The following is a 115,343-nucleotide window of genomic DNA, read 5'->3' as shown; positions in this document are numbered from 1 at the left end:
AATATAAATTTATTTATAATTAATGGCTTCATCCCCCTAATTTATGATAATCACATTATCAATTGAAGGTATTTTCTCATATCTCTCATTATTTCTAATAATAGGATTATTTTCACGTTCCTTTAAAGGAATAGGTAAAGTATAATTTTTATCATCAGAAAACAGAGTATAGGTCTCTGTACCTATTTTTCGTCCATCATCACCTACCAAGCTAAAGACATGTTTTATTTCCGGACGATTTTTCATTCGTCTTAAGTCAAACCAACGGTGGTGATCTTCAAAACACAATTCTTTACGTCTTTCAGTTAGAACATATTTTAAAACCTCTTGTGGGTCAGTTGGGTAAACAATTCCTGAAACATTACTATAACGTGATGCTTGCAATGCTTTAATATCATTAATCGCATTTGCAACATCTCCTTTCTGTGCATAGGCTTCGGCTCTGTTAAGATAGGCCTCGGCAACCCTAAAATTGGCATAGCCCATACTAGTGAAGTAATTAGGTTCATATTTTTTTGTACGATAATAAAAACGTCCTGTTCCATCATCAAAAGCTTTAAAAAACGAATCTTTTCGATTATCATTAGCGTCATATAAATTGATAAGTTCTTTATTGGCATAATATTCTGCTACAGTGTATGCCACAGTCGGAGTTCCGAATCCAGAACTAATCAATTTCATCAATGGAGCTACTGTATAATAAGAGTACAGCACTTCACTATTTCCAGCTGTAATAAAAGGCACGTTTGCGGTCATTCTAGATAAGCCTGCTTTTGCTATTACGGCGTTGGCATTACTTATAGTCTCATCCCATTTTGCCTGATACAGTTTTACTCGCGACATCAATAAATCACAGCTTGCCGATGATGGATGCCATTTTGATTTAACCAGTCCACTTTTTTGAATTAACTGTTTTGCATTCGTAAGATCACTTTCTATAAAAGCATAACATTCTGCAACGGTATTTCTTGAATAACTAACTTCTACACCAATTCCTTCTCTCAGAGGGACTCCAAGCTCAGCATTGGCTGTTGCCGAATTATAAGGCTGTCCGTACAAGTTAACTAAATTAAAATAAGACATAGCCCTAATGAAATAAGCTTCACCTTTTATAAAATCCTTTTCCTCTTGCGTTCCATCGGCTCCATCAATTAAATTCAACACATAGTTGGCAATAGCTACATCTTCGTACATTTTTTGCCATGCATCGTTGATAGTAGACAATTGGTTTCCTTCTTCATCAATTTCTATCTCACGTTGCCATGTAAATGTTGTTTTCATACTATTTTTGGCAGATGATAAAGCTTTTGGATCTTCTATCATATTATCCGTCATATAATCAACGGTTCTAAAAATAGGGTATTCAGCATTAAATTCTTTAAGGAGCAATGCTGCAAATTGGTCTGTTTTTTCAGGCACTAATTTATCCTGATCTACTTCGTCTAAAAAATTACTACAACCAAAAAACGGCAGTAACATTACTATATATATTAGTTTTTTCATGTTTTTTTTGTTTAAATGATCCATTCTTTTTCTAGTATTTTGTTTAAAAACTCATGTTCAAACTAAAACTATAGGTAGCTAAACTTGGCATACCAAGACTTGATACCTGCTCAGGATCTTGACCATTAAGTTTTTTATCAAAAGCCCATGCATGCAAATTACTTCCTTGTAGTCCAAGAGTAAGGCTTTTGACAGCTGCTTTAGCTAAAACTTTGGATGGTACGGAATACGAAAGTGTAACTGATTGAAAACGAATATGATCTCCGTTTACAACTCGCGCATCACTATTGTCGTACATCCACCATGCATTTTTACCATTTGGCACAGTCCATCCCATATTGCTAACGTAAACTGAATTTAGACCATCGGCGCCGGCACTACCTACAAATCTCATATCGTAATTTGTTATTGCAGGAATATTCGTCAACGCTTCGTCTCCTGGTTGTCTCCATCGGTCATTAAAGGCGCTGTTCATATTTTCATAAGGCAATGGTAAATTCTGGTTTCCATTATACAAACTTAGCAAACGGGTTTTATAACCTAATTTATAGGAAAAACTAGCAGATAAACTAAAATTACCGTATTTAAATTCGCTACCAAATCCCCCATAAAATTTAGGAGAACGAGTCCCTTCATAAACTAAGGCTGCTTTCAAATGATCTTCTCGAGACGCATTAGGCATATCTAAGTTTTTAAAAGTAGGAAGTCCTTTATCGTTTAAACCATCGAACTGGTAAGAAAAGAAACCTGAAGTAGGAAAGCCTGAACGATAAATATTTCCAGATAAATAATTGTTAACTGTCAATGATTGGCTTACACCTTCCTCAAACCCTTTTAAAACACGATCTACATCATGAGAAAAATTGAAAGAGGTATTCCAAGCAAATTTCTCTAGTTTGATGTTTACCGTACGGATTCCAAACTCAAAACTACTTACATCTTTACTTCCAGCATTATAAGATTGAATACCTGTACCATTTACTAATGATACCGGTCTGCTAATAAGTAAATCGGTACTTTTTGAATAAGCATAGTCCAAAGCACCACTTATACGACCGCCAAATATGCTATAATTCAAACCTAAATTGAGCGTATTGGTCTTTTCCCATCTCAAATTCGCATTTGGAAAAGTTTGTAAGTTAGCTGTTGTTTCCGGGTAATACATTACGTCATTACGTCCGTAATTACTAATAATCAGGTAAGGATTTGAATTAGGCATAGTTCCTCTAATACCATAAGAAGCACGTAGAGCTAACTCATCAAATACGTTGTTTTCAGATAGAAAAGATTCATTGTGGATATTCCATCGCGCAGAAGCAGACCAAGTTGGCTTAAATTTGTAACGTTGATATTGACCAAAAGCATTTGAGCCATCACTTCGGACATTAAAATTGGCAACATAACGATTATCATACACATAATTGAAAATCCCGAACATTGACAAGCTATTTTGTATTCTATCAGTTATTGATGGGTATACTGAATTGCTGCCTTTGGTATTAAGCCATGAAATCATATTTTCGTAACCACTTACTGGCAGCGCTATAAATGATCTACCTTGCGAATGGTTATATCCCGGCACGGTAAAGCCTTGAGCTCCCCAATACTTAGTTGAATTTACTTCTTGCCCAAAATTGATATTGAACACATGTCCACCAGTTAGGGATTTACTATAATTAAGTTGATTACGCAACAGGTAACTGGTCTGACTCACCATACCTCCTGTATAAACCCCTCCAAAAGGCACAGTTGCATAACCATTTACTTGATTTTGAACCAATTCTTCAAATTTGTCGTAGGTACGCAATTTTGCCACATAGTAGGTGTCTTCAGTAATCCATTGCTCATTTAAGTTGGTCGTATTACGATAACTTGCCAAACTTGTAAAACGGAAATTATCCAGAAACTTCCAGCGTAACTGAGCAGAAATATTGAAATCTTTATTATTCACATTGCGCTCAGAATTATCCATTTCTCTCAAAATATTATACCTGCCGTATTTAATCGTACCAGAATTTCTAAAGATTTCTTTACTTTGGTAGAAATACTCTCCATTATCATCGTAGATAGGTATAGTACGACTGGTATAATAGGCTTCATTAAAAGGATTAATGGACGAATGGTTGTATTTTGCATTTTGCACTGAACCACTGAACTTAAATGACAATAATACATTCTCTCTTATATCCAAATCTATATTTGAAAGGGCTGTAATTCTATTCAAATCAACTCCTCTTTCTGTACCTTGTTGGTCATCATATCCTAATGAAAAATAATAACGAGCATTTTTGCTACCGCCGCTAGCATTTAAAGAATGTTTTTTTAGAACAGAGGCACGATATAACTTGCCAAACCAATCCGTATTTAAAGTCTCCAAAAAGGAAACCTTATCTTGAAATTGTTGAGAAGTAAATGTCCCATCCCAAAGATTCATTAAAGCGCCTTCATACCCTAAGCGATCCACATTTGCATAATTAGCTGTGAACCCAAGGTTACGTTCATACATCTCACGCGAGACGTCTATTCGTTCCTTTGAATTCATTAGGTTAAAATCAGAATAAGCTGGTGGTTGTACAAAACTGAATCCTGTAGAATAAGACAATACCGGCTTCCCTTCTTTTCCTCTTTTTGTTGTTATAACGATAACACCACTGGCCGCACGCGTACCATAAATAGCTGTTGCCGAAGCATCTTTAAGGATATCAATTTTAGCAATATCATCAGGGTTGATACCAGTCAAAGCGTTACCAATTATATTAACGTTATCAAAACTGTTAATCTGATCAGCAGTCAAAGGTACTGGATCTTCATAAATCACACCGTCAATGACCCAAAGTGGGCTTTGATTACCTGTAAAGGTACTCCCCGCACGTATACGAATTTTAGCTGCTGCTCCCGGAGTAGTACTCAAGTTAGAAACCATTAAACCTGCCGCTTTACCTTCCAACATTTGATCAACAGTCAAGGCATTAACTATATTCATATCCTTTTTTTCTATAGAAGAAATAGCAGATGTTGATTCTCGCTTATCGATTATTTGGTAACCTGTAACAACAACGTCTTTAAGTTGCTCAACGTCTTGCATCATACGTACCGTAAGATCTGTTTGATCATTTAATCTAACCTCTTGTTTTTCATAACCTACATAAGAAAAAACAAGTGCCTCAGCAGTTTCTGATACCGTAATAGAAAACTCTCCATTAGCATTTGTCATTTCGCCACGAACAAAGCCCTTTGACACAACAGTAACTCCTGGCAATGATTCCCCTGTATTAGCGTCAATTACTTTCCCTGTCAACTTCCTTTGTTGTTTTTTTGGCTCTACTTTTGTTTCTTCATTCTTAATAATAATAGTATCACCCACCAAAGTAAAAGTCAAATTAGTATTAGCAAGCACTTCTTGCAACACCTCTTTAACAGTAACATTACTTTTATCAATAGTAATGCTTTTTATTTTGCCAACATTCGCTTCATTAACAAAAAAACTATAATTGGTTTGTTTTCTAATTTCCTCAAATAATTTTGAAGCGCTAACGGATTTTAAATTTAGCTTAACTCGCTTAGTTTGCGAATAAGAACTAGCTGAAACAAATAGCACTAATCCTAAACTTAAAAAAAAGGATCTTCTCATATTGATCCACAGTTCATTATAGCCACAAGAATGCCAGAGAGCTGTTATTAATCTCTTTTTTTTCATACTTTTATAAATTGGTTTATTGGTTAATTATGTGTTTATTAATTTAGAATACTAGAAAAGGGAAGCGAGCGATGATTTCTTTTTTTATCTCGTAACATAGACCACCTTGTTATCTTTAATTTTAATACGAACAGACATTTCTGCTTCAACAACTTTTAAAATATCGGCCATGTTTTTATAACGAGGTAAATCACCCGTGAAATTTATTTTCTTAATACTTTCATCGGTAATAACAATATCGACATTATACCAACGCGATAATTTTTTAAAGAAAGATTCTATTGGCTCTTTATTAAAAACAAAACGTCCTTCTTTCCAAGAGGTATACAAATCGGTTTCCACCTTTTGCTTGTAGGCACCATGATTAATCTTATTAAGAACTAACTGGTCATTTGGCAACAAAAACTCCTTAATTTTAGAGTGCCCCTTAACAGTACTTTCTACCTTTACTTTTCCTTCAACAAGTGTGGTTACAATATTAGCATCATCCTGATAGGCAGAAACATTAAAATGAGTTCCAAGAACTTCAATATCCTGATTATCTGACTCAACAATAAAAGGTTTAGCCTTATTGTGAGCAACCTCAAAATATGCTTCCCCTTTTAAGCGAACTCTTCGTTCTTTTTCAGAAAAAGACACAGCATAAGTCAATTCGGTATCTGAATTCAACCACACCTTAGTACCATCTGACAAAACCAATTGATATTCTCCTCCTCGAGGAATCTTCAAAGTGTTTACAGCTGCTGCCGTACTTTTACTCTCTTTACCTTCATTATAGGATAAAATGCCTTTCTCATTTTCAATATTCATACTCCCTTGAGCAATAACATTCACGTTAGTATTGGCTAAATTAACCTCCTTACCGTCTGCTAAGATCAGTTTAGCATGCGGCGAACCATGAGCAATATTACTCTGAGATACCGTTTGGTAACCCTCCTCAAAGCCCGCTTGTTGATAATTTAAATAGGCAAAAAAACCAATTGCTAAAACAGCAGCTATTGATGCTATAGCTCTAAAGAAATTCATCCTTATAACCTTAGGTTTTCTGTTAGCATTGTCCATATAGACAACAAACTGCTCCCACTGCTCAGAGGTATTCAAACGATCCCTTTTTTCGTTCCAGTCTTTAAATGCATCGGCATTTAATATATCCGTCTCGGTTTCTTTATTAGCAGCTACTTCCTCCCATTGCTGTAGTCTTTGTTTTTCCTCATCAGTTAGTGTACCAAGCAGCTTTCCAACTAAAAGTTCCGATTGTTTTATTTGTTCTTTTACTTTTTTCATTGCGTATTAGATTATGACAAAATTCATGTCGTCTTAATTAAAGACGCATATTTGACTTTGAGGGTGACACCAATTGTTAAAAAAAACAAAAAATTTATAAAATAAGATTTAGAAAATAATGTACAACCAATTTAACTGTCTTTTACAGCTGAAGGATTTTATAAAAACGCGCTTTTATACTCGACCTAAATCAATCTGCTTTAATTAAAGGTTGACAGCTTTAGATCTTATTCAAAATAGTATACTTTAGAATAAATTTTAAAAACGTATGAATTGAGAAACACAAATTAGATCTAAGAGATGGGAGAATGATTTAAAAAAATCGAATAAAATTAGTTAACAATAGCATTACAAACTGATGTCCAAGATTTTTTCTTAAGGATTGATAGGCTCTCCTTTTAGTTGTCTTAACGGTATTAATGGTTATTCCCATTTCGTCTGAAATATCCAAATTACTATAACCTTTCAATGTCAAATCAACAACGCGTGCTGCCTGAGGGGACAGATCTTTAATTGCCTCTCGCAATAATTGATAGGTTTCTTCTCTCAGGACTTCATTAAGAAAAGATTGCTCTGCGATGAGCATTCCATCATCAACAGGAGTATTAAGTATTTTTTTTTCTTTCCTTATAATACTTATACAAGCATTTTTAACAAGAATATACAGATAGGCACGTAAAGCATTTTCATCAGTAAATTCTTCATTAGCTTTGTTCAATAATTTCACAAACGCTTCCTGAGCCACATCCTTTCCTTTTGCATCATCTTTAAGAATACGCCCTGCCAACAAACAGATTGCAGGAAACAGGCGTTCAAACAATGATCTAAATTCCTGACTGTTGTATTCTATTATTTTTCCCGCTACTATCATTTACCTGTATTCCTTAATTTGAGCTAAGGTGCAATAAGATTAAAGTTTAATTCACAAAAGCTTAACAATTCAAGTTGTTTTTTTATACAAAAAAGTCGTAAATATAATATTTTTCCTGATTCTGCGGCAGGAATGTTTTTTTATGAATAGGTTTCTAGACAGGAAAAAACCAGATGAGCTACGATTCCTATTCCCTCAAAGATAATAAATACTATCTTGAAAACCTATGCAGAGAGCTACAGTCAAAGCGAACATTTCCATGTAAACAAATGACCGGACAGTATCAACTACGAAAATGAAAGCGGATACAATATGAACAGCTCATTAATAAACTCCTCCTATCCCTCTAACTAAAAAACATCATTAAAAATTAATTACATTAAGATGTCACTCTCTTGATGTTTTAATGCGTTTTAATTCTAATACCTATCTAATTCTAAACTAAAAAACCAAAATATTTATGAATATGAAGAAATACATACTATTCGCAGTAGCGATAACGTCTCAATTGATTACTTCTCAGAATGTAGATCCAGTCAAAAAAAACAAAATCACACTTACGATAAAAACAGATTCTGAAAAAGAAAATAGTGCTTCTATTAGATATTATGATAATTTATGGGGAGTGCAGGAAACTTTCCCAAAAAACAACCAGAACATCATTGATATTACTAAAGAAATTTCCCATACCGAATTATTAACAACAACCATACAAAGTATTGGCTATTCATTTAATTTTTACTTAGAAAAAGGAGATAACCTATCTATTAGCATCAAAAATCAAAAAGCTACCATTGAGGGTGACAGTAGAGAAGCCAAACAAAACAGATTCTTACAGAGCCAAACTCCAATCAGAACTGAACTTCTTCGCTATTATAATGAATTATCGCTCTATGAAAAAAAGGTAAAAAAAGGAGAGTCTGCCAAAAAACCAGCACCAATTGATGTCAATGTTTTGTATCAAAAACTGGATAATATGGTAAATGAATTCAAATCTTCCAATAAAAATATTTCACAATCTTTCGTCCAATTTATCGAAATGGACACCAAGTACTTCAGAATAAAAAATGAATTACAGATGCCAAACTACGCTGTAAAAACCTATCACTCTTTTAACCCGCAGGATATTGTCAAACTGGAAGAATGTTTAAAAGACTCCAACACTGAAAATGCAATACTCTCTATGTACTATCGTCAAGTTTTATCAGCTTACATTGATTATTTACGCATTAATGATCCAAAAAAACTATTAGGAGACGGCAAAGATTGGATGGTAAATGAAGTAAAAATTGCTAATTACATACCAAATTCCACTACCAGACAATTTATAGTTGCAGACAATCTATATGCCTTACGCTACGAAAATGGTAAAAATCCTCAATATATTGAAACTGTTTCTAAATATGCAGGGCAATGGGCTCCATTTATCATCAAAGAAGCACAAGAAATAAAAGGGAAATCGGGCAGAAAGCAATATGATAATGCAGCAGAATACCCATTATTGACTGGGATTGATACAAAAGGAAATAAAGTTTCTCTAGAGGACTTCAAAGGACAATGGGTATATATTGATTTATGGGCAACATGGTGTGGTCCTTGTAAATTCGAAGTTCCATATCTCGAAGAATTAAAACATCGTTTAAAAGATTATAACATCGTATTTATCGGTATCTCAATTGATAAAAATGAAGACAGGGGGAAATTATTAGACATGATCAAGAAAGAAAATCTTGGAGGAATCCAACTTCAAAATTCCAATGTTGACGAGGTTTATTCTCAACTGGCGGTTATGGGCATTCCTCATTTTGCAATTATTGATCCTAACGGAAAACTATACCTTAATAAAGCACCTAAACCTTCCACAGGCATCCCTGATCGTTTATTAAAAAGCCTGGTAAACAAAAAATAAACCGTTTACAAAGTGTCTTTCAAAAACCAATTATCATAATTGACAACTAAATCTATCAAATTATATACACCATGCGACTAACTCGACTGAAAAATATTTCACTAGTAACCATGCTATTTTTTTGTATAAGTTATTTCTCTTTTGGACAAAACAAAATGGAGATTCCTCCACAAATGACTATAGGAAAATTAAGCAATGGACTAAGCTACTACATCCTTCCGAAGGGCGATAAAGGCAAGGTTCGTTTGACTTTGATATCCAATACCGGAGCATTGGCAGAAACTCCGGAACAACATGGATATGCGCATATTTTGGAACACATGGCTTTTAACGGAAGTAAAAATTTTCCGGGAAAAGCTAGTTCTGATGCACTGGAAGATATGGGAATGAGACAAGGAAAAGAATATACGGCCGCTACATCGACTATAAATACCCAATATGATTTGTACATTCCGGAAAACAACTTGGAATACATGCGTAAAACTTTTCTTTTATTCAAAGATTGGATCCATGATTTGGAATTGAATGAAAAGTCTCTTGAAATGGAAAAAAAAGTCATAATCGAAGAAATGAATCTCGGAGGAGGAGGATCTACAGCATCGCCTTTTTTAATTGGAACCAAAATGGACAACCATGACGTATTGGGAGATAAGGAATCTATCAATTCTGCAACTGCTGAAAATTTGCGAACATTTTATGAAAAACATTATACACCAGATCAATTAGCAGTAATTGTTTTTGGCACAATCGACAAAAACAAGGCAAAGCAAATGATTGAAGAGATATTTTCTAAAATACCTGCTTCAACTTCTAAAATAACCACTAAATACCCTGATTTAACTCAGGAAACTATAGTCGATGGTGGTTATACATACAGAGATCTTTCAAAAGAAACCAGTCTAACCATTGCTTCAAAACGAGCCTCTTTTGTTATCGATAATTATGAAAATCTTAAACTTTCTTACATTAACAGAATATTTTCTGAGATGCTTGAAAAACGTCTTGAACAACTATCCAACGGGACAATTAGCCAATCAAATGTAAATATCACAACATTAATGCCCGGAAATCAAATAACTAATGTTCGTTTGAGAAATCCAAGAGGGACAAGTTATAAGCAAATGTTCGATACATTTTGCTCCGTATTAGCACAAATAAATCAGTATGGCTTTTTGGAGAATGAAATCAACTATTATTCAAATAATATCTTGACAAGAATAGAAAAGCAAAAAAACACAACCACACTTTCTTATTCAGCAGCCGAAAAACATTTTCTATCAGGAGGAGATATACCCCTAACAGGGCAAGAAAACCATAAATATTCCCAGCAAATATTCAAGGAATTGAAACCAACGGATTTTATTCAAGTAGTCGATAATTTTATTCATGACCATAAAACCATATTTTTTGACAGCACCTCAACAGCTTTCTCACCGGATTTTACTCGCGAGTATATCCTTAAAAAACTAAGCGCGGTCGATCAATTAAAAACAAGCCCTTATGAGTTTAAAACTCCTTCAGCAGTAACAAGGCTAAGTCCTAATCTTTCTCAAAATCTTGCGATTAAGACCGTTACAGTAGCCGACAAAAAACCTGCTAAATTAGAAAAAAGAATTCCTTTGGCTGAAAATCTAATCTTATTGAAATATAAAAATGGTTTTTCTGTAATTCTAAACAACACGCCCCGTGAATACACAGTCATAAAGGCAATTGCAAAAGAAAACTTAAATATAATACCAAAAGGAGACAGAGAATATTTTAAAAACTCTTTAAACTTTATTGATGGTGGCTACGGAAATTACAACTCAAAAGATATTAATACTTATGAAACGTCTTTGGGAATATTAAAAAAAACAACCCTGTCTAACAATAATTTCGAATATAAAGTATCAGGATTACCTGAAAATTTCGATCAAATTATTAAGATATTCAATCTCTCTATAACAGACGCTTATAAACAAGACGAAGCTGTCTTTAATAGAAAATTAAACTCTTACTTAAAGGTAAAAGCAAAAGCGGAAAACGATTCTACTTTTGTTGAAAATAATTATTTACCAACTATTTCTGACGAAAAAGACACTACTAATATTGATACGGCAGCAGAACGTTTTTTTAATTATAACCAAATATTAAAAAAGGACTTGTCATCATCATTGATTTATATTTCAGGGACTTTACCTAAAAACGCCGTAGAACTAGTTTCAAAATACATTGCAACTATTCCAGTTTCTAAAATAAAACCTTTCAAAACTGACAGTACCCCACCTAGCCTTCCATCAGGAATCATTAAAAACGAAATAAGCTGGAAACGTCGGGGATGTATGGTAATTCACTTATTTGATCGTATCCCCACTAAGCCGTTAACATTCAAAGATGAATTAATCTTAGAAGCTATTGCCCAATATTCTAACATTAAAATGTTGCAGGTAATTCGCGAAAAATACGGTCTGGTATATTCAACCGGAACAACTGGAATTATAAAAAAAGAACCTTACGAACTTTGTACATTGAGTATTAGATATATGATTGATCCCCTTAATATCGAGCAATCGAGCAAAATATTACAAGAAGAAGTTTTAACACCTATGAGCACAGGACAAATTACCGACAGAGAGGTCCAACAACTAAAAGCTATACTTAAAACCACTTACATCACTTCTTTTTTCGATGAAAAACAAATTGAGGAAGAATGGTTGAACCGTAACATAAAATATAACACAGTACTAACCCCAGAATTTATTAAAAACACCATTAGCAGCATTACTGCCGAAGATATTAAAAAAATGATGAAGGAAGTAGTTGACATGAAAAACTATCATCTAACAATTAGAAAATATGAAAAAAACAACTAAATAGATTTGGATATACCTTAATCTAAAAGTCGCAATGGAACATTTCTGTTGCGACTTTTTTTTATAACAGTGTCACTCTCTGTCAATATTACTGCGTCATATAGTTAAAACCTCATAAAAACGCACTTGTGGTTTTGAAACTACAAAATTAACTAATCTTAACAAAAACCAAATTTATGAAGAAAGTAGCGGTTGCTATAGCCCTTTTCCTGTCTATGCAGATAGGACAATTACATGCTCAGGGAATTCAATTTGAGCATATTTCATTTGAAGAAGCTTTAAAAAAAGCTAAAGAACAAAATAAATTAATTTTTATTGACTTTTATACTGTTTGGTGTGGCCCTTGCAAAGCCATGACTAAAAATGTATTCCCAGATCCAAAAATTGGCGAATTGTTCAACAAAGAGTTTATCAATATAAAACTTGATGCTGAAAAAGAAGGTCTTCAAATAGCCCGAAAATATGAAGTAACGGCTTATCCTACCTTGATGTTCATCAATGGCGAGGGAAAAATGGCATACAAAAAAGTGGGTGGATTAGACATTGAAAAAACCTTTAAAATGGGAAATAGTGCTTTAAATTCAATTAAAAGTGACTATAGCCTTGCCAAATTGAAAGAGTTGTTTCCAAATAAACAAAATGACGAAGATTTTTTAAAGCTGTACATGAACAAAATGATAGATTACGGCGAAAATCCAACAGAAGGAATTGAAGCTTGGTTGAAAATCCAAACAGAAATCAACGAAAATGACGTTGATATGATGGAGTTCTTAATGGACAACAGCAAATACCTTATTTGTGACGGTAAAGCCGATGAAATATTGACTGCCAACATGAATGAATATCTAGATATTGCTACCCGAGCAGAGGAAAAACAGCTTAAAAGAATGAGGTCTAGCCTTGTTAATAATACAAGAAAAGCAGCCTACCAAGACAAAAACCCAGCCTTATTACGCAGTTTTATTACAAATTGGAAAAAACTTCCCAGCGATGAAAATGGAAAATATGGTAATCTAGCAGATTTTGAATTAGATTATTTACTGTTTACCAAAGATTATAATACCTACAAAAAACAAGCAGAAGCTTATTTAGACAGTATTGTCTCTGCCAAGCCACTTACCCAAATACGTATCGATGACAAGGCAATCTATGAAACATACAAAAAGGAACAAGGCGGTCGTAGAAGTTTAATAGGAGACGCCATCTTAGAAAGTCTTGAAAAAGGAAAAGAGGCGACTATGCAAAAATCAGCTATCGAAAAAGTGGGGTACAATTATTTAGGTCAATGCAAAAGTAAGAACGATTATAAGCGTTTGATGGCTTGGATTGATTATGGGACAAAATTAGTAGCATTAGATAATGGGATGGACAATTTAAAAGCTCGCGCTTTATACCATCAAGGTCGCAGTAAAGAAGCCATTAAATTAAGAGAGTCTGTTTTGGCAAAAATTTCCAAAGGCGACAAAAGCTATTCCTTCTTGCAGGCTGAGCTGGTAAAAATGAAAAATGGAGAGAAATTATAATTTTTAAGAATATAACCTTTGTATCAAAATGGATTCATTTTTTAAACATCTTGATGCTTTACATTAAAAATAATCGTAATGAAAAAAACATATAGCATAGTACTATTGATGGTATTTCCAATACTATTAATGGCGCAAGGAATAAAATTCGAACATGGCTCTTTTAACGAAGCCCTTAAAAAAGCAAAAGCAGAAAACAAATTATTATTTATCGATGGTTATGCTGTATGGTGTGGTCCATGCAAAAAAATGGCTACAACAGTATTTTTGGAAAAAGAAGTTGGCCAATACTTTGATAAGAACTTAATTGCCCTAAAAGTTGATGTAGAACGTGGGGAAGGACCAGCTCTTAAACGTAAATATGGTATCACAGGATTGCCTGGTTATGTTTTCATAGACGGAGATGGAAATGTTGTTTATCGTTTCAACTCAGCTATGCCAACTGCAAAATTTATGGAAGAAGTAAAATTAGCAGTTTCATATGCAAAAGACCCTAATAGCGTAGGTCGTTTGGCCGAACGTTATGAGTCAAAAAAAAATGACGAAAAATTTGTTCGCTCTTATTTAGACAGACTTAAAGAAAGCAAGTCAACCAATTATACTGATGTCCTTGAATATTATTTAAACATTCAAAAAAGCATTGACGAAACAAGCAAAGAAATGGTTGTTTTACTAGCAGATCACAGTAATGAAATCGTGTTTGGAGGAAAAGCTGATAAAATTATCCAAAACAACTTGGGGTCAGATGCCTGGAAACTGTATGTACGCAAAGATGTTAGAGAAGCCTTCCAAAAGCTAAAAAAGAATATGATTGAAAACACTACTGATTATGCAGTAGCCAAAAAAGACACTACCCTTCTGGAATTAACAATAGACCGTGCTATTCAATCCGGTGTCAAAGTTGATGAAATGCAACGCAAAAGAATCTACACCTTCTATTATCTTCAAGCAGGTGAAGGATCTAAATACAAAGCTTTAGTGCATAATGACAATGACACCTATATCAATAGCATTGATGCAAAGTCATTACGCAATCAATATATCGAATGGAAAAAAAATACAAATGACGGAAAGATAAAAGGAATAACACCCCATGCTGACAGAATAAGCAACGAAATATCCTACATGACTCAAAATTATGCTCGTTTTGCCGAAACAGATCAAGATAAAAAAGATATTATTCGCTGGATGAAAGTAAGCTATGATATTATGCCTGGAAACTCAACAATAATGAGCTCCTACGCAAACCTTTTATACCTGTTTAGCAACAATAAAGCAGAAGCAATTGCTATTAAAGAAGAAGCATATCAGATTGCGCTTAATTCGGATGATAAAAATGCCGATGGTATAAAAACTGATATAGAAACAATGAAAGCAGGAAAAACCATTTATTTAAAATAGTAAGCTGTTTACGTAATATTATAATTCTTAAAGACAGGGTAATTTTACTGCTTTTACAAAATAAAACTTAACGTAAAAAACAATAACAGAATATCCTTTTTTTTACAAAAAAACAATAAAATAAACTTTATGCATAGATTTAAATTATTATTCATATTCATTGGAGTTATAGGCTTCAGTCCATTTGCAAATGCCCAACAGTTTACTGATTTATCCCAACAGATCCCTTTTGATTCTTCAATCAGAAAAGGTGTTTTACCTAATGGACTTACTTATTACATAAAACATAACGAAACCCCAAAACAACAAGCCAGCTACTATATTATTCATAATGTAGGTGCCGTTTTGGAAACCGATGCCCAAAATGGTTTAGCGCATTTCTTGGAACACATGGCGTTTAACGGAACCAAGACTTTTCCCGGTAAAAGCTTGCTCAACATGCTCGAAAATCACGGGGTAAAATTTGGTAAAGATGCCAATGCTTATACCTCCCAAAATGAAACGGTGTACAACATCAGCCGTGTACCCTCGACCAATCCTAAATTAATAGATTCCTGCCTAATGGTACTGCGAGATTGGTCAAACAGCCTGACACTTGACACTAAAGAAATCGATGCGGAACGCGGGGTCATAACAGAAGAATGGAGAGGAAAACAAGGTGCAAACTTTAGAAATCAAGCTAAATTAAGACCTACAATGTACAATTACTCTATTTACTCTGAAAGAGATGTAATTGGTAGTATGGATGTAGTCAAAAATTTCTCCCCAAGCGAATTACGAACTTTCTACCACGATTGGTATAGAACTGATTTACAAGCCATAGTCATTGTTGGAGATATTGATGTTGATGCCGTAGAGCAACAAGTCATCAAACTTTTCTCGTCCATACCAGTTGTAGACAATCCGAAAAAAAGATTTTTTGCAACCATCCCAGACAACAAAGAGCCCCTGTACGCTTTGGTTACCGACAAAGAGAATAAAAATATGGAGCTTTCCTTATTAATTCGCAGTCTAAACAAATATGACAATACCTTGGCTAATTTACGTGAATTCTATATTAGTAAAATATTCAACGCCCTTATAAAAGGAAGGTTTCAAGAGATTACACAAAAAGGAAGAGCCCCCTTTATAAATGGCAGTATCAGTTATGGCGCCCTGGTTAGAGGATACAATGCATTCAGAATCACTGCAGCTTCCAGTCCCGGAAACGAGGCACGAGCATTTGAAGCCGTTTACACCGAACTACAAAGAGTAATCAAACATGGTTTTACCCAAACGGAACTTGATCGCTTAAAGACAAATATCTTGGTTGCTGAAGAAAACGGCTATATAAAACGTGATCAAATCAACACGGAAGATTACTGTAGCTCTATCAAAAAGCACTTTTTGAATCAAATATCAATTCCTGATGCCGAGTTCTCTTATCAATTTGCAAAAGAAATAATTCCAACTATTACAGTAGAAGAAGTTTCTGCAATGGCCAGCCAGTTTTTAACAAGCAACAATCGCAGCTATTCCGTTGTTGGTCCCGAAAAAGCAGGTTTAAAAGCCATAACGCTAAAAGAAATGGAAGATGTTATAGCTAAAGTAGAAAAGAAAGAAATCGCCCCCTACGTAGACAACACACCTATAGATGCGCAACTTCTCAGCTCAACACCTACTCCGGGTACTATCATAAAGGAAAAACAGCTACCTGAGTTCAAGGCAATAGAATGGACTTTGTCCAATGGAGCCAAGGTGGTGTATCGTTTTGCCGATTACCAAAAAAATTCGGTTGCCCTAAAGGCTACAAGTTATGGTGGTGCATCAATCTATGAATCGAAAGATATTCCATCCATTGGAGCCATTTCAAACTATGCAGACAGCTTTGGAATTGGTCAATTTAATGGAGACCAATACAAAAAAATTATGTCCGGAAAATCAGCAAATTCCAAATTTAGTATTGATCCTAACGGCGAATCCATTTCTGCCACATCTACACCTGCCGACATCGAAACTATGTTGCAATTAGTTTACATGCGTTTTGAAGAACCTCGTTTTGATAAGGAAAAATTCAACAACATAATGTTCCGCAACTATAAAGAACTCAAGAGTCAAGTTAGAAATCCACAATCCATTATAAAAGATACTTTACGTTCTATAGAAGCCAATGGAAATCCACGATCATGGATGTTCAACAAAAAATATTTGGATGCGATAAATTTTAATCGCATGCAGGAAATTTACAAAGAACGTTTCTCCAATGCCAGTGATTTTACCTTTTTTATTGTTGGAGATATCGATGCAGCAACCTTAAAACCATTGGTCGAAAAATATATTGGATCCATCAAAGGAACCGGAGTGACCGAAAAATGGGTTGACCATGGCAATTATTTCCCTAAAGGACATAACCAACACCGTGTTGCAGTACCAATGACGGAACAAAAAGCAACAGCACTTTTAAAGATAAAAGCAGAAGCAAAATACTCGCGTGAAACTGTGGTACATCATACCATATTAGGATCTGTGCTTAATCTTCGTTATAACGAAAATATTAGAGAAAAAGAAGGAGGAACTTATGGTGTTCGCGTAATGCCTGGAGCCACACTTATTCCTAAAACGAATTTATCTTTGGATATTACTTTTGATTGCGACCCACAAAAAGTGGATTATTTAAAAACATTGGTATACCAAGAGCTCGACAATATTCAGAAAAAAGTGCTGCAATCTGACTTGGATAAAGTAGTGTTGAACATGAAAAAAAATTCTGAAAACGGTAGGGAAAACAATAGTTATTGGATGACCGCTTTGGAATGGTATTACAATTCTAACGAAAACATGTTGAAACCGTCATTCTTTGATGAAATAATCAATACGGTAACCACCAAGGACATAGAAAAAGCAGCCGCAAAATTTCTTAAGAAGGCAGATATAATGGACGTTATTATTGTTCCAAAAAATAATGAACAGTCCTAAAATGAGTTGACCTTTAAAATAAAGTCACTGCCTTAAATGTGTCTAAGTTATTAAAACTTGGGTTAGATTTTTTATAAAGTCTAACCCTTTTTTTATTTACAATTAATAATTCATTGAGAATAAGCCCCGCTTTAGGTTTTGATAAAGAACTTTCAACTACCCTCATCAGAGAAACTCTGGTGAATTTATTGATGTACGGCAATTATTTTTCTTCTGCTAAGCAAGGGATACATAGAGAGTTTTTTTTCTTTGTTTATCAAGGTATAGAAAACTGTAGTTAGAAACGTACTTGATTAAGGTGAAAAAACCGGTCAAATTGACCACCCTATTCCAATTTAAATTGACCACCAGTTCCGAAGTAAAATGACCACCTGCATTTTTTATTAAAAACTACTTTTTTTCATCTGTTAATTACAGTATTAATGATGATTTATTTGTTGAACTGAGTCGTAAAGGAAATTGTTGGGATAATGCTGTAGCGGTAAGCTTCTTCAAATCTTTGACCCGAGCACAGCCAACAGACGAAGCAATACATTGAAACTGGATACAACAAAAAAAAAGACATTGATTTGCCTATTTTACGCTCGGGTCTACTTTGAATTATGCAAGTATTGAAGAATTTAACAATCAAATTAATTACAAAAATGTAGCTTAACTTTAAACTGCAGGTTTTATGTGCATATCCAATATTTCGGTAATATCAGCAATGGATAGTGGTTTGTGATAAAATTTTTTAACAATTGAGTATTTTTTGGACCTTTCAATATCTGGTTTGTCTGTAGATGATGACAAAATATACAAGGCTACATTTTTGTAATCATTAAGCTTTCGTGATTGTATTTCATCTAAAAATCCCCACCCATCCAACAAAGGCATGTTTAGGTCTAAAAGAATAATACATTTAGAAAATTCTCCTTGATGCCCATTTAATTTTTCCAAACCAACTTTGCCGTTTTCACAATGAATAAATATCAAAGTACTATCCATTTTACTCATCATTTTTTCAATGATAAAACGAACAATCGGATCGTCATCAATTATGTATATCGTTTTATTCAACATTGTTATTCAATTGGATTTCTTGAGCTTCTTCTGTGATCTTTTTTACAACAGCATCCATTTCATTTGATGAAATTCTAAGTTGCTTTAGCCAAAACATCAAATCATCGAGTTTCTCTTTCTCGGTTTCAATCAAATTGATAATACCCAATATCCGTGCTAAAGGGGCTCTTACTACATGAGACTGTGTCCATGCAATTTTCCTGAGTTTTTCATTTTGTGCTTCGATATGCATAACATATTGACTTCTACTAAATGCAAATTCAATACTCTTATGAAGAATACTGGGTGTTACTTCATCTTTAACCAAAAAATCATCTATCCCTAGTTTAAGACTATCTTTAGCTAAGTAAAGATCGGTATAACCCGTTAAAATGATAACGGGCACCTGCACATTCTCAGCAATTATTTTTTGAATTAACTCTAAACCTGATAAGTCAGGTAAATGTAAATCTAGAAGTATTAAGTTAATGTTATCTTTCGTTGGATTATCTGTAAATTCTTTATAGTCACTAAAAGTCTTACATCTTTTTATTTGAACAGTTCTAAATGTTTCTATAAGGTAATCTTCAATTAATACAAAATCACCATCATTATCCTCTAGAACAAGCACAGATAATGTTCTTTTGATTTCTTGATATTTTTTCATTTAGAAAGTGTTGTTAGCTGAAGCCAAAATTCTTCAATTTTTAGAACTGCCTTGATAAATTCTTCCATTTCCAAAGGCTTTTGAATATAACTGTTGCAATATTTATTATATGCCTTTTCTATATCCCCTTGACAAGAAGATGTGGTCAGCATGATGACAGGAATTTTTTTTAAGTATTCATCTTGCTTAATTATGGCCAACACTTCATGACCACTCAATATTGGGATGTTAATATCCAGGAGAATCAAGTCAGGTTTTAGTGCGTCTGAAAAATCCCCTTTACAATAAAGGAAGTCTAATGCCTCTTGTCCATTTCTAGTTACACTGACCTGAGTTTGAAACTTACTCTCTTCAAAAGCATCGAGTGTGAGTAAAACATCACCCTCATTGTCCTCTACAAGAAGAATATGTGCTAATTTCAAATTATTTGTATTCATAGTGTCTAATTTTTAGTTTTTAAAATTGTGAAATAAAACGTTGTCCCTTCTCCCACTTTTGATTCAAGCCTAATTTCACCTCCAAGAAACTCCACGCTACGCTTTGTTACAGACAATCCAATGCCTGTCCCTTCATAATCTTTCCTGTTATGTAATCTTTGGAAAATTATGAATATTTTTTCATAAAATCTTTCATCTATCCCTATACCATTGTCTTTTATTGCAAACTCATAGAAATCACCTTTTTCTCTTACACGAACATCTATAATTGGTGGCATATTCTCTTTACAATATTTTAATGCGTTATCCAATAAGCAATGGAATATTTGTGTAACAGCAGCCTTATAAGTGACCAAAACAGGAAGGTCATCATAACTTATTATAGCATTCTTTTCTTCTATTAACTTTCTTCTTAGCAGTAAAAACTCTGATAATATTTCATTCAGCTTTATAGGTTCTTTTTGTTCAGTAGGGCTGTTGGCTCTGGAATAAAGCAATAGATCCAGTATGATTTGTTTCATTCGCTTGGCTCCATCAGTGGCATAATGAATGTACTGTAGTGCCTTATCATCAAGTTGATCAGCATATTTCCTTTTCAATTGATCCATAAAACTAGTGATCATCCTGAGTGGTTCCTGCAAATCATGAGAAGTTATAAAAGCAAATTGCTCCAGTTCTTCATTAGATCTTTGCAGTTCTTTAGTTTGAGTCTCCAATTTTTGATTGATTTCTAATAACTTTTCTTCTTGTCTTTTACTTTCAGAAACATCAGTCATTGCACCTATCATTCTGATAGCTTTACCCTTATTTTTCCTTATAATTAATCCTCTGTCGATGACATGAACAATATTTTCATTATCATCAATTACTCTATACTCTGCTTCCCAACGATTTATTTTCGGGTCAATTATTGATTTCTCGATACTTTCTTTTAACTTTTGGATATCATCCGGATGAAATTTATCCTGCCAAAATTGTTCTCTTTTTAACTCCCGGGAGGTATTACTTCCAAAAAACTTATAGATATTATCAGATCTATAAAATTGATCATTTACTATATCCCAGTCCCATATGGCATCATTGGTTGCCTCTGTGACTTTTTCAAAACGTTCGTTGGCTTGTATTAAACGTTCATCAGCTTCTTTTCTAAGGGTAACATCAGCAAAATAAATGGAAAGACCAGTTGCAGATGGATAAGCATTCACTTCAAACCATTTACCCAACGTTTCATATTTCTCTTCAAAACGTACCTTTTCACCAGTTTTTAATGCATAATGATATTGTCTATAAAAATCAGAATCAATAGCGTCAGAATAAACTTCCCAAAGATTTTTTCCAAGTATAAATTCCTTTGCAAGCCCTAAAAACTTTTCAGCCTGTTTGTTCCAATATGTAACTATCCAGTCATTACTTACAGTAAAGAACGCATCACCAATACTTTCCAGAATATTATTTTTTTCTTCGTAAGCTTTTGCCAATTGTTTTTCACTTCGTTTTCTTTCGGTAATATCTCTAAAGAAAATAGACAGTCCGTTGGAAGATGGATAAATGTGGTTTTCGAACCATAAATCATTCGGCTCATAATACTCTTCAAAATAAATATACTGTTGAGTTGCCATTGCTCTCTCATAAGCTAAATGAAAAGGCTTATTGAGTCCCTCAGGAAATTCTGTCCAGATATGCTTACCAGTCATTTCTTTCGGGTTTAGATTGAAAATTTCTCCCGCCTTTTTATTCATATAAGTATAGCGCCAATCGCTATCTAAGGCAACAAATGCCTCTGTTATGCGTTCTAAAATTCTGTTTTTATCATTAAGTGCCTGAACTAATTGTTCTTCTACCACTTTTTTATCATGGATATCCTGCAAACTTCCGAAAATTTTGGTGCATATATTATCCACTCGTTCACTTTGTCCTATACAGCGCACCCATCGTTCATTGCCCCTGGCCGTAATCAATAACAGTTCTTCATCAAAGTTGATTCCTTCTTTAATTAGTTTATTTATGGCCTCTAGAATACGTTGTTTACTTTCCTCCGTATAAAATTCAAAACCACTAGTAAGGGATGGATTATAGTTGATATCACATTCCATTATTGCCTTGGTCATTGATGACCAGTACATAGTGTCACCATTCTGGTTAATTAAATCTACTTCCCAACTACCGATTCGGGCCATCTGAGAGGTTTGATCTAACAACTCATCTCGTTTTGTTTCTTCTGTTACATCCAGAATAACAGAGTTAAATACAACAGTACCATCTACAAGAAAACTTGGAGTACCATAGCCTAAATGGGTTTTAATTTCATTATTAGGCATTACATATTTCCACTTGTTTTTCCAAAGTGATTTAGTTTCAATTGATTGAGCAATACTTTTTTTATGTTCTTCTAAACTCCCTCCTTTTTCAATCTGTTTCCAAATTTGCTCATTGTTTTGCATTGCCTCTTCGGCAGTAAAGCCCCAAATATTTTTTGCTCCACTACTCACACGTTTAAGTTTATCTCTACCATCGGGGTACAGATAAAATTGAAATACAACACCTGGTAAATTATTGGATAGCGATTGTAGACGAAATTCGGTTTCTTTAATTTCTGAAATATCCTGCAAACTGCCGGAAATTCGTTTCGTTATCCCATTGAACCTTTCCACTTTGCCAATGGCTCTTACCCATCGCTCTCTTTTATTATTTGTAACGATTACTGCTTCAAAATCAAACTCTGAGCCATCTTCTAAGCTTTTACTGATCAAATTGGTAATCATAGGACGAAAATCTTCACGGTAGAAATTGATAGACATAGCAAGATCAGGTGAAAAGTTTTTCGAATCGGTTTCGTGTAGCTGGTGTACCATATCAGACCAAAAAGCCTTGTTCTGTTCAAAATCTACTTCCCATGAACCTATTTTAGCTATTTTGTTGGTTTGTGTATTCAGATTTCTCAGTTTGTTTTCTTCTGTAATGTCTTTGGCCGATATGTATATTAATTCTTCTTGCGGATTAAAAACGCATTGCACACTCAAAACGATAAAATGACCCGTTTTAGGGAGAAACCTTGCTTCAAAAATTTGATTAATGATACCGTTCTGAAACGACTGTAAAACATCAGACAACCTGAACAAATCTTCTGGAAAAATAATGTCCTTTAGAGAGTTTTTAAGCAGTTCTTCCTTAGTGTATCCAAGCAGCTCTGAACCGGCCTTATTGATGTTCAAAAACCTGCATTGTATGTCGGCAATTCCTACTATATCAGGAATTGCATTATATAAGTGTTTTAAATCGCCTTCCAGTTTTTTGCGATTAATTTCAGAAGCCACAAAACTTTCAAGCCGTTGAATAATGTTGCTGTATTTTTCAAGAAAACGACTATCATGATTAGAACCCAGAACTAAAACGCCAATTACCTCTTCTTGAAAAAGCAGCGGAATACCAGCAACTGAATTCAGCTGCAACTGCTTGCTTAGTTCTGTGCGAAGAAATAGGTCATTCATAGTTTTCTTATCCCATATTTGTCGATCTTTCAGTTGCCAAACTTTTCCCAGAAGACCTTTTCCTTTAACAAACTTTTGAGTTGAGTTATCATTTATTGTGGCAGTATTATGTGTATGTGTCTGACTGAATAGTTGTAGATGACTTCGCTCCAGATTGACACACCATATTTCAACTAAATCGAATTTACCGAACGCTTGTATGCTTTCACTGACATTTTTACAGGCATCTTCAAGTCCATCTTCTTCACTAAAATTTTTGCTTATTTCAGCCAACAAAGCAAGTTCCAGCTCTTTGTTTTTTTGTTCAGTTATATCTCTTTCAATTGCTATCCAGTGAGTGTACCAACCAGTTTCATCCGCTACAGGTGTTACATTAAAATGTACCCAAAATTCATCTCCATTTTTTTTATAATTTATGGTAGTTATTTCATATTCGTCCCAATTACGCAAAGCTTTTCCAAGCTTAGATAAAGCCTCAAAATCAGAATTAGGGCCTTGCAGAATACGTGGCGTTTTACCAATTACTTCCTCAGCAGTATAGCCAGTCATTTTTGTAAACGCTTCGTTTACATAAATAATTCTGTGGCCTGTCTCATCAAATGGTTCGGCTTCAGTAATTAATACTGCATCGTTGGTGTTGGTTATTACACTGCTTAATAATTTTAGTTGTTGCTCTTCTTGTTTTTTCTTTGTAATATCACGTGATACAGAAAGCAGTTCTTTAACGTCTTCACCTGTTTTTTTTATGGGCGACACTAATACGTTCCACCATTTGGGGTTACCTTTAGCTGTAGGGCAAAAAGCCGTAAACTCCACCGTTTCACCAAGTAGTGCTTTTTCTACCGAACTTTTCACCAATAGTTCATTATCCTTACCCCAAAGCGTCCACCATTCTTTATTTTTAAATTTGGTAAAATCGTCAATCTCCATTAAACAAAACCCATTGAGATTCATATACTGGATTCTACCTTCCGCATCAATTACTTTTAAACAATCAGGACTGCTCTCCAGAAGCGTTCGGTTAAACAGTTCATTGGCTTCCAATTGTTTCCTTGTGTCAATTTTATCCGTTACGTCCCTTGAATTGGCCACGATGCCTTTTACATCGATATTGTCAAGCATATTGGTTAGTACTGTTTCAACCCAACGCCATTCCCCTTTACTATTTTGAAAGCGAAACGGCTCAACCTTAACTGTTTTTTCCTCCATAATTTTTTGTAGAAACTGCAAGGTCTTTTCTCTATCGTCCGGATGGATAAAATCGAAAGCATTTTTCCCGATAAAATTTTCAGGAACTATCCCAAAAATAGAGGTACTTGTTGGGCTAACATAAGTGTAATTACCATCTAAATCTAATATGCCAATTAAATCAGAACCTTCCTGTACTAATGCTTTGAATCGATTCTCATTTTGTTCCAACGATTCTTTTTGTTTTATCGTTTCCTTTACATCCCTTGCTACACAGTACATAAGCTTGTAAACTCTATCCCAGCGGGCAGACCATAGGTTATATGCTATGCTACCATCTTTTCTTTTGTATCGGTTAACAAAAGGTTTTACTTTTTGACCTGCAATAATTGCTTCCGTAGTTTGGTTTGTTTTTGCAATATCTTCCTCTAGTACCAACCGTACATAGGGTGTATTTAAAAGCTCTTCTGCTGTATATCCCCAATGCGATTTTGCTCCTTCACTTACGTAAACAAAATTTCCCCCTTCATCAATAGTACAAAAAACATCTAATGAAGCCTCCATCAACGATCTAGCTTGATAATTTTCTTGAACAATGCTCGTTACATCAGTATTTCGACAAGCTACACTTTGGACATTACCGTCTTTATCTTTTATTGGCAAGAAAGAAATTTGGCCATATTGTTTCTCATTGTTAAATGGGTGGAAGAAATGTTCTTCAATTGTAAAAGAATCTCCTGAAAGGGCTCTTTGGTAGTAAGCTTTCCACTTTTCAATATATCCCTCACCCAGTCCTCCCTGTAAAATTGAAGTATTTAGTTCTTTTTCCACACCCTCTATTTCCTTCGTCAGGTTGAGATAGGATTTATTGGCATAAATCAAATGTAATTTATGGTCAACCATCCAAATCAAGTCTTTAGCTTGGTCGAATAGGAGATCGCTGTATTGTTTACTATTCATTTTTCAATTTTATAATAAGGTTGTAAAAGTGCCACCATAACATGAGTAAAAATGACTCTTTTGATTTTTGAGCTTTGGCTCCTTTGTCAAGAAAAACCAAACGTTCCATTTAACGTGTGGTTTTTACCCTGTGCCCTAACGTTCTGGCATTACAGCCGGTTTGGAACTAAATTAAGCTCATTCTTCGGATTTGCCACCCGAGCCTAGCGAACAGGCGAAGCAAATAATCCCAAATAGAACCCGAGGCTGAAAGCCAAACCGGCCGGAGACAAACCATCTTTCCCTTAAGCCAATTGCCTAAATCCGTTATAGCTACTGTTGAACTAAACCTTCAATAGCACTTACCGAGATTTTGTACTTTACGAATATAACCAAAAAATATAATTATGGTCGCAAAAAAAAAAGCAGCAGAATTAAAAAGTTATTACTGGACAGAAAATGCCAATATACGCGAAGAATCAATAGAGTTTGATGAATCCGGGTATATTGGAAATGCAATAGTTGGAATAGTAGAACAAAATGGAATTCCTGTTGAAAAAGTTGATGTGCATTCAAATGAAACGAATGTAAATGGACAATAATATAGTCTAAGCTTACAAATGCACTGGGAAACTAATGAAATAAAAAAGAAAGGAGATTCAATCGAAATTAATGATACAGGTAAGATTAAATTAACACCGCATACACAAACACTGACTAAATCAAATGCGTCATTTTCAATACATGGAATAAATTACTCCAGAGGCTTATTTCCTGAATACAGTTTTAACGCTAAAAAGAATGTTTTGCTTTGGCCTTTTCCCATGTTAATCGTTCTTGACCTAAACGGAAATAATGATTTAGATCTCAATTCAGCTAGAAATGAAATCGTATTAAATGAACTATGGAATTCTTTTGAACAAAACCTTGCATTTATCATTTGCAAAAAACTATCAGAAAATTTAAAGGAAGAATATATCAATATTATATAGTCTGTTTCGGGCAAATTCAAAAAGCGATAATTTTTTAGTTGGATTAGAAAAAGCTGAGGAACTTTTAAAAAATCAATAACAATAGAAATAGCATCTAAGGATGCTTTTCCACTTTACCATTTAGCCAAAAACATGAACGATTATATAGAGAAATTATCCAAAAGAACTGAAAGATTATATTAGAAAGTACAATCATCAAAGTTTTGTTGCACAATGTTGCTATCTATGCAATGCCCCAGACTCCCCGAAATCTCCTGACTCAGGCTCTATTACCCCCTAAATTTCAAATCCTGAACCTCTCTTTTCAACTCTAATAAAATTTCTTTCAAACTTTCCATTTCGGTTACGGGCTGCTTACTGTCAGTCCGGCCAATATTACATTGGTATTCCCATATTTCGAGAATTTCAGAAAATTTAACTTCATAGTTAGGATAAAACCGATTATCTGATTCTAAAACCAATGCATTCTTTTTGTTCTTATTAAGACGCTTATACACCATCCCTTGATTTTTAGTAATCAGGATATAAGTTCTACTATCTTGTATTTGTCCGATATGCTCGACATAGCGTCCCACAATAATAGAACCATCCTCATGCGGTGGCATTGAATCACCCTCTACTGGAAAACCACGATGTTTCCCGGAACCCAAAAAAGGCAAAGAAATCTGTTGCAGGCTTTCAATATACTCAGGATCTGAATAGCCTGTAAGATAGCCTGCCTTTACCTTTTCGGTAACAATCTCTATACTATCATTCCCATTCTGGTCCACTTGGATGGGTAGAATAAGTCGGTTGTTTTCTAAATTAATCAAATCTTGAACATCAATTTTACGAACGTCTACTGACAATAGTAAATCAATACTGATATGAAAATGATAAGCGATCTTCTTTAGGATATCATAAGGAGCTTCCGAGGTACCGTCTTCATATTTGACATACCGTCCCCTGGCAATACTAAGTGATTCGGCCAACTTCTCCTGTGAAATTTTATGTTGCGCTCTAAGGTGGAAAAACCGGTCAAATTGAACACCCTATTCCAGTGTAAATTGATCACCACTTTCTAGTTCAAATTGACCACCTGATTTTGGGGTAAATTGATTATTAAAAACTACTGACTTTTTCATGTTGTTAGCACCATACATTCGTTAAAAAAATACGGATTATGGCAAACAAAATAACAGACATGAGTAAAATTAGAAAAGTAATTAAATTCTATTGTGATGGAAAGAGTAAGTTATTTATAAGCAAGTACTTATCTCTTTCCAGGAATACGGTAAAGAAGTATATTTCTTTATTCAAAGTTCTAGGATTAAGCCTTGAATTAATTAATGAAAAAACAGATGCAGAAGTGGAGCTTTTGTTTGCACAGGCTACTGTGGAATCCATTAGTCCCATATTGCAGACACTCCATAATTTTTTCCCTAAAATGGAATGCGAACTAAAAAAAGTTGGCGTTACCATACAACATATGTGGGAGCAATATATTGCCATAAACCCTAATGGTTACAGGAGTTCACAATTTACTCATCATTACAAAGTATGGAGTAAACATGTCAATCCAGTAATACATATGAATCACAAGGCCGGTGACAAAATATATGTGGATTATGCTGGAAAAACACTCTCTATTATTGATAAAGACACTGAAGAAATCAAAGAAGTACAGTTTTTTGTAGCCATATTGAGAGCCAGAAAATATACCTATGCAGAAGCTTCCATGAGCCAACAAAAGGAAGATTTTGTCACTTCGGTAGAAAATGCTATGCGTTTTTTTGAAGGTAGCCCTGCGGTAATTAGGCTTCGATAAATAAATGAAAAGAGATAAACCGCACTATTCAACAAAATAATGCGGTATTAAACAAGAGATTAAAATGGATTAATCAAACAATTCGTTCAACCAATGCTTTTTCTTATGTTCCTTATAGTAAGCTTGCTGTGGCTGACGCTCAAAAGCTTGTCTATTGAACTGAGGGCTGCTTAATGGCTCATTTCCTGACCTTTCTATTATTTTATCTAGCTCACCTCGATCTAGCCATATTCCTCGACATTGCGGGCAATAATCAATCTCAATCCCTTGCCTGTCAGACATAACAAGTGGAACTTTACAACTTGGACAATTCATAATATTCAATTTTAGTTATTTATTAAATCTTTATTTTTTGGAAAAGCAACAGAAAGCAAAACAGAAACAAGTAATATCCCACATATTACCATTAATGAATAGACTATTGGAATTTTATAGAAATCGACAAATGTCATTTTTATTCCTACAAAAACTAATATTACCGATAAACCATATTTTAAATAGTGGAAGTATTTTGTAATTCCAGCCAAAGCAAAATACAATGCTCTTAAACCCAGTATTGCAAAAACATTAGAGGTGAAAACGATAAACGTATCGTTTGTAATAGAAAGAACTGCAGGTATTGAATCGACCGCAAAAATCAAATCGGTAAATTCTACAATAAGAAGAACAACAAATAGTGGTGTTGCAAATCTTTGACCTTTCAATTTTACAAAAAATTTACCTCCGTGTGTTTCTTCTGTAACAGGAAGGAATTTCTTAAATAACCGTACCAATGGATTTTTATCCGGTTCAATCTCTTTGTCTTTATGAAAGAGCATTTTAATACCCGTATAAATAAGTATTGCGCCAAAAACATATATAATCCAATGAAACTTACTAATAAGTGCTACACCTGCGAAAATAAAAATGGCACGCATTACTAAAGCCCCTAAAATCCCCCAAAATAGTATTTTGTGCTGGTACTTTTTATCAATATTAAAATAGGCAAAAAGCATAATAAAGACAAACAGATTATCAATACTCAATGATTTTTCAATAACATAAGCGGTTAAAAACTCAATTGCTTTTTCTTTGCCCATGAAAATATAAACACCATAATTGAAAATTAAGGCGAGGGATATCCATACAGCGCTCCAAATAAGCGCTTCCTTAATTTTTACTTCGTGCGATTTTCGATGAAAAACACCTAAATCTACTCCTAACATTACTAGGACAAACCCTAAAAAGCAAATCCATATAAAACTATCTACTATCATTTATTTTTAAATTTTGTATTTAATTAGATCAAAACTACCTACTAAATAAAACATATAAGCCTCTCCCCGCTTTCGTAAATTAATACGATCTATTCTGTTCCATTCCATAGCTTGTTTAGAAAATTAATTACTTCATCAAACACACCTGAAAGCCCATTTTGAGCAATAGTATTGGTTATTGATGAAATTAAAGAAAAGAAAATGGTTATTATCCCAATTACTAGAGCTATTACAAGAATCAAAACAACAAGGAAAACGATCTTGAGTTTCTTATTGTTTCTTAAACTATTGATAAGCGCGATTGCGTTAAAACTTCCATGACCGCTAGAATAGGTCTTGTATCTATAACCATCATTTTGATAATAGTTATGCATAGCATGTTTTTTACGACGCTTGCCTTTTTTTTTCAAAAAGTCGTCAAAATCCATATTTATGTATTTTAGTTAATAAACATAATTTTTCAGCATTACTGGATAGAACCCTAATGCTATTTGAGTGAATGAACAATTTTCACACTCTAAACAAGAAATTATAAAATATTAACTAAGCTTTGGCGGTTGCCAAATGGAGTAAAAAGGTTGGGATGCCTTACTAGTGTGATGAAAATGAATGTGTTGGTTATTCTTTTCCTTTAGTAAGAAAAATTTCATCTCATAACTAATTTGGTATTCTTCGTTTATGTCAAAATCAAAGTCAACAAAATTAGACGATAAACTATTTTCAGAGCTTAGCTCCACTAATGAAGAAGTATTACTTTGTTGAAAACAAATATTATAGCACAGTAACATGCCCAAACAGAGCACGATGCTATTGACTAAATTTTTTCGACAAAGATTCATGCCGCAAAAGTAATTAAAAACTAATGTATATGCATTTCGAGATAAATAATTTAGATTAATTTAACACTAGATATGAAAACAAAAACTGCACAATCCAAGCGGTCTCTCTGGGGTCACTTCCTTTGTTCAGGCTCTTCGAAGTCTCATGACTTCGAAGAGCCTCTATTACCCCCTAAATTTCAAATCGTTACTATCTCTTTTCAACTCCAAAAACATTTCTTTCACACTTGCAGTTTCACAGATTTTGGGCTTCCTATATAAAAAAGTATGAAAAGTTTAAATTTCGGCAATTATTCAAAGGTGCTGAGACCTTATTCCATATATTATTGAAGATCCGGTGTCTGTCACTTTAATTTATCCGGTGTATTATTTTTATGCTTGTGGATTTAATTAATTTCTTGCTATTTTTATATTTTAGATAAATTTTAATAAAAACTCTTCTCACAAAGTGAGGAGTATAAAACATAAGCAGATTATGAATAAATTTTTACCAATTATATGTTTCGGCCTTATCTTATTTACTTCTTGTACAACTTTACGTTCAACGAAGGACAATCAGTATATCTATTTGCAAAAAGAAGGAAGAGAAAATAAGAAATGGAAACTGGTATGGGAGGATGACTTTAATGGGGCTGCTATTGACAGTTCTAAATGGAGCAAAATTCCATCAGGTGGAAGCGACTGGAATAAGCATATGAGTAGTAATTCTGATTGCTATGATCAATCGGGTGGAAAATTATATTTAAGGGGTATTAAAAACCCGGATACTTTAAAAGATCCAAGACCCTATCTAACGGGTGGGGTTTATACCAAAGGTAAATTTGCTTTTCAGTATGGTAAAATTGAAATATACGCTAAGTTGGAGTGTGCACAGGGAGCATGGCCTGCCATATGGATGCTTGCGGAGAAAGATAAATATGGCAAGTATCCGAAGAATGGAGAGATTGATATAATGGAACATCTCAATATGGATAATATAATTTATCAAACTACCCATTCGTACTACACACTTGATTTAAAAGAAAAAACGAACCCGCCTCATTCTGGGACAGCAAAGCTGAATATAGCTGAATATAATAAATTTGGATTGGAATGGTATCCAGATAAATTGATATTTACGCTGAATGAGAAAGAAACATTCCGTTATCCGCGCAAACCAGATGTAGACAGCAGCCAGTGGCCGTACGATCAACCTTTTTATGTGATGATTGATCAGCAATTGGGAGGTGCTTGGGTTGGGAAAATAAACCCGGATCAATTACCTGTACAAATGATTATTGACTGGGTAAAAGTGTATCAATAGACTTTATGGGGATTTTAGAGAAAAAAAAGCCTGAAAATTATTGATTTTTAGGCCTTTTTTCTAGAGCCCAAGACGCCACAATAAAAACCCGCCCTCCGATGATAAAAGTAAATTTATTTAACCAGATTCTGGCCAATATCAGGCTCTCCGAGGTCTCCTGACTCATATCTTTGTAGAAGTAATCATTTAATAAACTGCAAATTCCAGTGATATTGACCACCCAATTCCAATTTAAAGTGAGCACCTGATTCCAATTCAAAATGACCACTTGTATATTCCGCTGCAAAGGTCACCACTTATTCCGGAGCAAAGGTCGCCACCTATTCTAGGCTTGAAAAGCCAACATAGGCATATAAAAAAGACACCACCATAAATAAATCTGATGATGCCTTTTTAACCAAACCAAAACCAATATTATTTTTCGCTGAGTTTTTGTACTGCGAATTTGCATTAGCGTATTATTGTTTACGTTCAAAAACAAGTGTTTGAAACTTTGTCCTTCGGAGTCACCCGCTTGTCTCTCTTGCGGAGTCTCGGCAATCATCTATCTTCTTCATCAAAATAGCGTTGCTCTTCTGTTGCCAATTCGATACGACTTTCGCCTGTGATAGCTCCCTTTTGCAAGGATTGACTCCCAGCAATACCATTTCCAAATTAGACATACTAACTTAGCTCTTATATCTCATTTTACATTCCACCAGACAACTGCTATTTTAATACAGCATTACCCAAAGCCTGTAACCACGGATTTTTAGTTGAACCCATATCATAAAAACCTCTTGATAATTCCCAAATCATTGCGCCTTTTAGTCCTTTCGATTTCAGGTAAACACCTTTGGTTTCCATATCTTTTTCATTATCGTAAACGATCATCATATTAGTATTGCTGTTTACATAATAGGAATGTTGAGTAATATCATCCCACATCTCAGTAAACCCTCCTTTACTAATATAATCTTTATACATATCCTTAGTCCCTCTCAAAGATCCTGTAGCGGAAGCACCCAATGACGAATAAGCAGTATATTGAGCCCCGTAAAAAGGCACACCAATGGTTATCTGTAAAGGATTCACACCTCTGGTATTCACATAATAATTTACCGCGTCGTCAATGGCTGATGAATTTCCTTTACTAGTATTTTTATATAAGGGAGAATTCATATTAGCAATTGTTTCAGAACTGTACTCATAAGTCATGGGAGAAAACCAGTCTACACATTTAGCCAAAGCTGACATCTCGTAATACTTAGCAGCCCAGTCTCCTGTAGGCATTGCCATAGTAATAAGTATTTTTTTAGAACCCAAAACAGTTGATTTAGCAAATGCAACCCTTAAGTCCTGTATCAACATAAGAATATTATATCCTTCACTACTACTTTCAGGGTATTCATAATCCAATGCTATACCATCATATCCTTTTTGCTCTAATAGTGTTACTAGGTTGGCCGCAAATTTTACCCGGAGCGTATTATTAGCCAGCAGGGTTCTAAGAATTGGTGCACCCGCTACTCCAATAAGTACTTTTACATTAGCCGCATGTGCTTTTGTTATTAGTTTATCACCATAACCAAAAAAGGTTTTATCAGTCAAATCCGGATAGTATGATAAAGCAGCAGCTTCATTTGCCAAATCGTGATAGACAAGAGTTGGGTCACTTGCCGATTTAGGTCCTATAAAACTATAATCAATATGGGTCACATTTGAATAGTCAATATCGTTATAAGAGTAACCATACCATTGCGACAAAGTTAAATACCCTTCCACTACACGATTTGAATTTGGCACGACAAAAACACTGTCCCGCTTAATAACAACCGGAGGAGTCACAACCGGAGGAGTCACAACCGGAGGAGTGACTACAACAGGGGGGGCATCTGGCAGTGGAGTTTCTGAATTAGAACAGCTCCACAGAGCAGCAAGCGAAAACAGACCAGCAAGCGCAAAAAAGACTGCCTTAAATAATTTATTTCTTTTCATTGTTTAATTTTTAGTTTTAATCATGCCAATCATTCTCGCTAATTGATAAAGCACGATTTAGTTACCACTGGCAAAAAAAATACACGACAGCAATGCAGCTGCCGTGTACTCTTTGAGTGCTTTACATAGCTCATTTCTAGGTATACCTCTTTAAGGTTTAATTCCTATTGCTGTTAATTCGGCTAAAGTAAGACTCTGCCCGCCAGTATTTTGAAGCCTTATGTAGCGTCCTGATACATTGGGTAATATTTCTGTAGGCCTGCCTGCTTTACCAGGGGTGTAAAAACTCTTAACAACACCTGGCTGTGCTAATAATTCTGCTACGCTGGTTCCTTTGAAAGGCGCATCGGAAATAAATACATAAAAATTTATCGTACGATCATCGCAGCAATCGGTTCTGTTCCAAATTTTCACATTATCAATTCTTGGCGAAACAGCTCCCAGATCTACCTCCCAATATTGTTCAGCTCCTGCACCAGATTCGCATACAGATCCACCACCCCAGTCTCCATTGGTATTGCCATCATTTCCTCTTCCAGCATTAAATGATGCTGAAGGATTTTTCCAATAGGATTTCTTATTATCAGACAAATTACCGATGTTCGGCGTTGGTGCCCTAAAAATATAATACTTAGTAGCCATAGCCGGATTTACAGTAATACCGCTTGCTGAAACTGATGCCACTTTTACCGGTAATAAATAATCAGTATCCAGCTGAAGCATACCGGCTTTTACTACCAGGTTTGTTTGTTGAGAAGCAATGCCGTCCTTAGGTATTGTTAAGCTGGTTGCTTCCAAAGAATAACTCCCCTCTGGCATTATAGAGTAGTTGGTTTTATGCGCAGCGTTGTATGTAGTAACCAGATTATTGTCTAAAGCAATTGTTACATCCGCATTTGTAGCAATAGGAGCTATGACTGATACGGCTACAGGAAATTTATACGCATCGGGAGCAAACGAAAGCAAAACTTTACTTTCTACAGCTTCTTTACCCGATGGGGTTATAAAAATACCATTACTAACCTCCATATCCGTATCCTCATTCTCACTGCATCCTGCCAATAAACTAAACAATGCAATGACACAAAAGAGATATTTGAAATAAATTATTTTTTTCATTTTTTTATTTTTTTGTTACTAAATTCATTAAAGTTATACGACATACATTCTCCAAGATTACCACAATGGATTTTGAACTAATTTCTTACTCTTCTGTATTTCTAATAATGGAATTGGATATAAATACATTTTTTTCTCCCAAACTCTAGTCTCATAAGGAGTACGTTGGAAAAATGCAGGTTCAGTTGCACCATTCATGTTCATTCCATAAAAAGCGCCTCCTTGATGACCTTCTGGTTGATCAGCAATCATCCATCTTCTAACATCAAAATAGCGTTGGCCTTCAGTAGCCAATTCAACGCGCATCTCTCTTCTTATCGCTAATCTTTGAGCTTGTTGATTCCCTTGAATTCCTGGCTTAATAACTGAAAGCAATGGTATTCCGGCACGCTCTCTTACCTTATCTACATATTGCAGTATTTTAGAATCATTTGGATTAACCTCATTTAAAGCTTCTGCATATAATAAATAAAACTCGGCAAGTCTAAATATTATAGAAGGTCGGTACTTCGTTCTTGGAAAACTACCTTCGTCTCGAATGGTTCTATCTAATCGTTTGTATAATAGATAACCAGACCAAGGATAATTCTCAGATGAATTATCATTTCCACTCCCTTTATTAAATTTAATTACATTAGTGCCAATATGCCATTTACGTCCATGGAACATCACTGTTTGATAAAATCGAGGTTCTCTATTAATCCACATTTTGTAAGTTCCAACACTGGTTTGTCCACTTTGATCCTCCCCTGCTACGGAAAATCCATTTTCACTATACGTTGGTGATTCATTGATTGGCAAGCCATCTAACATAAAAAAGTCATCCACTAACTCCTGTGTTACTGCTATAGAAGCAAATCCTGATCGTTCCGATCTTGGAGTTAGTCTTCTATAAGTACCGTCTTCAGCTAAAGACCCCCAATCATTATTAGGGTTAGCCCAAATAATTTCATTATTATATTTATCAAATAATTCATACAGAGACGTGTGTGGATTGAAAACGCCTGCATTCTTATATAGTTGATAGTTTCCAGCTTCTGCAAAATCGATTAGTGCTTTTGTTGCATCCAACGCTTTTTGCCATTTAGTATTATCATATGCAGGAAAAATCTTTTTACCATCTTCAGGATTCTCTATCGTTAAAGCTTCACTATACCCTCCATTTAGAAGTGGACTGGCAGCATACATCCATAATTTGGCTTTTACCGCTAGTGCAGCCCCTTTTGTTGGAAGTGCTAAAAATGCTTCAGCTGTTTCTTTATCATTTAGTTGACCAGCCACTTCGGTTAGTTCACTATCTATAAAACTCACTACTTCATCTACCGAATTTCTAGAAAAATCTAAATCTGAAGAATTTGGGTCAACGGCAGTTTTCATTATAGGAATTGGTCCATATAATTCAAACAACAAATAATGGTAATAGGCTCTTAAAAATCTAGCTTGAGCTTTCATTTTAGCCAGCTCGACCTCATCAATATAATCTGCTGAACCACTTTTCGGTATTACTTTGGCGTTTTCTAAAAATAAATTAGCTTGTCTAATTAGTGGGTATAAGAGATTCCATCTATGGAAAGGGGCATTACCAGCATTAAACCCGTTAGATGTAAGGTTTCGCAGGGCTCCTTGAGCCATTTTAAGCTCATCGGTTGAGCCTGCCCATGGATTATCTAAACCATTCATTGAATAATCTGTTCCAAATATCATACACGAACTATTGGTAATTCCTGTGAAAATGTTTCTATGAAACTGCCTAGTATTAGACGGCATACTAAACACCTTCTCCAAAGTCATTTCAGCAGCTAATTCGTCTGATACATCTAAATAGTCTTTACTGCAACTTGTAGCTATAGCCAATAACAAGAATAAAATGGCTATATGTAATTTATTATATAATTTCATGATTTTTTTTTAAAGTGTTAATTCAAGTCCAAAAGTTATTGTTCTAGGTAACGGGTAATTCATACCCGCATTTGCGTTTCCTATTTCAGGATCCCACATTTTAATCTTATCCCATACATAAAGATTGTTGCCCATTATGTATAATCTTCCTGTGGTTAATCCTAATTTTTTTAACAAGCTTTTATCCACATTATAACCTATTTCAACATTTTTTAGACGTATATAACTAGCGTCTCTTAACCACCAAGTACTAGCAACCGTATTATGGAAATAAGTTACAGATCTTTGACGAGGATACATTACATCTTGAGAAGGGTTAGCTACCGTCCATCTGTTTAATCCTTCTTTTCTTACAGAACTTTCTTCTACACCATAAGTAAAAGGAAAGAAACCTTCTGGATTTGATCCCCCAAGTACTGTAGATACATTACCTGCACCTTGGAAAAATCCGTTTAAATAAAAATTCTTATACTCAACATTAAAACCAAGTCCGTAAACTATTTCTGGAACAGTAGGCATTGCAGCATTTCTAGTTTGATCAAATTGATCAATTTTACCATCCCCGTTCAGATCCTTGTATTTAATATCACCTGGCAAATTATTTGGGCTTAGTGTAGAGACAGCCAAACCGTCTTTTAAAGTATAAACATTCGCTCCATTTACTACTGATACATCAAAATCATTTTCAGTATAAAGACCTTCAGCAATATAAATATTAGGAATATTCAAACTGGTTCCTGTAACGTTCATCCATGAATAAGGCTGCTTAACCTCATCAAATTCAGTTATTTTATTTCTGGCAAAGGTGAAAGTTCCTCTCAAACCAACCATAAAGTCACCAAACTCTTTTCTTCCATTCAAACTAAGATCAACTCCTTTATTAGTTACCTTCCCGAAATTTTGCCATGGTGCCTGTCTAAAGCCTGTTGATGCCGAAACAGTGTTTCTTTGTAACAAGATATCATATCTAGAATTATCAAAAAAATCTGCCTGTAACGTTATATTGTTATTAAAAAGACCAAGATCTATTCCTATGTTTCGTTTGTCTTCAATTTCCCAAGACAAAGTTGGTGCTGCAAACCTTCCCTCAGTATATCCACCCAAACCATTTAATGCACCACTTCCTCCAATACCAATTGGATAACCTGAAGCATCAACAAAAGTTCCTCTATATAAGAATCTATCACCTCCAGTATTATCATTTCCTGTTCTTCCAATAGATGCTCTAATTTTTAAATCATTAATTACATCTTTTACACCCTTAAAGAAACTTTCATTACTAGCCACCCATGCCACACCTATTGCTGGGAAAAATCCATATCGATTTCCCTTAGAAAAAGCTTCACTTCCTGTAATACCAAAATTTGCTTCAATAGAATACCTACGATCAAACATATAGGTAGCTCTACCTATATACGCCTCTTTTCTAAAGGCAAGTGCTTCGCTATTAAGTTGAGTTTCTTTTTTATAGTACAGCAACATTCCTCCCACAAGATGCTTATCAGCAAAGGTTTTTCCATAGTTCAAGGATGTTTCAAGATATATGTTTTTATTTCCACTATTATTTTCTGAAGGTTCTCCAAAAACAGTCTCATTTACAGTTTGATTATAAATCAAATTTCCATTAACATCTCTTCCATTTGCAATAAACTGAGCAGGTGTTTTTGTTCTTGTAGAAACATATCTGGAATCAGAATCATAACTAACAACCCCTTTTAACATTAGTCCATCAGTAACTACATCTAGTTTTTGTTCTATAGCAACTTTTGATTGTATGCTGCTTCTCCATTCTTTAGCATAACCTGATTCCATAAGTAAATTATATGGGTTGGAACGATTTGCGCTAGGTGTTGGATGAGAGGCAAAAGTTCCATCCGAAAAAATCATTGGATATAAGTTTGGCGGTGCTAAAGTCATATTTCTAAACAATGCCGCAGTTCCAACTCCGGGATAATTCGTTTCTAAATACTGACCACTTAAATCAACTCTTAATAAAGTAGAATTAGTCACATCAAAGTCTACATTTGATCTCAGGTTATACCGTTTTAATCCAATATTATTTTCATAATTTACATTAGGATTAGACTTAAAAAGACCACTTTCTCCAAAATAGGCTCCAGAAATAAAGAAACGTGCTTTATCTCCTCCTCCTCTAAAATTCAAGGTATGCCTTTGATTATTAGTAGTATTTTTTAATAAATCGAGCCATTGTACGTCTGGATATAAATCAGGATCTAGACCAGATTGAGTTCTTGCTATTATTTCTTCAGAAAATTTAGGTTGCTTACCTTCATTACTCAGACCTTCATTGTAGAGTTTCATAAAATCAACTGCACCTAAAAACTCTGGCAAACGAGTAGGTTCCAAAAAGCTATACTCTCCTCGGTAACTAATCAGTGTCTTTTGTACTTTACCTCTTTTAGATGTAATCAATACTACACCATTAGCTCCCTCAGCTCCATATATAGCAGTAGATGCTGCATCTTTTAAGATCGAAAAAGTCTCTATCTCATCTGGTTCAATATCGTTCATGTTCCTAGGTATTCCATCAACTAAAACCAATGGGGTTGTCCCTCCTTTAAAAGAACTAATACCTCTAATCCAAAACTCAGAATTATCATAACCCGGTTCACCCGAACGTTGGACAGCAATAATTCCAGATACTCGACCAGCCAAATTATTACTTAAACTTCTACTTGGTAATTTAAGCTCTTCGCCTTTTATAGTGCTTATTGAGCTCACTACACTTTCCTTTTTTTGCTTTCCAAATCCAACTACGACAACATCATCCAATGTAGTCGCGTCATCTTGTAACACTATTGTAAGATCAGTTGTTTTTAATTTAACAGGAACTTCTTTTATTATAAAACCTGTATATGAAACAACAAGTACAGCATTTTTATCTTTTACGGTTAATTTAAAATTACCATCAAAATCAGCCTGAGTACCATTTTTTGTTCCTTTTTCCAAAATATTGGCTCCAACCAATGGTTGCCCTGATCCATCAACCACTTTTCCAGTTATCTCAATACTTTGCATTTCTTTTCGGACAACTACAGGTTTCGCATTTTCCTTGATCATTATGATACTGCCATTAGAAACCTCAAAATAAAAATTATTGCTTGTTAAACTTTGCTCTAATAATTTAGTTACAAAGATTTCACCCTTTTTTAATTGTACTTTAGGTGCTTCATTAAATAATTCTTTAGGGTAAATAAAACGATAATCGGTTTGCTTTTTAATAATTTTAAAGACCTGATCTACCGTAACCAATTGGTCATGGTCTATCTTTATCTTTTCTTGCGCAAACGATTTCCCGCTATTAAAACTAAAAACGGTTGTACAGAATAAAAAGATAAAAGTTTTCATAATGGTTAATAAAAGTCGCTCTTTAAAATAAGAAAGAGCAGTGGTTAATTTAATTTTCATAAATTTGCTTGGTGTTAGTTATACAATGATTAATACTCTATAAGAGGGACGAAGTTCAAACACCGCCAAATGTCAAAAAACTTCGTTCCCTTTTTTTTTAAAATATTGTAGCGTTTATTTCAATACAATAGTTCTTTCATTTATTCTATATTCTCGAATAATTCCAAAATTTTTAATAGTCGATAATATATCCTCTAAATTTTGATTTTTATCTAATACACCGACAAACTTCTTGTTTTCAATAGATTTGTTCAAAAAAACAAAATCAACATCATACCATCTAGATAATACCTTCGTAATATCTCTTAGCGTTAAGTCTTCAAAGCTGAAGATCCCTTGTTTCCATGATATTTCATTATAAACATCAACAGTTGATATTGTTATCATTTGATTATCAATATCTAAAACAGACCGTTGACTCGGTTTCAAATATTGTTTTTTCCCTTCAAGACCTACCGTAACCTTACCTTCCACTAGCGTGGTGTAAACATTATCGTCATCCCTATATGCTTTTATATTGAACTCCGTACCCAATACTTCTACTTGTTGATTTTGGTTCAGTACTTTAAATTTAGATCCTTTATGATCTGTGCTTGGAGACACATCAAAATAAGCTTCTCCATAAACCAACTCCACCTCACGTATTTCCCCTTCTACAAATGCAACAGGATATTTTATTTTTGATCCTGAATTCAACCAAACCTTAGTCCCATCAGATAGTTTAACAAAATATTGTCCTCCTCTGGGAATAGTCAAATAATTAAAAACATTTTTTGACTTTGAATTTGCTCCAGAATTATAAACCAGTTTTTCTCCGTTACTATTTAAATTATTGGACACATAATTTTTACCTTTTTCCAGAGTGATATTGGAACCGTCTTCTAACGTAAGAATTGCTTTTTCTTTTCCAGGCTTAACATTTAAAACAATAGGCATTTTTTCTAAAGATGTACCAAAAAAAGTGTCCTTAAAGAAATACCCCGTAAGTAATACACCTGATATAATTGCCGCTGCTGATAATCTCCAATAGAACTTATAATTAGACAATTCTATTCTTTTTACCACATTTATCCAATCGGCTTCCTTATCTATTTGCTTAACTAAATTTTGGCGTTTTTCAATTGAAGAATCATCATTAATATTCTTAATGATGTAATTTTTATCTTCATCATTAAACAACTGAGATTGCTCTACTATCTCAGTATTCTTTTTTTTATCTAAAAATGAAGCGGCTAAGCTCTTTGATAAGTTAATTATTTGTTTAAAATTGGGCATAGAATATCTGATTATAATTATAAAACGACAGAAAGGTTCAATAGGGTGAAGAAAAAGTAAAAAAAATGTTAAAAATTTAATTTTAAAAGACGGTAAAGAAAGTTACTTAAAAATATTAAGTACAAAAAATATTAAAAAGTAATACTCTTCTAATAATGGTCTTAACCTTTTATAAGCTATTTTTTTTTGAGTTTTAACAGTATTGATCGACACACCTAACTCATCAGCTATTTCTGAAACTGTATATTCTTTCAAACTTAATCTAATAATGGCTGCACATTTATCCGGAAGCTCATTAATTGCTTTTTCAACAATACTTGATGCTTCAATTACAACAACTTCCCGTAAAAAAAATGATTCAGTTTCAACTTTCTCTAACTTCCTGGCTGATAAAAAATCGGTTGACTTATAGCGTTTGCTTTTTAGGTAATCCAGTGATTTGTTCTTTACGGATGTATAGAGATAGGCTTTTGTATTGTTTATGTTTTCGAATTCAATTTTATCTTCCCATATTTTTAGAAAAACATCCTGAACAACATCTTTTGCAACATCTAAATCTTCTAAGTATTTATTTGAAAGCAAACACAGAGACACATAAAGCTCATCAAAAAGGCTTTTATATTCTTTTATAGTCATCTAACACAGAGTGGTTGGTTGGTTGGTTTGTTGGTGGTTATTTGGTTTCAAATCTATATAAAAGAAATCAAATTTTATAATTTAGACAGGTATATTTCAAATTTTATAACTAGCAAATCACTTGTTGAAAGCTTTTTTTGACAACGAATTAGAATTTTATAAATATTACAGAACTGGGAATATTTATTTAGATTACAAGTATTTTTTAAGAGGCAAATTTGATATTAAACTTTCTGTAAATAGTTATTATTTTGAAACAGACAAGACTTTTTCAACCTCTCACGATTATAAAATCGCTAAAATTTTAGCAAATAATTTAATTCAATTGTATTTAGAAAACCCGTTAATTATCATTGATAATAAAGACAATACTGAAAAATTACAGCGCAAACCCAACGTAAAAATGACTTGGACAGCACCAAAAGTATCATTAATTATTATATGCATTCCATTCTGAAGGAACATTTAATAATGGTCCAGCATGCAAATTCCAGTCGGTCAATCTTACATTTTCATAAGACCTTTTCGATAAATAAAGTAATTACAGTAAACTTATAGCGATAAAATAAGAATAAGAACAACAATAAAATGAGTTATTGTGGTTTGAATCCAATAAAGGTCACTATAAAAAAGTAAAAGCCTGCAAAGTACTAATTTTGCAGGCTTTTTGGGTTCAACAGAATCGTCGATAATTTTAATTGATTAAGAACCTCTTGTATTTGCTGAGTACGCGGTTTAAATCCTTTAAAGCATTAAATAAATTAAATTTTAAAAGACTAGTGAATCTTATCATGTTATTGATAAAGAGCAAATGTACTTAGCTTTGGTCAAAATTTTTCTTACCTTACTGTTCTCATTTTGTTAATATATTGAACCATTTTATTTATTTATTTACTTGTGAGAGCGAAAGTTGAGTATCCTATACTGGATCCCGTTTACTTTGCATCAAACCATAGTTTTGTAGTCAGCAGATCTTTTCCCTGAGCCGTTACTGCGTTTTGGTAACTAGTTCCATTTAAAGATTGTTCTGTACCTGGATAAAAGAAACGTGAAGGTATCTTTCCATCCAAAACCGTAGCCGGACCTGCTGTCAAAACTGGGTAATCTAGCCTTCTCCACTCTACAAATGCATCAAGACCTTGTCCGTAAAATGCAATCCATTTTTGGGTACCTATCGATTTGGCATAATTTGTCGCATCGTACTTCACAGTTGCCTGATTAAGATAATTGGAAATAGTTGCTGAATCTGTAATACCAAATTGATTGAGCGATGCCGTAATTGCATCTTTATAAAGCAGCTCTGCATTTCCTGCAATATAACCTCGAGCTACAGCTTCAGAAAGATTGAACAACGTTTCGGAATAAGAAACAATTACAGCTGGTGATGTTGACGTCAGGAAGTATTTACCTGGTTTTGATGTTTTGGCAAAACCCTGACTGTTGGCATCACTGTTTGATAATCCATTGGCACCTCCAACGTATTTACCTACGCTTGCATCTGATGGTAGCTGAGCATAAACAGGTAAACGTGGATCGGATAACTCATTTAATTTATCAACCAATGTTTTCGAAATACGAAAATCGTCACGAGTTTCAAACCAGGCTGAGGCCGGATTTTGTTGTGGTGAACTGGCATAAGTAAACTTAAAGGTATCGTTGTTGTTGCTAATTAGTCCTGCAGCATCACTTGTTGCGTCAATAGCAGCTTGCTTAGCTATAGCAGGTTCTTTGTCCGAAATTCTCAACGCGATACGCAAACGAAGCGAATTGACCAATTTTTTCCATTTTGAGATGTCGCCTTTATAAGCCACATCACCAGCTACAACACCGTTTGTTAAACTTAGCAAAGATTGGGCTTGTTTCAAATCTTCAAGCAATCCGGTATATACTTCCTTTTGAGTATTGTAAGTTGGTGTTACTTTTAGACCTGCTTCTTTATAAGGAATATTTCCGTATGCATCAGTCAACAATAAGAATGTCCATGAGCGCAGGGTTAACGCAATTCCCTTATAATTAGAATTCGCCTGCTGATCTGAAAAATTCAGTATCGTGTTCAAATCCGTAATCAAGGTTGCATATCCAGTATTCCACAAAGAAGTGAAGGAGGCATTAGACACATCGTATCTGTCCGGTTCTGTATATTGGATTTTAGCCCAATGCTGAACAAATAACAAAGACGAGTTAAAGTTATTAACGTCTCCCCAATATAAATCAGCTCCCTGTTTTAATGTTCCTGTTAACAGGTAAGGCGCTAATGGTGTTTCGGTTGCATTTGGATTTTTATTAATATCATCCAATGTATCGCTGCAAGAACTAAATGTCAATGCAAAAAGCGTTATATAGGCTATTTTTTTTAGCATGATTGCGTGTTTTAAAATTTAAGATTAACATTAAGGCTGAAATTTCTCGTTGTTGGCAAAGATAAACTCTCCAATCCCTGAGCATTTCCGGTATTAAAAGCTGTTTCCGGGTCAATATTCGGTACATCTTTATAAATAAATAACAAATTACGACCTACTGCAGTAATACTGGCTCCATCTAATCCCAGCTTTCTTGCAAATTTTTTATTGAAATTGTAAGCTAATTTTATTTCTCTTAGTTTCACAAAAGTTGAACTATAGATATAAGCTTCGCTAATATTGTAAGATGCTTTGTAATATTCCTGTGCACTAAGAACTGAAGTATTTGGAGTTCCATCTGCATATACTCCTTTAAAAATCATTCCATCATCATATATTACTGCTCCAGATGGCGCATTACCGCCAGAAACCAAAGTTTTCGTATTTGTAGTACCAGTTGTCGTTACATAATAATTTAATCCGCCATTGGCAGCATCACGACCCGGAAGAGTTTCAGCTAATACACCTGTATATGTACCTGTTCTGTTAGTTCCTGAAAAAATCTCACCACCTACACTAGCATCAACAAGAAATGAAAGTTCAAGATTTTTATAAGTCAAAGTGTTTGTAATACCAGCTAAATAGTCTGGAGTATAATGTCCTAATACTTTCTTTTGCGAATCAGCTTTTGGCAATCCATTTGCACCAACTACTATATTTCCGCTTGCATCACGCAGATAAGCTGTACCATAAAGTGCTCCGTAGGCTTGTCCTACTGATGCCAATACATCAACACCTCCAGAAGAACCAATTGTGTAGTTTTTAATTTTTTTATCATAATCAAGAATTTCTACTTTACTAATATTCCTTGAATAATTTACGCCTACATTCCATTTGAAATCCTCAATTTGGATAGGGTTTCCATCCAATTGAATTTCTATACCATGGTTGTTTATTTTACCTGCATTGATTAATTGAGAATTATAACCGCTTGCAGTCGTTGTTTTTATCTCCAGAATCTGGTCAAAACTATTGGTGTTATAATAAGCTACATCAAAATGAAGTCTGTTTTTCCAGAAAGAAGATTCTATACCAAGTTCGGTAGAACGAGTTTTTTCCGGTTTCAGGTTCTCATTAAGTTTCTTCTGCGACGAGGTTTGAATCGGATTTCCGTCGAATGCAGTTTGAAAATTATAAACCGTAGCCAATTGATACGGATCTGCATCATTACCTACTTCTGACCAGCCACCGCGTAGTTTTAAGAAGTCGAGCGTATTGCTTTTCAGATTCAAGGCTTCGGATAGCACTAAACTTCCATTAACAGAAGGATAGAAAAAAGAGCGATTACTGCTTGGCAATGTTGATGACCAATCATTACGGGCAGTCAGGTTTAAATAGGCATAATTTTTATAACCCAGTTGCGCCGAAGCATATGCACTGTATACTCTCAATTTTGAGTAGGAGTTTGAAGAGGTTAATGCATCTCTCGAATTGGTCAATGTATATAAATCAGGCACAGCTAAACGCGGCGCTTTTTGATAATTGTTTGCATCGCTGTGGTTACGAATATTGAATCCGGCAAGAGCATCCAAACTAAAATCATTTATTTTTTTGGTATAGGTAAAAATACCTTCTGTGTTTTGTTCGTTTACCGTGTAAGCATCTTCAGCATAAGATCCAAAAGGAGTTCCATTGGTACCATATTTAATCTCGTATTTTCTGCGGTCGTTATAATAATCAACTCCGGTACGGAATTTAAAATTAAGACCATCAGCAATTTTGGCATCCAAATGAACATCCCCAATTAAACGGTTACGTTGCTGACTGGTAGTGTTATAGTAGGCATTCCAATAAGGATTACTGTAATAACTATTGTTCCAATTAACATCTCTGTTGTTTCTAAGCTGATTGATATCTACTTGACGTCCAAACCAAAGAAACTGAAGCATGACACCGGCTGCACGATTACCCGATGGTCCGCCAGGTAAGGCTGGAGCATCAGTAACAATATAGTTCCCCGTTAAACCTATTTTTATATTTTTGGATATTTGATAATTAGTGTTAATCGTAAAGTTTGTTTTGTTTACTTCACTATTAGGTACTGTTCCTGTTTGTTTTTGATTATTTACACCTAAGCGGAAATCTGATTTGTCATCCGATTTAGCTACAGAAATACTATTATCAAAAGTAAAACCTGTATTAAAGAAGTCCTTCACATTATTAGGATGAGCAACAAAAGGAACTGCCTCCCCATTTGAATAAAATTGAGGAATAAGGCGTCCATCCAATTTAGGTCCCCAACTTTCATCAACTCCATCATTAACACCACCACCTTTACCATCTACATAACTGAATTTTCCATTTGATCCTTGTCCAAATGAATTTTGAAAGCTTGGCAATGTAGCCACTTGAGAGAGCGTTATACCCGAACTAAAGCTTATGCCTAGTCCCTTTTGATTTTTTCCTGATTTTGTAGTGATAAGAACAACACCATGCGCCGCACGAGATCCATAAAGAGCTGCGGCATTAGGTCCTTTCAAGACCGTCAAGGTTTCAATATCCTGAGGATTTAAATCAGCAACTGCATTTTTGAAATCACGGGTTGCTCCTCCAAAGTTCAACTGCGAGTTATCAACCGGAACTCCATCTACCACAAATAATGGCTGGTTATTTCCAGCTATAGATGTTTCACCACGAATAATAATACGGGAAGATCCCATATCACCCTGCGAATTGGTAATACGAACTCCTGCCAATTTACCAGTAAGACTGTTCATAAAATTCGTTTCTTTTGTATCCGACAAATCCTTGCCCTTAAGTGCTTGGGTAGTATATCCTAAAGACTTTTTTTCTTTTGTAATACCAAGTGCAGTCACTACTACTTCTGACAAAACATTCTGTTCTTGAGTAAGATCAATAACCACTGAGTTTGTATTAACTATAACTTCTGATTTTTTATACCCCAAATAACTTACTATTACGGTATAAGGAAATTTTTGTGCTGTTTGGAAAATAAACTTCCCATCTAAATCCGTTACAACACCTAGCTTCGTTCCTTTAATATTTACTGAAGCACCAATAATGGGCTCTTTTGTAACTGCATCGATTACTGTTCCGTCTAGTTTGGACTGGATTAACGATTCGGTCTCTTGGGCTTTAATCCCTATAGAAACCAACAAAATGCAAAACCATGCATATCTATTTAATTTTTTTTTCATTACTCTGTTTTTTGTTTAATAAATAAGGGGAGCCGTAAATAGATTTACCCCATTCTCGCTTTCCTTATAGCGCTATACAATTTCTTTCAACTTCACCATTTCTGTTCTAGCAAAAGTGTTTTTGTTTTTTATCAGCAATGCATTCGTTTTTTCATTTTTATCTATTTTGGATTACTATTTTATTTGAATTGGTCTATGATAAAATTTATTACTTACGAATAAGGATCCGTCTTGTTACACATTTGTATAAAGTAAAGATGAAAAAACGTAACGGGACAAACTGGTAAAACATAAGTTACCCATGGTTCTTGCTTGTTCAAAAACGAAATGTATTTGAAAGTTTTTGTTTTTTTATTTACTACCCTACTATTTTGATAGGACAAAAGTATATTAAAACTGATAACAAAAAAAAATTTAAATTAAAATTTTTGTAAAAAAATGTTAATTACATCAACGCAAAAATTTAAATTATTAAAAACAAAATAGTTAATACTTCTAAGATTTTTTATTACGCAATATTTTTTTAAATCCACAGGAATAATTTAGAAATAGCAACCGTTTTTAAAATCATAAATATTACAAAATCTTTCTTTTTTAAAGTAGATTTATCCGTAGCAACACAGATAAAAAAATGTTCTGAACTGATCATTAATTAATCAAAAAAAATAAAAAGTATTTAATTTAAATATTTCTCATTTCACTATATTTGGACTTTAGCTAAAAAATAAATATATAGACAGATGTTATCCAACAAAGCCAAATATGCACTAAAAGCCCTATTATATTTAGCGCAACAAGACGAAAATCACATTTCAAGAACTATTGAAATTGCTGAGGCTGCTAACATTCCAAAAAAGTTTTTGGAACAGATTTTATTAGATTTAAAACGGGGCCATTTCGTAGGAAGCAAACAAGGAAAATTTGGCGGTTATTATCTTCTGAAATCTAAAAATGACATTACTTTAGCCGATATTCACCGACTTTTTGATGGTGCAATTGCTTTACTTCCTTGTGCATCATTGAATTTTTACGAACGATGTTCTGATTGCGTAGATGAATCGGAATGCCTACTAAGACACGGATTGATTACCATTAGAGAAGAAACTTTAAAGGCCATGCAAGGCATTACTATTGCTTCATTGGTAAAAATATAAAAAAATATATTTTAAACTCTACTAACTTTATAGGATTAATTATATATTTGCCTCGAATTTAATATATCATTAACAATCCAAATTTAAAAGTATGAAAACGTACCGAAGTAAGTTTGCTTTTTTGAACAGGCAATCCCTGAAAAATCAACTAATTATAATTGAAAACAAGAATTCCCAAATGATGTGTATGTGTTAGTTTAAAAAAAATTTAAATTAAATTCTACTAATTACATATACTTAATATAAATGAAAAATTCTATAAAAAAAACACTTACAATACTATCCGTTTTAACATTCTCAATATCATTTGCACAAAACATTGACGGTGTAGTAACAACAAACCAAAACATTCCTTTAGAAGCCGCAAATGTTGTAATAAAAGGAACAACTTCTAACACAATTTCAGATTCTAACGGGAAATTTACGATTGACTCTAAAGGAAAACTCCCTTTAACTCTTTTAGTTCAATATGCAGGGTACAAAACTGCAGAAATTGAAATCAAATCTTTACCAATACCTTCATTAAAAATAAATCTTACTGAAGAAAATACTTTGATCGAAGTGGTAGTTTCTTCAAGACGCCGCATAGAAAAAGTGCAAGATGTGCCAATCGCAATATCTGTAATAACAGGAAAACAGGCAGAACAAACGGGAGCTTTCAACGTTAATCGCATAAAAGAACTTGTACCATCTGTTCAATTGTATTCGTCAAACCCTAGAAATACGGGAATTAATATTCGAAGCCTGGGTTCCCCTTTTGGACTTACAAATGATGGAATCGATCCGGGTGTTGGTTTCTATGTAGATGGCGTTTATTATGCTCGTCCAGCGGCAACCACTCTCGATTTTATCGATATCGAACAAATTGAAGTATTACGTGGCCCGCAAGGATCATTATTTGGTAAAAATACAACTTCGGGAGCTTTTAATATCACAACTCGTAAACCAAGTTTTACTTCAGGAGCTAACTTTGAAGTGAGTTACGGAAATTACAACTTTTTGCAAGCTAAAGCTTCGGTTACTGGAGCTTTGAGTTCAAAAATTGCAGGTCGTATCTCTTTTTCTGGTACACAACGTGACGGTTTAATTGATAATGTTGCAACAGGAAAACCTACCAATACCCTCAATAATCAAGGAATCAGAGGACAATTACTTTATACACCTTCTGAAAGAACCAATATTATATTAGCTGCAGATATCACAACACAACATCCAGATGGATATGCTCAAGTAATTGCCGGTGTCGCACCTACACAAAGAGCGGCTTACCGCCAATTTGATGCTATTATTACTGATTTGAATTATAAATTGCCGAGTTTAAATGCTTTTGACCGTAAAATTGACCACGATACGCCATGGCGTTCCGGACAAGACATGGGAGGCATATCGCTAAATGTAGATACAAAAATTGGAAATGGAACACTTACGGGAACAACAGCTTGGCGTTTTTGGAACTGGGATCCATCAAACGACAGAGACTTTACAGGATTACAAGTTTTAGCAAAATCACAAAATCCAACCAGACAAACACAAATAACACAAGAAGTACGTTATGCTGGTCAGCTTAACTCTAAATTAAGTGGTGTAATAGGTGTATTTTTTATTGACCAAACATCACAAACAGATGGTACTGAAGAATCCGGTAATGCACAGTGGAGATTTGCACAAAGTACCACTAGTAATTTATGGAAAACACCAGGTCTTTTTGAAGGATACGGTATCAAAACAGATGCCCGCATTAGAGCCTCCAGTGCGGCAGTATTTGGTCAGTTAGACTGGGCAATAACAGAACATTTACACGTATTACCAGGTTTACGTTATAATTTTGACAAAAAAGATGCTGATTACAAACGTACTACATACGGAGGACTTCAAACGAATGACCCAGCCTTAATTGCCTTGAAAAAATTAGTTTATACGGATCAGTCTTTTTCATCAAACACAGATGATACTGATTTTTCTGGAAATCTAACCGTGTCTTTTAAAGCTACTGATAAGATTAATGCCTATGCGACTTTTGCAAAAAGTTACAAACCAGTTGGAGTGAACGTAGCTGGATTACCTACTCTTGCCGGACAACCCATTCTTGAACTTGCTGTAATTAAACCGGAAGAAGTAAATCATTATGAAATTGGAGTAAAAACAGCGCCGTTTAAAAACTCAATATTCAATTTAACCTTCTTTAATACCGATATCAAAGATTTTCAAACTAATGTACAGGCAGCTGAATTAGGTGTAAACCGTGGCTATCTTGCCAATGCAGATAAAGTACAGGTAAAAGGGGTAGAATTGGATGCCAGTTTTGTAATCAGCAAACATTTAACCATCAATGGAGCAGCGACCTATACAGACGGAAAATATGTTAAATTTACAAATGCACCTCTTCCGTTAGAAGAAACAGGAGCAGCAGTATCCTTTAAAGATGTTTCCGGAACTGCTTTACCAGGTGCTTCAAAATGGGCGGGCTCTTTAGGAGGTGAACTTTCCGATAATGCCAAATTCTTTGGAAATACAGGAAAAATATTCCTCGGAATTGATTCTTATGCACGTACTGAATTCTCTTCAAGTCCTTCGGCTTCAAAATATTTAGTAGTTCAGGGTTATGCTCTATTTAATGCTCGTATAGGTTTCCGTGCAACAGATGGTTTTTCGGTACAATTCTGGGCACGCAACCTTTTAAACAAAGATTATTACGAACAACTATTGCCTGCTGGTGGAAATGCCGGACAATATGCTGGTGTAATAGCTGATCAAAGGACTTATGGAATTACGTTAAAATATTCGTTGTAAAATTTTAAGAAGAGTAAATAAGATCTGATTTTAAATAAAAAAACACCGCAATCCGTCTTATACGACTGCGGTGTTTTTTATTTCTTTTTACTAAAATCTAATTATATCAAAACAATTAAAAAAATGAAAACATATAAAGTACCGTTAGTCGCTGTAATTATTTTATTATTAACGAATGTGTGAATACTATCGTTTGTTAGAAGATTTTCCTGAAATTACCAATTAAAACAAAAGAATGTTGCTCTTGCAAAAACTGGAATTTAATAATCAAGAAATTGCAGATTTACTTGGAGTCACGCCCGATGCTATAAAAAAATCAAAGCAACGCCTCAAAAAAAAGCTTGGAACTAAATTTAATATTCTTTTCAATACAGAAAAAATGATCCAATCTTAAATTGGAGTTCTTGTTGCCTAATCCCCAACTTTTGAACTTGATCCAAAAAATACCAGCCGTAAAGCTGTGTTGAACGAAATAGTATTCATCGAACACATCCAAAAATATAAAATTGTGAGATAAACCGCTCTAAATTCATCCCTTATGGGTTTAAGGATAAATGAATCAGAAGAATTTCAAGAGGTCATTGCGTCTCTTTTATATTCATTAGCCATATAGATATAGATAGTGTATGGATAATGCATACAGGATATTCCGGCACAAAGGGCGCCAAATGCGTATTTGAGCCTGGTGCTTTCAGTAGATGAGTTCTGCCAATTCACAAACCTAAAAATTGAACAGCTTCTTGGAAATTCCTATTGTATAAATTGACAACACATCTATTTTGTACTAAATAGTTTTGGATTAAATGAAATCATTACCCATGCCCAATTATTATTATTTGATGGATTAGTAACATTTTTTACTCTTTCTAATGTTGATGATGCAAACATTTGAGAATAGCCCGCCGAAGCGACGATATCTTTTTGAACGATATAACCGACTGTAAAATCAATCTCGGTGCCTAAATAACTGTTCATTTTATTGCCGAACGAATCTAAAACACTATTAGGAGCATGGAAAACATGCGGAATCAAAGCCAATTGCCATTTATCAATAGTATAATTTAGTTTCAAATAAGCATCTTGCAAACCCACACTATTCAAGTGATTGCCCACATAGAAATAATCCATAAATCCATTGAATCCGTGATTAGTCCCAAAAAGAGGACTGAATGATTTAATATCACTTGCATTATCATCTTGATCTTTACCCGAAAGAAATTCATATCCCAGTGCCATTTTAAATGCTGACGTAAGAGCATAACCCAAATTAGCCCCCAGATAACAAGCACTCACCTTGTTTCCATTACTTTTTCCGGTTTGTGCATACAATCCTAAATTAGTATCCCATTTGTTTTCTTTATACCAAAGATAAGTACCAAAAGTCTGTTTGTAATCGACTTTTAAATCTGTAACTGTCTTTGCATATTCATAGCCCGTATTCAAAACTACTAAACTCATACTTAACTTACTAAACTGAGTATGATACCAAGCATATTGCATTGATTTATAATTGGTGGTATAAGCCGTAGTTGGAACCACTAAATTTTCTTTATCCGCATTCCATGCAAATCCCAAATCCAATTGATGATTCTTTGGATGAAAACTAACTACAGCAGCATCGTGACTTTGCCCCTGTTGTGCCCAATCAATTTCACCAAAGATTCGTTGATTATCATAAGAGATTATCTGGCGTCCTAAACGTGCGCTCCAATTGGTATCAAAATCATATTGAGCCCAAGCCTCAAAAACAGCAACTCCGTTTTTATCGGCTGTGGCTGTTGTGGCAACATCGCCCCAAGTACGTATATTTTGCAGGCTCAACTTTGTTTGAAGTTTTTCTTGTTTGAAGTTCAAATTCAAGCGGGAACGCTGGGATATAAAAGAAGTCGCGTCCTCAGCATTTGATATTGGGCTTTTATAACCATTTCTGTATTCATAACGGGGTCTGAGTTGGAGATTTACATCAAATTCCTGCGCATAAGTTCCTAAGCCAGTCATCACTATCAATGACAGACTGATTTTTTTTATTAATTTCATGGTATACTTTTTAATGATATGATATCGAAATCCACTTCATTTTTGTTGCTTTAAATTAGAGTAATTTCGCCATTACCCTAGTTTATTTTCTCAGCTTCTTCTGTGATTTTCTCTATAGTTTGATCTGAATTTACTCCCAAACCTTCCTGCTGGTAAGTCAATTCACCGTCAGAATTAAAAACACTTATGATATTGGAATGCGAGAAATCCAAAGGAGCTATTTTTTTATAGTTGACCGCCAAAACTGCGGCAAATTCTCTTGTATTTTCTTCAGTAGAACGCAGGAAAAGCCATTGATTTCCTTCCATTTTATTTTCAATAGAAAAAGCTTTCAATCGTGTTGGAGTATCCACTTTAGGGTCTATACTCACTAAAACCAGTTTGACTTTGTCTTTGATATTTTTCGGCAAGCGCTGTTCAATATTTCGCATATCGGCCACTAATCTAGGACAGGCGGCTTTACAGGAAGTATAAATCATGACCATGACTAATACTTGCCCTTTCAAATCTTTCATTTCTAAATTCTCACCATTTTGATTGGTCCATTTGGAAGGAAGATTGTAAATGGATAAATCCGAAATAGCTTTCTCTTTTTGATCTGACTCTGATTTTTTAATACAGCCCTGTAACGACAACAGAAGTAGCATAAAACCTAAAAACAGTTTTCTAATTACTCTATTCTTAATTGTTGGTTTCTGGTATTTTTGAATTATAGGTTTCATTTCTTTGATTTTTGAATTGATTTGGGTTGTGGTATTTTATCGGTAGCACATCTAAAACCAAGGTTTTTTGTGGTGTATCTGGCTTTAAGACTTCCTCGGAAAGCATAACGCATAAAGGCAGCATAATTCATTAGATCGGTAGCATTCACCGATCCGCTTCCGCAAAAGAGATTCTTATCAGTGTCCTTATCTTTTCTGGATTCACCGGAAAGAAAAATACTGTTGAAATCGGCCGTCCATTCCCAAACGAGTCCATGCATATCATAAACCCCCCAATAATTTTTGAAGGTCTGCCCTACAGGATTCGTATCAGTTTTGGGCTTTTCATACCAGGACATGATGTATTTATTAAAATCTTCTTTACTACGGGCGTCTATTCGCTTTTCATCGGCCATGGCTACATATTCCCATTCATCCATCGTGGGCAATCGTTTTCCTTGGCATTCGCAATATTTTTTGGCAGCAAACCAGGAAACATTAGTCACTGGTGCATTGCCTAAATTGGTTTTTCCATAATGAAAATCACTCTGCCATTGTGACAAATAACTCTTATCAGCAAATATTCCTTTCATTTTAGAGCGACTGTACTGCGGATACTTTTGAACAAAAGCAAGATATTGTGCATTGGTAACGGGATACACATCGATATTAAAAGCTGATATTTCTACCGGTTTTTTATCCGTGGTTCCATAAAGGGGGACATAAGCCCCCCTTTTTATAGAAACCATTGGAGTATCTTGAGCGTGCAGCGATGTTGCTATTAATAATAGAAATGAAAACACGGCTATTTTAGTTTTTAACATGGCTGAATGCTTGATATTACAATTATTATTTTCTTTGGGCTTTTACCATTGCTGGTGTAACCACTGTTTTGTTATTCCCCCAACTTCCGTAAACATAAGTCATCGCATCAGCAATTTGCTGATCATTTAAGGCTTGTGCGGGCATGGCTCCACTGTATTTTTTACCATTTACAGTTATTGGTCCTGACAATCCCTTAACCACTCCTTTGATAGCTCGATTCACATCTTTATTCAAATAATCTGATTTAGCCAAAGGAGGAAAAGCTCCAGGAATTCCTTGTCCTGCCGCCTGATGACAGGCTATACATACTTTATCATAAACCCCTTTCCCTTTGGTGGCATTTTGGCTGTATCCTTGAAAAGCCAATCCCATCATTGCGATGCAAAAAATATACTTTTTCATTTTATTATAGTTTTTAAATTATTATTCTTTTTATTCATGAATATCTTTAGTCTTAACCACTGGTTTTGCTCTAAGTGCTTTTACTTTGGCTGGCGTTACTACTGTCTTATTATTACCCCAACTATTGTAAACATAGGTTAAAACATCTGCTATTTCGTCATCGGTCAAATTCTGACTGGTCATAACATTATTGTATTTTTTGCCATTTACAGTTACTTCTCCGCTCAATCCATGCAATACGGCATTAATTGCTCTGTCAATATTAGCATTCAAGTAATCAGACTTGGCCAATGGAGGAAAAGCATTTGGTACCCCTTGTCCTTCTGATTGGTGACAGGCAAAACAAGTCCTTCCATACAATGTTTTTCCTGATTTAATTTGCTCTGCAAGAGTTTTTGGAGCAGCGCTTTTAGCAACACCATTTACTTTTGGCATGTTTTGTATGGTTCCTCCTTCAGGCAAATAAATTCCTTCTTGGATCGTTCCAGAATGTATTTTTTTATTCTCTGCTCCTTCAACTTTTAGCATTCCAAGTGCTCCTTTATTAAAGGCTCTGAAAATCGAGTGATCTACTAAGATAAAAGTACCGGGAACATCCACTTTAAATTCCACTATCGCTGAACCACCGGCAGGAACCAAAGTCGTTTGAACATTTTTGTTGATCATATCCCCTCCTTCAATGTGTACCTTGTCAAATATTTCTCCAATTACGTGGAACGAAGAAACCAAGTTTGGACCACCATTACCCATATAAATACGAACTGTTTCACCTACTTTGGCAGTCAGAGATTTTTCTCCAGTAACCGCCCCAACTTTACCGTTGAAAACCACATAATCAGCTTGTTCTTTGATTGCTTTATTCATATCAAAAGGTTGTGAACCTTGTTCACCGTAATTCCCTTTGGTGTAAAAATCACCTTGCATAATGTAGTATTCTTTATCAACTGGCGGTAAACCTCCTTCTGGCTCCACCAAAATCAAACCGTACATCCCGTTCGCAATGTGCATACCCACCGGAGCGGTAGCACAATGGTACACGTACAATCCTGGATTTAATGTTTTGAAATTAAATACTTTTTCGTGTCCAGGTGCCACCAAAGAAGAGGTTGCTCCTCCACCTGGTCCAGTTACCGCATGTAAATCAATGTTGTGAGGCATTTTATTGTCCGGATGATTTTTCAAGTGAAATTCTACTTCATCACCTACTCTGGTTCTGATAAAACTTCCCGGAACTGATCCTCCAAAGGTCCAATAGGTATATTTCACCCCATCAACCATTTCTCCTTCCTGTTCTTTTATTTCCATATGCACAACCAATTTGGTTGCTGCACGATTACCAACTGGTTTTGGAACAAAAGGAGGCGCGGTAAGCTCAGCAACTTGCTTGCCTTCAACTTTTACATTTTCATAATTTTTAGCGTCATTTTCTTCTTTTTTACCGCAAGAAAACAACCCAATCGCTACAAACATTGCCAGAGCGATGTTTTTTATTTTTGTTTCATTTTTAAACATAATCCTAAACTTTTTAGATTTATATATTGGTTTTCTATAGTGTAAAGATAAAGGATAAAAACATCCTTTAATATGATAAAAATCATGTTTCTTAACTTTTAATTAAGATTTTAAACTATAAATATAATCAATAAAATCATCAATCCCAGAATAAGGCTCAGGCTCATTTTCCAAAAAGAATTGGCTTTTTTTAATTCCATAAATTGAAAAGCCACCAGTAAGAATTTAACGGCTGAAAACAACATAATCAAACTAACCGCAAACGTTGACATTATGATTGAATTTGAAACCAAAGCTGTAATTAAGGTCAAAAATATTAGGAATCCATAACTATATAATAAAGACTTTTTCATTGCTTAAAAAATTAAATAGAGAACAGGAAATAACAACAACCAAATCAAATCGCACATATGCCAGAAAGCAGCACAAGCTTCGACATCTTCAACGGCGGTATCTGAATTTTCCTTTGTCATACCGTAATTAGTCCAAATCAAAATGACCAATCCCATGATGACATGAATAAGATGAAAAGCGGTTAACATCCAATAAAAACTGAAGAACATATTGGTTTCCAATGAGATTCCGGATTCAATTTTATGATAGTATTCCACACTTTTTAAAACTAAGAAAAACAGTCCGCCAAGCATTGTCAGTTTAAAATAAAAGGATGACTTTGCAATGTTATTTTCCTTAAATTTATCCACGGCAGTGGCCATAAAAAAACCACTGGTCAACAAAAAAACAGTATTAATGGCTCCCATTGTGGTATTGAGTTGCAAACGGGATTGGTGAAATACTTCCGGTTCTTGCTGTCCATAATAAACAAAAGCGACCAATGCCATTCCGAATGTAATAAGTTCCAGGAAAATAATAATCCACATCAAAATCCCTCCCGGCGGATAATAGATGTTTTTGTAATCGATTTTTAATGTATTCATGTCGTGTCTTGTTAAAACTAATTTATTCCCAATCCAGTAATCGTTTTTCGCCTTCAATTTTCTTGATATCGGTAATATCCTGAGACATTTCGATAACGCCTTTATAGTTCATATCGGCATCCCTAACTGCGAAATACCGAATGTAGATCAATCGCTCTTTGTAATTAATCCAAAACGAGGATTCGCTTTTGGTTCCTTTTCTAAATTCGTCCAGAATTTTCAGAACCGTACCCACGCTTTTTGGCGGATGGCAAAATTTCACCTCACGTCCAATGATTCCCGCACTTCTAGGAAAAACGCGTTCTTCTCCCCTATTGTAAAAAATAACTTTGTCGTTTTCATCCACATAAGTAAGGTCCAAAGGCATTGTTCTGAACAATAAATTTACCTGTTCCACTGTCATGTGCCCTTCGTCATAATGCGAAGTGTTTTCTAATGAAAAAGGCATTTCTCGAATGGTAAAATCTTCACTCGGATGCACATAAGCCACACTCGGAAAAGGAGCTGGAGCTTGGGGTAACATCCAACCTATTTCTTCCTCGCCTTTGCGCATTTCGATCCAATCCGTTTCAGTCAACAGTTCTAAAGCATTGGGAAACAAAACCGTTTCTTCAACATGCATTAATCTATAAATTCCATCAATCAGGAAACCCGTATTTATGCTTATTTTTTCCGGATTCGAGGTCTTGATATAATATCGAATCAGTCGGATCTGCTCTCTCAAATTGTCATGAAATGACCACATTCCTTGTGAAGGCCCCAGCCAATCCTTTTTCTCCAAAAAAGGGAAAAGCTGATTTTCTTTTCGGGCAAATCGTTTCTCGATGGTATCGAGTTGATTGAAAATATTAATATATTTCTGTATATCCTCAGCAGGATCTGCATCGGCTAACTCTTCTAAAAGTTTGTAGATAATCTCTCTTTCCTGAAAATAAACCTGAACAGGATGTCCTTCAGGAAGCGTTGTAGTATTTGCTGTTTCGTTCATTATAAGGTGATTTTTAAATGAATTTTGAACCATTAAGGGATTAAGAGAATTAAGACTTTAAGATGTATTTCGTTTTCATTTTAATTTAAATATCAAAAAGTCTTTTTCTAAATAAAACTTAATTCTTAATGGTTAAATTCTATTTTTGATGTTTAATTTTCTCGTACAATTTCACTAAGGACTGCAACAATTCTACCGGAGTTGTCAGAATCTGATAATGATTTTGCCCGAACATTTGAGGCAAATAATATTTTGCCTGAGCTTCAATGGCCAGCGCATAAGAATTGATATTTCTGTTATTGAGTTCCCGAAGAGCTTGTTTCACGTCATTGATACCGTACTTGCCTTCGTATTTATCGTAATCATTCGGTTTTCCGTCAGAAATCAGGATGACCCATTTGTTTTTGGTGCTTCTTTTGTCGAGTCGTGCGCCGGCATGTCGCAAGGCAGCCCCGATTCGGGTGTACCCATTGGGTTCTACAGCGCCAATTTTGTGTTTGGCCACATTCCATTTTTCATCAAAATCTTTGACCGTCAAATAAGTCGAATAATTACGGGTTTTAGAATAAAAACTGTCAATCGAGAAATCGATATTGAATTCATTCAACATTTCTCCAAAGAGTATCGACACTTCCTTTTCTACATCAATCACCCTATTTCCCGCGGCATAGCCATCACTGGAAAGACTGATGTCCAAAAGAATCAGAATAGATAAATCTTTCTCTTTTTTCCGATTCGAAATGAATATTTTTTCGGAAGGAGTTCGTTTGGAATGTACATCCACATACAAATCTGTGATGGCATCGATATCAAATTCTTCCCCTTGGGTTTGTCGGCGTTGTTGCTGCATTTTGTTGTTGACGCTCGTCAACATTTTGCGCAAGCCCATTAATGTAGAAGCATTTTTTTTAATGGTTCTTTGGTAATAACCGCTATCCGATTTTTGTTGTGATTTGGGATATACTTTGCAGAAATTTTCCTTGTATTGTCGCTTGTCAAAATCCCATTCGTCATACATTAAGTGAAAACCTTTGGCATCCACTTCGGCACTTTCTGAGATGGTGGTGTTTTCAATAAAATCCGCCTGATAAACCGAATGCGCGGTATCATCCACTCGAACCGTAAATTTCATATTCAACTCTTCTAATGCGTCCTGATGTTCTTCCAGTTCATCAGAACCATCAAAATCGCGCCAAACCCCATTGAATTCTTCGGCCGTTTCTACCTTTTCAAAATTATGCAACATCACATAATCTTCCTGTTGTTTTTTATCCAATTCAACCGTAATTACTTCTTCTACAGCTGTTGCTTTTAGTGTAGTTGTCGGTTGCAGCTCGTTTCCTTTTTTGGTTTTATCCGAGAAATTCTCCAATCTTTTATCGCTATTGAGTTCGATTTCGTTCTGCATCCATTTTCCGTACAACCAGGAATAATCGGCAGGGATTTTATCGGTTGCTTTTTTAGCAAAATGATTTTTTACTTTCGAATGGAAATCGGCATCGATTGAGTATTCTTCGAATAAAACAGACAGAATTTTTTCGGATGTTTCCAATGCTTTTTGTTGCGAAAGTTCCAAGGATTGCTCTCTCTCTGAAGATTTCCAATTGAATTCCAAACGCTGTTGAATGCTGAGATACAAAATTCTGAAAAGATAGAAGGTCAGATTCTCAGCGGTCGTTGGCAGTTCTGCAAAGGAAACCGGAAGGAAAAAGTTGTTGTTTTTATAACCTCCTTCCCTTTCCGCAGGAAAAATATCGATTGGATTTCCGGTTAATGCGCGTGCCAAAATCGTCAATCGTGGTTTAATGTCATTCAGGATAACAGTTCTCGCTACAATTTCGGGCTCAATTTTTTTACTCTTTTTTAAGTGTTTAAAAAACTTTCCGACTAAATATTCGTCTAATTCAAATCCCATTTTTTTTAATTTTTAGTCATTGCAACTGACCACTAATCCCGATAACTCTCGAGACTGATTACTGACCACTCTTTTCTATATCATCAAATCGCACAAATCTTTCAGCGCTACTAATGTTTGCAAATCGTCCGTTAAGGGTTCTACCACGGCAACATGTACGGCTAATCTTTTTGGGAGTCCGCTTTGAATAATTTTGGCCGCATCGACTAACAAACGGGTAGAAACGGTTTCGGTTAAACCTAATTCCGTTAAGTTTCTGATTTTATTCCCGATGGCGACCAATTTTTTGGCAATATCATGTTCCACTTGGGTTTCGTTAACCAAAATTTCTATCTCAATTTTTGACTCTGGGTATTCAAATGAAACGGCAATGAATCGCTGTCTTGTGGAAGGTTTCAGTTCTTTAAATCCTCTTTGATAACCCGGATTGAACGAAGCAACGAGCATAAAATCTTCATGTGCTTTTACGGTTTCGCCTAATTTATCGATAAAAAGTTCGCGTCTATGATCGGTCAAAGAGTGAATGGCCACAATAACATCGGGACGTGCTTCGGCTACCTCATCCAAATAAATAATGGAACCTTCTTTCACAGCCGTTGTTAATGGACCATCAAGCCAAACGGTTTCGGCCCCTTTGATAATAAAACGACCAATTAAATCCGTAGAAGAAGTTTCTTCGTGGCAACTAATCGTAATGATTTTTTTATCCAATACATGAGCCATGTGCTCTATGAAACGAGATTTCCCGGTTCCTGTAGGTCCTTTCAATAAAAAAGGAATTTTATTTTTATAGGCATGTTCAAAGACTTCTTTTTCTTTACCTACAGCTTGGTAATATGGAATTTTTACTGACATAAGTTTGTTTTAAAAACAAAACCCATTCTACTGTTTACATACGGTTTCAAGTGCTGTATTCAAATAGGAATGAGTTTTGTTGGCAATAATAAAGTATTGAAGTGAACTAATTTATTTCTTCAGAAATGGTAATCTTTTGTTTTGAAGCAGGATAGCGACCTATTTTTATTTCAGAAGAAGAAAGATTTCCGTTTTGTGGTCCTTCTAAGGCTTCATCAGTAGGTCTGCCGTACTTGACAAAATCATATATGAAAAGAGCAATTCCCGTGGTAAACATGGTCGCACAAATTAGTAAGACTACAAAGTGAATGCTGATTTCGTTTTGAACATCCATGAAATCCATTTTCAGTTTACGTTCCATGTACACCTGAACAACTCCGGCCACCCCAAAGGCAACTGTCATTCCAAGCATCCCGATATTAGACAACCAAAATGCCATATTTCCTTGCGTACTGTTGTAGCGTTTTCGGCCTGTTAAATTAGGAAGCGCATAGCTTATAATTGCTAAAACAATCATCGCATAAGCGCCCCAAAAGGCATAATGACCGTGCATGGCCGTAACTAATGTTCCGTGCGTGTACAGATTAGTTTGTGGTAAGGTGTGCGCGAAACCCAGCAATCCAGCTCCAACAAAAGAAACGATAGACGCACCAATTGTCCAGAATAAAGCAATTTTATTTGGATGGCTTTTCTCGCCTTTTCGGTACATGTTTACCGCGAATAAAGCCATGGCCAAGAAAGCCAAAGGTTCTAATGCAGAGAATATTCCGCCAACGATTAACCAAATCTTATTGACTCCAATGTAATAGTAATGATGGCCTGTTCCAAGAACTCCTGAAAGGAAAGTAAGACCTACAATCACGTACAACCATTTTTCGATAACCTCTCTATCTACACCAGTTAATTTGATTAATAAGAAAGATAAAATACCTCCCATGATTAATTCCCAAACTCCTTCAACCCAAAGGTGAACCACCCACCAGCGGAAAAAAGAATCCATTACCTGACTATCAAACCAAATCATTCCGGGGATATAAAGCAAAGCGGCGAAGAACAATCCCATTACCAGCACTATTGCCGTGGTCGTTTTCTGTTTTCCTTTGTACAGCGTTCCTATAATTAAAAACAAGAAAAGCAATACATTGACAACAACCAGATAGTCTAACTCTCTAGGAATCTCAAGAAATTTTCTACCTTCCCAATGGTTAAAGTGAAAACCTACAATGGCAACAACTCCCACAACAGCCAGGGATATCAACTGGACATAAGCCCATTTGACGCTGATTAATTCATGTTGGGCTTCTTCTGGTATAATATAATAAGCAGCGCCCATAAAACCCGTTAACAGCCATACCACTAACAAATTGGTATGCACGGCTCTTGCCACGTTAAAAGGAATAATCTCGTGTAATCCTTGTATTCCTATTCGGTCAAAACCCATAATAAAGCCATATACGATCTGCAACGAAAACAGCAACATACACAAGCCAAAAAACCAATAGGCAACTTTTTGTGATTTATATTTCATATTTGTAAATTTTATTTGTTATCGGTCAAATATGATATCGCCTTTTTTTTTATGGTGTTTGTTTTCAACAAACTTGTTTTAAGTGGCGAATTCATATCTATTTGTATTAATTATTTTCTTGTGCTAATGGTGAAACGACTCTGTCGAATCCGTTCAAGTCCAGTTTACCAATCCATTTAAAATAAGCGACCATCGCATTGGCATCGGCCTCATTCATTTTATAAGCGACCATTTTTCGGCCTTTTGGAGCCCAAGGCACCGGAGACATCAAAACAGCCTTGACATAGCCTTCGCCGCGACGTTCCAACACTTTTGTCAATTCAGGTGCATAATAGCCGCCTTCACCCATAATGCTATGACATCCCATGCAATTGTTGGATTCCCAGATTTCTTTTCCTCTGACTACCTCCTTGGTAATTTCTTTGTAATTGGTTTGATCGTTTCTGGGCATAAAGGAATAAATAGTCAATCCTATAAAGATTAAAAAGGTGACCAGTGTTCCTCCCAAAAAAAATGCTCTAGCTTGTGATTTTGAAAGCATAAGTATCAGTTTTAATTAATAAATAAATTTGATTTTTCAATAAAGGACAAAAACATCCTTTATTTGTTTTGGGCAAAATAACCATATAAAAAATCTTTAAAACATGATTTAAATCATATTTGGTTATAATTTTTATTCAATATTAAAAAATAGAAAATAGGCAAAAAAAGACAACCTACAACACTGACAGCTATTATTTTATGAAAACAAATTGTTTAAAATTTAATTTCGGATAAATTTGTCTTTTATTAAAAATAATCGCTAATTTTGTAAAACAATAATTAATATAAAAAATAATAAATATGGAAACTTTAGAACAAACAACAATAGGACAATATGTCGCAAAAGATTTTAGGACGGCAGCTATTTTCTCAAAATACAAAATCGATTTTTGTTGCAAGGGAAACCGAACTATAGAAGAAGCCTGCGAAAATAAAGCCATCGATGCAAATCTACTATTGGATGAAATCAATAGCATTCTGGCAACCAAAAATGAAAATTCGATTGATTTTGAATCTTGGCCATTGGATTTGTTGGTCGATTATATCGAGAAAACCCACCATCGTTATGTGGAAGAAAAAACCCAGATTTTACTTCCTTTTTTAGACAAATTATGCAAAGTGCACGGTGCTGCACATCCTGAATTGTTTGAAATCAACGAATTATTCAAAGGTTGTGCTGGAGAATTGGCTCAACACATGAAAAAAGAAGAATTGATCTTGTTTCCTTTCATCAAAAAAATGGTAAAAGCAAGCCTTACCGACGAACTAATTGAAGAAGCCCACTTTGGATCATTAGAAAACCCGATTGCCATGATGATGCACGAACATGAAGCCGAAGGCGATCGTTTTGTAAAAATTGCAACATTAACGAATAACTATACACCACCGGCCGATGGTTGCAATACCTACCAAGTGACTTTTGCCATGCTGCAAGATTTCGAACAGGATTTGCACAAACACATTCATTTGGAAAACAATATTTTGTTCCCAAAAGCAGCTGCATTAGAGAAAAAATTCTCCAGACAAGAATAGGAAAAAACATTCATCTAAATCAAAATCATCAAAAGCTATGGAAAAATATGTTATCAAAAGAAACGGGGATCATAAACCTTTTGAACCTTTTAAAATACAAGATGCGCTCGAAAAAAGTTTTAACAGCGTCACCAAAGCCTTTGATGAAAGTGTTTTTGAAACTGTTTTGGCTGGATTGCAATTTAAAGAAATCTGGGTCGTGGAAGAAATTCAGGATTTGATCGAAAAAACACTTTTCGAAAAACGATATTTTGAAGTCATGCGTTCCTTCATGCTTTTTCGTCACAGTCGGAAATTGCAACGCGAACATGTTAACGGATTGAATGAGGACACAACTTACGTTGACAGCAGCCAAACCATAGAAGAATACATTGAACAAACGGATTGGCGTATCAATGCCAATGCGAATACTTCCTACTCTAATGCAGGTTTAGTGAACAATACAGCAGGAAAAATCATTGCCAATTATTGGCTGGATAAAGTCTATACCAAAGAAGAGGCTTATGCACACCGCAATGGTGACATTCACATTCACGATCTGGATTGCCTGACAGGTTATTGTGCGGGCTGGAGTTTGCGGGTTTTACTAAACGAAGGTTTTAACGGCGTTCGCGGTCGTGTGGAAAGTAAAGCTCCTTCTCATTTTAGGGAAGCGCTGGGACAAATGGCCAATTTCCTTGGAATATTGCAAAGCGAGTGGGCCGGAGCGCAAGCTTTCAGTTCTTTTGATACTTATTTGGCACCCTATGTTTTCAAAGACAATTTATCCTTTGATGATATCTTGAAAGCCGTCCGCAGTTTTGTTTACAATTTGAATGTACCTGCGCGCTGGGGCCAATCGCCTTTTACCAATATTACATTGGATTGGGTGGTTCCCGAAGATTTGAAAACTCAAATTCCAACGAAAAATGACCATCATCTATTCGAAAATATTAACAGTAAAAATATTTTGGCCAGAGCCAAAGAACGCGGCATAAAAAAGCTGACCGATTTGCGTTACGAACATTTCCAAAAAGAAATGAACCTCATCAATAAGGCATATTATACCGTGATGACCGAAGGTGATGCCAGCGGACAGCCTTTTACCTTCCCTATCCCAACGGTGAACATCACCGAAGAATTTGATTGGAACGGAGAAAACACCAATTTACTTTTTGAAAACACCGCCAAAATAGGCTCTTCCTATTTCCAAAACTTCATTGGAAGCCAATATAAATTGGATGAAAACGGAAATAAGATGGACAATCCCGAAGCTTATAAGCCCAATGCCGTACGCTCTATGTGTTGCCGATTGCAACTCGATCTGCGCGAATTATTAAAGCGCGGTAACGGTCTCTTTGGCAGCGCCGAAATGACGGGAAGCATCGGTGTAGTAACCATCAATATGGCGCGTTTGGGCTATTTATTCAAAGGAAATAAAACCGAATTATTCCAACAATTGGATAAATTATTATTCCTTTCCAAATCGACTTTAGAGAAAAAAAGAGCTTTCATCCAGGAAATGTACGACCGCGGTTTGTATCCGTACACCAAAAGATATTTACAGCATTTTAGGAATCATTTCTCTACCATTGGGGTCAACGGTATGAACGAGATGATTGCTAATTTTACGGAGAATAAGGACGACATTAGTTCCCTAACAGGAATTGAATTTGCGTCCGAAGTGTTGGATCATATCCGCAACCGAATGAAGGAATTTCAGGAGGAAACCGGAAATCTCTACAATCTGGAAGCCACGCCCGCCGAAGGAACTACGTATCGATTTGCTAAAGAAGACAAAAAACGTTTTCCAAATATCATTCAAGCCGGACAGCAAGAAAATATTTATTATACGAACAGTTCTCAGATACCGGTTGACCACACCGAAGATCCTTTTGAAGCACTATTTTTACAAGATGAATTACAATGCAAATACACCGGTGGAACCGTTTTGCATTTGTACATGAGCGAAAAAATCAGTTCTCCCGAAGCTTGCAAACAGTTTGTAAAGAAAGTTATTTCAAATTTCAAATTACCTTATATTACCGTTACTCCCGTATTTAGTGTTTGTCCAATTCATGGTTATTTGAATGGCGAACATGAATACTGTCCAAAATGCGATGAAATCATAATCGCGGAGAAAGCAAAATTTATCGAGTTTTAAAAAAATCATAATTAAAAAGCCATAAAAATGAAACTAACAACCAACCAAATTTTAGATCAAAATCAAGAATTACGCACCAAATGCCTCGTATACACCCGAGTTATGGGCTATCACAGACCGGTAGAAAGTTTTAATATTGGAAAGAAAGGCGAACACAAACAACGCACCCACTTCAATGAAGGAAAATGCAACTAAGCCCATCTACAGCATAACGCCTTTTACTTTGTTGGATTATCCGCATCAATCCGCCTGTATTCTTTGGTTTGCGGGCTGTAATATGCGGTGTTTGTATTGTTATAATCCCGAAATTGTTCTTGGGAAAGGTACATTGTCTTTCGAAAAAGCGCTTGATTTCTTGCGCTCCCGCAAAAATTTATTAGATGCAGTTGTCTTCAGCGGAGGCGAATGTCTGTTGCATCAAAACATAATCGAGCTGATTGTTGCCGTCAAAAAAATGGGTTTCTTGGTAAAAATTGATACTAATGGTTCTAAACCAACTGTTTTAAAAGAACTGATCGAAAAAAAGCTGATTGATTACCTCGCTTTGGATTTTAAGGCTCTGCCTGCTCATTTTGAGAAAATAACGCAGTCTGATTTATTTTCTTCTTTTGAAAAATCCCTGCGCTTATTGATTGAAAGCGGGATTCCGTTTGAAGTTCGTACCACGGTGCATTCGGATTTAATGCCCGAAAAAGAAGTTCGAATGATGATTGGCCATTTAGAAAAGAACAATTATTCGGGTAATTATTACCTTCAGTTTTTTGTAAACGGAGTACCTACATTGGAAAAACTAGACTATTCCAATAGGGAATTAGAACGATTGACGCTTTCAACATCAAGAATTAAAGTACATTTTAGAGGCTAATTTAAAAAGAAAGAATATCTTTCAAATATTAAACAACAAACATGGATCATCATTTATTACTCATCATTCACCTTTTATGTGCAGCTCTTTGGGTAGGCGGCCATTTATTGTTGGTATTTGCTTATTTACCTCAAGCCCTTAAAACCAAAGATCAAAATATAATTCTGAATTACGAAAAAAAGTATGAAGCTATAGGTATGACTGCTTTGGTTCTACTGGTAATTTCAGGTGTTTTGATGGCTTATAAATACAATGTCAGCATTGAATATTGGTTTCATTTTGACAGCCCTATAGAGAAAGTCGTTTCTACAAAACTACTTTTATTATTACTTACAGTAGCTTTCGCATTAAGCGCGCAATTTCGAGTATTACCCAAGCTTAAAAACGACCCGAATAAATTACCAGAGATGACTTTTCACATCGTTGCTGTTACCTTAATTGGCGTATTGATGCTTGTTTTTGGTACATTTATCCGTTTTGGCGGTTTCTAAATTTTATAAAAATGACAGAAAAAAAACCTTTAAAAAGAGTTCCTGAACTACAGCCTTTGAGCCACGATCATCATCATGGATTACAGTTGTGCTGGAAAATTAGAACTGGATTTTCAAAAAAAATACCACTCGAACGTATTAAAAAATATGCCGATTGGTTTTATGAAAATCATCTGAAACCACATTTTGAATTGGAAGAAAAATACATTTTTCCTGTTTTAGATTCAAAAAATGAGCTTGTACAACAAGCCTTGTCCGAACATAAAAATTTGCGCTATTTATTTGAGCAAAAAACAGTTTTAGAAATATATTTGCTGCAAATTGAAAAAGAATTACAAAACCATATTCGTTTTGAGGAACGCATTTTATTTGCCGAAATTCAGCAAATAGCAACAGCCGAACAGCTGTCTAAAATTAACAGCATTCATACCCGAGCAACTTTTACAGAAAACGAAAACGATCCTTTTTGGATATAAAAACAACACTAAGATGAAAAAAATAAATGCGTTAACAGTAGTTCTTTTGTCCATTACTTTTATAGCTTGTCAAAAAAAAGAGGAGCAAAAAACAAACTCAGCGAGTACTGAAAAAGTTGCCACAGAAACCCAAACGCCTCCAAAAGTGAACCTAAACAACGGCCAGCCATGGGAAGCTAATCCAGAAACAACTAGTGGAATTAAAGCCTTACAGACACTAATTTTGGCTTCCAATCAAGGAGAAAGTGCTGCAGTTTTAAAAGAAAAATTAAACACCGAATTCGCCATAATCTTTAAAAAATGTACCATGACGGGAGAAGCCCACGATCAATTACACAATTATTTACTTCCGTTGAAACATAAAATCAACGCTATTGAAGAGGCTAATAAAAAGCCTATGCAACAGGAAATCGCCTCCTATTTAGAACAATACACTTTGTATTTTAAATAAAAAAGTTCCTAGATAACTAAAAAAAACATTTTAGAAATTGACTATGAAGCAGCATTGGTTGGTAACTTGTTTTGTTAATTTTTTCATCGCCTCTGTGATGGGACTGTTGCTCCGTCTGATGTATGTTACTCCTGTCGAATGGATAAATTTTCAGTTTTTATTGCACGGACATTCACATGTAGCGATGCTCGGCTGGGTCTATTTGATGTTGTACAGCCTAATCGTTCATTTTTTTTTAAACAAAGAAGCACAACAAAAAGCTGTTTACAACCGCCTGTTTTGGGTTACTCAATTCAGTGTCATAGGCATGATGTTTCGCTTTCCTGTTGAAGGCTATGCTTTATTTTCGATTGCTTTTTCTACTTTACATATTTTTTGTAGTTATATTTTTTGCAGACGAATATGGAAAGATGCACAACCATCCTCCTTGTCTGAAGAAAAACTGTTACGAGCTGCTTTGGTTTTTATGGTAGTATCCACGGTAGGGGTTTGGTGTCTAGGACCTGCGGTGGGTTTACTTGGAAAAGCAAGTGCTTTTTATCAAATTGCGATTCAATTTTTCTTGCATTTTCAATTTAACGGTTGGTTTCTATTTGCTGTTTTAGCCTTGTTCTTCAATCAACTTAAAGCCAAAATTGACGAAAAAAATTTCCAATTATTCTATAGTTTATTAATTGCATCAACGATTCTCACTTTGGCTCTACCGGTCAGCTGGTATCTTGACAATCCTGTTTTTTATTGGATTAATGCCTTGGGAGTAACACTGCAATTGGTTGCTTTTGGTGTATTTATAAAAATCATTAAACCCAAATTTCACATTTTCTTTTCGACGCTAAAAAGAATTGAGAAACTAATTTACGGTTTTGCCTTACTTTCATTGGGGCTAAAAGTCGGGATTCAAATGGTCGCTTTACTGCCAGGATTGGATCAGGTTTCGCATCAAATTCGCAATTTTGTCATTGGATATATCCATTTAACCATGTTGGGAATTATCAGCGGTTTTTTATTAGGATTTACTTTGCAAAACAAATTCCTAAACGGGACTAATATTTGGGTCAGCTTGGGCCTAAAAATCTTTCTGGCAGGTTTTGTGGCAACCGAAATGCTGTTATTCATGCAGGGCGCTTATCTGTTTTTTGGCCTGGGCGAATTCCCTATGTACCATCAAAATCTTTTTATAGCCAGTATTGGGCTTCCCACAGGACTTATAATACTTATTATCAGCTTATTTCAATCCGCTGAAAGAATAAAAATAATTGCAAGAGATTGAAACTAATTTCAATAAATTTGTAAAAAACCAAATATGTTTTCCAAAACCTGTGAATACGGCATACGCGCCACTATTTTTATAGCCTCCCAATCTTATCAGGATAATCGTGTGGGGTTAAAAGACATAGCCGAAAAAATAGATTCTCCCGAAGCTTTTACGGCCAAAATTTTACAAATACTGTCCAAAAGTAACATTATCCATTCGATCAAAGGCGTGGGTGGTGGCTTTGAAATACCTAAAGAAAAAATGAGCCAAATCAAACTAATACAAATAGTAGCAGCAATTGACGGAGATAGGGTGTTTACAGGCTGCGGTCTGGGATTAAGTCATTGTTCAGAAACGCATCCCTGTCCTGTTCATGATAGATTCAAAGAAATCAGAAACAATCTTGCCAACATGCTCGAAAACACCAATCTAGAGGAATTAGCAATGGGAATTAAATCAGGAGATACTTTCTTGAGGTATTAATCCCTAAAAACACAAGCTGAAAAGAGAACAAATCTTTTAACTAATTCATTACCAAAAAAATAAACTCGAGCCATTTATATCATTTTTTAATAAAAAAACGGATCCTTAGTAGAATGATTCTCATCGATTATTTAATTTAATGCTATCACAATACAAGCTTATCCAAAAAACCTTGAAAACCTGATAATTGTCATAGACTCTGATGATTTATTGAGATACTTTTAATTCCTTGAAAACTTTGGAAATATAATTAAATCGATAAGAGAAATGAAAAATCTCAAAGAGCAGATAATAAAACTTAAAAAAGAAAAGAAGGCGGTCATTCTGGCGCATTATTACCAAGAGGCTGCTATTCAAGATGTAGCTGATTATGTTGGGGATAGTTTAGGTCTATCCCAAGAAGCCATGAATGTAGATGCCGATATTATCGTTTTTGCTGGTGTACACTTTATGGCCGAAACCGCAAAAATTTTGAACCCGGACAAGAAAGTAATTCTCCCCGATTTGAAAGCCGGATGTTCCTTGGCCGAATCCTGTCCGCCGGATTTGTTCAAGGAATTCATCGACAACCATCCTGACCACATTGTCATTACCTATGTGAACTGTTCTGCCGAAATTAAGGCCTTGAGTGATATTGTTTGCACTTCTTCTAATGCGATCAAAATTGTGGAATCAATCCCGAAAGATGTTCCAATTATTTTTGCCCCGGATAAAAATTTAGGGAAATACATCATCAGTAAAACCGGACACGATATGCTACTTTGGGACGGTTCCTGTGTAGTACACGAGGCTTTTTCACTAGACAAACTGATCGAAGTCCACAAATTACACCCCAATGCGACCATCATTGCGCATCCGGAATCAGAAACTCCTATTCTGGAAACGGCAAGCTATATTGGCTCCACGGCAGGAATGATTGATTATGTAAAAACCAACTCTAACGACCAATTTATTGTTGCCACCGAAGTGGGAATCCTTCATAAAATGCAACAGTTGGTCCCTGATAAAACATTGATTCCGGCTCCTGCGAAAGAAGATAACACTTGTGCCTGTAGCGAATGCGGTTACATGAAAATGAATACTTTGCAAAAATTATACGATTGTCTGCTCAACGAATCACCGGAAATCAATGTTAGTGAAGAGATCAGAATCAAAGCCTTAATCCCTATCGAACGAATGCTAGAACTATCAAAATAATGACAAGCAGTAATTATTTAATCATAGGTTCAGGAGTGGCAGGATTGACTTTTGCCATCAAAATTGCGGATCGTTTCCCTGATAAAAAAGTTACGATTATAACAAAATCTGCTGAAGACGAATCCAATACCAAATATGCGCAGGGTGGCATCGCCATTGTCCTGGATGAAGACGAAGATTCCTGTCAAAAACACATTCAGGACACCTTGATATGTGGCGATGGTATTTGTGATGAGTCAGTCGTTGAAATGGTAGTTACTGAAGGTTCAAAACGACTAAAAGAACTCATAGAATGGGGAGCCAAATTTGACAGAAACTCCAAAGGGAATTTTGATTTAGGCAAAGAAGGAGGCCACTCACAAAACAGGATTGTGCATCACAAAGACCAAACCGGGTTTGAAATTGAGCGCACCATCCTTTCAGAAGCTCATAAAAAAAAGAACATTCATATTTTAGATCATCATTTTGCCCTTGACTTAATTGTGCAAAACGGCTGTTGCCAAGGTGCTTATGCATTAAACCAAAAGACAAACGAAATCCTCTGTTTTCAATCAGATTATACCTTACTAGCCACCGGCGGAATCGGTCATCTTTACGGACATACGACCAATCCCGTTATTGCCACGGGAGACGGGATTGCGATGGCTTTTCGAGCAAATGCCACAATCAAGGATATGGAATTCATTCAATTTCACCCTACGGCTCTATACGATGATTCTCAGGGTTCCAAATTTTTAATTTCGGAAGCAGTAAGAGGTTTTGGTGCCTATTTACGAACCAAAAAAGGCTCACGCTTTATGCTAAATTATGATGACAGAGGAGAATTGGCTTCCCGAGATATTGTTTCGCAAAGTATCGATTTGGAACTAAAAAAAACAGGCGATCGTTGTATTTATCTTGATTGCACCCATCTGGATATAAACGCTTTCATAAAACATTTTCCAATGATTCATCAGCATTGTATGGACATCGGAATAAACATTACAAAAGACTGGATTCCCGTTATACCTGCACAACACTACCTTTGTGGCGGTATTGCGGTTGACAAAAATGGAAAAACGAGCGTAGAAAACTTATTCGCGTGCGGTGAGTGTTCTCAAACTGGCTTGCATGGCGCCAATAGACTCGCTTCTAATTCGTTGTTGGAAGCCTTAGTTTATTCCGATAAAATTTATCATTACTTATCGGATGATTCCCTTGTATCCCTCAAACCCAAATCCCCTGTTTCTGATTTAGGGCTAACTGATAAAACCAAAATCAATTCGGCTTACCTGATTCAATTTAAAGAAAAACTACAACATTTAATAAGTAAAAACGTTGGTATTGTACGCTATGAAACCGACTTAATAAAGGTTTTAGAACAGCTACTGAAATGGCAAAGCGAAATAGAATCTGTTATCCAGCATTTTCAAATAAACTCCGCCACTTATGAATTAAATAATATGATTACAGTAGCAATTCTCATTGTCGAACAGTCAATCAACAGAAATCAAAACTGTGGTGCTTTTATCAAATTTAAATCTGGACATCCTAACTTAGCCCTGACAGAAAGTTAAGAGCTAAATCTTAATTCTGACCTATGAAACAAATGCGCAAAATTTATGAAACAAATAGTGGTATACACCTAAAAAGCACAGTGTAAGTTAAAATTGCAAGCTGCCTATAGAAATCGGAAGATCCGGATAAACTTTTGATTACACAATGAGTATAAATTTAATTAGGACAAATCCAATTAATTACAGGGTTTCAGACTTATAATTTACCATCCATAATTGCTGCTTTCAATAGTAAAAATAGTTCTATAACAACAAGGCGATGCTAACGATTTTTGGAAGAATGCTTGTGCTATCAAGAAAGTATCTTCTGCATTTCCTCCCTAAAATCGGTAGGAGTCATTCCTGTCTTGCGTTTAAAAGTATGGGTAAAATAGCTTTTTTCATTATAACCAAGTTGATAACCTATTTCGGCCACATTCTTATCAGTGGACATCAAAAGATTTTTGGCCTCTGTAAGTTTGCGGATTTCGATAATTTCCGAAACACTTTACTGTAATATATTTTGGCAAATAAGGTTCAGATTGCGCGAGCTCATAAAAAGTTTATTTGCATAAAAATTGACATCCTTATGTTCCTTATAATGTTCTTCCAATAATATCAGAAAATTTTTAAAAGTTGAGCCTTGTATTTTCTTAGACTCTTTATCGTCCAGATTTAGTTTACGACGTTCAGATTCTATGATAGTAAAAAGGGTACTTAGTAATTGTCTGATTACGGCCAGATCAGGAGTATCCTGTAGATATTCGTCAAAAATTATTTTGCAGATCGTGTCTAACCTTTCAAAGCATTGAGTACTCTGCATTTGAATATTGGCCTTGTCGTGGAATGATGCATAAAGGCTGAAGGTCGTTTCTGCAATAAATTCACTTTTGAACCTTAACGCCCATATATCGCATTTACCATCTTTAAGAAGAGGCCTGACGCGATGGATTTTCCCCTGAGTTACAAAACTAATAAAAGGCGCATCCATCAAGTGAGATTTAAAATCTATAAAATGTTCGAGCTGTCCTTGCCCGCCTATGATGAGCTCTTCAAAAGTGTGGGTATGGGGTTCATTCACAGAATGAATTATCTTCTCTGATTCTGCTGCTGTAACACGAAAAATTTTAAAGATTTCTGTCATAGTTAGTTTTTAACAATTGGCTAAAGGTAATTATATTTAATAAAATTTTTAGCTCATTATCCCCTATAAAAGCTAGGGGCCGACTATCCAAAACGAAGTTCAATTTAAGATTGATAAACTATTGGAAATGTTGCTGCCAATACATTAGCAGACTTGCTCAAATCCGCAGTGGCTGAAGCAGTATCTGTCTGAAGGACAGCAACAATTGGAATAAAAAATCTGTTATCGAGTTAAGCAACTTTTACAGCAAAAAAATATTAAATATAAAAATTCACAAAAAATATCGTTATCTTTATCCATATACAAAATAACAGCTTTTATTACAAAGATCATTGATTTGTACTGAGGAATATCCGCAAAGCCTGACAAAACTAAGCTGTATTTTAAGTTTTCCGAAGAGACCAATTTATTGAAATTCTATTTCCTTAGCTGAGCGAAGATGATACAAGCTTTATACATTTTTCAATTGACAGAAAAAGAAGCGAAAAAAATAGCTGCTTCCACAAATGAGCTTCATCAGCATGATTTTCAAAAGCTAATCATCGGAATAAAAGGTAGAATAGAACATTTTATTGATTTCGCTACCACAGAATTTGAGGCTCCTTTTATAAGCTTTGTTGCCCAAGAAAAAGTACATCGCTTAATTCCCAAATTGAAAAACGGTCACTACAAATGGCGTGGGTTGCTTTTCAAGAGTGAAAGTAACCCAGAAACAATTTTTCAGCTTTACTCCTTCTATCACAACCAAGCGAATAGTATCACGCAAAGCTTATTTCTTAATTTAACAACAATTTTTCCTAAAACTGTTACCATTGCTCTTTCTAATAAAAGAATCTTTATGCCAACAACTAAATTAATGCTTAATCCATATCAAAAATCAAAAAAGTAATTAAAACCATTAAAATAACAGACGGAAAAATAACCCACAAATATTTATGCTGTATCAATCGTTTATGAAACAAATTGGACTGGCACAATAATTAAATTTAACAATATGAAAAATTTAGAAAATAAAGTCGTTATCATCACAGGTGCGGCTATGGGTCTTGGTTTGGCAACCGCAAAAGAATTGGCTTCACGAGGAGCAAATCTTACACTTGTAGATTATAATGAAAATAGTTTAGAAGAAGCCAAAAAGGAAATCAACAGTCAATATCCTGCCGTTAAAATCATCACAGTTGTGGCGGATGTTTCCAATGAAGATGCCGTAAAAAATTATGTCGATGAAACCGTAAAAGCATTTGGTCGCATTGATGGTTTATACAACAATGCCGGAATCGAGGGAAAACAAGCCGGAATAACTGAATATGATGTCGCTATTTTCAAAAAAGTGATTGACATTAACCTAATGGGCGTTTACTATGGGTTGCGTTATGTTATTCCGGTGATGCAAAAACAAAACTACGGACGCATTGTAAATGTTGCCTCTGTAGGCGGTATCCGTGGAGTTTTAAACCAGATGCCTTATGTAGCCAGTAAACATGCGGTTTCGGGAATGACAAAAAATGCAGCGCTTGAATACGGACGCTACGGAATCAATACCAACGCGATTGCGCCGGGAGCGATCCTTACTCCTATGGTTGCTGAAGCCTTTAAGCAGGTAAACCCAGCCGATCCTAAAGCAGCAGAAACAGAATATGCCCAGCGTAACCCCACCAAACGACTGGGATTGCCGCACGAAATTGCTAAAGTAGTCGCCTTTCTATTAAGTGAGGATGCGTCTTATGTGAACGGACAAACCATTGCCATTGATGGCGGAGAATCGAATATTTATGGAAATGTGTAAGTCGCGGACTTATTCTTAATTTAAATAATTTAAAACAAAAGTAAAAATGAACAGATTAGAAAACAAAGTCGCTATTATTACAGGAGCAGCTGGTGGTATGGGAGCAGTAGAAGCAAAAATGTTTGCAAAAGAAGGCGCAAAAGTACTCATCACGGATGTGCAGGAAGAAAAACTAAAAGGCGTTGTTGCAGAAATAATAGCTGATGGTGGTATAGCCGATTACATGGTTCATGATGTGTCATCGGAAGAGAGTTGGAAAGAGGTTGCACAAAAAGCGGAAGCGACATTTGGTAAAATTGATGTGTTGGTCAATAATGCCGGTATTCTTGGAAACGTAATGAGCCCTTTGGAAGATAGAACCGTAGAAGAATTTAACAAGGTAATTGCAGTTAATCTTTTAGGTCAGTTTATAGGCGTTAAAACCGTTGTACCTTATATGCGAAAACTTGGCGGTGGTTCCATTATTAACATCTCTTCTGTTGGTGGTATTACCGGTTCATCCAATGGTACGGCTTACACGGCATCAAAAGGCGGTTCCAGAATTTACACCAAAGGGGCGGCGGTAGAATTGGCGAAAGACAATATCCGTGTCAATTCTGTTCATCCGGGCTATGTAGCTTCACCGATGACCAAAGACATGAAAGGAGCACAAGATTTTGAGAATGGTGCACTTTCAATAACACCTATGGGAAGAGGCGCAAAATTAGAAGAAATTGCTTATGGAGTTTTATTTTTGGCTACTGATGAATCTTCTTTTATGACGGGCTCTGAATTAATCATTGATGGCGGACTTACTGCTTTATAAAAAAGAACTAATGAACGAACAACAAAAAACCGGTAAAATGGATCCGATACGCATTCTTGTTTTTTCCGCATCCTTACGAAAGGATTCGCTGAATACAAAATTGGCAAAATTGGCGATCAAAGTTATAGAGAAAAATGGCGGAAAAGTTGACTTTGCCAGCATGAGTGAGTTTGATTGTCCTTCTTTTAATCAGGATTTAGAAGTAAATGATTTCCATCCTGCAGGAGCGATAGCATTTCGCCAACGCATTTTGGAAAGTGATGCCTTCATTATCGCTTCTCCAGAATATAACGGCTCTATGCCCGGCATTTTGAAAAACTCCATAGATTGGGTTTCACGATTTCGTCCGCAACCTTTCAATGAGCGTCATGCCTTACTAATGTCGGCTTCTCCATCCATGGGCGGCGGCAATCATGGGCTTTGGTCCCTGAGAACCCCTTTGGTAAAACTTGGAACGGATGTTTTCTCCGCTATGTTTTCATTGGCAACAGCTCACACTGCTTTTACTGCCGAAGGCACTATTGCCGATGAGACATTAACGAAACGATTTGAAAGTAATATTGTTGCTTTCATGCAACTGGTAGAAGCGGCAAAACATTATCCGTCTATGAAAAAAGCCTGGGTTGAATTTTTGGGAGAGAAAACTGATCCTGCTACTGAACGGGTAGAATAAAATTGTAATAAGTCAACTTCACAGCGTAGGTAAACACTTAATTCTGCTGCACATGAAAAAAATAAAATAGAATTTTCATAAAAAAACAATAATCTTAAAATAAAACAACAATGGCAAAATCAACATGGGCAATTGACCCAACACATTCCGAAATAGGTTTTAAAGTAAAGCACATGATGTTTACCAATGTATCCGGTAAATTCAATGCTGTCGAGGCAACTATTGAAAATGAAGACGATAAATTTGAAACTTCAAAAATTAATTTTTCTGCCGAAGTACATTCAGTAGATACAAATAATCAAGACCGCGACAATCATTTGAAGAGTGGCGATTTTTTTGATGTGGAAAAATTTCCAAAATTATCGTTTGTATCGACAGGCATTCATAAAGTAAATGACGGTGAATACAAAATCAGTGGCGACCTGACCATTAAAGACGTAACCAAGAATGTAACTTTAGCGACAGAATACAGCGGAGCGATGAAAGACCCTTGGGGCAATACAAAAGTTGGGCTTTCCATAAACGGAAACATCAACCGCAAGGATTTTGGATTAACCTGGAATTCGGCACTTGAAACAGGAGGTGTTTTAGTTGGAGAAGATGTAAAATTGGTTGCTGAAATTCAATTCGTAAAACAATAATTCCGCAACTGTATTTTAACCATAAAATGTATCAAAGCCCTTCGTGGGCTTTCATACATTATTTACAGAATATAATGTAATACATCAATAACTTGGATTATCATGGAAATAGGAATTGACAGTTTTGCCTCTGCCCTATACGGAGATAAAAATGCTTTAAGCAGCGTGGATGCAATGGAGCAATTGCTCCAAAGAATTGAATTTGCTGATCAGGTTGGACTTGATGTTTTTGGTATCGGAGAACATCACAAAAAAGAATATTTAGATTCTGCGACGGCGGTTATCCTAAGCGCTGCAGCAAGTAGAACAAAGAAAATACGATTAACGAGCGCCGTAACAGTTTTAAGTGCTGCTGATCCTGTACGGGTTTATCAAAGTTTTGCGACTTTGGATCTTATTTCAAAAGGTCGGGCGGAAATTGTCGTGGGTCGCGGATCTTCTATTGAAGCCTATCCCCTTTTCGGTTTTAAACTCGAAGACTATGATAAATTGTTTAAAGAAAAATTGGATTTACTGCTTCAGGTTCGAGATAACGAATATGTAACTTGGTCCGGAGCATTTCGCCCGGCTTTGAATAATCTTCCTGTTTATCCTCGTTCTTTCCAAAAAAAATTACCCGTGTGGCTAGGCGTTGGAGGCACTCCCGAATCCTTTATCAGAGCTGGAACACTGGGTCTGCCTCTGATGGTAGCCATCATTGGCGGTGAAACGCATCGCTTTCGTCCATTGATTGATTTATACCGCGAGGCGGGCAAAGAAGCCGGTTTCAAACCCGAAGAACTCAAAGTTGGCCTTCATTCTCCCGGATATGTTGGCAGTACCAATGAAACTGCGATAGCCGATTATTATCCCGGTTATGCCGAAGTTTGGACAAAGTTAGGAAGAGAGCGTGGATGGCCTGCAGTAACTAGACCACAATTTGAAAATCTTATAGCCCCCAAAGGCGTTTTGGTTATTGGTGGTCCTGAGCAGGTGGCCGAAAAAATCCTGAGACATAGTGAAGCCTTGGGAGGAGTTTCCCGATTTACTTTTCAAATGGATAATGCCGGTCTTACGCATTCACAATTAATGAATTCAATAGAATTAATTGGAACTAAAGTGATACCAATGATAAGAAAAGCATTGCTTTAAAAAAAGCATAATTATAAATCCATTTTAATAATTGAGTTACAATTTAGAAGGTATAATAATAACAGACCAAAAATAATACAATACTATGTCAAATATCAACCTCATAATAGAAGAAAGAGCCGCCAGCATTGGTAAATTTATGGTAGGTCGCTTGCTGCCATTCCGGCAAAAAAGGATGGTTGGCCCTTTTATTTACATCGACCACATGGGTCCTGTTAAATTGAATGAAAGAGAGAATTTCGATGTACTACCTCATCCGCATATTGGACTTTCGACACTTACCTTTTTATTTGAAGGCAGTATTATGCACCGGGATACGCTGGGCAATGCGGTCGAAATAAAGCCCGGAGCGGTCAACTGGATGACGGCGGGAAAAGGGATTGTGCATTCTGAACGCACACCGGAATACCTGCGCCATTCTGATAAAACGATGCATGGCCTGCAAATTTGGGTAGCCTTGCCAAAAGAATTGGAACAAATGGAGCCGGAATTCTTTCATATTGATGCAGACAAAATTCCTCAATGGTCGCAGGATCAGTTACAATTTAAATTAATAGCAGGAAGCGCCTTTGGGCATCAATCTCCGGTTCCCGTGTTCAGCAAACTTTTTATGATAGAGATAAAAAGCACGAGCAGGCAAAAAGTAACTATTGGTCATGAATTATATGGCGAAGCAGGCTTGTATATATTGGAAGGTAGTATTGAGAGTGACGGAAACCGTTACCTGCCCAAACAATTATTGGTAGCCAAAGAAAGCAGCTTATGCGAATTTATCATAGAAGCCAACAGTACTGTCTACATTTTTGGAGGCGAACCATTTGCAGAAGAACGTTTTATCGACTGGAACTTTGTGGCTTCAGATATGCATCTTATCAACAATGCCAAACAAAAATGGAAAGATCAGGCATTTGACAAAATTAAAGGAGACGAACTTGAATTTGTACCCTATCCAGAAATGACCAAAAAATAAAAAAATGATAAAAGTTACAGCCAACAACGGTAAAGAAAATTATTTGATAGGCATACAAACGCCTACGGGAAATAGTGTAATGGCGGATGAACCAAAAGAAAAAGGTGGTCAGGACAAAGGGTTCTCGCCAAAAGAATTGCTGGTTTCTGCATTGGCGGCCTGCACCAATGCCACAGTACGGATGTATTGCGACCGCAAAGGCTGGAACCTCAAAAATGTACAGATCGAAATTGAACTGATTGAAGAGGATGGAAAAACCATTTTTAAAAGGAAACTTCAATTTGAAGGCAACTTAGATGAAGGTCAGCGACAAAGACTGTTTAATGTGGCCAATGTATGCCCTGTACATAAAATACTGACACATGATATTACAGTTGATACAGCATTGCTTTAATAATATATTCGGCAGTTTAAGCACTATTTTAAATGCAAAAATTCCAAAATTATAAATCAAACCTTTTAAACCTAGCGATCATGAAAACAAGAGTAATCGGACTGCAAATACTGTGTTATTCAGTAGTGCTTTTGGCAAGCCTAAATTTGTCAGCACAAAAAAAAAGACGGTTTAACCGGAGCAGAATATGTCGATCAATCTTTGTATAAAAATCGTGAAATACTAGCCGATATTTATGGCACTCCGGATCCAAACCTTGAAAAAACCTTAGTGCAGGTCAAAGGCAATTTGAAGAACAAACAAAACTAATCGAAAATCGATTTCCAATTATAATCACAATACTAAAAGGACTAGGACAAATTATGTTGCAAGAAAGTGTGCTTAACCACCACATCCATAGATTTGAAACCGCCTAAAATAAGTAGACTAAAGTGTTATGAATGAACCAATTAACAAAAAAGAATTTCTGAAACAGGAATTAAAGGAGGTATTTAAGCTTAAACCAAACAACAGGCATTGGTCTATTCCTGTTTTAGCCTCCTTATGTGTGGGCATTCCTATGTTTGTTGGGTATGTTATGAATGCTTTTTCGTCGGCACTCACGGTCAGTTTAGCGGGTTTGGTAATTCTTTATATGCCAACAAATTCCAATTTTGTGGGTAGAATGGCAAAGTTGCTCATCTGTTCTTTTGGTTTTTTGATTTCATTTGGTATTGGAATTATATTTAGTTTTAACCCCATTATTTCTTGTATAGTGTTTGGGATTTTTAGTACTATAATTCATTGGTTATCATTATGGTTAAAAATGAACCCACCGGGCAATTTCTTTTTCATCATGTTAGCTGCCCTGGCAAGTGGCATTCCTTTTAATTTAGAAAAAATTCCCGAAAAAATTGGGTTAATAGCCATAGGAACAATTTTCGCCTGTTTTCTTGCATTGACTTATAGTTTAATTACGAGAAAACCTGATATTATAAAAGAAACTTCGGGTATGCTCAAGAAAGTTCATTTCAAAAAAGATGCGGATTATGCCGAATCTTTCATCATAGGATTTTTTATGTTTATCTCTTTACTGATTGGTCATTTGTATGAATTTAACAAGCCTTATTGGATACCAATTTCATGTTTGGCTGTCATGCAGGGCGCAACCGCGCATCATATTTGGAGAAGAGGGTTTTATAGAGTTTTAGGAACTGTATTGGGAATGGGATTGTGTTGGATAATTTTGTCTACTTTAAAAGATCCTTTAGGAATATGTATTGCTATTGTCATTCTTCAATTTATTATAGAATCGACCGTAACAAGAAATTACGCGCTGGCAGTAGTTTTTATTACCCCTTTGACAATCCTGTTAGCTGAAGCAGCCAATCCATTAGCGCAAAGCCCAACAGAACTGATAACAAGTCGTTTAATTGATGTTTTAATAGGAAGTTTGATTGGTGCCCTTGGAGGATGGTTTGTATATCATGAAAAGACGAGACACTATGTTGTCAAAAAAATTAGAATAACAAGGTTAGCTTTCAAAAAAAAGAAATAAAAATACTGTCAGTGTCTATTTTTTTATGAGTGTTATCTTTAGTTTTCTTATTTCAACCATGTATTCACATCTGCCAGCATTTCCCTGCTAATAGTATGACTTTCTGAATACTCATGAAATTCAGGATGAATTCCTTTAGTTTTCAAGTATTCTACCGCGTCATAGGCATATTGAACTTGTAAAACATTATCCTGTTTGCCATGTGAAACATACACTTTTAACTTGGCTAAACGTTCATTACTGGCAATCAATGGTTTTACTTCGGGCAATAATCTTCCGCTCATCACAGCAATACCGGCAATTTTTTCCGGTTCGGTTAAGGCTGTACTGTAACTCATAATGCCGCCTTGGCTGAATCCCATCATATAGACGTTTTTCGCATCAAACTTTTCTTTGTGTTTCAATTCATCAAGAAACTGAATAATTGATTTTCGGGCAGCTTCTGCTTCTTTCTCATTAATAATTGGTCGACCGGTAGAAAAATCAACACGAAACCAAGCATAGCTATTTGATCCAAGGGTTAAAGGTCCTCTCACCGATACTACAAGAAATTTTTCGGGTAAAGAATTGGCAAACGAAAACAAATTTTGTTCATTACCGCCCACACCATGCAACAGTAAAAGTAAGGGTGGATTTTCCGTTTTTATTTTAGGGGGCCGCACCAAATAATGTAATGATGGTTCTGTATTTTGTGTTGTTATCATAAAACTTGTTATTAAAATGGTGAGTGGCAAAAAAAGTGTGATATACCAATATCTATTTTTGATCATCTTTTATCTAATTTTATGGAAAGCATATTAAGGGAACCTGCTACAATAGAATCGTTATAAAAAACGGGGTGTTCATCTTTTTCTTGTAAAGCCAATGCGTAAATCATGGGTAAATAATGTTCCGGAGTTGGAATGCCAAGAAGCATTTCCTTACCTTGTTTATCAAAATGAATTAATGAATGATGATCTCCTTTAAGGATGAAATCTTTAATTTTTTCATTTGCAATTGTTGCCCATTCGAAGGCATAACCGGGAGTTGATATTTTATCCCATGCAGCAGTACCTAAGTTATGCACCGAATTGCCACTTCCGATTATTAAAACGCCCTTTCTTCGCAACGATGCAAGTTCTTTGGCTAAAGCATAATGATAGGATGCTGGTTGCGTATAATCAATACTCATCTGTATAACAGGTATATCCGCTTTTGGATATAAAAACTTAACCACTGACCAAGTCCCATGATCAAGTCCCCAATCATTATCTAATCCTACAGTAACGGAGTTAATAGTGTTTTTTATTTCATTCGCTAAAATTGGACTTCCTGGTGCTGGATATTGGACATCAAATAATGCTTTTGGAAATCCGCCAAAATCATGAATTGTTTTTGGTTTTTCCATAGCAGTAACATAAGTGCCTTTTGTTTCCCAATGAGCAGAAATACAAAGTATTGCATTTGGTTTCGGCAATGTTTTTCCAATGGTTTCAAAGCCTTTTGTAAAAATATTGTTGTCTATGGCATTCATCGGGCTACCATGCCCCAAGAACAAAACAGGCATTCTTTCAGTAGGCTCAAATTTTTGAGAAATAGAATATAAAGAATTCAGTTTCATTGCTGCCACACCTAAAGGCAATAGTGCCATAGTTTGTAAAAATTTTTTCCTTTCCATTTTTAAAAATTAACCTTACCTGATTTTAAAGCAATAAAAGTATAAATTAGGTAGGACGTATTATCGTAATATAATTATTGATCTCTTATTTTTTCTCCGATAAGTAAATTTATATTTTCAATCTATAATCGGCAACGGTATGATAAACAATTTTATCGCCTTCAAATACAAAAGTGTCCGTTCTTTTAACTGACAATTAATACAGCTGCTACTCTATTTTTTTATTGATGTAGATTGTATTTCTGCTTTGTCAGTTGTATTAAGGAATCAATATGAGCAGTTTCACAGTCATTTACGGCAATGCACTTCCACAAGCCATCGATAATAAACAATACTATTTCTGCTTCTAAAACTGGCTCTTCATATCCCAATTCTGCAAAAGCTTTTACAATAAATTCATAACTGGATTTCATAAACAGCTGATGATTCATCATTGCCATCGCGTTAAGTGGCGTAATTTTATACTGCATCTGCCAAAAGCTCTTATTTGACAACACGAGTAGTTTTGGTAAATCCAGCAAATTTGAAAGATAATTTTCAGCTGTTTGATATTCCAAATGTTCAGCAACTAACTTTGTTGCTTCCCTGTATCCGGATTTAACGATTTCTTCGATTAGGTTGTCTTTACTTTTGAAGTGTTTAAAAATAAGAGCTTCAGACACATTGGCTTCTATCGCAATAGATTTCGTTGAAGCAGCAGAGGTTCCCACCGCTGTAAAAATCGTTATGGCAGCATCCAATATGTCTTGTTTCTTACTCATTTTTAAAATCTATACTATAGACAATTAAATTACTTAATCTACTTTTTCTAAAATAACAGCATATCCCTGTCCCACACCAACACACATCGTAGCTAAAGCATATTTTACATTTTTCTTGTGAAGTTCCAGCGCAGCAGAATACGTTATTCTTGTGCCCGACATACCTAATGGATGTCCCAAAGCTATAGCGCCGCCATTCGGGTTTATTCTTGGGTCGTCATCTTTAAGCCCTAACGCTCTTGTGCACGCTAATGCCTGAGCCGCAAAGGCTTCATTAAACTCCATAACACCAATATCATCCAACGTAAGTCCTGCTTTTTGGAGTGCTTTCTGTGTTGCCGTAACCGGACCAATTCCCATAATTCGAGGTTCAACTCCTGTTACTGCCGAACTTACAATTCTGGCCAAAGGTTTCAATCCGTATTTTTCGACAGCTTCTCCAGATGCCACATATACTACTGCAGCTCCGTCATTTAAGCCCGAAGCGTTTCCGGCCGTTACCGTACCGTCTTTTTTAAAGGCTGGTTTCAGTTTTGAAAGCGATTCCAACGTAGAATTCTCTCTAACAAATTCATCTTTTTCAAAAACTAGTGGGTCTCCTTTGCGCTGCGGAATAACAACTGGAAGAATTTCTTCTGCCAATCGTCCATTTCTGGTTGCAGCTGCAGCTTTTAATTGGGATGCCAAAGAAAATTTATCCTGATCTTCTCTCGAAATACCATACAAATCCACCAGATTTTCAGCGGTAATTCCCATAGGATCTACGCCGTACATTTCTTTCATTTTTGGGTTTACAAAACGCCATCCAAAAGAAGAATCTTCCATTTTAGAATCGGTTCCATAAGCTTTTGATGCTTTTGAAATCACCAATGGACCATGCGTCATGTGCTCTACTCCACCGGCAATAAATAGATCGCCATCTCCAGCTTTAATAGCTCTTGAGGCTCCAATAATTGCAGACATTCCTGATGCACACAATCTATTTACTGTTTCTCCGGGAACCGTAACAGGCAATCCCGCCAGCAATGAGGCCATTCGCGCTACATTGCGATTGTCTTCTCCGGCTTGATTGTGACAGCCTAAGATGACATCATCAATGGCATCGGTTGGAATATTTGGATTTTTATTTACTAATGCTTCAATGACCATTGCAGCCAAATCATCTGCTCTGACAGCCGAAAGTGTTCCTCCAAAACTTCCTATCGGAGTTCTGATTCCATCAATTATATAGGCTTCTGTATTCATTTTTATGACTTTTAAATTATAATTTTTCTTGCGGAAGGTTTGCTTTTTTTCTCCAATAATTAATTACTGCTGATGTAATAATGGTAATCGATAATCCGATGAAACATCCTGTAGTTACTGATATAAACCGTTCTATCGCTCCTATCCATGACATTTGCGTCTGTTCATGAATCAATACAATGATGAGTGCCACAATTGCGGTTCGCGCCACATTCATCAGGTTAAATAAATAACAAGTAACTATGGAAAGTATAATACCCAACAATAGCATATAGACATTTGGCGCATGAATAAAATAACAAAGCAATCCTATTCCGGAACCAATTAGGTTCGATTTAAACCGTTCAATAGACAAACGTCGTGCATCTTTTGCTTCGGGAGAAATCACCAAAATAATAGAAAGTAACGTCCAATACAACTCATATTCGGGAAAACTCAGATACAATTGATAGCCGATTAAAAACCCAACGATGCATTTGAAACCATAAATAATTAAATCAGATCCAATACTGTATCGTATTAATTTGTTTATCATTCGATTAGGATTAAAATTAAAAAGCTAAGATAATTCTATTCTACCCTTCTTTTTATGCTAATTGTTCTACGAATTTTGCTTCTGTTTTTTCCCGAACTTCTTCTAAAGTTGCTCCAGGCATTAATTCAATCAATGTCAGTTTATTGTCAATATATTTGAAAACGGCCAATTCTGTAATTACCATATCAACAGAACCTAAAGTCGTTAAAGGCAAGGTACAAGTAGGTACAATTTTAGAACTTCCGTCTCTGTTGTTGTGATTCATGGTAATAATCAGCGTTTTTGCACCTGAAGCCAAATCCATTGCTCCACCAACTCCTAACAAAGGTTGTCCCGGAACTGCCCAATTCGCCAGATTGGCATGCTCATCTACTTCTAAACCGCCCATTACCGCAATATCAACATGTTTTCCACGAATCATGGCAAAAGATTCGGCACTGTCAAAATAACTGCTTCCTGCTAATGCGGTAACTGGAATTTTTCCCGCATTTACCGGATAATCCATTGCTCCGCCACCATCAGCAGGTTCCGGACCGACGCCCAACATTCCGTTTTCGGTATGCAAAATAACACCGTGTTCTGGAGTTATTAAATCAGCAACTAAGGTTGGAATTCCGATTCCTAAATTGACTACATCGCCTTTTTTCAATTCCTGCAAAGCACGTTTCGCCATATTCATGCGGTCTTCGCTCACTTTTTTTCCTTTACTCACCGATGCCGATGAACCTAAATCTTCTAAAGTAAGTGTGGCCTGAACCAGATAATCAATAAAACATCCCGGTGTGTGAATATAATTAGGATCTAAAGTGCCTTCCGGTACAATTTCCTCTACCTCAGCAATAACCAAATCAGCGGCTGTTGCCATAGCGCGATTGAAATTTTGTTCCGTCATACGGTAAATTAAATTTCCTGCTGTATCCGCTTTCCAAGCTCTGATAAAAGCTACGTTTCCGCGAATTCCTTTTACAAAAACCTGTTCGACTCCATCAATTATTTTAGTTTCTTTCCCTGCTGCAATAGGAGTTCCTGCAGCAGTTGGCGTATAAAAACCTCCGATTCCAGCTCCTCCGGCTCGTAAGGCTTCCGCCAAAGTTCCTTGCGGTATCAACTCATATTCTACAATTCCATCCTGAGCCGCTTTCACTGCTTCGGGATTACTGGTAAAAAAAGAACCAATCATTTTTTTTAACTGTCCGTTTCGCAACAAACGTCCGCCACCAATTCCCGCTTCGCCCACATTATTTCCAATAAAAGTGATGTTTTTAGTTTGGGTTTTCGACAAAGCATCCATTAAATGTACCGGATTTCCTGTCATACCAAAACCTCCTTGCAATAGAGTATCTCCATCTTTTACAAATGCTGCGGCTTGTTCGGTTGTTATTTGTGGAACTGTTTTCATAATTTAATTTTTAATAAATTCAATAAGTAATTTTGTAAAATCATCCGCTTTTTCAATGTTTGAAATATGAGCCGTTTTTAAGGCAGCTAATAACGAATTTGGAATTTTCCCCATCAGAAAACCACCGTCTTTTATGGTTGTAACGGCATCTTCTGTGCCTGAAATAATTAAGGTTGGTACCGAAATTTTTGAAACTTCTGCTGTAAAATCAGCATCACGAACGGCGGCACAACAAGAAATGTATCCTGCTAATGGCGTTTGTACAAACTTGACCAATACGGCATCAACCTCATCTTTATTTTCAGCAACAAATTCTGGCGTAAACCAGCGCTCTTGGGTACCTGAAACGATACTGTCCAAACCATTTTTCTGAACGGCCTCAATTCGGGAATTCCAGCCTTCAGCGTTTCCTATTTTTACGGCAGTATTACAAAGTATCAGTTTGTTCAAGCGTTCCGGCGCATGAATTCCTAGCCATTGTCCGGTTAACCCGCCAATAGACAATCCGCAGAAATTTACTTTCTGGATTTTTAGATAATCCAATAAATCCAATACATCCTTCCCCAGCATTTCAATGGAATATTCTCCTGCGGGAACTTCGCTCTTTCCATGACCACGCGTGTCATAACGAAGAATATTGAATTCTGCACCAAGTAATTCTACTTGTTTATCCCACATTGTCAAATCAGTTCCCAATGAATTAGAAAAAAGGATAGTTTGTTCCTTTTTGAAATCATCAAATACATAATTCAATGTTGTATGCTGCAATTTTATTTTTGACATTATTTCATTTTTTTATTAACCCAAATCGCCTCCGGCAACTGGAATTGTAACTCCTGTGATATAAGAAGCTTCATCAGACGCCAGAAAAAGTATGGCCGAAGTTTGTTCTTCAATCGTTCCGTAGCGTTTCATTAAACTCGATTTGGTAGTTTGATCCGCCACTTCTTGTCTCCATATTTTTTCCTGTTCTGAATCAGGGGTTTCATTGCGGGGAATCAAGCGTTCCGGAGCTTCGGTTCCTCCTGGTGCAACCGCATTTATTCGAATATTTTTTTCAGCATATTCAAAAGCCATAGCAGCCGTGAGGGCATTGACTCCACCTTTTGCAGCAGCATAAGGAACACGATTGATTCCTCTGGTTGCCACCGAAGAAACATTCACAATTACCCCTGCTTTTTGTTCCAACATTATCGGAAGAACGGCACGACAGCCCCATAAAGTTGGGAAAAGCGAACGTCGAATTTCTTTTTCTATTTGATCTTCTTCATAGGTTGCAAAAGGTTTCATCCAGATGGTTCCCCCTACATTGTTAATCAAAATATCTATTCTGCCAAACTTGGCAACGGCTTGTTCCACTACCGACTGGAAGCCTGAAAATTGCTCCAAATCGGCAATAACTGCGAGCGCTTTATTTTTTTGGTCTTCACTCAATTGCGAAGCTATCTCATTTACTATTGGAGAACGGTCAATTAATACCACCGAAGCCCCTTCGGCTAAAAGTTGCAGGGCAACGGTTTTTCCTATTCCTTGAGCGGCACCGGTAACAAGGACCACTTTTCCTGAAAATCTATTGGGGTGAATCATTTTTAGTATTTAAAAATTATGCTTTTACATTTTCCTGACCCGTTGGAACAAATTTTTCCATGTAAAAATTAACATGTTGAATGGCCTCTTTGTCAAGCGTCGTTTTTACCGCCTCCACCATCGCATTTGGTCCACAGATATAAATATCGTAGGCTTTATCGCCAAGAAGTTCTTTGTTAATCCATTGGGTAACGAATCCTTTATCGTGTCCTTCGGCTTGTTCGTCAGAAGTACAAGTAAATATTTGCAATGGCATAATTTCACTAAACGCCTTCAAACGTTCCAATTCCACCACATTCTCGGCTGTCGTAGCTCCGTAAAATAAATGAATAGGTGTCGTATTATTTTCTGCTTTTAGTTTTTCAAGCATCGCCATAAAAGGAGCAATACCTGTACCACCGGCAATAAAAATTAAATCACGTTGCACCTCTCTTAAATAAAAGCTACCCAAAGGAGTTACTATGTTTAGTTCTCCACCTACCTTTGCTTCTTCTTTTAAATAATTACTCATCAATCCTCCAGGAACTAATTTTATTAAAAACTCCCCTTCAGCTGCATCAGGTTTTGAACTGTATGAATACGATCTGGTATGTGAAGTTCCCGGAACCTCAATATTTACATATTGTCCCGGAAGAAATTGAAAAGAACTCCCGTCAGCAGCAGCTAATTTTAATTGGTAGATTTCTGAAGACAATCGATTCAATTCCTTAATTTCGGTAGTGATGGCCGTAGATTTAACTTTACAAGCAGCAGAACTCGCCAAAATATCAACCACAAGGTCTGATTTTGGTCTCACCTGACAAGCAAGTGCAAAACCTTCCGCTGCTTCTTCATCTGATAAGGCTTCTTCGATGTAGTCTCCTGCATCGAAAGTTCCTGATCTCATTTTACATTTACAAGTACCACAAGCGCCATCAGCGCAATCTAACGGAATGTTTATCCCAACTCGATATGCAGTTTCTGCTACCGTTTCATTGGGTAAACTATCTATAAATCGGGTAAGTCCGTCCTCAAAGTTTAATGCTATTTTTGCCATTACTTTTTGTATTAAATATGATATATGTCAAGCACTTGTCGAATGTAATCGTTCTTAAGGATGACTTTTTTATTAGTGATTAAAAATGAATCTCCCACTTTTTTCAAAGTATAGAAGGAAGTACCAAAAAACTGATCCAATTTATTGTATCGGAAACTCAATGTATTCCAGTTAAAACGTATTTTAACTTCATCATTGTTTTCTTCCAAAATTTCTAGATTGGTGCAATTATGACTTGTTCTGGTGTCCGGTAAAGTAGCGCTTGAACGTTCGGTTCTGATTCTGAAAACACGGTCTTCCAAACCATTCCTATTTGGATAATAAATCAACGAAATCTCGGTTTGGTAATTTGTGGTTAAATTATCCTCATCATCCCATGATGGCATCCAAAACGTTACTTTTTCATCGTATAACTGAAGCCATTCGTCCCATTGTTTGTCGTCTAAATGTCTCGCTTCCTGATAAACAAATGCCTGTATTTTATCGTAATTCGTCATCTTACAAATTGTTTTCTAGATTAATCAATTCCTCACTATCCAAGGCTTTTTTCAAAGTTTCTGCCCAATACTGGTGTTGCATCAGGAACAATCCTTCGTCTTCGGTTCTGATTCCGCTTAATTTTGGATTGATTCCCATGGCGGTAGCATGTTCGTCTGGACCATAAACCCAATGTTCCGCACCACGGCTCACATCGTTCCAAGGCATTTCGTTTGATAAATAACTTTCCTGACAAGACCTGAATTCTTCCAAATCATCAGGAGTTCCCATTCCGGTTACATTAAAGAAATCTTCGTATTGGCGAATACGCAACGCACGGTCTTCAGCAGCTTCGTTTTTGGGTGCAAAACAATAAATAGTCACTTCTGTTTTATCGACAGAGATTGGTCGAACCACACGAATTTGAGTCGAAAACTGATCCATCAAATACACATTTGGATAAAGAGCCAAGTTGCGTGTTTCGTTTATAATAAAATTGGTTTTTTCTTCACCAAGTGTAGCATTCAAGCGATTCAATTGGCTGTAAAGCGGACGTACTTCCGGATTCAGCATTTTGGTCCAAAGCAGCATGTGACCATTTTCAAAACCATAAACACCACCTACACTTTTTGACCAACCGTTTGGATCTACCGCTTGCACGCCATCTTCTTTACGGTTCCCCATCGTAGCCACATAGTTCCAATGTACAGAACTTACGTGGTAACCATCAGCACCATTTTCCATCTGCATTTTCCAATTGGCATCATAGGTATACGTAGAAGCACCTCGTACTACTTCCAATCCAAATTCAGCCTGATCTACCATTTGATCGATAATCTTTTTGGTGTCACCTAGATAATCTTCCAATGAAGACGAATCTGGATTTAGGCTACCAAATAAAAATCCTTTGTACGATTCAAATTTGGCTATTTTTTTCAAATCATGAGAACCTTCCGTATTGAACTGTTCTGGATATCCAGCGCCTTTTCCGTCTTTTACTTTTAGTAATTTCCCCGAATTATTAAAAGTCCAACCGTGAAAAGGACAGGTATAGGTTGATTTATTCCCTTTTTTATAGCGACAAAGCTGTGCTCCTCTATGGCTGCATGCATTGATAAAAGCATTCAATTCGCCTTCTTTATTTCGTGAAATAAAGATAGATTGTCTGCCAATATGGGTCGTGAAATAATCGTTCAATTCTGTAATCTGACTTTCGTGCGCCAAATACACCCAATTCTTTTCGAAAATATATTTCATTTCCAATTCGAACAACTCCGGATTGGTAAAGGATTCTCTGTTATGACGATAAAGACCTTTTGCAACATCATGTTGAAGCAGGCTTTCTACATATTCTTTATTTAATTTTTCCATTTGTGTTGTTGTTTAGTAGTCATAACCGATCCGCTCCGGAGTTATTTTCGAAAAAATCAATCATGAGAATAATTAAAAAATCGATTTGATTTATTCCTTCTCATGAAGATTCTTCAGATTCGAAAAATGGTAATAGACCTTTCTTTTTACATTATGCTATAGATTCTGCTCTCAATCGCTCTACTTCTGCATCGTGAATTCCTTCCACTTCTTTGTGCAAAGTGAAGTCGAAATCGATTGAGGAAAATGGCTTGTCTAATCCTTTTTCTTTGATTTTTTCTGCATCAGTAATCACCGTAAGATCCGGAACCAAACCTTCACGGGTTGCGAAAGCAAAATCATCCCATAAGTAAGGATCTCCTTCAAAGTTTATTTGTGTTGTTAATTTTCTGAAGCCTGGCGCTGATACAAAGAAATGAACGTGAGACGGACGATTTCCGTGACGACCAATGGCGCTTAAAAGTAATTCTGTTGATCCACCAGGAGGAACCGCATATCCGGAAGGAAGGATACTGCGGAATTGATAGTTTCCGTTTTCATCCGTTTCTATCGTTCTGCGCAAATTGAAATCACTTTGTGATTGGTCAAAATAAGAATAATTCCCTTTTAAATTAGCATGCCATACCTCTACAATTGCATTTGGAATTGGATGGTTATTATCATCCAAAACTTTTCCCTGCATGAAGAAAATTTCCCCTTGTTCTTCTTCAGTTCCGTCATCCAAACGTGCAAAACCTTTTGATACTGGTGCGCCTGCAACATAAAGTGGTCCTTCAATCGTTCTTGGTGTTCCACCGGTCATTCCTGCTTTTTCTTCTTCCTCATCCATACGCAAGTCTAAGAAATGTTCTAATCCTAAACCTGCCGCGATTAAACCATATTCTCCATTTTGACCCGCTTGTGTTAAGAAATTTACTGCTGTCCAAACTTCATCCGGTTGGATATCTAAATCTTCGATGGTGTAAAACAAATCGCGCAGGATTCTGTTTACAATTGCTTTTGTTCTTTCGCTTCCAGCTTCTATTTTTTCAGTACTTTCAATTTTTTGAAGTAATCCGTCTATTTGTGCTCTAGTCATGATATTGATTTTTTAAATTTATTATAGTTTTTTTTGATTGTTTAAAAGGCTTACAATTCTCCTTCTTTAATCGAAGAATAGTGTTTGCATAATGATTTGACTTCGATTTCCATAAAAGGAAAAAGGGGTAAATTGCTCAGAATCTCATGAAGTTCAGCCGGACTTTCTACATTGAAAATACTGATGTTCGAATACTTCCCGACTATTCTCCAAATGTCAACCCATTTTCCGCTGCGTTGCAAATCTTGGGACATTGCTTTTTCTTTTGCTTTTAATTCGTTTACAAAATTCACATCTAAATCATGTGGAATTTTTACGGTCATTTCTACGTGGAATAACATAATGCTAATTTTTATTTACGTTTATATTCGTTGAGTTTTTCTAAATCTAATTCCAAGCCTAAACCCGGACCTTGTGGAATTTTCATCGAAGCATTCGAAAATTCTACTTTGGTTTTTACAATGTCATCCGTTAATAATAATGGACCGAAAAGTTCCGTTCCCCATGACATTGTTTTCAACGTGCTAAAAGCATGCGCCGAAGCCACTGAACCAATTGTTCCTTCTAATAAGGTACCGCCATACAAACTGATATCGGCAGCTTCTGCAATCGCGGCCACTTTTAAAACATTATGTAATCCACCTGATTTTCCAATTTTTAAAGCAAAAACATCGCCTCCTCTTATTTTGGCCAATTTGTAAGCATCGGTACTATCATTCAACGCTTCATCTGCCATGATCGGCACGGTAAACATTTTGGTCAAACGAGCCAAGCCTTCAAAATTTTCTTTAACTATAGGCTGTTCAATCAAATCAATTCCTGCTTCCTGAAGTTTAGCAATACTTATTTTTGCGGTACTTTCGTCCCAAGCCTGATTCACATCCACTGTTACTTTTGCTCGGTCTCCCAACGCTTTTTTGATAGCGGCAACGTGAGCAATTGAAATTTCCGGCGCTTGCCATCCTATTTTTAATTTGAAAGTAGTGTGTCTTCCAATAGCCAAAAGATGTTCGGCTTCTTCAATATCCTGTTGTGTATTTCCACTAGCCAATGTCCATAAAACGGGTAAAGTTTCAGAAATTGCACCTCCTAATAAAGTTCCAATAGAGACACCCAATCGTTTTCCATGCGCATCAAGAAGCGCTGTTTCAATTCCTGATTTTGCGATTCGATTGCCTTTAATGTTTTTTTCAATCCAAAACATGGCTTTGTGAATATTGGTCGCATCCTGACCCACTAATAAAGGAGCAAAATAAGTATCAATGTTGAGCTTCATACTTTCCGGGGATTCCTCTCCGTAACTCAATCCACCAATGGTTGTTGCTTCTCCAATTCCTTCCATTCCATCACTGCAAAACAAACGAATGATAACCATTGTTTGTTTTTTCATCACGGTCATCGAGAGGTGATGTGGGCGAATTGTTGGCAAATCCACCAGAATGGCTTCAATTTTTTCAATAGTAGGATTATTCATTTCTTAGTATCTAAATTTATTTGATTTCAACAGAAGTGAGTACTTACTCATAAATAATTGAGCACTCACTTACTATTTGATTATCACAAATTTATAGCTAAAAGCCAGGTTGAAAATTGGATTAATTTGTTATTAATGAGACAAATCAAACAAATAGACAAAAACATAACTATTTGTTTATAATAGCTTTAAATAGAAAAAACGAATAAAAAAGACCTGATTTCCTTTAAAAAGTAGGACAAATAATGTTTTCTGTAGTAAAATTGCAAATGAGATTGTGAAAAAGACCTAATTCATAAGAAACTATCTCATTTTCATAATTGAATAACTAAAAGACAAATGCAGTGATTACTTGCGGCCTAATTGATTTCTGAACTCTTTGGGAGTGAGCTCGGTCCTTTTCTTAAACAAACGCGTAAAATAAGCGGGATCTTCAATATCTAATTCATAGGAGATTTCGGCAATTGACATATCAAAATTGCGCAGATAAATTTTAGCTTCATCAATAAAAAAATCAATAACAATGTCTTTTGGCGATAAGCCGGAAACATCCTTACAAATTCGGTTGAGATGTCCACTTGAGATATTTAAGCGGCTAGCATAGTCTTCAATGCTTATTTTAAAAGATTTTTGTTCCTTAATTAATTGAACAAAGCGTCGGTAATATATTTTATTCTTGTTATCGGAAAGATGAACAGCGGATGAAGTAACAAATATTCGATACAAACGCAACAACATCATTCCAACCAAATACTGTAAAGCGTGTTGCTTACCCGGTAATTCAGAATAATATTCGTCGATGCATTTACGAATCGTTGTCAAAGCATCATTAATTAATTTATCCTCTTCATCGAGTTTTGAAATATGAATTTCGTCTATCGTATTGATAATATCCGTATCGAATTTTAACATATTTTCCAATGACTTATCATAAAGTGAGATAACCCATCCTTTAGTATCCGCATTCATGCGTAAACCATGACCGATATTTTTTGGAATAGAAAAAAAAGAAAGGCTTTCCACAATTTGACTTTCGCCATTAATTATTAATTCCAAAGAGCCGCTTTCGACCACAAAAATTTGAAAAAGATCAGTGTGTACATGAGGTTTTATATACCATTCATGGCGTTTGCCGGTTATCTCCATAGGCGTAATATGAATAATATCCCTAACCATATCGATAGAGTTATCACCATAAATCCCCTTAAAAAATAATTTATTTCCCATGCATTATTCTAACTCAAAAACAATTTAGAAAGCTTCCAAAGATACTACAAATACAACTATATCGTTTGAGCGATTTTTGTATTTTTCAGATAAAAGAAAATTTTTGTGTTATTCTAAGACGGATTGGTTGTATTCAATTTTGAAAGTTGGTATAAAAACAGTGCCACAAAAACCAAATAAACAATCGCCATACTCATCGCAATGCTATAGCCATCTAAACCTTGTTTCAAACTATAAAAAAACAGGCTGCCAATAATACTGATTCCAAAAGCGGATGAAAATTGTTGCACGGTAGAATATACACCGCCCGCCAATGCGGCATAATCTGTTGGAATTTTTTTAAGCGCATAATTTAAAATCGATGGTAAAAGTGTTCCCTGTCCTAACCCATACAACAAAAGAAACCAAGGAATGTAATTCACATTTGCCGGATCTGCAAGAGTAAAAACCTGTAAAACCAAAGAAACAATCATTAAAAAACAGCCTATAATCAATAATTTGATTCCATATTTATGCAATAATTTTAAAGCAATAAATGAAGACAATAAAAAACCAATGCCATTAAAAGTAAAATATTGGCTGGCAACATAAGGATCCAAATGCAATGTGTTTTGGAACTGAACCGCACATATTAATAAATAAGAATTGTGTGCTCCGAAAAAAAATAAGGCAACAAGCAAAACCAAATTGAAACTTTTTATTTTAAAAAGATTCGTGTTCATCAAAGGACTGCTTTGCTGTTGGGTTTTTCTTTTTTGGTTCTTCCAAAATACATACAATAGAATCCCGGATAAAAATAACAAAAGCAATACTAAAATTGACAGTCCTTGCTCTGGCACTAAAGTGAGTCCGTAAATTAAACTTCCCAAAGCTATGGTTAATAGTAGTACACCAAGCATGTCAAACTTAGCTCCTCTATGCAGTGTTGTTTCCTGCAAAAAGAAAAAAGAAAGAACAACAGTCACTAAACCAAACGGAACATTGATTAAGAATATTAAACGCCAACTTTCCTCGATATAATGGTGCGCCACAAAATAACCTCCTAAAAATTGTCCCAAAATTGATGCAATACCCAAGGTAATTCCGAAAAAACCAAAGGCCAAGTTTCGTTCTTTGGCTTCTCGAAAAGTAAGTTGTATTATTGTTAAGGTTTGGGGAATCATAAAGGCCGCAGCGACGCCCTGAAAAAATCTGAAAAATATCAATTGCAAAATGGTTCCGGCACAACCACATAAAGCAGAAGTAATTGTGAACGAAAGCATCCCAATTATGAATATTTTCTTTCGACCAAAAAAATCTCCGGCTCTTCCTCCGGTTACTAAGAAAACACAATATCCCAACAGATAAGAACTGATCACTAATTCTGTGTTGCTGTCTGATGTCAAATACTGTTGCTTGATTTCCGGCAAAGCCATATTCACAATATACACATCGATTACAGAAAGTAATGGCGCTACCAGTACAATAATTAAAGACAGCCATTTATTGGTTTCTTTCATAATGATAACAAAAAAAGCGTTGGCTGCAATTCGTTCTGAATCACAGCCAACGCATTAAAAAAAAAATTAAAATTTTAGCACTGTGGCAAATACTACCCTCCAAGTTCCTACTAAATTCAGATTGCTTACGGCTCTTCCGCTGTTATCCGCGTTCCCCCATTCGGCAGCCGAATATTCGGCTTCCAAACCAAATTTCAGGTTTTTAATTGGCACTTCAATTCGCGGTGCCAATCGATAAATATAGTTAATGGTTCTGTTCGTTGCATTTCCTGAAGCCGCAATACCTCCTACGGCATTTGAAAATCCATAAGCCACTGCTTTCCCCGAAATCGGATTATTGGCACCGTCATTTTGGCTAAAGCCAGCAAAGAATCCGGGAATTATTTTTTTAGTTTTTCCGGTTAAATCAATCCAGAAAGACTGTGTCGCCATTGTCGAATAGGTTTCTAAACCCGGACCTGAAGTGGGTGTATATCCTACATAGCCTCCAAGCATAATGAAGGATGTTGCGTTTTCGCCATACATCGCTTCTGCTTTTATTGTCATTGGCTTGGTTTCAAAACGACCAAAGGCCATAACCGAAACACTGTTGACTCTTTCGTTAGAGAAATCATTGGTCAATCCAGAAGCTGTTTTAGGTCGAATTTGCTCAAAGTGACTTGCCAAACCTACCAAAACATCTTTGTTTTTATAATTTAGCTGAACATGTCCCGAAGGAAGTGAGCTGTTTCTGTATGGAGCCGTATTCGAAGTAAAATCCCTTTGTGAAACGGCTGCTATCATAAGATTAAAATTCGCATCTAACTTTTGGGTAAAACGAATCTGAGGATTTCTGTTGTACGGCATATAAGGTGCGCCTCCACTGAAGTTTACTACTCCAGGAAACATTTCCGGAATGGTTAGCGGATGCCAAAATTGACCAATTCCCAACTGGGTTTTCTTCCAATCAAGGGTAATCCAAGCATGTCTCAAACGAAATTCATTGATTCCTCCTTCTGCATTACCAAAAAAATCACCTTCAAGGAATCCAGCAGTTTTTGCCCCTAAAACATCGGGTGCATTTACTTTGACACCGACTCTTGATAATACATTCAGCATTTGAAACTTGGAAGCAGAATTTCTGTCTTTCCCATTGGCATCAAAGTCAACATCTTTTCCCCAAAGTACCACTGCCGCTTCTCTTACATCAACAGTCTGACGGGAATCAAATATGGCATCATGTCGAATAAAACCCGAGAACTTGATATCAAAAAGGGATTCTTTTTTTTCTTGCGCGACAGCAACAATACTATCCTTTTTTTTAATGGTTTCCTGAGCGTTAACTAACATTGTAAATAGTAACAAACCCGATAGTTCAATTATTTTTTTAAACTTCATTTTTTATAATTTTATGTTCTATAAACCCTTAATAATTCGGGGCTAGGCTTTGTGTAAACTATCCGTTTTTCAAAATAATTGTTTCCAGACCATCTATTTGCTGTTGTTGTACTTGTGCTTTTTTCTCCTGGCCGTGCTTTACACTAATAAAACAAACGGCCAAAGCGCCTATGGCGCCTGGAATAGCAAATGCCACAAAATTGAATTGAAAAGGCAATTCTAAACCCATCAAAGCTCCACCTAAAATGGGTCCAAGTATAGCCCCTAATCTACCTATTCCTGATGCCCATCCAATACCGGAAGATCTAATGTTTATAGGGTAAAACTGCGCAACATAGGTATAACATAATATTTGTGTGCCAATAGTGGTTGCTCCAGCAATAGCGATTAAAATATACAATACCATCGTTGAGCTTTTAAAACCAAGTAAACTCAAAGAGATAGCAGCGACGGCAAAAAATGAAATCAGTACTGTTTTTAAATTAAATCGATCACCAAGCCAGCCCCCGCCTATGGCTCCTACTATGGCTCCAATATTTAAAACCAATAAAAAAGTAAGACTGGAACCTAACTCATAACCTGCTTTAGTCATTAATTTGGGCAACCAGGAATTTAGTCCATAAACCATCAAAAGACAGGTAAAAAAAGCGATCCAGAACATAATTGTACTTAGCGTTCTGTTATGCTTAAAAAGTTGGTTGATACTGGCTCCGGCAGCTTTTGCTTCTCCAGGATCTAGAACATCGACTGCGGTAGGAACATACGTTGGTTCAATTAGTGAAAGTATTTTTTTGGCCTCATCGGTTCTATTTTGTTTCGCTAAAAACCCAACAGAATCCGGTAAGAATTTAATAATTAAAGGCAATAAAAGTATCGGTACTAATCCAACATAAAATACGGATTGCCAACCAAAATTTGGGATTAAGAAAATTCCCAATCCGGCAGAAAGCATTCCTCCTACAGAATAACCGCTAAACATCAATGTCACTAAAGTACTTCTGACTTTTTTGGGAGCATATTCCGTCATTAAAGCCACAGCATTAGGCATTACACCGCCAATTCCAAGTCCTGCAAGAAAACGCAAAATTCCAAATTGTAAAGGAGTTTCTGCAAATCCATTGATAAAAGTAAATCCGCTGAATAAGAAAATACAAATAATAATGGCTTTTTTTCGGCCAATACGATCGGAAAGCGTTCCAAATATTAATGCCCCAAACATCATCCCAAAGAGTGCGTAACTCCCCAAAGTACCGGCTTCTAAGGGTGTCAAATTCCATTTTTCCATCAATACAGGCAAAACTACCCCGTAAATGACCAAGTCATAACCATCAAAAATAATGATTAGTGCACACCAGAATATCACCGTCCAATGGAATCGGTTCAGTTTTGCGTTGTCTATCAAATTATGAATATCTATTTTTTGCATAATTTTTCGTTTGTTAGTTAAAATTTAATGGTTATTGGTTAATAGGTATTGCAGGCTGTTATATGGTTGAGCCCGTTTTTGACAAATTTCTCCATATAAAAATTTGTATGATTAATAGGATTTACAGCAAGGTTACTTTTGTCGTCCTCCATTATATGTAATCCATCATTTACTAATGCCGATTCTCATTTCAAGTACACTATATTGGGTATTTATCGATAATTTAGCAGGTTGACACCATATTCATTACGCAACATATTTCCATTATCAATGATTTATTGTCAACAAAAACAAATTAAAATTACACAAACAGTAATTATATACTCTTTTTAATAATGATATGCAAATATTAAAATTATTCAAGATGAAAAATTGTTCTTTTAAACCAAGAACAGGACAAATCAAATGTTTTTATGAAATTGACATTAAAAAACAAGGAGTTAAAAATATAGCGATAAAAAATTTACTGTAATTTGGTTCTATTGGATCTTCAACAATAGATAGCTCAATTAAAAAAATATTGTTCATAAAACAGAAAGTTATAGTAGGACGCAATAATCCAAAACCTATTTCTTGCGCCAGTGGTCGCTAAACTTAATATTAAAAAACTAAAAAGGCTTGTATTTAAAACACTTACAACGACCAAGCAAGAAGTGGCATTTTAGTTTTAGTTGTTTTTTGTGAGAACAAATTAGAAATCTTCTCTATCGTTACAGAATCCTTTTCGAGCCTGCATTTCCTGGAAGAAAGTTTTGATTGCAATTTGATTGCATTTAATTGATACTTAACTATTTTTCTTTGTAATTTTATTATAAAATTAAGTTTACATGAAAAACAGCCCGAAATTAATTAGTAATTATGAGTACAAAAAGTTATTTCTTCCCGATATAACAACTCATAATCTCTTTAATAATTCCAACTTGCAACTGTATCGAATTGAAAATTATTTAAAAAAAATTGTAATACCTGTTAATCCCTATCAAACGACTTTTAACTTTCTGATTTTTGTAACAAAGGGATATGTAAAACAACAGCTGGAAACCTCTGTTTTTATAATTAATGCTAATGAAGCCCTGAATGTCAAACAAGGGAACTTTACGGCAACCTTAGAACTTTCAGAGGATATTGAAGGTTTTTTTGTCATATATGAAAATGAGGTTATCACTAAGATTGCGTTAAACACCAGTCATTTAAACTTCTTTTATACTTCTCCATTTTCCATTTTAAATCCTAATACCATCAGTTGGCTTATTCGTTTATTTGAATTATTAGAAGAAGAATTAAACGAAGATGAACATAATAATGCGATAACTATAGCTCTTTTTCAATCCGTATTATTAAAAATTATACGAACAGAAAATTCAGCTAGCGGGCTGATCAATCGTGCAAGGTCTATCTCTTTTCATTTTAGAGAACTAGTACAGAAAAACCACATTAAGCATAAAACCATAGATTTTTATTCTGATTTATTAAAAATATCAGATAATTATCTCAATAAATGTGTTAAGGAAACCACTGGAAAGGCTCCAAAACAATGGATAAATGAAATTACGATCCAGCACAGTCAAATTCTTTTGCAAGATGTTTCGAAAGAAATAGCAGAAATAGCATTTGAATTAAATTATCAATCGCCTTCTTATTTTTCGCGTATCTTTAAAAAAGTGGTAGGACAATCTCCTTCTGAATACCGATTACAGTTTTTAAAGTCCTAAATTTTAAATTTGGCTGTGAATGGATTTTCCCAAATACTTCTGTGCACAATGTCTTCTTTCTTTATTATAGCCTAATTACAAAAATAGCCTAGGAATAACCCAAGCTATTTTTTTATCTTATACTATTTGTGAATTTCTGTCCTATGAGACATAAGATCAAAAACCTGAAATAATCTGGTGCTTAGGCAGGTGTACCTTCGCTGTTAGATACAACGGCATCAATTTGGATCAAAGCATCCATAGGGATAGTTGCAACACCAATCACTGTTCTTGCAGGCAAATCGCTTTTGAAAAATGTAGTATAAATTTCGTTTACAGCATCAATATCTCCCATATTTTTAAGTTGGATATTTATTTTAACAATATCATCCATATTGTGGTCGATACTTTCTAAAATTGCCTTAATGTTGTTTAAACACTGTACGGCCTGCTCTTTTACACCACCAGCTACCACTTCATTCGTTTTTGGGTCTAATGGCAATTGACCTGAAATATGATTGTAATGAGAATAAGCAACGCTTTGTGTATACGGAACTTTTGGTGCATTTTCTGTATTGTTTGCTTCAATTACCAGGAAGCGGGCGTCTTCAGGAAGTTGTGGAGGTGTTCCATCACCGTGTGATACAACAGTATCTATTTGTACCAAAGCATCCATAGGTAAAGCTAAAGCATTAACAATTGTTCTTGCAGGAACATAGCTTGGGAAGAATTCCGCAAAAACTCCGTTTACGACCTCAACATCTGAGCTATTTTTAAGAAAAACGGTTGTTTTTACGACATCGTTCATAACGTGGTCGATACTTTCTAAAATTGCTTTAATGTTATTTAAGCATTGTTCCGTCTGCTCTTTTACACCACCAGCTACTATTTTACCCGATTTAGGATCGATAGGTAGTTGGGCTGAAATATTGTTGTAATGAGAAAAAGCTACCGTTTGTGCGTGTAGGCTTTTTGGCGCATTTTCTGTGTTTCTTGTTACCTTAACGAGATCTAAAGGTTTTTGCGGAGTGGTACCTTCACCGTTTGAGATCAGGGCATCCATTTGTAACAAAGCACCATCGATAGGTAAAGCATCGACTGCAACGGTTGTACGTGTGGGAAGGTCGCTTTTGAAGAATGTTTTATACACTTCGTCTACAGCCTCAATATCAGAAATATCCTTAAGGAAAACCGTGATTTTAACAACATCATCCATAACGTGGCCGATACTTTCTACAATCGCTTGAATATTTGTTAAGCATCGCTTTGCCTGATCTTTTATAGCATTTCCAACGATTTCACCAGTTTTAGGATCTATAGGCAATTGTGCTGAAATATTGTTGTAATGAGAAAATGCCACAGTTTGTGTTGAAACTGGGCTTTTTGGTGCATTTTCCGTGTTTCTTGAATTTTTTCTAATCTCGCTCATAATCTTATTTGTTTTTATTATTACTGTTTTTTTTGTACTAAAGATTTCTTATATAAATTATTTATCTCGTTATGAAAAGGTAGTTGAAGAAGAATTATATGCCCTTAACTTTTTATGCACTTTTAGTTTGAATGTCCAAACCATCTTAGCACTGATCCTCAATAATTTTATCGACCTACTAAATCTTGACCAATATTTCACTTCAAATAATCACACACCCAATGGGTTACTATTTTTGTTCTTTATTTTATTTTCAAAATAGCTCACCAGCTTTTTTAGAGGCACGATTACCCACATCGCTAAAACAAATGGGAACGTTAGTGTAATCCAGCCATTCTCCATCATGGAAACATCAAAGTAGGTAGCTATTATTACAGACAGAAATACATAAATTCCATCCCTCGGTTTTAATCCGCTGCAAGCAATTCCACATAAAACAGCATTAAAACTAAACATGCCATCATTGATTAATTGTACCGAATCCTGATCAAAACGTGCAACGGCACTCGCAATAAGTGCTGCCACAAAACCATATAAGGCAGCCGTTGGATTTTTTACAAAGACACCCAAGAAAAACAATAATCCCGCCAAGAGACTTCCTTGAAATATCACTTGACCATACGCATGGGCAACCACTCTAAAGTCAATTAATTCACTTGTTATTGCGGTTGTAGCTTTAGGAACGTTTAAAGTGGCAAGATCAAAGTGTTTTAATCCCAAAATAAAACCTGCCGTAATCACGATAAACGGAAAAGTAAAAAAGGGGATTTTTTTACGAATAGAAAATTCCATCAAAAGGGTGCTGAGTATAGACCCTAAAACCAATGCAAACCATATCAATGGACTGGCTTCGAAGAAAAACACCAATCCAATTCCAATTAACGTTGCATTAAATCCGTATAAACCTGCATTTATGTTTTTGTCACTGAACTTACAAATTCTTGCTGTTCCAGTTCCGATAGTGGAACTCAGCAAAGCCGCAGCACACATAAGTATAGAGTCATACGATATTGCTATTAGAAATAGTAAACCCGTCCAAGCACTTTCTTGAAGCATAATTTGACCGATACCCTTGAGTACTGTTTCAGCTATTCTTTGTTTTTCTTTCATTTTAATATACTTTGTAACAGTTAAAAATTGTTTGAATTACCAACCTAAAAAGACCATCCCGACACCGCAGGCTAAAACTACCGCTCCACTAATTGCGGGCGTATAGCGTTCGAGTTTTTCTGCTTTGAAAAAAGAATATCCGTAAACGCCTAAAAGTACCATTACAAGCATAGTCAAAACTGTGCTTATTGTAAAGACACCTATGAGTGTGGAAATTTCCGGAACGGAACGATTTAATCCTGAATAAAATAGTAACGGAACCAGTGGTTCACTTGGCCCCATGACAAAAATGGCAAATAACACCAGTGGAGTTACTTTAATTCGATTGGTCGGCATAACCACTTCACCGTGTTTGTGCGAATACACAAACACATCTTCGCCCATCACGTCAAAGTGTTTATGAGCTTTGTTTTTATAAGCGGCCCAAAGCCCATAACAAAGATAAATTGCACCAAATAGTAGTAGCGCCCAACTCGCAATGTTACCTCGAAAATCCTGAAAAAACGTGATTTTATTGATTTGCCAGCCTAAGAAAACTCCAATAAGTCCTAAAACTACCGAACTCAGAATATGGCCTAAACCACAAACAATGGTCAGCATAATAGTCCTGGACAAACTCCATTTGCGGGAACGCGATAAAACAATAAATGGCAAATAATGATCCGGACCTGAAGCGGTATGAAAAAAACTGATACTGACAGCCGTAATTGCTAATGCTATTAAACTTGAATCCATGAGTTGCTTAAATTTGTATTGCTATTTTCTCTTCCCAAAGCACGCTCTGTACCTTTCTGAAGAAATCAAACATTTGTTCTCCTCCATTTCCTAGTATTCTAATGACAAAACCTTTGGCTTCAAGTGCGCTGATTCCAAAAGATACATTTTCCAATTCTTCCAATTCTTTATAAAAGTGTTCGATATGGTCTTCCACATCCTCATTTTTTGTATTTAGATAGACCAAAGTTCCTTGATGCGTAAAGCCTTCCAGCAAACCCATAGCCGATAAGGGCATAATGTCTGGTCTTAGCAGGACATTGTCCTTCAAAATGAGTCGGTCGTGGTGATAGACTTCCAGAAGATTTTGAAAATGAGCGTATTTAAATTCTTCTCCGTGATGTTTACGGCCACAGGTGATAATTTCGCTAAAGGTGAGTTCGCAATCATCATCTATCGAAACTCTGTTTATACTTTTGAAAGTCGAAGCCTCGTGCGGTACAACCGGATGTGGCACATAAGAAAATGAAGCGCCTTTATCGATTTTGACATCCATCATTTGCGAAGCACTGCCTTCCATATTAAACAATCGCTGGTAGGATTGCGATTGCAATTGCAAACGTGCATTTTCTTTGATATTCACTTGAATATCATAGGTATCACCACTTAAAATTCCCGGTGACGTACTCGCAATCATTAAATAAGCTGCCCTATCGGATTTATACTGTCCCACAGGTGTAATCCTGAAAGGCTGCGTAACGTATGCATCTCTTAAAAATGATTGTCCCTCTCGCTCTTCTACTTCAATTTTTAGGGTACTTAGCATTCGATTATCGGATTAAATTGGGTTCTTCAACATCTTCCAGCAATGCATATTTCTTGATCCATCCTATAACCTCATCAATACCTTCTGTAGATCTAAGATTTGAAAATACAAATGGTGCTCCTTTTCTCATTCTTCTTGCATCATTTTCCATTACTTCGAGGCTTGCACCAACATAAGGAGCCAGGTCAATTTTATTAATCAAAAGCAAATCAGATCTTGTGATACCTGGTCCGCCTTTGCGAGGGATTTTCTCTCCTTCGGCCACGTCAATTACAAAAATAGTCACATCGGCAAGGTCTGGTGAAAAGGTTGCAGAAAGATTATCGCCGCCACTTTCGATAAGGATTAATTCGATATCCGGAAAGCGAGAAACCAATTCGTCTACGGCTTCCAAATTCATACTGGCATCTTCGCGAATTGCTGTGTGAGGGCAGCCTCCTGTTTCTACTCCAATGATTTTCTCTTTGGGCAAAAGACTGTTTTTTACCATATATTCGGCATCTTCCTTCGTGTAAATGTCATTGGTGATTACTCCTAAATTATAATCATTCAGCATTTTTCGGCTTAGGCGTTCTAACAATGCTGTTTTTCCTGATCCTACAGGTCCTGCAACTCCTATTTTAACATATTTTCTTGTTTCCATTTTTCTTTTTCTTGTTTTTTAAGACATGTATAATCTTGAATAAAGTCTCTCGTGTTGCATACAGCGAATATCAAATGCGATATTGCAAAGTCCCACAAGATCTCTATCTATTGTTAATGTTTCTTTTGCTAGTTTTTTGATGAGCGGTTGAAGTTCAAATAACACATCTTGCCCATCCAATTGTCCAAGCGGCACCAGCTTAACCGAATTGGTAATCATCCCGATGGCGGCATTGTAATAGAATGCAAATAAGGCTTCGGCAAGAGGGATTTCCAACAACTGCGCATACATCCCAAAGGCAATGCAATAATGTGCGGTAGCTTCTTTGCTTGCAACTGCTTTTTCATATTCGCTGATGATATCAAAAGCCTTTTGTCTTCGGAATATTTTGATCAGTCTAATTCCCAGTTTCTGGCTCGCTTCTCTTATTTCCCTTGGACTTTTTAAAGCACTGCATTCCTGATCCAGTTTAATTATAGTTTCTAAATCATTATTAGCAGTAGCTTCATAGGCTAGTTTTAAGAATGCTGCGTCATTGTATTTGATGTTGTACGTCAGCATATTGCTAACAAATACTTTTGCTGAAGCTACAGTATGTACCACTTCATCTTGAACGTAGGTCTCCAATCCATTGGAGTGGGAATACCCTCCAATAGGCAAAGTAGGGTCTGCCAGATGGAGCAGACTTCCTAAATAGGTGTTTTCTATGTTAGTCATTTGAAGCTGCTATATTTAGAATTTTTGTAAAAAGTGACGTACTGCCATGACCGTGAGGCGCTACATTTGATTTCAGCAAATGCAAAAGTTGTATTTCCTGTTTTTCAGGCGAATAGCCACTGGCTTCCAGCCATCGAAACATGGGCATTTCAAAAGGCATCATAATCTGGTCGTTTTGAATAAATAATGGAAGATGCTTGTTGCCAATTTCATAACAAATGGTGCCCATTTCTAATAAGGATGCCGGTGTCATTACTATCGCTTCACAAGGTTTAATATGAACTACGACCACTTTTTTGTCATCCTGATAGAGAATATCATCTTGATGCAGCCGCTGCCCTTCCTGAATAAATTTTATTGCAATTTCCATCCCGGAGTTTGTTCGCCTACGCTGAATTCTCTTAGTGGCTTCAAACCACTCTATTTCCAGCAAATCGATCTCGAGACCTTCAATTGATTGTGTTTGCGTGTTTCCGATTATCTGTTGTATAATCATTATTTTGTTTTTTTAAGGGAGATATTTTTTGAAACGCCCAGTCCTAATGTTGACCCATTTACTCCTGCTATAAAGGTTCGATTAGTTGTTTTATTGCTGTCGTCTCCGGTAGTTTTTTCATAGGATAATTCACAGAATTTAGCTTTTAATGCCCATCCATGACCCAGAGAAACTGCAACAATTGGATAAATTCTGGCAAGGTAGCCGTCATAACTATAGGCCCCTATAGTATTCATCAGCGTATTTCCCCATACATAATGTGCATCAAGCTGTGCGATGATTACAAAGTGATCACCAATTTTCCAAGAATCACTGTAAAAGGGACCAACTTCGTGTTTGGAATCGGTAAGATTTCCCAAGCCATTTTTCTCTTTGTCAAAAGCAAAGTTCATCCCTGCAACGACATGATCATTAAAAAAACAACCCAGTCCGATTGGGTTTGCACCAAAACTACTCCCTGTATTATTATTGTCTTTATAATTTAGAGAACCATAAAGCATTAAAGATCCTTCTTGTGCACGAGCCGTTGATAAACTGGCACATACCAGGACAAGAATTAAACCCAAATTAATTTTCCAAGTATTCATAAATTTTTTTGATATTTTTATTCCTCATCTCACTACGACACAGTCATTGTCGTAGTGAGAATTGGACTATTTATAAATTAAAACAGGAAGTATAGCTGTGCTAATGGCAGTTTGTCGACCGGTTCACAAGTGATTTTCTCTCCATCAATTGTCACAGTATAGTTTTCGGCATTTACCATGATCTCTGGTGTAGCATTGTTGTGAATCATGTCTTTTTTCCCAATGTTTCGACAGTTTGATACCGCTAATAAGGTTTTTTCCAAACCATATTCTTCAGCAATATTATTGTCAATACTGGCTTGAGAAACAAATGTGAAAACAGTTTTTGTCAATGCTCTTCCGTAGGTTCCAAACATATTACGCATGATAATAGGTTGAGGCGTTGGAATTGAAGCATTGGCATCACCCATTTTACTTGCAGCGATAAATCCACCTTTTACGATAATTTCAGGTTTTACTCCAAATAAGGCTGGTTTCCAAATTACTAAATCGGCAATTTTACCCACTTCTATAGATCCCACGTGATTGGATATTCCGTGAGCAATTGCAGGGTTGATCGTATATTTAGAAACATATCTTTTTGCACGGAAGTTGTCATTTTTATTTTCTTCATCTTCTGCCAAATGTCCTTTTTGTTTTCTCATCTTATCGGCCGTTTGCCAGGTACGAGTAATTACCTCACCTACACGACCCATCGCTTGAGAATCGGAACTCATGATACTGAATACGCCCATATCTTGAAGTACATCTTCGGCCGCAATAGTTTCAGGACGAATACGTGAATCAGCAAAAGCGACATCTTCCGGTATTTGTGGACTCAAGTGATGACAAACCATTAACATATCTAAGTGCTCGTCTATTGTATTTGTGGTGTAAGGTCTGGTAGGGTTTGTAGATGCCGGCAATACATTTGGATACATCGCCGCTTTGATAATATCGGGCGCGTGACCACCACCTGCTCCTTCGGTATGGAAAGTATGAATGACACGTCCTGCAATAGCATTCATCGTATCTTCAAGAAATCCTCCTTCGTTAAGTGTGTCTGTGTGAATAGCAACCTGAACGTCATATTTGTCCGCTACTTTTAGAGAAGCGTCAATAGTAGCAGGAGTTGCTCCCCAATCTTCGTGGATTTTTACCCCTAAGGCTCCAGCTTCAATTTGTTCCGCAATTGGAGCTTCGGTAGCCACATTCCCTTTTCCGAAGAAACCTACATTCACCGGAAAAGCTTCTGCAGCTTGCAGCATTCTCTTAATGTTGTATTTTCCTGGAGTAACGGTCGTCGCATTTGTACCATCTGCGGGACCGGTTCCACCACCTATCATTGTCGTAATACCACTATACAAAGCAGTTTCCATTTGGGTAGGACTAATAAAGTGAATGTGGGTATCAATTCCTCCAGCCGTAACAATATAACCATGTCCGCCATGAACTTCTGTCGAAGCTCCGATGATCATACCAGGAGTAATATTATCGGAAATATCAGGATTCCCTGCTCTACCAACGCCAATAATTTTTCCATCTTTAATTCCGATGTCTGCTTTTACAATTCCCCAATGGTCAATAATAGTAGCTCCCGTAATAACAAAGTCAAGAACACCTCCGTCACGCATAGCCGTTGATGACTGACACATACCATCTCTTACTGTTTTTCCGCCGCCAAATTTCGGTTCATCTCCATAAGAGCAGAAATCTTTTTCAATTTCTATAATAAGGTCGGTATCCCCCAAGCGTATTTGATCTCCTACCGTTGGACCAAAAATGCTGGTATAATTTTTTCTAGTTACTTCTAAACTCATGATTTGACATTTTTAAATTTCCCTTGTTCTAATCTTTCTAATGCAGCAGCTTTATTTTGTGGAGATAAGTCTCCATCCACTAAATTGTTGTGACCAAAAAGGCGCTGACCGCCACCATATTCAGTTAATTCAACTTCTTTTTCTTCGCCTGGCTCAAATCGAACTGCGGTACTGGCAATAATATTTAATCGCATTCCGAATGCTTTTTCTCGGTCAAAAGACATCATTCGATTCACTTCAAAAAAGTGAAAATGGGAACCTACTTGTATAGGTCGATCACCGGTATTTGTAACTTTAATTTTTATTGTATCGCGACCTTCATTACAAATGATATCGCTATCTTTTAATATAATTTCTCCTGGAATCATAACTGTTTTTTTTTAGGTTATCGCACCGGATTGTGCACTGTTACTAGTTTAGTTCCATCTGGAAATGTTGCTTCAATTTGTATATCATGAATCATTTCCGGAACTCCTTCCATCACATCTTCTCTGCGAAGAAGTGTCGCGCCGTATTGCATCAATTCGGCTACTGATTTACCATCGCGGGCACGTTCCATCAATTCACTACTAATAAGAGCAATGGTTTCAGGATAGTTTAATTTTAAGCCGCGGGCTTTTCTTTTCTGAGCTAATTCGCCTGCTGTATGCAGCATTAACTTCTCAATCTCTCTGGGTGTTAAATGCATAATGATATATTTTAGTTAAAAAAAAAAGATGATATTTAATATTGAAATGCACACAACTGATCACCATGAGATTAGTTATGTTTTTTTAGATGTAATAATTACTGCTTAAGGTGATGCAGATAGCCACTCATTCTATCTAGAATTCTAGATAAATAAGTATAGTAGTACATCATTTTTGAATGAAGACTTACAACTATTTATTTGCCGAAAAAATTTAATGATCACTTAAAGATAGTAAGTATTATTCAATTTGAATAAAATTGTTAATACGTTTTTTCACATGAAGTAAAAAATAAACTTAATTACACCATCGATTTAACAATCTTAATTTCAACAAATTAGCTGTTTAAAAATGGATTTTCAAGTTGTGAAACAGGATATTTCGTGCTACGTTTCGAAAAGGAATACTATTTCGTTCCAATAGTCCTTTATTGTTCAATTTTATACTTTTTGTATAAACAAAACAGCGATCTCTTAAGTTTTTACCATTTAAATTAAGAGGAAATCCAAATAAGCCTGTAGTATCTTTCTTCGTTTCGAAAGTATTCTCCGACAAGATAAATTCCAATTGGTTATTATCTGTGAAGGCTTTTTCAAATTTAGGCGTATTATCAGTTAATACTTCAAGAACTGATTCAGTTGCTGTATTATTATTGATCCTGTTTACAGTACAATTGCCATAACTATTAGAGATAGTTAAAAGGCAAATTTGTAAAAACAGAATATAAGCTAACTTCATCGTACTGATTTCAATTATTTAGGATTGCTCCTTTTCTGATACAAAATTAGTGGGGTTTAAAGGGAGTTGAATAGCACAAATCTTGACTTTTCTATCCTAAATTTAAAAATAACAAAAGTTGAACGAAGCTATCTCACAGAAGGAAAACTAAAATTAATACAAACTTACTCAGAACGGTAAGCAATACTATATTAGAAAATTGCAGCCCCTGTTTTGGGACATATTTAGTTATTTTAAAAAAATTATTTCAAAAAAAACAAATAAAATATTGACAATCAATTAATTAACATGTTATTAGTCGTTAATTATTTATTTTTATAAAGCTTTTCTTAGTGAAGTATATTCTTTGTCGGAAATAATAGAATCTTGTCTTGTTTCTTATTTTATTCCTTGCTTATCTAATATAATACCTAACTTTGAATCACTAAAAAAATATTCGATTTAAGTTGTTGTTTAATCAACTTTAGGTTTGCAGTAGGTAATACATTCTGATCCCCACATTTTACATACTACCTATGTTTGAAAAAGTCATTTTCAATTATTTTATTTGAAAATGGTAAAACTAGCGATGGTACATTTCCCCATTATGTACTCTTCGTATACTAACCTTTTATACTTTATTAATCGAATCGTTTTGAAATTAATCTGAACAATTTTTACAAATCGATTTTGGCAATTAAAAGCTTGTTTTTTATTTCTGTGATAAATACAAGCTTTAGATGACGGCTGCCTTCATTATTTTATATGAAGATGTATGTTCGCTCCGACTCTCTAACCTTCAAATTTAAAATATACATATGGTGTTAAAATACTATTATTATGAAAAAGAATACATTTTTAAAGTTTTTCGATTTCTTATACAACAAAATAATATGTTGCTTTTTAACGAAAAACTCCACTTCTAAATTAAATTTTACAAAATTTAATGAAATAAATCACAAAGATTACCTATCGAGATCAAGGCACTTTTATTGGCGTCACTGGCTTACTTTGTCCTTTTTATTAATGACAATTGTATTGACAAACAGTACAGCTAGTGCACAAGGGGTGATGAGAGGCATAGTGCCTGTACTATTACCTAAAGGCGGTTCTGGTGTTGATGGTGATGCTTTCGCTCATTCACCTGCTGGATATGAAAATGTAGGAGACTTGTTTGACTCCCAACACCCTGGCATTGAAGGTCACGGTGTAATTAACCCATTCACTGGAGAGCTACTCTATCCTGAAGTATCTTTTTTTTTACAGGATAGGTATATCAACGATTTGACCATTTTTACTAAATCAAATAAAATTAATGACAACCCCAATATGTATACTTGGGGTCCAGGGAATTCACCAAACAAAAATGAAATCCAAAATGCTGGTGCTCATTTTTCTTATGGGGATCCTAAATTAGGCGGATTATCAACTGATTTATGGTGTCTATTTGCTGGTGACCGTCAGGTTACTACCGGTAGTAGTTATATAGATTTTGAGTTTTTACAGAAATCATTGACTATGACAGGCGCAACTACTAGCACCAATGGAACAATCACTGGAGGTAGTGGGGGTTTTACTAGTTTAGGAACCCAGGGTGGTCGCACAGTTGGTGACATCCTGCTCACTATTGAGTTTACCAATGGAGGGGGCGATGCAAATGCAGTAATTCGAGTATGGACAGCTAAAGCAGGAGGGGGTTATGAATATGTAATTCATCCAAACTCAGAGTTTCTGGGTAGAATTTTCATTACTAATAATACCTCGCCAACTCATGTACCCTTTGATGTATATGGTAGTGATCCCAATGGCACTGGTATAGGTGGTGATTATGGTGTGAATCAATGGGCTGAGGGCGCTATCAATCTTAGTCAAGTATTCGCAGCTGTACAAGATCCTTGTTTTTCACTCAGTACGTTATTTATTAGAACCAGATCTTCCGGGAATTCACAACAATCTGAATTGAAAGATTTCCCAGGAGCTCCCATTCAATTTAAGGTCGACTCAAATCCAAAAGCTGTGGCAGTTGCAACTAATCCCGCTTGCAATGGAGGATTTGGTTCCATAAATCTTACTGTAACAGGAGGTTTGCTTCCTTATACCTATTCATGGACAGGTCCAAATAACTTTACAGCGGATACTGAGGATCTTACTACTATATTAGCGGGTACCTATCATTGGGAAGTAAAAAATTCTAAAGGTTGTATAGCAACAGGATCGGTAGTTCTTGTTGAACCACCGCCTATAGTAGTATCATCGGCAACAGCAGTAAATCCTAAATGTAATGCAGGAACCGACGGTTCAATCAGCATTATCGCTACAGGAGGAACAGGTAGCTTGATGTATTCCAAAGATAATGGATTAACTTACCAAGCATCGAACGTCTTTAGCGGGCTTGCCGCAGGAAGCTATCTATGGGCGGTAAAAGACGTTAATAATTGTGTGTTGAAAGGTACGGTTACAATAAGCCAACCAACTGATATCGCAGCATCTGCTGTTGCCAATAATCCGCTTTGCTTTGGCGTAGCCAATACCGGCTTTACCATCACCGCTTCCGGAGGAACGGGCACATTGATGTATTCCAAAGATAACGGTGCTACTTATGTCGCTTCGAGTGTATTCAGCGGACTTAGCGCTGGAACCTATTCTTGGAAAGTGAAAGATGCCAACGAATGTGTCAAATCAGGTACGGTGACCATCAGCATTCCTGCTGATATTGCCGCTGCTGCCGTTGCCAA

Annotated in this window: 94 protein-coding genes and 3 pseudogenes; 33 read left to right on the top strand and 64 right to left on the bottom strand. The window is 35.8% G+C overall.

The window, feature by feature from the left end; translation table 11 throughout:
• Positions 1-36 precede the first annotated feature (36 nt).
• The 4 genes from BUB25_RS13500 to BUB25_RS13485 form a co-directional block, all read right to left on the bottom strand.
• The gene (locus BUB25_RS13500; RefSeq protein ID WP_170066908.1) at positions 37-1,503 is read right to left on the bottom strand and encodes a RagB/SusD family nutrient uptake outer membrane protein; all 1,467 of its coding nucleotides are present in this window, start codon (positions 1,501-1,503) and stop codon (positions 37-39) included.
• Positions 1,504-1,546: 43 nt separating this feature from the next.
• A complete protein-coding gene (locus BUB25_RS13495) occupies positions 1,547-5,200 on the bottom strand; it encodes a SusC/RagA family TonB-linked outer membrane protein (RefSeq protein WP_072945240.1) in 3,654 nt (1,217 codons plus the stop codon).
• 84 nt (positions 5,201-5,284) lie between these two features.
• Positions 5,285-6,484, bottom strand: coding sequence for a FecR family protein (locus BUB25_RS13490; RefSeq protein ID WP_072945239.1), 1,200 nt, complete (start codon positions 6,482-6,484; stop codon positions 5,285-5,287).
• Positions 6,485-6,797: 313 nt separating this feature from the next.
• The gene (locus BUB25_RS13485; RefSeq protein ID WP_072945237.1) at positions 6,798-7,355 is read right to left on the bottom strand and encodes an RNA polymerase sigma factor; all 558 of its coding nucleotides are present in this window, start codon (positions 7,353-7,355) and stop codon (positions 6,798-6,800) included.
• Positions 7,356-7,821: 466 nt separating this feature from the next.
• On the opposite strand from BUB25_RS13485, the gene BUB25_RS13480 reads away from it, so the two are divergent.
• The 5 genes from BUB25_RS13480 (at position 7,822) to BUB25_RS13460 (ending at position 17,995) form a co-directional block, all read left to right on the top strand.
• The gene (locus tag BUB25_RS13480; protein WP_170066907.1) at positions 7,822-9,264 is read left to right on the top strand and encodes a TlpA family protein disulfide reductase; all 1,443 of its coding nucleotides are present in this window, start codon (positions 7,822-7,824) and stop codon (positions 9,262-9,264) included.
• Positions 9,265-9,419: 155 nt separating this feature from the next.
• Positions 9,420-12,116: a M16 family metallopeptidase gene (locus tag BUB25_RS13475; RefSeq protein WP_072945233.1), complete on the top strand. Its 2,697-nt coding sequence runs from the start codon at positions 9,420-9,422 to the stop codon at positions 12,114-12,116.
• Positions 12,117-12,292: 176 nt separating this feature from the next.
• Complete coding sequence (locus BUB25_RS13470) at positions 12,293-13,639, top strand: thioredoxin family protein (protein WP_072945231.1); 1,347 nt, start codon at positions 12,293-12,295, stop codon at positions 13,637-13,639.
• A 78-nt stretch (positions 13,640-13,717) separates the two neighbouring features.
• A complete protein-coding gene (locus tag BUB25_RS13465) occupies positions 13,718-15,040 on the top strand; it encodes a thioredoxin family protein (protein WP_072945230.1) in 1,323 nt (440 codons plus the stop codon).
• A 129-nt stretch (positions 15,041-15,169) separates the two neighbouring features.
• Complete coding sequence (locus tag BUB25_RS13460; protein ID WP_072945228.1) at positions 15,170-17,995, top strand: M16 family metallopeptidase; 2,826 nt, start codon at positions 15,170-15,172, stop codon at positions 17,993-17,995.
• 657 nt (positions 17,996-18,652) lie between these two features.
• Here BUB25_RS13460 and BUB25_RS13455 read toward each other — a convergent pair.
• From BUB25_RS13455 to BUB25_RS13440, 4 genes are read right to left on the bottom strand one after another with little or no spacing between them, the layout of a single operon-like run.
• Positions 18,653-19,057, bottom strand: a complete 405-nt coding sequence (locus tag BUB25_RS13455; protein ID WP_072945227.1) for a response regulator — start codon at positions 19,055-19,057, stop codon at positions 18,653-18,655.
• The gene (locus BUB25_RS13450) at positions 19,047-19,703 is read right to left on the bottom strand and encodes a response regulator (RefSeq protein ID WP_072945225.1); all 657 of its coding nucleotides are present in this window, start codon (positions 19,701-19,703) and stop codon (positions 19,047-19,049) included. The genes BUB25_RS13455 and BUB25_RS13450 overlap by 11 nt, the downstream gene beginning before the upstream one ends.
• Positions 19,700-20,140 (bottom strand): response regulator, encoded by a 441-nt coding sequence (locus tag BUB25_RS13445; RefSeq protein ID WP_244533833.1) that lies wholly within the window; start codon positions 20,138-20,140, stop codon positions 19,700-19,702. The genes BUB25_RS13450 and BUB25_RS13445 overlap by 4 nt, the downstream gene beginning before the upstream one ends.
• Positions 20,141-20,145: 5 nt before the next feature.
• The gene (locus BUB25_RS13440) at positions 20,146-25,776 is read right to left on the bottom strand and encodes a PAS domain S-box protein (protein ID WP_072945223.1); all 5,631 of its coding nucleotides are present in this window, start codon (positions 25,774-25,776) and stop codon (positions 20,146-20,148) included.
• Between the two features lie 386 nt (positions 25,777-26,162).
• Between BUB25_RS13440 and BUB25_RS13435 the strand changes: the two genes are divergently transcribed.
• Complete coding sequence (locus BUB25_RS13435) at positions 26,163-26,357, top strand: hypothetical protein (protein ID WP_072945221.1); 195 nt, start codon at positions 26,163-26,165, stop codon at positions 26,355-26,357.
• Between the two features lie 18 nt (positions 26,358-26,375).
• On the top strand, positions 26,376-26,747 hold the full coding sequence (locus BUB25_RS13430; protein WP_072945219.1) for a hypothetical protein: 372 nt from the start codon (positions 26,376-26,378) through the stop codon (positions 26,745-26,747).
• Between the two features lie 269 nt (positions 26,748-27,016).
• Here the strand turns inward: BUB25_RS13430 and BUB25_RS13425 are convergent.
• A pseudogene (locus tag BUB25_RS13425) lies at positions 27,017-27,751 on the bottom strand (XRE family transcriptional regulator); the annotation flags it as partial.
• Positions 27,752-27,909: 158 nt separating this feature from the next.
• Between BUB25_RS13425 and BUB25_RS13420 the strand changes: the two are divergent.
• Positions 27,910-28,554, top strand: coding sequence for a transposase (locus BUB25_RS13420; RefSeq protein WP_072945215.1), 645 nt, complete (start codon positions 27,910-27,912; stop codon positions 28,552-28,554).
• A 69-nt stretch (positions 28,555-28,623) separates the two neighbouring features.
• On the opposite strand, the gene BUB25_RS13415 is transcribed toward BUB25_RS13420, so the two are convergent.
• From BUB25_RS13415 to BUB25_RS13405, 3 genes are all read right to left on the bottom strand, one after another.
• A complete protein-coding gene (locus tag BUB25_RS13415) occupies positions 28,624-28,869 on the bottom strand; it encodes a TFIIB-type zinc ribbon-containing protein (protein ID WP_072945213.1) in 246 nt (81 codons plus the stop codon).
• Positions 28,870-28,880: 11 nt separating this feature from the next.
• On the bottom strand, positions 28,881-29,810 hold the full coding sequence (locus BUB25_RS13410) for a TerC family protein (protein WP_072945211.1): 930 nt from the start codon (positions 29,808-29,810) through the stop codon (positions 28,881-28,883).
• An 89-nt stretch (positions 29,811-29,899) separates the two neighbouring features.
• The gene (locus BUB25_RS13405) at positions 29,900-30,238 is read right to left on the bottom strand and encodes a hypothetical protein (RefSeq protein ID WP_072945209.1); all 339 of its coding nucleotides are present in this window, start codon (positions 30,236-30,238) and stop codon (positions 29,900-29,902) included.
• A gap of 886 nt (positions 30,239-31,124) precedes the next feature.
• On the opposite strand from BUB25_RS13405, the gene BUB25_RS13400 reads away from it, so the two are divergent.
• Positions 31,125-31,952: a glycoside hydrolase family 16 protein gene (locus BUB25_RS13400; protein ID WP_072945207.1), complete on the top strand. Its 828-nt coding sequence runs from the start codon at positions 31,125-31,127 to the stop codon at positions 31,950-31,952.
• 708 nt (positions 31,953-32,660) lie between these two features.
• Here BUB25_RS13400 and BUB25_RS13385 read toward each other — a convergent pair.
• The 6 genes from BUB25_RS13385 to BUB25_RS13360 all read right to left on the bottom strand — a co-directional run bounded on the left by BUB25_RS13385 (position 32,661) and on the right by BUB25_RS13360 (position 42,287).
• Complete coding sequence (locus tag BUB25_RS13385; RefSeq protein ID WP_072945201.1) at positions 32,661-33,929, bottom strand: glycoside hydrolase family 18 protein; 1,269 nt, start codon at positions 33,927-33,929, stop codon at positions 32,661-32,663.
• Positions 33,930-34,079: 150 nt separating this feature from the next.
• Positions 34,080-35,048, bottom strand: coding sequence for a BT_3987 domain-containing protein (locus BUB25_RS13380; protein ID WP_072945200.1), 969 nt, complete (start codon positions 35,046-35,048; stop codon positions 34,080-34,082).
• Positions 35,049-35,105: 57 nt separating this feature from the next.
• Complete coding sequence (locus BUB25_RS13375) at positions 35,106-36,947, bottom strand: RagB/SusD family nutrient uptake outer membrane protein (RefSeq protein ID WP_072945198.1); 1,842 nt, start codon at positions 36,945-36,947, stop codon at positions 35,106-35,108.
• Between the two features lie 9 nt (positions 36,948-36,956).
• The gene (locus BUB25_RS13370; protein WP_072945196.1) at positions 36,957-40,376 is read right to left on the bottom strand and encodes a SusC/RagA family TonB-linked outer membrane protein; all 3,420 of its coding nucleotides are present in this window, start codon (positions 40,374-40,376) and stop codon (positions 36,957-36,959) included.
• Between the two features lie 114 nt (positions 40,377-40,490).
• On the bottom strand, positions 40,491-41,651 hold the full coding sequence (locus tag BUB25_RS13365; protein WP_072945194.1) for a FecR family protein: 1,161 nt from the start codon (positions 41,649-41,651) through the stop codon (positions 40,491-40,493).
• 102 nt (positions 41,652-41,753) lie between these two features.
• Positions 41,754-42,287 (bottom strand): RNA polymerase sigma-70 factor, encoded by a 534-nt coding sequence (locus BUB25_RS13360; RefSeq protein WP_072945192.1) that lies wholly within the window; start codon positions 42,285-42,287, stop codon positions 41,754-41,756.
• 121 nt (positions 42,288-42,408) lie between these two features.
• On the opposite strand from BUB25_RS13360, the gene BUB25_RS13355 reads away from it, so the two are divergent.
• The gene (locus tag BUB25_RS13355; protein ID WP_072945190.1) at positions 42,409-42,744 is read left to right on the top strand and encodes an RteC domain-containing protein; all 336 of its coding nucleotides are present in this window, start codon (positions 42,409-42,411) and stop codon (positions 42,742-42,744) included.
• Positions 42,745-43,222: 478 nt separating this feature from the next.
• Here BUB25_RS13355 and BUB25_RS13350 read toward each other — a convergent pair whose 3' ends face one another.
• Together BUB25_RS13350 and BUB25_RS13345 are read right to left on the bottom strand one after the other, a co-directional pair.
• A complete protein-coding gene (locus tag BUB25_RS13350) occupies positions 43,223-44,647 on the bottom strand; it encodes a SusD/RagB family nutrient-binding outer membrane lipoprotein (RefSeq protein ID WP_072945188.1) in 1,425 nt (474 codons plus the stop codon).
• 11 nt (positions 44,648-44,658) lie between these two features.
• A complete protein-coding gene (locus tag BUB25_RS13345; RefSeq protein WP_072945186.1) occupies positions 44,659-47,844 on the bottom strand; it encodes a SusC/RagA family TonB-linked outer membrane protein in 3,186 nt (1,061 codons plus the stop codon).
• A 740-nt stretch (positions 47,845-48,584) separates the two neighbouring features.
• Here BUB25_RS13345 and BUB25_RS13340 point away from each other — a divergent pair.
• Both BUB25_RS13340 and BUB25_RS13335 read left to right on the top strand, forming a co-directional pair.
• Positions 48,585-48,998: an RrF2 family transcriptional regulator gene (locus tag BUB25_RS13340; protein ID WP_072945184.1), complete on the top strand. Its 414-nt coding sequence runs from the start codon at positions 48,585-48,587 to the stop codon at positions 48,996-48,998.
• Between the two features lie 246 nt (positions 48,999-49,244).
• Complete coding sequence (locus BUB25_RS13335) at positions 49,245-51,788, top strand: TonB-dependent receptor (protein WP_072945183.1); 2,544 nt, start codon at positions 49,245-49,247, stop codon at positions 51,786-51,788.
• Between the two features lie 774 nt (positions 51,789-52,562).
• Here the strand turns inward: BUB25_RS13335 and BUB25_RS13330 are convergent.
• The 12 genes and pseudogenes from BUB25_RS13330 to BUB25_RS13275 all read right to left on the bottom strand — a co-directional run bounded on the left by BUB25_RS13330 (position 52,563) and on the right by BUB25_RS13275 (position 64,030).
• The gene (locus tag BUB25_RS13330; RefSeq protein WP_072945181.1) at positions 52,563-53,825 is read right to left on the bottom strand and encodes an alginate export family protein; all 1,263 of its coding nucleotides are present in this window, start codon (positions 53,823-53,825) and stop codon (positions 52,563-52,565) included.
• A 77-nt stretch (positions 53,826-53,902) separates the two neighbouring features.
• On the bottom strand, positions 53,903-54,547 hold the full coding sequence (locus tag BUB25_RS13325; protein ID WP_394336304.1) for an SCO family protein: 645 nt from the start codon (positions 54,545-54,547) through the stop codon (positions 53,903-53,905).
• Entirely contained in the window at positions 54,544-55,350 is an 807-nt protein-coding gene (locus BUB25_RS13320; protein WP_072945179.1) for a formylglycine-generating enzyme family protein, read from the bottom strand. The genes BUB25_RS13325 and BUB25_RS13320 overlap by 4 nt, the downstream gene beginning before the upstream one ends.
• 25 nt (positions 55,351-55,375) lie before the next feature.
• A pseudogene (locus tag BUB25_RS13315) lies at positions 55,376-55,699 on the bottom strand (c-type cytochrome); the annotation flags it as partial.
• 84 nt (positions 55,700-55,783) lie between these two features.
• Positions 55,784-57,265, bottom strand: coding sequence for a copper-containing nitrite reductase (gene nirK / locus BUB25_RS13310; RefSeq protein ID WP_072945176.1), 1,482 nt, complete (start codon positions 57,263-57,265; stop codon positions 55,784-55,786).
• Positions 57,266-57,375: 110 nt separating this feature from the next.
• On the bottom strand, positions 57,376-57,618 hold the full coding sequence (locus BUB25_RS13305) for a cytochrome C oxidase subunit IV family protein (RefSeq protein ID WP_072945173.1): 243 nt from the start codon (positions 57,616-57,618) through the stop codon (positions 57,376-57,378).
• Positions 57,619-57,621: 3 nt separating this feature from the next.
• Positions 57,622-58,203 carry a cytochrome c oxidase subunit 3 gene (locus BUB25_RS13300; RefSeq protein ID WP_072945171.1) on the bottom strand — a complete coding sequence of 194 codons (582 nt, stop codon included), beginning with the start codon at positions 58,201-58,203 and terminating at the stop codon, positions 57,622-57,624.
• A gap of 22 nt (positions 58,204-58,225) precedes the next feature.
• Positions 58,226-59,191, bottom strand: a complete 966-nt coding sequence (locus BUB25_RS13295) for a DUF438 domain-containing protein (RefSeq protein WP_072945169.1) — start codon at positions 59,189-59,191, stop codon at positions 58,226-58,228.
• Positions 59,192-59,330: 139 nt separating this feature from the next.
• Positions 59,331-61,106 (bottom strand): nitric oxide reductase activation protein NorD, encoded by a 1,776-nt coding sequence (locus BUB25_RS13290; RefSeq protein WP_072945167.1) that lies wholly within the window; start codon positions 61,104-61,106, stop codon positions 59,331-59,333.
• A gap of 75 nt (positions 61,107-61,181) precedes the next feature.
• On the bottom strand, positions 61,182-61,961 hold the full coding sequence (locus BUB25_RS13285) for a CbbQ/NirQ/NorQ/GpvN family protein (RefSeq protein ID WP_072945166.1): 780 nt from the start codon (positions 61,959-61,961) through the stop codon (positions 61,182-61,184).
• A gap of 106 nt (positions 61,962-62,067) precedes the next feature.
• A complete protein-coding gene (locus tag BUB25_RS13280; RefSeq protein ID WP_072945164.1) occupies positions 62,068-63,489 on the bottom strand; it encodes a cbb3-type cytochrome c oxidase subunit I in 1,422 nt (473 codons plus the stop codon).
• Positions 63,490-63,595: 106 nt separating this feature from the next.
• Complete coding sequence (locus BUB25_RS13275) at positions 63,596-64,030, bottom strand: c-type cytochrome (protein WP_072945163.1); 435 nt, start codon at positions 64,028-64,030, stop codon at positions 63,596-63,598.
• 302 nt (positions 64,031-64,332) lie between these two features.
• On the opposite strand from BUB25_RS13275, the gene ric reads away from it, so the two are divergent.
• From ric to nadB, 10 genes and pseudogenes are all read left to right on the top strand, one after another.
• Positions 64,333-65,064, top strand: coding sequence for an iron-sulfur cluster repair di-iron protein (gene ric / locus BUB25_RS13270; RefSeq protein ID WP_072945161.1), 732 nt, complete (start codon positions 64,333-64,335; stop codon positions 65,062-65,064).
• 37 nt (positions 65,065-65,101) lie between these two features.
• Positions 65,102-67,402, top strand: a pseudogene (locus tag BUB25_RS13265) (ribonucleoside triphosphate reductase).
• The gene (locus BUB25_RS13255; protein WP_072945156.1) at positions 67,383-68,072 is read left to right on the top strand and encodes an anaerobic ribonucleoside-triphosphate reductase activating protein; all 690 of its coding nucleotides are present in this window, start codon (positions 67,383-67,385) and stop codon (positions 68,070-68,072) included. Before BUB25_RS13265 ends, BUB25_RS13255 begins: the two are co-directional and overlap by 20 nt.
• Before the next feature lie 41 nt (positions 68,073-68,113).
• Positions 68,114-68,563, top strand: a complete 450-nt coding sequence (locus BUB25_RS13250; protein ID WP_072945154.1) for a CopD family protein — start codon at positions 68,114-68,116, stop codon at positions 68,561-68,563.
• An 11-nt stretch (positions 68,564-68,574) separates the two neighbouring features.
• On the top strand, positions 68,575-69,039 hold the full coding sequence (locus tag BUB25_RS13245) for a hemerythrin domain-containing protein (protein WP_072945153.1): 465 nt from the start codon (positions 68,575-68,577) through the stop codon (positions 69,037-69,039).
• A 13-nt stretch (positions 69,040-69,052) separates the two neighbouring features.
• Positions 69,053-69,490 carry a hypothetical protein gene (locus tag BUB25_RS13240; RefSeq protein ID WP_072945151.1) on the top strand — a complete coding sequence of 146 codons (438 nt, stop codon included), beginning with the start codon at positions 69,053-69,055 and terminating at the stop codon, positions 69,488-69,490.
• A 43-nt stretch (positions 69,491-69,533) separates the two neighbouring features.
• The gene (locus BUB25_RS13235; RefSeq protein ID WP_072945149.1) at positions 69,534-70,760 is read left to right on the top strand and encodes a hypothetical protein; all 1,227 of its coding nucleotides are present in this window, start codon (positions 69,534-69,536) and stop codon (positions 70,758-70,760) included.
• Between the two features lie 33 nt (positions 70,761-70,793).
• Entirely contained in the window at positions 70,794-71,228 is a 435-nt protein-coding gene (locus tag BUB25_RS13230; RefSeq protein WP_072945147.1) for an RrF2 family transcriptional regulator, read from the top strand.
• A 267-nt stretch (positions 71,229-71,495) separates the two neighbouring features.
• Positions 71,496-72,425, top strand: coding sequence for a quinolinate synthase NadA (gene nadA / locus BUB25_RS13225; RefSeq protein ID WP_072945145.1), 930 nt, complete (start codon positions 71,496-71,498; stop codon positions 72,423-72,425).
• Complete coding sequence (nadB, locus tag BUB25_RS13220) at positions 72,425-73,981, top strand: L-aspartate oxidase (RefSeq protein WP_072945143.1); 1,557 nt, start codon at positions 72,425-72,427, stop codon at positions 73,979-73,981. The genes nadA and nadB overlap by 1 nt, the downstream gene beginning before the upstream one ends.
• 292 nt (positions 73,982-74,273) lie before the next feature.
• On the opposite strand, the gene BUB25_RS16750 is transcribed toward nadB, so the two are convergent.
• Both BUB25_RS16750 and BUB25_RS13215 read right to left on the bottom strand, forming a co-directional pair.
• Positions 74,274-74,456 (bottom strand): helix-turn-helix domain-containing protein, encoded by a 183-nt coding sequence (locus tag BUB25_RS16750; protein WP_317047072.1) that lies wholly within the window; start codon positions 74,454-74,456, stop codon positions 74,274-74,276.
• A 12-nt stretch (positions 74,457-74,468) separates the two neighbouring features.
• Entirely contained in the window at positions 74,469-75,104 is a 636-nt protein-coding gene (locus BUB25_RS13215; RefSeq protein ID WP_244533828.1) for an AraC family transcriptional regulator, read from the bottom strand.
• Positions 75,105-75,543: 439 nt separating this feature from the next.
• On the opposite strand from BUB25_RS13215, the gene BUB25_RS13210 reads away from it, so the two are divergent.
• The 9 genes from BUB25_RS13210 to BUB25_RS13170 all read left to right on the top strand — a co-directional run bounded on the left by BUB25_RS13210 (position 75,544) and on the right by BUB25_RS13170 (position 83,041).
• Positions 75,544-75,993: a hypothetical protein gene (locus BUB25_RS13210; RefSeq protein ID WP_072945141.1), complete on the top strand. Its 450-nt coding sequence runs from the start codon at positions 75,544-75,546 to the stop codon at positions 75,991-75,993.
• Positions 75,994-76,098: 105 nt separating this feature from the next.
• Entirely contained in the window at positions 76,099-76,890 is a 792-nt protein-coding gene (locus BUB25_RS13205; protein ID WP_072945139.1) for a glucose 1-dehydrogenase, read from the top strand.
• Between the two features lie 46 nt (positions 76,891-76,936).
• Positions 76,937-77,695: an SDR family NAD(P)-dependent oxidoreductase gene (locus BUB25_RS13200; protein WP_072945137.1), complete on the top strand. Its 759-nt coding sequence runs from the start codon at positions 76,937-76,939 to the stop codon at positions 77,693-77,695.
• A gap of 10 nt (positions 77,696-77,705) precedes the next feature.
• The gene (locus BUB25_RS13195) at positions 77,706-78,368 is read left to right on the top strand and encodes an NADPH-dependent FMN reductase (RefSeq protein ID WP_106357563.1); all 663 of its coding nucleotides are present in this window, start codon (positions 77,706-77,708) and stop codon (positions 78,366-78,368) included.
• A gap of 110 nt (positions 78,369-78,478) precedes the next feature.
• Positions 78,479-79,009, top strand: a complete 531-nt coding sequence (locus BUB25_RS13190) for a YceI family protein (RefSeq protein WP_072945135.1) — start codon at positions 78,479-78,481, stop codon at positions 79,007-79,009.
• 102 nt (positions 79,010-79,111) lie between these two features.
• Complete coding sequence (locus BUB25_RS13185) at positions 79,112-80,140, top strand: LLM class flavin-dependent oxidoreductase (protein ID WP_072945133.1); 1,029 nt, start codon at positions 79,112-79,114, stop codon at positions 80,138-80,140.
• 85 nt (positions 80,141-80,225) lie between these two features.
• Positions 80,226-81,110, top strand: a complete 885-nt coding sequence (locus BUB25_RS13180) for a pirin family protein (protein WP_072945132.1) — start codon at positions 80,226-80,228, stop codon at positions 81,108-81,110.
• A 4-nt stretch (positions 81,111-81,114) separates the two neighbouring features.
• Entirely contained in the window at positions 81,115-81,504 is a 390-nt protein-coding gene (locus BUB25_RS13175) for an OsmC family protein (protein ID WP_072945130.1), read from the top strand.
• Positions 81,505-81,940: 436 nt separating this feature from the next.
• Positions 81,941-83,041, top strand: a complete 1,101-nt coding sequence (locus BUB25_RS13170; protein ID WP_072945128.1) for an FUSC family protein — start codon at positions 81,941-81,943, stop codon at positions 83,039-83,041.
• A 47-nt stretch (positions 83,042-83,088) separates the two neighbouring features.
• Here BUB25_RS13170 and BUB25_RS13165 read toward each other — a convergent pair whose 3' ends face one another.
• From BUB25_RS13165 to BUB25_RS13080, 18 genes are all read right to left on the bottom strand, one after another.
• On the bottom strand, positions 83,089-83,745 hold the full coding sequence (locus BUB25_RS13165; protein ID WP_072945126.1) for an alpha/beta hydrolase: 657 nt from the start codon (positions 83,743-83,745) through the stop codon (positions 83,089-83,091).
• 62 nt (positions 83,746-83,807) lie between these two features.
• Positions 83,808-84,641 carry a 4,5-DOPA-extradiol-dioxygenase gene (gene ygiD, locus BUB25_RS13160; RefSeq protein ID WP_072945291.1) on the bottom strand — a complete coding sequence of 278 codons (834 nt, stop codon included), beginning with the start codon at positions 84,639-84,641 and terminating at the stop codon, positions 83,808-83,810.
• Positions 84,642-84,919: 278 nt separating this feature from the next.
• Positions 84,920-85,459, bottom strand: a complete 540-nt coding sequence (locus BUB25_RS13155; protein WP_072945125.1) for a TetR/AcrR family transcriptional regulator — start codon at positions 85,457-85,459, stop codon at positions 84,920-84,922.
• 33 nt (positions 85,460-85,492) lie between these two features.
• A complete protein-coding gene (pcaF, locus tag BUB25_RS13150) occupies positions 85,493-86,704 on the bottom strand; it encodes a 3-oxoadipyl-CoA thiolase (RefSeq protein ID WP_072945123.1) in 1,212 nt (403 codons plus the stop codon).
• Between the two features lie 16 nt (positions 86,705-86,720).
• Positions 86,721-87,239 carry an FUSC family protein gene (locus tag BUB25_RS13145; protein ID WP_072945121.1) on the bottom strand — a complete coding sequence of 173 codons (519 nt, stop codon included), beginning with the start codon at positions 87,237-87,239 and terminating at the stop codon, positions 86,721-86,723.
• Positions 87,240-87,291: 52 nt separating this feature from the next.
• Positions 87,292-88,638 (bottom strand): 3-oxoacid CoA-transferase, encoded by a 1,347-nt coding sequence (locus BUB25_RS13140; protein ID WP_072945119.1) that lies wholly within the window; start codon positions 88,636-88,638, stop codon positions 87,292-87,294.
• Positions 88,639-88,641: 3 nt separating this feature from the next.
• A complete protein-coding gene (gene pcaD / locus BUB25_RS13135) occupies positions 88,642-89,421 on the bottom strand; it encodes a 3-oxoadipate enol-lactonase (protein ID WP_072945117.1) in 780 nt (259 codons plus the stop codon).
• 15 nt (positions 89,422-89,436) lie between these two features.
• Positions 89,437-90,225 carry a benzoate diol dehydrogenase BenD gene (benD, locus tag BUB25_RS13130; RefSeq protein WP_072945114.1) on the bottom strand — a complete coding sequence of 263 codons (789 nt, stop codon included), beginning with the start codon at positions 90,223-90,225 and terminating at the stop codon, positions 89,437-89,439.
• Between the two features lie 16 nt (positions 90,226-90,241).
• Entirely contained in the window at positions 90,242-91,261 is a 1,020-nt protein-coding gene (gene benC, locus BUB25_RS13125) for a benzoate 1,2-dioxygenase electron transfer component BenC (RefSeq protein WP_072945112.1), read from the bottom strand.
• A gap of 11 nt (positions 91,262-91,272) precedes the next feature.
• On the bottom strand, positions 91,273-91,758 hold the full coding sequence (gene benB, locus BUB25_RS13120; RefSeq protein ID WP_072945110.1) for a benzoate 1,2-dioxygenase small subunit: 486 nt from the start codon (positions 91,756-91,758) through the stop codon (positions 91,273-91,275).
• A gap of 1 nt (position 91,759) precedes the next feature.
• Positions 91,760-93,109 carry an SRPBCC family protein gene (locus BUB25_RS13115; protein ID WP_072945108.1) on the bottom strand — a complete coding sequence of 450 codons (1,350 nt, stop codon included), beginning with the start codon at positions 93,107-93,109 and terminating at the stop codon, positions 91,760-91,762.
• A gap of 151 nt (positions 93,110-93,260) precedes the next feature.
• Positions 93,261-94,187: a catechol 1,2-dioxygenase gene (gene catA, locus BUB25_RS13110; RefSeq protein ID WP_072945106.1), complete on the bottom strand. Its 927-nt coding sequence runs from the start codon at positions 94,185-94,187 to the stop codon at positions 93,261-93,263.
• A 50-nt stretch (positions 94,188-94,237) separates the two neighbouring features.
• A complete protein-coding gene (catC, locus tag BUB25_RS13105; protein WP_072945105.1) occupies positions 94,238-94,528 on the bottom strand; it encodes a muconolactone Delta-isomerase in 291 nt (96 codons plus the stop codon).
• Positions 94,529-94,539: 11 nt separating this feature from the next.
• Positions 94,540-95,661 (bottom strand): muconate/chloromuconate family cycloisomerase, encoded by a 1,122-nt coding sequence (locus tag BUB25_RS13100; RefSeq protein ID WP_072945103.1) that lies wholly within the window; start codon positions 95,659-95,661, stop codon positions 94,540-94,542.
• A gap of 348 nt (positions 95,662-96,009) precedes the next feature.
• On the bottom strand, positions 96,010-96,888 hold the full coding sequence (locus tag BUB25_RS13095; protein ID WP_072945101.1) for an AraC family transcriptional regulator: 879 nt from the start codon (positions 96,886-96,888) through the stop codon (positions 96,010-96,012).
• A 113-nt stretch (positions 96,889-97,001) separates the two neighbouring features.
• A complete protein-coding gene (locus BUB25_RS13090) occupies positions 97,002-98,387 on the bottom strand; it encodes an MFS transporter (RefSeq protein ID WP_084089605.1) in 1,386 nt (461 codons plus the stop codon).
• Between the two features lie 66 nt (positions 98,388-98,453).
• Entirely contained in the window at positions 98,454-99,764 is a 1,311-nt protein-coding gene (locus BUB25_RS13085) for a DcaP family trimeric outer membrane transporter (protein ID WP_072945099.1), read from the bottom strand.
• Between the two features lie 58 nt (positions 99,765-99,822).
• Positions 99,823-101,190 (bottom strand): MFS transporter, encoded by a 1,368-nt coding sequence (locus BUB25_RS13080; protein WP_072945097.1) that lies wholly within the window; start codon positions 101,188-101,190, stop codon positions 99,823-99,825.
• A gap of 827 nt (positions 101,191-102,017) precedes the next feature.
• Here BUB25_RS13080 and BUB25_RS13075 point away from each other — a divergent pair.
• Positions 102,018-102,902 carry a helix-turn-helix domain-containing protein gene (locus tag BUB25_RS13075; protein ID WP_072945095.1) on the top strand — a complete coding sequence of 295 codons (885 nt, stop codon included), beginning with the start codon at positions 102,018-102,020 and terminating at the stop codon, positions 102,900-102,902.
• 181 nt (positions 102,903-103,083) lie between these two features.
• Here BUB25_RS13075 and BUB25_RS13070 read toward each other — a convergent pair whose 3' ends face one another.
• The 12 genes from BUB25_RS13070 to BUB25_RS13015 form a co-directional block, all read right to left on the bottom strand.
• Positions 103,084-104,310, bottom strand: coding sequence for a RidA family protein (locus tag BUB25_RS13070; RefSeq protein WP_072945093.1), 1,227 nt, complete (start codon positions 104,308-104,310; stop codon positions 103,084-103,086).
• A 210-nt stretch (positions 104,311-104,520) separates the two neighbouring features.
• Entirely contained in the window at positions 104,521-105,420 is a 900-nt protein-coding gene (locus BUB25_RS13065) for an urea transporter (RefSeq protein WP_072945092.1), read from the bottom strand.
• A gap of 36 nt (positions 105,421-105,456) precedes the next feature.
• Complete coding sequence (locus tag BUB25_RS13060; protein WP_072945090.1) at positions 105,457-106,155, bottom strand: hypothetical protein; 699 nt, start codon at positions 106,153-106,155, stop codon at positions 105,457-105,459.
• Between the two features lie 7 nt (positions 106,156-106,162).
• The gene (locus BUB25_RS13055) at positions 106,163-106,960 is read right to left on the bottom strand and encodes an urease accessory protein UreD (protein WP_072945088.1); all 798 of its coding nucleotides are present in this window, start codon (positions 106,958-106,960) and stop codon (positions 106,163-106,165) included.
• Positions 106,961-106,964: 4 nt separating this feature from the next.
• Positions 106,965-107,603, bottom strand: coding sequence for an urease accessory protein UreG (ureG, locus tag BUB25_RS13050; protein ID WP_072945086.1), 639 nt, complete (start codon positions 107,601-107,603; stop codon positions 106,965-106,967).
• A gap of 18 nt (positions 107,604-107,621) precedes the next feature.
• Positions 107,622-108,311: an urease accessory protein UreF gene (locus BUB25_RS13045; protein ID WP_072945289.1), complete on the bottom strand. Its 690-nt coding sequence runs from the start codon at positions 108,309-108,311 to the stop codon at positions 107,622-107,624.
• Position 108,312: 1 nt separating this feature from the next.
• A complete protein-coding gene (gene ureE / locus BUB25_RS13040) occupies positions 108,313-108,816 on the bottom strand; it encodes an urease accessory protein UreE (RefSeq protein ID WP_072945084.1) in 504 nt (167 codons plus the stop codon).
• Positions 108,816-109,403 carry a hypothetical protein gene (locus BUB25_RS13035; RefSeq protein ID WP_072945082.1) on the bottom strand — a complete coding sequence of 196 codons (588 nt, stop codon included), beginning with the start codon at positions 109,401-109,403 and terminating at the stop codon, positions 108,816-108,818. Before BUB25_RS13035 ends, ureE begins: the two co-directional genes overlap by 1 nt.
• A 77-nt stretch (positions 109,404-109,480) precedes the next feature.
• Positions 109,481-111,202, bottom strand: a complete 1,722-nt coding sequence (gene ureC / locus BUB25_RS13030) for an urease subunit alpha (RefSeq protein WP_072945080.1) — start codon at positions 111,200-111,202, stop codon at positions 109,481-109,483.
• On the bottom strand, positions 111,199-111,570 hold the full coding sequence (ureB, locus tag BUB25_RS13025) for an urease subunit beta (RefSeq protein WP_072945078.1): 372 nt from the start codon (positions 111,568-111,570) through the stop codon (positions 111,199-111,201). The genes ureC and ureB overlap by 4 nt, the downstream gene beginning before the upstream one ends.
• Positions 111,571-111,587: 17 nt before the next feature.
• Complete coding sequence (gene ureA / locus BUB25_RS13020; protein WP_072945076.1) at positions 111,588-111,890, bottom strand: urease subunit gamma; 303 nt, start codon at positions 111,888-111,890, stop codon at positions 111,588-111,590.
• Between the two features lie 346 nt (positions 111,891-112,236).
• Positions 112,237-112,629 carry a hypothetical protein gene (locus BUB25_RS13015; protein WP_072945074.1) on the bottom strand — a complete coding sequence of 131 codons (393 nt, stop codon included), beginning with the start codon at positions 112,627-112,629 and terminating at the stop codon, positions 112,237-112,239.
• Between the two features lie 1,017 nt (positions 112,630-113,646).
• On the opposite strand from BUB25_RS13015, the gene BUB25_RS13010 reads away from it, so the two are divergent.
• Positions 113,647-115,343: SprB repeat-containing protein (locus BUB25_RS13010; protein ID WP_170860235.1), on the top strand; the 1,697-nt coding region annotated here is incomplete at its 3' end.

The organism is Flavobacterium granuli (assembly GCF_900129705.1).
GTDB classification, from domain to species: Bacteria; Bacteroidota; Bacteroidia; order Flavobacteriales; family Flavobacteriaceae; genus Flavobacterium; species Flavobacterium granuli.
Note: the sequence above shows the minus strand (reverse complement) of the source record. Positions and strands in the feature narration are given on the sequence as shown.

Excerpts from the sequence above, each read along its gene's own strand:
- BUB25_RS13450 (WP_072945225.1), bottom strand. The coding sequence starts at position 19,703 with ATGAAAAAATATCAAGAAATCAAAAGAACATTATCTGTGCTTGTTCTA.
- BUB25_RS13085 (WP_072945099.1), bottom strand. The coding sequence starts at position 99,764 with ATGAAGTTTAAAAAAATAATTGAACTATCGGGTTTGTTACTATTTACA.
- BUB25_RS13175 (WP_072945130.1), top strand. The coding sequence starts at position 81,115 with ATGATAAAAGTTACAGCCAACAACGGTAAAGAAAATTATTTGATAGGC.
- BUB25_RS13370 (WP_072945196.1), bottom strand. The coding sequence starts at position 40,376 with ATGAAAATTAAATTAACCACTGCTCTTTCTTATTTTAAAGAGCGACTT.
- benB (WP_072945110.1), bottom strand. The coding sequence starts at position 91,758 with ATGACGAATTACGATAAAATACAGGCATTTGTTTATCAGGAAGCGAGA.
- BUB25_RS13465 (WP_072945230.1), top strand. The coding sequence starts at position 13,718 with ATGAAAAAAACATATAGCATAGTACTATTGATGGTATTTCCAATACTA.
- ric (WP_072945161.1), top strand. The coding sequence starts at position 64,333 with ATGGAAACTTTAGAACAAACAACAATAGGACAATATGTCGCAAAAGAT.
- catC (WP_072945105.1), bottom strand. The coding sequence starts at position 94,528 with ATGTTATTCCACGTAGAAATGACCGTAAAAATTCCACATGATTTAGAT.
- BUB25_RS13490 (WP_072945239.1), bottom strand. The coding sequence starts at position 6,484 with ATGAAAAAAGTAAAAGAACAAATAAAACAATCGGAACTTTTAGTTGGA.
- BUB25_RS13195 (WP_106357563.1), top strand. The coding sequence starts at position 77,706 with ATGAACGAACAACAAAAAACCGGTAAAATGGATCCGATACGCATTCTT.
- BUB25_RS13015 (WP_072945074.1), bottom strand. The coding sequence starts at position 112,629 with ATGAAGTTAGCTTATATTCTGTTTTTACAAATTTGCCTTTTAACTATC.
- BUB25_RS13305 (WP_072945173.1), bottom strand. The coding sequence starts at position 57,618 with ATGAAAAAGTCTTTATTATATAGTTATGGATTCCTAATATTTTTGACC.
- BUB25_RS13230 (WP_072945147.1), top strand. The coding sequence starts at position 70,794 with ATGTTTTCCAAAACCTGTGAATACGGCATACGCGCCACTATTTTTATA.
- BUB25_RS13070 (WP_072945093.1), bottom strand. The coding sequence starts at position 104,310 with ATGAGCGAGATTAGAAAAAATTCAAGAAACACGGAAAATGCACCAAAA.
- BUB25_RS13405 (WP_072945209.1), bottom strand. The coding sequence starts at position 30,238 with ATGGATTTTGACGACTTTTTGAAAAAAAAAGGCAAGCGTCGTAAAAAA.
- BUB25_RS13100 (WP_072945103.1), bottom strand. The coding sequence starts at position 95,661 with ATGAATAATCCTACTATTGAAAAAATTGAAGCCATTCTGGTGGATTTG.
- pcaD (WP_072945117.1), bottom strand. The coding sequence starts at position 89,421 with ATGTCAAAAATAAAATTGCAGCATACAACATTGAATTATGTATTTGAT.
- BUB25_RS13365 (WP_072945194.1), bottom strand. The coding sequence starts at position 41,651 with ATGCCCAATTTTAAACAAATAATTAACTTATCAAAGAGCTTAGCCGCT.
- nirK (WP_072945176.1), bottom strand. The coding sequence starts at position 57,265 with ATGTTTAAAAATGAAACAAAAATAAAAAACATCGCTCTGGCAATGTTT.
- BUB25_RS13475 (WP_072945233.1), top strand. The coding sequence starts at position 9,420 with ATGGAGATTCCTCCACAAATGACTATAGGAAAATTAAGCAATGGACTA.
- BUB25_RS13155 (WP_072945125.1), bottom strand. The coding sequence starts at position 85,459 with ATGAGTAAGAAACAAGACATATTGGATGCTGCCATAACGATTTTTACA.
- BUB25_RS13360 (WP_072945192.1), bottom strand. The coding sequence starts at position 42,287 with ATGACTATAAAAGAATATAAAAGCCTTTTTGATGAGCTTTATGTGTCT.
- nadB (WP_072945143.1), top strand. The coding sequence starts at position 72,425 with ATGACAAGCAGTAATTATTTAATCATAGGTTCAGGAGTGGCAGGATTG.
- ureC (WP_072945080.1), bottom strand. The coding sequence starts at position 111,202 with ATGAGTTTAGAAGTAACTAGAAAAAATTATACCAGCATTTTTGGTCCA.
- BUB25_RS13440 (WP_072945223.1), bottom strand. The coding sequence starts at position 25,776 with ATGAATAGTAAACAATACAGCGATCTCCTATTCGACCAAGCTAAAGAC.
- catA (WP_072945106.1), bottom strand. The coding sequence starts at position 94,187 with ATGACTAGAGCACAAATAGACGGATTACTTCAAAAAATTGAAAGTACT.
- ygiD (WP_072945291.1), bottom strand. The coding sequence starts at position 84,641 with ATGAAACTGAATTCTTTATATTCTATTTCTCAAAAATTTGAGCCTACT.
- benD (WP_072945114.1), bottom strand. The coding sequence starts at position 90,225 with ATGATTCACCCCAATAGATTTTCAGGAAAAGTGGTCCTTGTTACCGGT.
- BUB25_RS13445 (WP_244533833.1), bottom strand. The coding sequence starts at position 20,140 with ATGAATACAAATAATTTGAAATTAGCACATATTCTTCTTGTAGAGGAC.
- pcaF (WP_072945123.1), bottom strand. The coding sequence starts at position 86,704 with ATGAATACAGAAGCCTATATAATTGATGGAATCAGAACTCCGATAGGA.
- BUB25_RS13205 (WP_072945139.1), top strand. The coding sequence starts at position 76,099 with ATGAAAAATTTAGAAAATAAAGTCGTTATCATCACAGGTGCGGCTATG.
- BUB25_RS13185 (WP_072945133.1), top strand. The coding sequence starts at position 79,112 with ATGGAAATAGGAATTGACAGTTTTGCCTCTGCCCTATACGGAGATAAA.
- BUB25_RS13080 (WP_072945097.1), bottom strand. The coding sequence starts at position 101,190 with ATGCAAAAAATAGATATTCATAATTTGATAGACAACGCAAAACTGAAC.
- BUB25_RS13325 (WP_394336304.1), bottom strand. The coding sequence starts at position 54,547 with ATGAAACCTATAATTCAAAAATACCAGAAACCAACAATTAAGAATAGA.
- BUB25_RS13300 (WP_072945171.1), bottom strand. The coding sequence starts at position 58,203 with ATGAATACATTAAAAATCGATTACAAAAACATCTATTATCCGCCGGGA.
- BUB25_RS13335 (WP_072945183.1), top strand. The coding sequence starts at position 49,245 with ATGAAAAATTCTATAAAAAAAACACTTACAATACTATCCGTTTTAACA.
- BUB25_RS13290 (WP_072945167.1), bottom strand. The coding sequence starts at position 61,106 with ATGGGATTTGAATTAGACGAATATTTAGTCGGAAAGTTTTTTAAACAC.
- BUB25_RS13115 (WP_072945108.1), bottom strand. The coding sequence starts at position 93,109 with ATGGAAAAATTAAATAAAGAATATGTAGAAAGCCTGCTTCAACATGAT.
- benC (WP_072945112.1), bottom strand. The coding sequence starts at position 91,261 with ATGGCAAAAATAGCATTAAACTTTGAGGACGGACTTACCCGATTTATA.
- BUB25_RS13145 (WP_072945121.1), bottom strand. The coding sequence starts at position 87,239 with ATGATAAACAAATTAATACGATACAGTATTGGATCTGATTTAATTATT.
- BUB25_RS13420 (WP_072945215.1), top strand. The coding sequence starts at position 27,910 with ATGGCAAACAAAATAACAGACATGAGTAAAATTAGAAAAGTAATTAAA.
- BUB25_RS13500 (WP_170066908.1), bottom strand. The coding sequence starts at position 1,503 with ATGAAAAAACTAATATATATAGTAATGTTACTGCCGTTTTTTGGTTGT.
- BUB25_RS13170 (WP_072945128.1), top strand. The coding sequence starts at position 81,941 with ATGAATGAACCAATTAACAAAAAAGAATTTCTGAAACAGGAATTAAAG.
- BUB25_RS13250 (WP_072945154.1), top strand. The coding sequence starts at position 68,114 with ATGGATCATCATTTATTACTCATCATTCACCTTTTATGTGCAGCTCTT.
- BUB25_RS13410 (WP_072945211.1), bottom strand. The coding sequence starts at position 29,810 with ATGATAGTAGATAGTTTTATATGGATTTGCTTTTTAGGGTTTGTCCTA.
- nadA (WP_072945145.1), top strand. The coding sequence starts at position 71,496 with ATGAAAAATCTCAAAGAGCAGATAATAAAACTTAAAAAAGAAAAGAAG.
- BUB25_RS13200 (WP_072945137.1), top strand. The coding sequence starts at position 76,937 with ATGAACAGATTAGAAAACAAAGTCGCTATTATTACAGGAGCAGCTGGT.
- BUB25_RS13345 (WP_072945186.1), bottom strand. The coding sequence starts at position 47,844 with ATGAAAAAAAAATTAAATAGATATGCATGGTTTTGCATTTTGTTGGTT.
- BUB25_RS13075 (WP_072945095.1), top strand. The coding sequence starts at position 102,018 with ATGAAAAACAGCCCGAAATTAATTAGTAATTATGAGTACAAAAAGTTA.
- BUB25_RS13480 (WP_170066907.1), top strand. The coding sequence starts at position 7,822 with ATGAAGAAATACATACTATTCGCAGTAGCGATAACGTCTCAATTGATT.
- BUB25_RS13295 (WP_072945169.1), bottom strand. The coding sequence starts at position 59,191 with ATGAACGAAACAGCAAATACTACAACGCTTCCTGAAGGACATCCTGTT.
- BUB25_RS13435 (WP_072945221.1), top strand. The coding sequence starts at position 26,163 with ATGGTCGCAAAAAAAAAAGCAGCAGAATTAAAAAGTTATTACTGGACA.
- BUB25_RS13235 (WP_072945149.1), top strand. The coding sequence starts at position 69,534 with ATGAAGCAGCATTGGTTGGTAACTTGTTTTGTTAATTTTTTCATCGCC.
- BUB25_RS13340 (WP_072945184.1), top strand. The coding sequence starts at position 48,585 with ATGTTATCCAACAAAGCCAAATATGCACTAAAAGCCCTATTATATTTA.
- BUB25_RS13430 (WP_072945219.1), top strand. The coding sequence starts at position 26,376 with ATGCACTGGGAAACTAATGAAATAAAAAAGAAAGGAGATTCAATCGAA.
- ureG (WP_072945086.1), bottom strand. The coding sequence starts at position 107,603 with ATGGAAACAAGAAAATATGTTAAAATAGGAGTTGCAGGACCTGTAGGA.
- BUB25_RS13140 (WP_072945119.1), bottom strand. The coding sequence starts at position 88,638 with ATGAAAACAGTTCCACAAATAACAACCGAACAAGCCGCAGCATTTGTA.
- BUB25_RS13375 (WP_072945198.1), bottom strand. The coding sequence starts at position 36,947 with ATGAAATTATATAATAAATTACATATAGCCATTTTATTCTTGTTATTG.
- BUB25_RS13215 (WP_244533828.1), bottom strand. The coding sequence starts at position 75,104 with ATGACAGAAATCTTTAAAATTTTTCGTGTTACAGCAGCAGAATCAGAG.
- BUB25_RS13400 (WP_072945207.1), top strand. The coding sequence starts at position 31,125 with ATGAATAAATTTTTACCAATTATATGTTTCGGCCTTATCTTATTTACT.
- BUB25_RS13455 (WP_072945227.1), bottom strand. The coding sequence starts at position 19,057 with ATGTTGAATAAAACGATATACATAATTGATGACGATCCGATTGTTCGT.
- BUB25_RS13090 (WP_084089605.1), bottom strand. The coding sequence starts at position 98,387 with ATGAAAGAAACCAATAAATGGCTGTCTTTAATTATTGTACTGGTAGCG.
- ureE (WP_072945084.1), bottom strand. The coding sequence starts at position 108,816 with ATGATTATACAACAGATAATCGGAAACACGCAAACACAATCAATTGAA.
- BUB25_RS13415 (WP_072945213.1), bottom strand. The coding sequence starts at position 28,869 with ATGAATTGTCCAAGTTGTAAAGTTCCACTTGTTATGTCTGACAGGCAA.
- BUB25_RS13385 (WP_072945201.1), bottom strand. The coding sequence starts at position 33,929 with ATGAAAAGAAATAAATTATTTAAGGCAGTCTTTTTTGCGCTTGCTGGT.
- BUB25_RS13210 (WP_072945141.1), top strand. The coding sequence starts at position 75,544 with ATGATACAAGCTTTATACATTTTTCAATTGACAGAAAAAGAAGCGAAA.
- ureA (WP_072945076.1), bottom strand. The coding sequence starts at position 111,890 with ATGCATTTAACACCCAGAGAGATTGAGAAGTTAATGCTGCATACAGCA.
- BUB25_RS13280 (WP_072945164.1), bottom strand. The coding sequence starts at position 63,489 with ATGAAATATAAATCACAAAAAGTTGCCTATTGGTTTTTTGGCTTGTGT.
- BUB25_RS13255 (WP_072945156.1), top strand. The coding sequence starts at position 67,383 with ATGAAGGAAAATGCAACTAAGCCCATCTACAGCATAACGCCTTTTACT.
- BUB25_RS13190 (WP_072945135.1), top strand. The coding sequence starts at position 78,479 with ATGGCAAAATCAACATGGGCAATTGACCCAACACATTCCGAAATAGGT.
- BUB25_RS13285 (WP_072945166.1), bottom strand. The coding sequence starts at position 61,961 with ATGTCAGTAAAAATTCCATATTACCAAGCTGTAGGTAAAGAAAAAGAA.
- BUB25_RS13485 (WP_072945237.1), bottom strand. The coding sequence starts at position 7,355 with ATGATAGTAGCGGGAAAAATAATAGAATACAACAGTCAGGAATTTAGA.
- BUB25_RS13180 (WP_072945132.1), top strand. The coding sequence starts at position 80,226 with ATGTCAAATATCAACCTCATAATAGAAGAAAGAGCCGCCAGCATTGGT.
- BUB25_RS13320 (WP_072945179.1), bottom strand. The coding sequence starts at position 55,350 with ATGTTAAAAACTAAAATAGCCGTGTTTTCATTTCTATTATTAATAGCA.
- BUB25_RS13350 (WP_072945188.1), bottom strand. The coding sequence starts at position 44,647 with ATGCTAAAAAAAATAGCCTATATAACGCTTTTTGCATTGACATTTAGT.
- BUB25_RS13470 (WP_072945231.1), top strand. The coding sequence starts at position 12,293 with ATGAAGAAAGTAGCGGTTGCTATAGCCCTTTTCCTGTCTATGCAGATA.
- BUB25_RS13275 (WP_072945163.1), bottom strand. The coding sequence starts at position 64,030 with ATGCTTTCAAAATCACAAGCTAGAGCATTTTTTTTGGGAGGAACACTG.
- BUB25_RS13460 (WP_072945228.1), top strand. The coding sequence starts at position 15,170 with ATGCATAGATTTAAATTATTATTCATATTCATTGGAGTTATAGGCTTC.
- BUB25_RS13330 (WP_072945181.1), bottom strand. The coding sequence starts at position 53,825 with ATGAAATTAATAAAAAAAATCAGTCTGTCATTGATAGTGATGACTGGC.
- BUB25_RS13065 (WP_072945092.1), bottom strand. The coding sequence starts at position 105,420 with ATGAAAGAAAAACAAAGAATAGCTGAAACAGTACTCAAGGGTATCGGT.
- BUB25_RS13240 (WP_072945151.1), top strand. The coding sequence starts at position 69,053 with ATGAAAAAAATAAATGCGTTAACAGTAGTTCTTTTGTCCATTACTTTT.
- BUB25_RS13495 (WP_072945240.1), bottom strand. The coding sequence starts at position 5,200 with ATGAAAAAAAAGAGATTAATAACAGCTCTCTGGCATTCTTGTGGCTAT.
- BUB25_RS13095 (WP_072945101.1), bottom strand. The coding sequence starts at position 96,888 with ATGGGAAATAAATTATTTTTTAAGGGGATTTATGGTGATAACTCTATC.
- BUB25_RS13055 (WP_072945088.1), bottom strand. The coding sequence starts at position 106,960 with ATGCTAAGTACCCTAAAAATTGAAGTAGAAGAGCGAGAGGGACAATCA.
- ureB (WP_072945078.1), bottom strand. The coding sequence starts at position 111,570 with ATGATTCCAGGAGAAATTATATTAAAAGATAGCGATATCATTTGTAAT.
- BUB25_RS13060 (WP_072945090.1), bottom strand. The coding sequence starts at position 106,155 with ATGGATTCAAGTTTAATAGCATTAGCAATTACGGCTGTCAGTATCAGT.
- BUB25_RS13165 (WP_072945126.1), bottom strand. The coding sequence starts at position 83,745 with ATGATAACAACACAAAATACAGAACCATCATTACATTATTTGGTGCGG.
- BUB25_RS13245 (WP_072945153.1), top strand. The coding sequence starts at position 68,575 with ATGACAGAAAAAAAACCTTTAAAAAGAGTTCCTGAACTACAGCCTTTG.
- BUB25_RS13035 (WP_072945082.1), bottom strand. The coding sequence starts at position 109,403 with ATGAATACTTGGAAAATTAATTTGGGTTTAATTCTTGTCCTGGTATGT.
- BUB25_RS13380 (WP_072945200.1), bottom strand. The coding sequence starts at position 35,048 with ATGAAAAAAATAATTTATTTCAAATATCTCTTTTGTGTCATTGCATTG.